Origin of the sequence: Methylobacterium sp. Leaf361 (assembly GCF_001424445.1) — a bacterium.
GTDB lineage: Bacteria > Pseudomonadota > Alphaproteobacteria > Rhizobiales > Beijerinckiaceae > Methylobacterium.
In genome coordinates this window covers 1-110,954 of sequence record NZ_LMPY01000001.1, presented here as the reverse complement: position 1 = coordinate 110,954, position 110,954 = coordinate 1, and the positions used below count along the sequence as shown (strand labels likewise).

Here is a 110,954-nt window from a genome sequence, read left to right as displayed (position 1 = left end):
GCCGTGCGGGCGGCGTTCGATGCCGCCATCGGGACGGGCCGCCTCGACATCGACTGCCACATCCGGCGGGCCGAGGACGGGGCCGCCCGCTCGGTCACGATGCGGGGCAAGGTCTACCGCGACGGGAGCGGCCAGCCCCGGTCCATGGCGGGCGTCGTGATGGACACGACGCGCCAGCGCGAGGCCGAGGAACGCCTGAACCAGGCTCAGAAGATGGAGGCCATCGGCCAGTTGACCGGCGGCGTGGCGCACGACTTCAACAACCTGCTGACCATCATCGTCGGCAACCTCGACATGATCGTGCGCAAGCCCGACAACCCGCAGCGCGTCGAGAGGCTGGCCACGTCGGCGATGACGGCGGCGCGGCGCGGGGCCGAGGTCACCGAGAAGCTGCTGTCGTTCTCGCGGCGCCAGGTGCTCCGGCCCGAGACCGTCAACCCCAACCGGCTGCTCAAGGACTTCCAGGCCCTGCTGAAGCGGGCCGTCGGCGAGACCGTCGAGATCCGGTTCGACCTCGACGCGGTCCTCGATCCGGTCCGGCTCGATCCGGGACAGTTCGAGAGTGCGGTGCTGAACCTCGCGGTCAACGCCCGGGACGCGATGCCGGACGGCGGCGTCCTGACGGTCAAGACCTGCAACGGGCACCTCGATGCCGCGGAGATTCCCGACCGGCCCGACCTGCGGCCGGGCGCCTACGTGCTCGTCTCGGTCACCGACACGGGCCAGGGCATGGACGCCGCCACGCGCAGCCGCGCCTTCGAGCCGTTCTTCACGACCAAGGATGTCGGCAAGGGAACGGGCCTCGGCCTCAGCCAAGTCTACGGGTTCGTGCGGCAGGCCGGAGGGCACGCGCAGATCAAGAGCGAGCCCGGCGCCGGCACCTCCGTCGAGCTCTACCTGCCGCGCTCGGCCGAGAGGGCCGTCGAGGCCCGGCCGGACAACACCCTCCCGCTGCGGCGGGCGGCCTCCGGTGAGGTGGTGCTCGTGGTCGAGGACGAGCCGGCGGTGCTGGAGATGGCGGTCGAGAGCCTGGGCGAGCTCGGTTACCGGACCCTGACCGCGACCCGGGCGTCGGAGGCCCTGGAGCGGCTGGGCGGCCCCGAGCGCATCGATATCCTGTTCTCGGACGTCGTCATGCCCGGTGGCATGAACGGCGTGCAGCTCTCGGTCGAGGCCCGGCGCCTGCGTCCCGGCCTGCGGGTGCTCCTGACGTCCGGGTACACGGGCACGGCGCTCGACGAGCACGCGGTGCCGGCCGACCTGCCTCTCCTGAGCAAGCCCTATCAACGGGACGAACTCGCCAACAAGCTCCGGGTCGTCCTGGGCTGAACCCCCGGACCCACGGCATTCCGCCCCGCGATCGCGCGGCGTCGCGGACGGGTTGTCCGTCAACAGGCCTGAAGGCTTAACCCGGCCTTAACCGACCGGTTCAGCCCGCAGCAGCGGCATGTCGGCATGCTCCGTCCGTCATCAACGGCGCCGACACGCGCAAGGAGCTGTCCCATGCCCATCATGCCCTGGATCCACGATGCCCTCTATGTCGGCAGCTTCGCCGCCCTCGTCCTCGTCGCGCGGCAGGCGCTCGTGCGGCGCGATCTCGGGCTGTCCGGCCTGCCGGGCCTCGAACGCCTGCGCCGGTCGCTCGGGCCCGGCACCGGGTTCCGTGAGCGGCGCCGGTTCACGCCGCCCCGGACCAGCGGCAACACCGCCTTCGACGCCTGGCGCGACGGCGAGATCGGCCGCATCGAGGGGGAGCGCCGCGCGCTCGAAACGCGTCTCCGGGACTTCGAGGGTTTCGTCGACGCGCTGAAGCGCGCCAAGGATCGCGCGACCTTCGAGCGCTTCGTGGCGGAACATCCCGCGGGATCGGGGGCAGCGGTCGACATTGCCGGCACCGCCGATCAGGCCGAACATCGAAAAGGCTAGGTCGCCTGAGGGTTGCACCGGAGCGTCGGGGCCACGCCGTCGAGGATCAGGATCCTCGTCTCCTCTACGCCGCCCCGCGCGACGCTTCGAAGACCGCGGCGAAACCTCCGAAGATCATCCGCGCCCCGTCGAACGGCATGGTCAGATCGCGGAAGCGCGGATCGGTCCGCATCGCGGCCTCGCACCGGTCTGCCGTTTCCCGGTCGGGCCAGAGGATCCACCCGAGGACGACGCTCTCGCCGTCGCGAAGGGCGACGGACCGCCGGAAATCGGTCCGCTCGCCCTCCGGAACGTTGTCGCCCCAGGCCTCCATCTGGTGGAGCGCGCCGTGCTCCCGGAACAGCGCCCAGGCCGCCCTGGCCGACGCGACATAGGCCTCCCGGTTCGCGTCGGGAACCGGCGTGACGAACCCGCTCACGTAAGTCATGGGTTGCCTCCTCGAGTCGGGGTGCGCGCGGAAAGGCTTCAGGCCGGAGCCTGCCCTCGCGTCATGGCCTCGGGGTCCATCCACATCAGCTCGATGACGTGGCCATCCGGATCCTCGATGTTCTGGCCGTACATGAACGTGCCCATCTCCTGCGGCGGCCGCAGGTCGGCGCGACCGCCGGCGGCGACGGCGCGCTCCACGCTCGCATCGACCGCGGCCCGGCTCTCCGCCGACAGGCAGACCAGCACCTCGTTGGCGGCGCGGGCATCGGCGATGGCGCGCGGCGCGAAGTTCGCGAATTGGGCGTGGCTGAGGAGCATGACCACGATGGTGTCCGAGAAGACCATCGCGGCGACCGTCCCGGCCTGCGAGAACCGCGGGTCGCGCTGGGCGCCCAGGGCGACATAGAAGCCGGCCGCGTGCTCCACGTCGGCGACGGGCAGGTTCACGAAGATCATCTTGGGCATGGCGACCTCCTCAACGGCTTGCCGAGCTTGACCGTATCAGTTACCTAAGTCAACCATGAAGTTACAAAAAGATACTAAAATTGCGGCTGCGAGACCGCGCTGGTACGACGACGCTTGCGGCGCCGCCCACGGCCTGGAGCTTCTCGGCGAGCGCTGGGCGCTCCTGATCGTCCGCGAGTTGTTGTTCGGACCGCGCCGGTTCGGGGCGATCCGAGGGGCGCTCAGCGGCATCAGCGCGAAGGTGCTGACCGAGCGGCTGCAGGGTCTGAAGCAGGCGGGCATCGTCGCACAGCGGACTCTGCCACCGCCGGCCTCGACGCCGGTCTACGAGTTGACCCCATGGGGCTACGAGGCCGAGCCGATCTTCTCGGTCCTCGGGCGCTGGGCGGCCCGTTCGCCCTCCCACGACCCCGCTCTGCCGCTCTCGGCGGCCTCGCTCATGCTGTCGTTTCGCACGATGTTCGACCCCGCACAGGCCTCCGGCTTCGAGGCGACGATCGGCTTCCGGTTCGACGAGGACGCCTTCCGCGTCACGGTGAGCGAGGGCGAACTTCACGCCGCCCGCGCCGACGCGCTCGGGGCGGACGCCGTCGTCGGCGCCGCACCGCCGGTCGTTGCGGCCATCGTCTACGGCGGCCTGCCGCTCGCCGACGCGGAGGCGTCGGGGCAGGTGTCGCTGGAGGGGGACCGGGACGTCGTGCAGCGGTTCGCCAGACTGTTTCGCCTGCCGGGGAAGGCGTTCTGATCGCTTTGGAGGGTGCAGACCGGATCACGACCGACCGTCACTCGACCAAGCCGAACTCGCTCTCGAAGCCGAGTCTTCCCCTCTCGGTCACGCGGATGGCGCGCCCGTCGCGCTGACGCTCGATCCACCCGAGATCCTCGCAGCGGCGGCACAGGGCGGCTCCGAGACGGCCGGCGAGGTGCGGTCTCCGCTCGCTCCAGTCCAGGCAGGGGCGGCAGAGCAGGCGGCGGGTTCGTCCGGCCGGTTCGACTTCGACACCGAACGCGGCCAGCCACGCACTGCCGGATGCGGTCACTTCACCCGCCTCCTCGCCCAGGACGATCAGTCCCCGTGCGACCAGCGCATCGGCGATCCCGACGCCGAGCCGTCCGGCGAGGTGATCGTAGCAGGTGCGGGCCTCGCGCAAGGCTGGATCGATCCGCGGCGTCGCTCGGCGCGACGCTTCCTCCGGCTCGCCCCGGTTCGCGATCACCATCATGGCCTCGAGCATGCGGGCGACCTCGACGGAGGCGAGGCGGAAGTATCGGTGCCGACCTTGGCGCGACACCGTGAGCAGGCCGCCGGCCACGAGCTTCGTCAGGTGCTCGCTCGCGGTGGCTGGCGCGACGCCGGCCGTCCAGGCCAGTTCGGTCGCGGTCAGCGCTCGCCCGTCGATCAAGGTCGACAGGATATTGGCGCGGCTGGGATCTCCGACGAGCGCGCCGATCTCGGAGAGTGCAGGACCCTGCGTCATGAGCTGAACCTACACGCGCTCAACGCCCGCCGCATCCGACGACGCTTCGGTTTGGACCGAAGCGTTTACGGCTGACTCGGCCGGGATCTCCGGATCAGAGTGGGAGCGAGAAGCTGGAGAACCGCGCCACGTCTGTGCCCAGGGTTCGCCAGCCACGGTAGGAGGTAACGCCCATGACGCCCGATAAGATGGACGACACGCAGGAGCATCATCGGATCGAAGATCCGCGATCCGGGCCCACACTGTTCCTTCGCCGGCTGTCTCCCCAGTTCCGGGGTGAGCGAGACGGTCTGACGACCGACGCCGCGTGGCTGCTCGATGCCTTCTCCGGCACCCCGGACCGGCGTGACATCAAGCTCGGGCGCGGCACGCATCTGATGCATCTCGAGGCCGGGCGTAGGGCCCTCTGACGAGCCTCCGCCGCATGTCTGAGTGAGCCGGTCCCGGCTTGAATTGTATCGACACCCAGGGAGGAGCCCATGTTCTCCGTCATCTTCGAAGTCCGACCCGGCGACGGTCGCAAGGACGCCTATCTGGAACACGCGCGCGTGCTGAAGCCTGAGCTCGAGGGCATCGACGGCTTCATCGACAACGAGCGCTTCACGAGCCGGACGCGGCCGGGCTGGGTCCTTTCGCACTCGACGTGGCGGGACGAGAAGTCGGTGATCCGCTGGCGCACCCATGCCGGTCATCACCTGATCCAGGGGAAAGGCCGGTCCGAGGTGTTCGCGGACTACCATCTCCGCGTCGGCGAGGTGACGGCTGACACCCACCCGCCGGCGGGACATCGGGTCCGCGAGCAACGCCTCGATGAGACGGAAGTCGGCCAAGCCAAGGCCTGTACACTGTCGGAGGCGATGTCGGCGGACCGGCCCACGCCCTTCGATGTCGACCTCATGGCCATGCTCGGTCTCGACCAGCGGACCGAGGGGCTGGTGAGTTGGGACGCGTTCGATTCCTTCACCAATCCGGGAAAGGTGCTGGTGCTGCTGTCGTGGAGTGATGCCGGCGCGGCGAACGCCGTCTCATCAGTCGCCGGCACGCGCCTCCGAGCTGTTCGGATCATTCGCGATTACGGGATGTTCGACAGGCGTGAGAGCCCGCAATATCACCCGGCCGTGCAAGCCCCGGGATAGGGCCCGACGACGAGAACCGGGCATCAACACCTTCGGCGTCGCTCCGTCATCGGTCTCGCGAATGCGGACCCGGTGGCACGACGCGGTCGTCCCGCGGCCTGCCCTGCGATCATGTGCGCGACCGGCCCGGGGAACCGGATCACGGACGAGGCGACCGATCCACGAGGCGGTCACCTCGCTGGCGGCACCCCAGGGCTCGCCCGCTCCCGTTGCACGAGCAGTCGGCTGCCCTCTGGGGGCGCGGCCCTTTCGGACGAGGGGGTTCAAGTCTCGGCGATGAGGTCCTTGATGCGGGAGGCGAGGGTCTCCAGCACGAACGGCTTGGTCAAGACCTGCATCCCGGGCCGAAGGTAGCCGTTCCCGAGCACGGCGTTCTCCGCGTACCCGGTGATGAACAGCACCTTCAGGTCCGGTCGCCGCTCGCGGCCGGCGTCCGCCATCTGTCGCCCGTTCATGCCCCCCGGCAGGCCGACATCCGTCACCAGCAGATCGATGCGCACGTCCGACTGCAGCACCTTCAGGCCGGCGACGCTGTCGGCGGCCTCGATGGCGGTGTAGCCGAGGTCCTCCAGCACCTCGGTGACCAGCATGCGCACCGAGGGCTCGTCGTCGACGATCAGCACCGTCTCGCCCTGGCCCGCTTGCTCGACCTCGGAAAGCCTGCGCGCGACCGCGTCCTCGTCGGCCTCGCCGTAGTGCCGCGGCAGGTAGAGGCAGACGGTCGTCCCCGCGCCGACCTCGGAGTAGATCCGCACCTGCCCGCCGGACTGCTTGGCGAAGCCGTAAACCATAGACAGGCCGAGGCCCGTGCCCTCGCCGGTGGGCTTTGTGGTGAAGAACGGCTCGAACACCTTTCCGATCAGGTCCGGCGCCATGCCGGTGCCGGTGTCGGTCACGCAGACGCCGAGATACTGGCCGGGCGCGAGGTCGTGCTGGCGGCCGCCGACCTCGTCGATCCACCTGTTGGCGGTCTCGATGGTGATGCGACCGCCGTCCGGCATCGCGTCGCGGGCGTTGATGCACAGGTTGAGCAGCGCGTTCTCCAGCTGGCCCGGATCGATCAGCGCCGGCCACAGCCCCGCGAGACCGACGACCTCCAAGTGGACGGCCGGACCGACGGTGCGCCGGACCAGCTCCTCCATGTCGTGGACGAGGCGGTTCACGTTGGTGGGTTTGGGGTCGAGGGTCTGGCGGCGGGAGAAGGCCAGCAGGCGATGCGTCAGGGCGGCGGCCCGCTTGGCCGCGCCCTGGGCGACGCTCATGTAGCGGTCGAGGTCACCCATCCGCCCCTGGCTCATCCGCGTCTGCATCAGTTCCAGGGAACCGGAGATGCCCGCGAGCAGGTTGTTGAAATCGTGCGCGAGGCCGCCGGTCAGTTGGCCGACCGCCTCCATCTTCTGCGACTGCCGCAGAGCCTCTTCCGTCTTGGCCAGGGCCTCGGCCTGCTGCTTGATCTCGGTCACGTCGCGCACGGACGAGTAGATCAGCCCGTCGCGGGGAACCGCGTTCCAGGACAGCCAGACATAGCTGCCGTCCTTGCGGCGGTAGCGGTTCTCGAACGTGAGCTGGGCTTCCCCGCGCGACAGTCCCCCCGCCGCCGCCACGGTCGACGCGACGTCGTCGGGGTGGACGAAATCGAGGAACGGCCGCGCCTTCATCTCGGCGTCGGTCCACCCGAGGGTTCGCGACCAGGCCGGGTTGAGGCCGACGAAGTAGCCGTCGAGGTTGGCCACGCAGAGCAGGTCGGACGAGGCCTGCCAGATCTGGTCGCGCTCGGCGGTCCGGGCAGCGACCTGGCGGGCGAGGTCGGCCTCCGTCTGCACCCGGACGGTCACGTCCTGCACGAAGACGTGGAAACCGTCGACGCGGCCGCCGGAGGTCCGTCGCGGCAGGTAGCGGATCTCGGCTACGCGGTGGCGCCCGTCGCGGTGCGGCCAGTCCGTCTCGAAGGTGACGGGCTCACCCCCGAGCGCCCGATCGATGAAGGGTCGCCGCACGGCGTAGGCGGCCGGGCCGAGCAGCTCGCGGACATCGCGTCCGACGACCTCGCCGGGCGGGGCGGAGAACCAGTCCTTGTAGGCCTCGTTGGCGAAGCGGTAGACGTGGCCGGCGTCGATGAACGCGATCAGCACCGGCAGCGCGTCGGTGATGAGCCGGAGCTCGCGCGCGCTGGCCTCCGCCAGCAACTCGGCGCTCCTGCGCGCGGTGATGTCGCTGAAGAAGACCGCGACGCGGTGGTCGCGCGGGTCCCCGACCCGGTGCGCACGCACGTCGAACCAGCGCCCGAACACGGCGGCGTAGTTCTCGAAATGGGCGGGTTCCCCGGTCAGGGCGACGCGGCCGTAGCTGTCGAACCAGTGCCGTTCGAGGTCGGGCGCGAACGTGCTGACCCAGCGGCCGGCGACGTCGGCGCCCGTCTGCCGGGCGAAGGCCGGATTGGCCTCCTCGATCAGGTAATCGACCGCCCGTCCGTCCGCGTCGAACCGCATCATGAGGATGCAGAACCCGACCTCGACCGTCTCGAAGAGCGTCCGGTAACGGGCCTCGCTCTCCTGCAGCGCCGCCTCGGCCAGGCGGCGGTCGTGGATGTCCTCGACCACCCCGTACCAGGCCACGATGGCGCCGGCTCCGTCGCGGCGGGGACGCGCGCGCGCCCGCATCCAGCGGTACGTGCCGGTCGCCGCGATGTTGATGCGATAGTCCACGTCGACCGGCTCGCCCGAGGCGAGACAGGCCGAGAACACCGCGACCGTGTGGGGGACGTCCTCCGGATGCAGGGCCTTCATCCAGCCCGCGCCATCGGGTTCGCCGGGTGCCTGGCCCGTCAGTTCCAGCCAGCGGTTCGAGTACGAGGTGATGTTGCCCGCCGGGTCGCAGGTCCACGGCACCTGGGGATTCAGTTCGACGGTATGCCGGAGGTGGGCCTCGCGCTCCCTCAGCGACCTTGCGGCCTCGTGCTCGGCCGTGCGGTCGCGGACAATCATGGTGAACCCGCGATGCGCACCGGCCTCGTCGAGCAGCGGCATCATCTCGCCCGACGTCCAGACGCGACTGCCGTCCTTGCGGAGGTGCCAGCGGTCGACGGAGGCGCGCGCCTCGCTCGTCGCGAGCCGCATCTCGGCCTCAGGGCGCCCCTCCGCACGGTCCTCGGGCGTGAAGATCCGGTCGGCGGGCTGCCCACGCATCTCCTCCGCCGTCCAACCGAAGATCCGCTCGGCGCCGGGGTTCCAGTCGATGACCGAGCCGTCGCGGTCGGTGACGACGATGGCGAAGTCCCTGACGTTGTCGAAGACGACCCGGTGGCGCCATTCGCTCGCTGGCGCGTCCTGCCCGGCGGTCCGATGCACCGGGCGCACCTCCCGGCCGACGGTCTCGCCCCCTGCCTCCGGCAGCCTCGAGCGCAGGCGCAGCACCTCCGCCTCAATTTGCGCGCGCGACATCGCGCCGACGTCCGGGCCGATCGATTTCACCGTCTCCCGAATGGCCGGCGTCTCTTCGAAGTCGTGCATCAGGAGGCCAAGCCATCCAGTCCCGGCCGGTTCCGTTTGGAGAGATCACGGTCGCCCGCCGGTCCGGACCGGCAGCCGCGGTCCGCCCGGCAATCGTGGTCGCCGCGTCATGCGATGGACGGACACCGTCCTGAACTTTCAAGACGGGACGGTGTTCGCCGGCATCAACCTTCGCCTGCCTTAAAGGGTCGCGACCCGATCAGCTGTCGGGCCGGCCGAGATCGAAAGGTCGGTAGCGCTCGACGCGCCGATCTCCGTCCTCGAAAGCAAGCCGTACAAGATCCTGAAGCAAGTCCAGACGTCCATTGCTTCGCGGCAAGCGAGACGGGATTGAAAAGTGAGTGGCTTCGCGTGCGACCGAAGCGCTCGAGCGAAGAACTGATCGTCCTGGAGACCGGCCGCTCGCGGAAGGATTTGCGATCCTCAGGATCAGCGTTCCGGCTGCGGCCCAGATCCGACACAGAGGCCGGCACGCTCAGAGGAGACTTGAATTTATAGACGAAGATTACTGAAACTGTTGGTAGCGAGGGAGGGATTTGAACCCCCGACACAAGGATTATGATTCCTCTGCTCTAACCAGCTGAGCTACCCCGCCACGAGCCGCGACCGTCCATCGAGACGATGCGTGCAGTGGCGGCGGTATAGGAAGAGCGGGCGCTCCGTGTCAACGTCTTCCCGTGAGCAAATCGCGCCTCCGGAGGTCGGGCAGGCCGCGTGCCGTCGCGCGCGGGAGGGAAACGCTTGGCTGTCACCGAGAATCGCTCGGCGACAGCCCGTCCGCCATGTCCGACCCTTCCCGGCCCGCTAGGTTTGGCACGGGCCGCTCGACGGCCCTTCAGATCGCGGAGCGTTCGATGACAGCGCGCAAGAGCCATCGCTGGACCACCAGCCTCGCCGCCCTTCTCGTCCTCGGGGTGCCGCTCGCCACGGGTCCGGCATTCGCCGCGGGCAAGGACGTCACCTACCGCGCGGCGCTCACCGGCGGCAGCGAGGTGCCGGCAACCGCGTCCTCCGGCAAGGGCGAGATCACCGCGACCTTCGATCCGGCCACCAAGCGCCTGAGCTGGTCGGGCCAGTACAGCGGCCTCACCGGGCCGGTCACGGCCGCCCATTTCCACGGGCCGGCCAAGGCGGGCGAGAATGCCGGCGTGCTCGTGCCGGTGACGGCGGCGAGCAGCCCCTTCACCGGCGAGGCGACCCTCGACGACGCCAAGGCCGCCGATCTCGAGGCGGGGAAGGTCTACTTCAACCTCCACACCGCCGCGAACCCGAAGGGCGAGATCCGTGGCCAGATGGAGCGCGCACCCTGATCCGGAACGCCGGGAGCCTCGACGTTCCCGGCCGCGCCCGGTAGGCGGATCCCCGTCCACCTGCCGGAGCCTTCGATGAAGCACACCGACGCCATCATCGCCTGGACGCCCGTCCGCTGGGCGGAACTGAAGCCGGAAACCGCCGGGCAGGTCGTCGTCCTGCCCGCGCCAGACGCGGCCGGAGAGGCCAAGCGCTACATGATGCGCGCCGGCGCGAGCTCGTCCGCCCTGGCCACCCTGACGGAGGAGGCCCGCGTCGCGCGCCTGTTCATCGACTTCCAGACCCTGGTCGTCCGCGACGGGATCGACCCGCAGGTCGCCCACCGGGCGTTCCTGGCGATCGACGAGTACCGGTTCCGGATCGCCCCCGATACGGAGGGCGCGGAATTCGAGGACCCGCCCGAGGAAGATTAGACCGAGCCTCGAAGGTGCAGCGCGCATCCCTCGCGGAAGCCTGAGAATTAAGAATACACAGAGCGCGGACGCGCCCTATCTCCCGGCGGGTCCTGAATCCGTCGGAGGCCGGCCATGCCCGTATCCCGTCGCGCCGTCATCGCCGCAGCCGCTATCGCCCCGCTCGCCGGCCGCCTCGCCGCGGCGGCCGAGCCGCTGATCCGCCGCCCGATACCCTCCACCGGCGAGACGCTCCCGGCCATCGGGATCGGCACGTCCCGGCGCTACGAAGTCGAGCCGACGCCCGAGGCGGTGGCGCCCCTGAAGGAGGCGGTGAAGACCTTCGTTGCACTCGGCGGATCGGTGATCGACACGGCCCCGAGCTACGGCACCGCCGAGGACGTCCTCGGCCTGATCCTGGCGGAGCCCGGCCTGCGCCAGAAGTTCTTCCTCGCCAGCAAGGTCGACACGACCGGCCGCGACGCGACGCTCGCGGAGTTCGACCGATCGCTGAAGCGCATGAAGGTCGATACCCTCGACCTGGTCGCGGTCCACAACCTGATCGACGTGACCGGGAATCTGGCGGTCCTGCGCGATCTGAAGGCGCAGAAGCGCGTCCGGTACGTCGGCGTCACGGTCTGGCGCGACAACCAGCTCGACGCCCTGGAGGCAGTCATGAAGCGCGAGAGCCTCGACTTCATCCAGGTGAACTACGCCATCGACAACCGTGCCGCCGCGGAGCGCGTGCTCCCGCTGGCCGCGGATCGCGGCGTGGCGGTGATGACCAACGTGCCGTTCGGCCGCGATCGCCTGTTCAAGGCGGTCCAGGGCAAGGAGTTGCCGGCGGTCGCCAAGGATCTCGGCTGCGCGAGCTGGCCGCAGTTCTTCCTGAAATACGTGCTCGGCAACCCGGCCGTGACCTGCCCGATCCCCGGCATGGCGAAGGCCGCCTATGTCGAGGACAACCTCGGGGCCGCGCGGGGCAAGCTGCCCGACGCGGCGCAGCGCAAGCAGATGGAGATGTTCATCGATGCGGTCTGATCTCACCTCGCGCCGCGCGGCGCTCGCCCTCGCGGCCGGCCTCGCCGCGGCCGCCGCTCTTCCCGCTTCCGTGCCCGCCGCGGCCCAGGACGGCGCGAAGAAGATCCGGATCGGCGTGATCGGCGCCGGGAACATCGGCGGCACGATCGGGTCGCTCTGGGTCAAGGACGGCCACGAGGTCATGTTCGCCTCCCGCCACCCGGAGCAGCTCGCCGCGATGGTCTCGGAGCTCGGTCCCAAGGCCAGGGCCGGCACGCCCGAGGAGGCGATCAAGTTCGGCGACGCCGTGTTCATCGCCGTCCCCTACAAGGCCTATCCGGACCTCGCGAAGGAGATCGGCCCGTCCCTCAAGGGGAAGGTCGTCCTCGATGCCGGCAACGCCACGCAGAAGCGCGACGGCGCGCTCTACGACGAGGTCCAGGCCAGCGGGATCGGCGCGACCTCGGCCAAGTACTTCCCCGGCGCCAAGATCGTGCGCGCCTTCAACGCGGCCAATTACAAGATCTTCGCCAAGGAGGGCGCGGACGGCGGCAAGGGTCGTGCGGGCGGGCGGATGGCGATCCCGATCGCCGGGGACGACCCGGAGGCGCTGAAGGTCGCCGAGGGCCTCGTCCGCGATGCCGGGTTCGACCCGGTGGTGGTCGGCCCGCTCAAGGATGCCGACAAGTTCGCCATGGGCAGCCCGGGCTTCGGTCACGACGTCACCGCGCCGGAGATGCGCGAGAAACTCGGACTGGCGAAGTAGGCGCGTCGCCCGGCCCCTTGCCGGGCCCCGCAACGGCGAGGGGTCCGACCGAGCCTTCCCCGAGGGAGGCCCGTCCGGGGAAGAAGCCCATTCCGGTGAGATCGGCCCATGCCTGAACCCGCCCGCGGCACGCTCGCGCGCCTGATCGACGTTCAGCCCGGCGAGGGCCGGGCGCTGGCCTGGTCGTGGGCCTACATCTTCTCGATCTTGGCCGCCTACTACGTCCTGCGCCCGATCCGGGACCAGATGGGCGTCGCCGGCGGCATCGAGAACCTGCCCTGGCTGTTCACCGCCACCCTCGTGGGGATGCTCGCGCTCAACCTGCCCTTCGCCTACCTGGTGAAACGGATGCCGCGGGCGCGGTTCGTGCCGATCACCTATCGGTTCTTCGCGGCCAACATCCTGGCGTTCGCGCTGACGCTCTACCTCGCGCCCGCCGAGTGGGGCGTGTGGATCGGCCGGGTGTTCTTCGTCTGGCTGTCGATCTTCAACCTGTTCGTGGTCTCGATCTTCTGGGCGACGATCGTCGACGTGTTCTCGAACGCCCAGGGCAAGCGATTGTTCGGCTTCATCGCGGCCGGCGCGACGCTCGGCGCCATCGCGGGCTCGGCGACCACGGCGATCCTGGCCAAGAACGTCCCGACCTGGGGCCTGATGCTGTGCGCGGTGGCGCTCCTCGAGGTCGCGGTGTTCTGCATGCGCGGGCTCGCCGCGCTGTCGACGCAGCTGCACGAGGTGCCGGGCCGCGACGGGGGCGCCGAGGACGGGCAGGACCGGACGATCGGCGGAAGCGTGCTCGCCGGCGTCACCCGGACCCTCGCATCGCCCTACCTGCTCAACATCTCGCTGTTCCTGCTGCTGTTCTCGGTGACCTCGACGTTCCTGTACTTCGAGCAGGCGGGCATCGCGAAGCGGAGCTTCCCGGACCGCGGCGCGCAGACGGCGTTCTTCGCCAGCGTCGACCTCGCGGTGAACGTCCTCACGCTGGGCATCCAGCTGTTCCTCACGGGCCGGATCGTGAACCGAATCGGCGTCGCCCTGACGCTGGCGATCCTCCCGGCCTTCAGCATCCTCGGCTTCGCGGCGCTCGCGCTCTGGCCGACGATCGGCGTCATCGTGGCGTTCCAGGTGCTCCGCCGGGCCGGGAACTTCGCGATCGCCCGGCCGGTGCGCGAGGTGCTGTTCACCGTCGTCCCCCGGGAGGACCGCTACAAGGCGAAGAGCTTCATCGACACGGTGGTCTACCGGTTGGGCGATCAGGTCGGCGCGTGGTCGTTCACCGGCATCCAGGGCATGGGGCTCGGCAGCGCCAGCGTGGCCGGCGCCGCGATCCCGCTGTCGATGGCGTGGCTCGTGAACAGCGTCTGGCTCGGGCGCGCGCAGGAGCGGCGGCGGGCCGAGCAGGCGGCGGAGCCGGGCATCGAGCCTCAACGGACCGCGCCGGTCGGCCGCGCGGCCGCTTCGCCCGGCGGGTGAGCGCCGTTTCGCCCCGCCTATCGATGCCGCATGAAGTCCCAGACCAGATAGGCCGGGAACGGCAGCATGATCGCGAAGAAGATCCAGTCGAACATCTGAGGCATCAAGCCGTCTCCCGCTCGGTCCCCCCTGGTTCTACCGGCTTCCCGAGGTGAAGTTCCGCGCGGCCGCGGCGGCCGTTAAGAGGCGGTTTACCCTGACGGGTGAGGTATCGCGCTAGTTCCGGGCGGGAGAGTGACATGGCGGGACCTGCATGGTCGGCGCCGCGGCGCCGGTGGCGTGCCGCCGATCCCGCGATGGCGCTGCTCGGGCTCCTCGCCCTGACACCGGCACCCGTCGCCGCGCAGGAGCCGCTCTTCATCCGCATCCGCCCGCTGCCGAACGCCGAGGCGGCGCGCCTCGCCCGGGAGATGCTCTGGGCCCGTCGGCATGCCCATGCCCGCGCGGTGATCGAATCGGTCTGCACCGGCTGCCTGGGCGCCTGGAAGCCCGAACCAGTCCCGCCACCGACGCCCGGACCCGCGCAGGACAGGATTGCGAACCTCACCGTTCCGATAGGGGTTGAACTCGACCCCGGCTCCGGGGCATCCGAGCCCGGTCCCGATCCATCGACCTCCGAGAGGCATCCATGACGCAAGCGCATCCGACCAGCGGCGCCGAGCCCGAAGTCGATTGCCCGGTGACCCTCGAGGTTCTGGGCTCCGTGTACCGGGCCGACGACTTCGACCTGCCGCTGATCCTGGAGCAGATCCTGCCGCTGAAGCGCGCGCAGCTCGCCGCCTACCTCTACGGCAAGAGCCACATGCACAAGCTCGGGCTGAAGGTCGCTCGTTCCTGCGAGCGCGACGACCTGATCCGCGTGGCGGGGGAGATCGGCTCGGTGATCCACGGCCAGGCGCACTTGAAGCCGTCGCGACCGACTCCCGAGCCCGCCCCGCAGCTGCGCGCCAAGACCCCGCCCGGCCAGAAGAAGGTGAGCCTCGCCGGCGCCGCCGCGAAGCCCGCGATCAGCCTCGGTGGCTCGGCCAAGGTCCGCAACTTCGACTGAGAGCTGGCGCGCGTCGGGCCAGCCGAGACCGCCGCGCGCGGCTGGCCGCGCCGGCACCGACGGGGCGACGGCGACGCGCGGGACCTGACGGCCGGGTCCGGCATTCCGTCGGTGACGGCACGTCGGAAGGCCGGACAATCCGGACTTGTGCGTTGCACGCGCCGCGGGCTTCGGATAATCGCCCGCGATGAACACCGACCACGACAAGATCCTGATCGTCGATTTCGGCTCTCAGGTGACGCAGCTCATCGCCCGCCGCGTGCGGGAGGAGGGCGTCTACTGCGAGATCGTGCCCTTCACGAAGGCCGAGGCCGCGTTCCGCGAGCAGAAGCCCAAGGGCGTGATCCTCTCCGGCGGCCCCGAATCGGTTACCGTCGAGGCCTCGCCCCGCGCGCCCCAACTGGTGTTCGATTCGGGCGTCCCGGTCTTCGGCATCTGCTACGGCCAGCAGACCATGGCGGCCCAGCTCGGCGGCGCCGTCGAGGGCGGCCACCACGCGGAGTTCGGCCGCGCCGAGGTCGAGATCCTGGCCGACTGCCCGCTGTTCAAGGGCGTCTGGCACAAGGGCGAGAAGTACCCGGTCTGGATGAGCCACGGTGATCGCGTCACCAAGCTGCCGGACGGCTTCACCACCGTGGCGATCTCCAGGAACGCGCCCTTCGCGGCGGTTGCCGACCAGGCCCGCAACTACTACGCGGTCCAGTTCCACCCGGAGGTGGCGCACACGCCCCACGGCGCCCTGCTGATCCGCAACTTCGTACGCGACGTCGCGGGCTGCTCGGGCGACTGGACCATGGGCGCCTACCGCGAAGAGGCCATCGCCAAGATCCGCGAGCAGGTCGGCTCCGAGAAGGTGATCTGCGGCCTTTCGGGCGGCGTCGATTCGGCCGTGGCGGCGGTGCTGATCCACGAGGCGATCGGCGATCAGCTGACCTGCGTGTTCGTCGACCACGGTCTCCTGCGCCTCGGCGAGGCCGAGCAGGTCGTGGCACTGTTCCGCGACCACTACAACATCCCGCTGGTCCACGTGGAGGCGTCGGGGATGTTCCTCGCGGCTCTGGAGGGCGTCAGCGACCCGGAAATCAAGCGCAAGACGATCGGCCGCCTGTTCATCGACGTTTTCGAGGCCGAATCGAAGAAGATCGGCGGGGCGAAGTTCCTCGCTCAGGGCACGCTCTACCCCGACGTGATCGAGAGCGTGTCGTTCACCGGCGGCCCGTCCGTGACCATCAAGAGCCACCACAACGTCGGCGGCCTGCCCGAGCGCATGAACATGAAGCTCGTGGAGCCGCTGCGCGAGCTTTTCAAGGACGAGGTCCGGGTGCTCGGCAAGGAGCTCGGCCTGCCCGAGGGCTTCGTCGGCCGCCACCCGTTCCCGGGCCCGGGCTTGGCGATCCGCTGCCCCGGCACGATCACCGGCGAGAAGCTGGAGGCCCTGCGCAAGGCCGACGCGATCTACCTCGACGAGATCCGGCAGGCCGGCCTCTACGACACGATCTGGCAGGCCTTCGCGGTGATCCTGCCGGTGAAGACCGTCGGCGTGATGGGCGACGGGCGCACCTACGACCACGTCTGCGCGCTGCGCGCCGTCACCTCGGTCGACGGCATGACCGCCGACTTCTACCCGTTCGACATGGCCTTCCTGGGCCGCGTCGCGACCCGGATCATCAACGAGGTGAAGGGCATCAACCGGGTGACCTACGACATCACCTCGAAGCCGCCCGGCACGATCGAGTGGGAGTGAGCCGGCGTACGGCCCGATTCCCGCGCCGTCATCGCGAGCGGAGCTAAGCGACTCAGGGCAGCGTGACGCTTCGATCCGTGTCGCGCTCCTGGATTGCTTCGCTCCGCTCGCGATGACGCGGCGCCGGTCCTCACGGGGTGCAGAGCGCCGGCTCGACCGCCTTCAGCGCCGGCCGGAACGCCGCGAGGTGCAGCCCGTCGCGCAGGGCGCCGGGCTTGGCGTAACCCGTATCGCCGTCGCGCAGGGCGGCGAACGGATCCGTGAAGACGCAGCCGAGCCGCCCGCAGAGGTTCTGCAACCGGCGCGAGTAATCCGCGACCGCGCCGGCATCGACCAGCTTGCCGATCTCGCGACCCACCGGGGGGAGGGCGGTCACCACGACGCGCGAGCTGAGGGTCTGCAGCCGCTTGACGATCGTCTCGGCGGCGGCCTCGAACTGCTCCGTCGGCTTGTGCAGCTGCGGGTTGTTCTTCACCAGGATGTCGTTGGTCCCGATGGTCAGGACCGCGAGCCGCGGCTGCACCTTGAAGGTCAGGCGCGCGAGATAGTCCGCGTAGCTGCCCGCGGTCGCGCCGCTGATCCCGCCGTTGAGGAAATCGAGCCCGCAGGGGCGCTGGCTACCGGGCTGCAGCTCCACCTGGGAATCGCCGGCCCAGAACACGTAGTCCGGCGGCGCCTCGTCGAGGCTGACCTGCACGGCGATCAGGCGCATCTCGGCGTAGGCCCGCGCGTCGGCCCCCGGCCGGTGCAGGCGCCACCCGGCGAAGCCGCCGATCGCCAGGAGGGCGAGCCCGCCGAGAACGAGGGAAACGACGCGCTTCACGGCTCGGCCCCGGCCCGGTCGACCCGGGCGTCGGGCCGCGCGTCCGTCGAGGCGTAGTAGGGCTTGATGTCGAGGAGCGGCGTGCCGTCGAGGCAATCAAGCCCGCGCACGCGGAGCGTGTCACCGTCGCGGCCGAGCAGTTCCACGACCGACAGGGCGATCGGGTTGGGACGGGCGGGCGAGCGCAGGGAGAACGTGCCCCTGGGGCCGTCGGCGTGGCGCGGCCGCTGGATCACGAGGCCGCGGGTCGCCCGGTCCATCCAGTAGAGGAGGATCAGGTGCGTGCAGCCCGTGACGTTGCGCAGGCCGGGGGCGTAGGCCGGATCGACCTCGACGGTGCAGATTGCGTCGGCCTGCAGGCCGTTCTTCGGACAGTCGGACCGCGCCTGCCAGGGCGTGCGCAGCCGGCCGATGAAGTGGAGGCCCGCGTCGAAGGTCGCGGGCAGGGCGGCCCTCTCTTCACCGGGACGGGTCCCGAACTCATCCGCGTCCAGCCCCGTGTCCATGCTCGCGTCCTCGCCTTCGCGCTCCGCGCCGGTCGGCTTGTCGGCCATGTGTCCGCGGCTCGCAACCCCGCATCTCGCCCCCGGATGGCGCGGGGTGTAGATCCGGCAGCAGGAACGGAGGCGACATGATCGAGCGGGAATTGCGGCCGATGCAGGCGGTGGCGGATGCCGCGACCGCCATCGACCGGCTGGTCGAGCTCTACGACGACGCGGCCGGCGCCCTGCGGACCGCGCTGGAGCGCTACCTTGCCGGCGGGCCGCCGCCGGACGCCACGGAGCGTCTCGCCTTCCGCTACCCGGAGCTGCGGATCAGCTACCGCCCGGACGGGCCGCTGCCCCGGGTCCGGCGCGCCACCGCCAAGCTCCAGGCCGCCGGCACCTATGCCACCACAATCACGCATCCAAGATTCTTCCGGACGTATTTGACCCGCCAGCTGGAGCCGCTGATCGCCGACTACGGCATCGCCCTCGAGGTCGGTCTCAGCGCGCAGGAGATTCCCTATCCCTACGTGCTGGAGGCCGGGCTGGACGCGCGCGGGCGGAGCGTCGACGGCGCGGACCTCGCCACCTACTTCCCGGTGCCGCTCCTGTCGCTCGTGGGCGACGAGATCGCGGACGGGCTGTTCGACCAGATCCCTGGCGAGCCGCTGCCCCTGGCGCTGTTCGACGCGGTTCGGGTCGATTACTCGCTCCGGCGCCTCGTCCATTACACCGGCTGCGACTGGCGCGACGTCCAGCCCTGGATCCTGCTCACCAACTATCACCGCTACGTCGACCAGTTCGTCCGCCACGGCTTGGAGCGGCTCGCCTCGGGCGCGGAGGGGTTCGAGCGGCTGGTCCTGCCGGGTGGCGTGTCCGTGACCCGTGCCGAGGCGGCCGATGCAGACCCGGCCGCTGTGATCGCCGCCTCGCCCTGGCATCGCCATCAGATGCCGGCCTACCACTTGGTGGCGCGCGATTCCGACGGGACCCAGCAGGGCACGACGCTGGTCAATATCGGCGTCGGGCCCTCGAACGCGAAGACGATCACCGACCACTTGGCGGTCCTGCGCCCGGATTGCTGGCTGATGGTCGGCCATTGCGGCGGCCTTCGTCAGTCGCAGACGATCGGCGACTACGTGCTGGCGCACGCCTATCTCCGCCGCGACCGTATCCTCGACGAGCTCGTGCCGCCGGACGTGCCGGTGCCGGCCCTCGCCGAGGTGCAGGTCGCCCTTCAGGACGCCGCCGCCGCGGTGACGGGCGAGCAGGCTGACGCGCTCAAGCGGCGCCTGCGCACCGGCACGGTGGTGACCTACGACGATCGCAACTGGGAACTGCGCTTCAGCCAGGAGCGGCGTCGGATCAACCAGTCCCGCGCCGTGGCGGTGGACATGGAGAGCGGCACGGTCGCCGCCCAGGGCTTCCGCCTGCGCGTTCCCTACGGCGCGCTGCTCTGCGTCTCAGACAAGCCGCTCCACGGCGAGATCAAGCTGCCGGGTGCTGCCAACGCCTTCTACGATCGGGCCGTCTCGGAGCACCTCCGGGTCGGGCTGGCGGCCCTCGACGTTCTTCGGGCCGATCGGCAAGGTCTCCACTCGCGCAAGCTGCGCAGTTTCGATGAACCGCCCTTCCGGTGAGACTTCGTGAAGTCCAGGGTGACGTTCGAGCCCGACGTACATATCGCCAACTCAGCGACCGACTGCCACGCCATCGGTCATACTCAAGCTTGGATACAGCCGCCTTAGAGCCGGGTTGAGTGGTTAGAGCACCACACATCAGGCTGAGCTTTCCCATGACTCGTATCGCACTCGTCTCCACCGCCCTCCTGGCGGCCGTCGCGTTCGCGCCGACCGTCGCCGATGCCCGCGGCTTCGGCGGCGGTGGCTTCCACGGCGGCGGATTTGGCGGGGGCGGTTTCCACGGTGGCGGTTTCGGCGGCGGCTCCCGCGGCGGCAGTGTCGGCGGCGGAGCGTTCCGGAACGGCGGCTTCGGCGGCGGCGCCTTCCAGAACGGCGTCGGCGGGGCGCGGGTCGGCGGACTGGGCGGCGGCTTCCGCGGGGCCGGGCTCGGCGTGGCCGGCGTCGGCGGCGTCCGGACCGGCGGCCTGCGGGCCGGCGGTTATAACCAGGCCGGCCGGTTCGGCGGGGTCGGGAACCGCGGGATCGCCGGTCGCGGCTTCGTCAACCGCGGCTATTACGGCCACCGCTACGGACGCGGCGTCGGCTACGGACTCGCCGGCCTCGGGCTCGGCCTCGGCGTCGGTTACGGCCTGGGCGGTCTCGACTACGGCTACGACAATTGCGCCTACACTTACGGCTACGGCGCCTACGACCCGGCTGCCTGCAACGGCTACTACAGCTACGGCTACTGAGTCAGGCGACGCGGGTCTCGTCCCCACGGCGCATCCTCGAAACCGCGCGACGCCCGGCCGGCCTTCGGTCGGGCAATGTCGTGAGGACCCCTGGGCCAGATCGGCCCACCGGATCCACAGCCTTCGCCGCAGGCGAAGGCTCGCTCAACAAGTCCCGAATTGCGAACCGTTCCAATCCGATGAGGATGCCGCTTCCGGCGTAGCGTGGTGCGGGGACGATCGCGGTGAGCGGCGAGGGACTGGTTGCGGCGACGGCGGGGCTGCTTGTGCTGTGCATGGGCCTGTGGGCGACCGCGCTGCTGCCCGAGATCATCACGGCACTCGCCTTCTTCGGACTGGCGATGCTGCTGCGTCTCGGCTCGGCCGCGACGGTGTTCTCGGGCTTCTCGTCCTCCGCGTTCTGGCTGGTCCTGTCCGGCATGGTAGTGGGGCAGGGCATGACCCGGACCGGCCTGGGCGCCCGGATGGCGCGCACCCTCGCCCTGCGGCTCTCCGGCTCCTACGGCCGCTTCATCGCTGGGCTGGTGACGCTGAGCTTCCTCATCGCCTTCGTCATGCCGTCGAATCTGGGCCGCATTGCCCTGATGATCCCCGTCACCCTCGCACTCTGCGACGCCTTCGGCCTCGCGGCCGGGCGCCCGGGGCGGACGGGTGCGGTCCTGGCCGTCGGCCTCGCCACCCCGATCCTCTCTGCGGCGATCCTGCCCGCCAACGTCCCGAACCTCGTGATGGCCGGCTCGGCCGAGCACCTGCTCGGCCTGCACCTGCCGTACCTCTCTTACTTCCTTCTGCATGCCCCGGTCCTGGCGCTGGTGAAGGGCGTGCTGCTCGTCGGCCTCATCGTCCGGCTGTTCCCGGACAACCTCGGCTCCGCCGCTCCGGCCCTGCCGGACCTTCCCCCGCTATCCGCGCCCGAGCGGCGCCTCGCGGTGATCCTCGCCTGCACGCTGATCCTCTGGATGACCGACAGCCTCCACGGACTTGCCCCCGCCTGGGTCGGCCTCGCCGCCGCGGTCGTCTGCCTGCTGCCGCGGATCGGGGTCCTGCCGCCGGAGGCGTTCCAACAGGTGAACCTGCGGACCTGCTTCTACATCGCGGCGCTGCTCGGCCTCGTCGCCCTCGTCAACGAGACCGGGCTCGGCGAGCGCCTCGGCCATCTGCTGCTGACCGTCGCCCCCCTGGCGCACGACGCGCCGACGCAGAACTTCGCGGTGCTCACCGGCATCGCCACGGTGCTGACCCTCCTCGTCACCGCCAACGGCGCCCCGGCCCTGTACACGGCGCTCGCGGGCGAGATGTCGGAGGCGAGCGGCCTGTCACCCTTCGCGGTCGTCTCGCTGCAGGTGATCGGCTACTCGACCCTGTTCTTCCCCTATCAGGCGCCCCCGATCGTGTTCGCCAGCGAGCTCGGGCGGGTCCGTCTCCGGGACGCGACCCGGCTCACCCTGAGCTTCGGTTTCCTGTCGCTCCTCGTGGCGGCGCCGCTCGACTACGCGTGGTGGCGCCTCCTGGGACAGCTGAAGTGACAGAATCGGCAAAGTGTCGCCCCAGAGGGCACATTGCGCCGCACCATGACGGATTGCGGGTTGCCCGCTCAGGCTCTAGCGCTACCAGATTAGAGACGGTCCAGTTCGCAGCTGCGAGGCTTCAACACGATGGCACCCACCGCCCGCCCGACAGTGGCTCAGCCCATGTCGCCGCATCTCCAGATCTATCGCTGGACCTGGACGATGGCGATGTCGGTGTTCCACCGCATCACCGGCACCGCGCTCTACGGCGGGACTGCTCTCGTCGCGATCTGGCTCGTGGCTCTGGCCTCGGGACCGGCCGGCTACTCTTACGTGGCCGGGTTCTTCGGCTCGATCTTCGGGCGCCTGATCCTGTTCGTCTACACGTGGATCCTGATGCACCACATGCTCGGCGGCATCCGGCACCTGATCTGGGACACCGGCGTCGGCTTCGACCGGGAGAAGCGCCTCTCGATGGCCCGGCTGACGCTGATCGGCTCGGTGGCCCTCACCCTCGTCATCTGGGCGGTCGCCCTTCTGGTCCGCTGAGGAGGACGACATGGCTAAGGAAGAGGTCCGGCAGGACACGCGCGTCTCGATCCGCACGCCGCGCGCCCGCGTACGCGGCCTCGGCGTCTCCCATCACGGCGCCGGGCACTGGTGGCTGCAGCGGCTGACCGCCGTCGCCAACGTCGTGCTGATGCTGAGCTTCGTGGTGATCATCGCCAAGATGGCGGGCCGCGGCTACCCGGAGGCGCGGCTCCTCGTCGCGACCCCTCTGGTGTCGATCCTCCTGATCCTGGCGCTACTGTCGGTCACGGTCCACATGCGCCTCGGCATGCAGGTGATCATCGAGGACTACGTGCACGCGCCGGCGACGAAGATCGCGGCGGTGTTCGCCAACAATGCCTACGCGGTCGTCGTGGCCGTCGCCTGCCTCTACGCGGTCCTGCGCATCGGCTTCGGACAGCCGGCCTGACACCGCCAACATCGATCTCGAGGAGCCGAACATGGCCGCCAACGGCACCAACGGCAGCGGGCCTGCCTACACCATCCACGATCACGCCTTCGACGTCGTGATCGTCGGCGCGGGCGGCGCGGGACTGCGCGCCACGGTGGGCTGCTCGGAAGCGGGCCTGCGCACCGCCTGCATCACCAAGGTGTTCCCGACGCGCTCACACACGGTGGCGGCGCAGGGCGGCATCTCGGCCTCGCTGGGCAACATGGGCCCGGACGACTGGCGCTGGCACATGTACGACACCGTGAAGGGATCGGACTGGCTCGGCGACCAGGACGCCATCGAGTACCTCGTGCGCAACGCGCCCGCCGCCGTCTACGAGCTGGAGCACTGGGGCGTACCGTTCTCCCGCACGGAGGAGGGCAAGATCTACCAGCGCCCGTTCGGCGGCATGACGACCGATTACGGCAAGGGCACCGCCCAGCGCACCTGCGCGGCGGCCGACCGGACCGGCCACGCGATGCTGCACACCCTCTACGGGCAGGCGGTGAAGAACCAGACCGATTTCTTCATCGAGTACTTCGCCCTCGACCTGATCATGGACGACGAGGGCCGCTGCCGCGGCGTCATCGCCCTCGATCAGGCCACTGGCGAGATCCACCGCTTCCGCGCCCAGATGACCATCCTGGCGACCGGCGGCTACGGCCGCGCCTACTTCTCGGCGACCTCCGCCCATACCTGCACGGGCGACGGCAACGCCATGGTGCTGCGCGCCGGCCTGCCGCTGCAGGACATGGAGTTCGTGCAGTTTCACCCGACCGGCATCTACGGCGCGGGCTGCCTGATCACCGAAGGCTCCCGCGGCGAGGGCGGCTACCTCACCAATTCCGAGGGCGAGCGCTTCATGGAGCGCTACGCGCCGTCGGCGAAGGACCTCGCCTCGCGCGACGTGGTCTCGCGCTCCATGACCATGGAGATCCGCGACGGCCGCGGCGTCGGCAAGAACAAGGATCACATCTACCTGCACCTCGACCACCTGGACCCGAAGATCCTGCACGAGCGCCTGCCGGGCATCTCGGAATCCGCGCGGATCTTCGCGGGCGTCGACGTGACCAAGGAGCCGATCCCGGTCATCCCGACCGTCCACTACAACATGGGCGGCATCCCCACGAACTATCACGGCGAGGTGCTGACGCTGCGCGACGGCAACCCCGACACGGTGGTCCCGGGGCTGATGGCGATCGGCGAGGCGGCCTGCGTCTCCGTCCACGGCGCCAATCGCCTCGGCTCGAACTCGCTGATCGATCTCGTGGTCTTCGGCCGCGCCGCCGGCAAGCGCTGCGCCGAGATCGTCGAGCCGAACGGCCGGGCCATGGAGTTGCCCAAGGGCGCGACCGACAAGGCCCTCGAGCGCCTCGACCGGTTCCGCTACGCCAACGGCTCGACGCCGACCGCCGAACTCCGTGCCGAGATGCAGAAGACGATGCAGAACAACTGCGCCGTGTTCCGCACCGGCGAGGTGCTGGAGGAGGGCAAGGGCCTGATCCACAAGGTCTGGAACGCCGCCGCCGACGTGAAGATCACCGACCGGTCGCTGGTCTGGAACACCGACCTCCTGGAGACCCTGGAGTTCGACAACCTGATCGGCCAGGCGGTGGTGACGATGGAATCGGCCGCCAACCGCACGGAATCCCGCGGTGCCCACGCGCGCGAGGACTTCCCGGACCGCGACGACAAGGACTGGATGAAGCACACGCTGTCGTGGCTCGACGAGGGCCAGCACCAAGTGGTCATCGATTACCGCCCGGTCCACACCTACACGATGTCCAACGAGATCCAGTACATCGAGCCCAAGGCGCGCGTGTACTGATCTGCAACTCTGCACAACGACTGCGGCGGCGGGGCCTCACCCCTCCGGCCGCCGCGTCCTGCTCCAGCGGAAGCCGTCGAGAACCATGGCTCAGTTCAACCTTCCGAAGAATTCCCAGATCACCCAGGGCAAGTCCTGGCCGGCCCCGCCCGGCGCCAGGAACCTGCAGACCTTCAAGATCTACCGCTGGAACCCGGATGACGGGGCCAACCCGCGGATCGATACCTATCAGGTCGACCGCGAGGATTGCGGCCCGATGGTCCTCGACGCGCTGCTGTGGATCAAGAACAAGGTCGACTCGACGCTGGTCTTCCGCCGCTCCTGCCGCGAGGGCATCTGCGGCTCCTGCGCGATGAACATCGAGGGGCAGAACGCGCTCGCCTGCACGATGGGCATCGACGAGTGCAAGAGCCCCGACAACGCCCTGCCGGTGATGACCCGCAAGGACAAGGACGGTGCGATTCGGATCTACCCGCTGCCGCACATGCCGGTCCTCAAGGATCTCGTGCCGGACCTGACGAATTTCTACGCCCAGCACGCCGCCATCGAGCCCTGGCTCCAGACCGAGACGCCCGCGCCCGAGAAGGAGTGGCGCCAGACGCCGGAGGACCGCTCCCGCCTCGACGGCCTCTACGAGTGCATCCTGTGCGCGTGCTGCACCACGTCCTGCCCGAGCTACTGGTGGAACGGCGACAAGTTCCTCGGCCCGGCGGCCCTGCTGCAGGCCTATCGCTGGCTGATCGACTCGCGCGACGAGAACACGGGCCACCGCCTCGACGGGCTGCACGACCCGTTCCGGCTGTACCGCTGCCACACGATCATGAACTGCGCCAACACGTGCCCGAAGAGCCTGAACCCGGCGAAGGCCATCGCCGAGATCAAGAAGATGATGGTCGAGCGCACGCTCTGATCGCGCAGTCGAATCGGGTGTTGAGGCCTGAAGGCCACACCCGGCCGAAAAGGCCGGCTCTCCGCAGCAGAGTTGGTCCGGGCTGAGAGGGCTGCCTTGCGGACAGCGCAATTGCCACGGAGTCAGGATCGAAGCGCCTCCGCGCCGTGAATCCTGACCCGAAGTGGACCGATGCTGCGCCCGAGCCTGTCGACGTTCGCCGTTCTCTGTCTGGCCGCCAGCCTCGGCGCCTGCGCCTCCAGCCGCCTCGACGGGCCGCGCACCCGGGGGCCGTCGCCCCAGGCATCCCTGGACACGGTGCCGGCCATGCCGTCGGGCACGGTGACGGCGGCCCCGCTGGCGCCGCCGCCCGGCGTCGCGGCGAGCCCCGACGCGCCGCCCCCGCCCGGTGCCCAGGCGGCCGCGCCGCCCGCCGGCGGCCCCACCGTGATCGCCGAGCCGGTCGCCCCGCCGGCGCCGCCGCCGCCGGTCGCCACGGGCGGCCGCTCGTCGGTGGTCGGAAGCTGGGATGCGCGGGACGCGACCGGTGCGAACTGCAAGGTCACGCTCTCGAGCACCCCGGCCCTCGACCTCTACCGGGCGACGGCCTCGGGCTGCGCCAACAAGGATCTCGCGCGGGTCTCGGCCTGGGACTTCCGCGACGGCGAGGTCTACCTCTACCAGCCGGGCGGCTCGGTGGCGGCGCGGCTGCGCCAGGGCGGCGGCGGCCTGGAAGGCGCCCTCACCAAGTCCGGCGCGGCCCTCGCCCTGAACCGCTGAGGCCGGGCAGCGCGACCACGCCGCGCGGTTGGCACGGGGCGGGAGGCGATTACATGAGGGGCTCCCGCCGCGTCACGCCCCCATCAACATGTTCCTCGATTGGCTTGAACGCCGCGTCGACCCCTTCGCGCCCTTCGACGAGGCGCGGATGCCGCCGCGGTCGGTGCTCGGCTTCGCCTGGTTCTACCTGCGCCCGATCCGCGCCGCCCTGGCGGCGCTGTTCGTCATCGCGGTGATCGCCGGCACGGTCGAGGCCTCCCTCTACCTCGTGATGCGCTGGTTCATCGACCTGCTCGGCTCGGCCGACCGGGCGACGGTGCTGTCGGACCACGCGGTCGAGCTCGGGCTGGTGGTCCTGCTGATCGCCGTGGTGCGACCGCTGTCGATCTGGGCCCACGAGGTGCTGTCCAACCAGCTCGTCGTGCCGCAATCGACCAGTCAGATCCGCTGGCGGGCGCATCTCTACACCCTCGGGCACGCGCTCTCGTATTTCCAGGGCGACTTCTCGGGACGGCTCGCCAACCGCGTCGTCCAGGTGGGCCCGGCGGTGCGGGAACTCGCCGTCGTCTTCATCGACACCCTCCTGTATGTGGCGATCTACGCGATCACCGCGGTCGGGCTGTTCAGCGCGATCTCGCCGTGGCTCACCGTCCCGGTGCTGCTCTGGATCGCCGCCTACGCGGCCCTGACCGCGTGGTTCGTGCCCCGAGCCCGCGCGCGCTCGCACAAGACCGCCGACACCCGCTCGACGCTGATCGGCCGCATCGTCGACAGCTACACCAACATTCTGACGGTGAAGCTCTTCGCCCGCGACCGCGAGGAGCGGGCCGCGGTGCAGGACGCCGTGGAAGTCCACACCGCCGCCTATCTCCATCAGTTCCGGCTGGTCACCCTGACGACGAGCCTCCTCGGCCTGCTCAACAGCGGGCTCCTGATCGCCACCGGCGCGGCCTGCCTCGTGCTGTGGCGCGACGGCGGCATGACGACCGGCGAGGCGTCGGCGGGGCTCGCCCTGGTCCTGAGGCTGATCGCCATGTCGGGCTGGGTCATGCAGACCGTGCGCGGCGTCTTCGAGAATGTCGGCGTGGTCCAGGAGAGCATGCAGACGATGGCCCGGCCGCACGCCCTCGTCGACGCGCCGGACGCGCGGACGCTCGCCGTCACCGGCGGCGAGATCCGGTTCGAGGAGGTCGGCTTCCACTACGGGCGCGGCGACGCCACCGTCATCGAGGATTTCTCCCTGACGATCCGTCCGGGCGAGAAGGTCGGGCTGGTCGGCGTCAGCGGCGCCGGCAAGTCGACCCTGGCGGGCCTGCTCCTGCGGCTCTACGACGTGGAGAGCGGGCGGATCCTGGTGGACGGCCAGGACATTGCGACGGTGACCCAGCAATCCCTGCGCGAGGCCATCGCGATGGTCAGCCAGGACACCTCCCTGCTGCACCGCTCCATCCGCGACAACATCGCCTACGGCCGCCCCGGCGCCACCCAGGCGGAGATCGAGCGGGCCGCGCGGCTCGCCCACGCGGACACGTTCATCGCCGATCTCGTCGACCACAAGGGCCGGCGCGGCTACGACGCCCAGGTCGGCGAGCGCGGCGTCAAGCTGTCCGGCGGCCAGCGCCAGCGCATCGCCATCGCCCGCGTCATGTTGAAGGACGCGCCGATCCTGATTCTCGACGAGGCGACCTCGGCGCTCGACAGCCAGGTCGAGGCGGCGATCCAGGAATCCCTCGACACGCTGATGGCCGGCAAGACCGTGTTGGCCATCGCGCACCGCCTGTCGACGATCGCGGCCCTCGACCGGCTGGTCGTGATCGACCGAGGCCGGATCATCGAGGAGGGGACTCACGCCGAGCTGGTCGCCGCCGGCGGCGTGTATGCTGGCCTCTGGACTCGACAGTCGGGCGGTTTTCTCGACGACGGGACGGCCCGATACGACAGCGCCGTCGCCTGAGCGTCGGAGGAGCGAGATTGCCGGCAACATACCGCTACGATCGAGGGGCGACCTTATCGCCGCGCCGCACACTGCGGCTTGACTCGGGGGCGGCAGACGGTCTCATTGCTCAGATTAGAACCATAATGCTTTGTTCCCGGGACGAGCCGGGACGAGGGCACCTGCGGCCCTGACGCCGACGCATGGAGTTCCGAACCTTGGCGAACACATCAGCCGCCGCTGCCGCGGTCTCTGGTCATGAGGGCAGCCGCCGTGACTTCCTGTTCCTGGCGACCGGCGCCGGCTTGGCGGTCGGGGCGGGGGCCGTCGTCTGGCCGCTCATCTCCTCCATGGCACCCGACGCCGACACGATCGCCGCCGGCGCGCCGATCGAGGTCGACCTGACACCGATCCAGGACGGTCAGATCATCAACGTCTTCTGGCGCGGCAAGCTGATCTTCGTGCGCAAGCTGACCGCCAAGGAAGTGACCGACATGAAGGCGGTCCCGCTCTCGGCGATGATCGACCCGGCCGCCTTCCCGACGCGGGTCAAGAGCGGCCACGACCAGTGGCTCGTGGTCTACGGCAACTGCACGCATCTCGGCTGCGTGCCGATCGGCCACCAGGGCAATTTCGAGGGCTGGGCCTGCCCGTGCCACGGCTCGCAATTCGACGCGGTGGGTCGCGTGCGCCACGGACCGGCGCCCATCAACCTGCCGATCCCGCCCTACGCCTTCCAGACCGATGCCAAGATTCGGATCGGCGAAGGCGGCAAGGAAGCGGCCTGAGGAGGACGGAAGCATGAGCGGAACGGCTAGCACCTACGTCCCCAAGAGCCGCGTGGCCAAATGGTTCGAGGCGCGCCTGCCCATCGCCGGGCTGGTGCACTCGTCCTTCATCGCCTACCCGGTTCCGCGGAACCTCAACTATTTCTGGACCTTCGGGGCGATCCTCGCCGCCTTCCTGGGAATCCAGATCGTCACCGGCATATGGCTGGCGATGCACTACGAGCCCTCGGCGACAGGTGCCTTCACCTCCGTCGAGAAGATCATGCGCGACGTGAACTACGGATGGCTGCTGCGCTACGCGCACGCCAACGGCGCCTCGATGTTCTTCGTCGCCGTCTACGTCCACATGTTCCGCGCCCTCTATTACGGGTCGTACAAGGCGCCGCGCGAGGTGCTCTACATCCTCGGCGTCGTCATCTACCTCCTGATGATGGCGACCGCCTTCCTCGGCTACACGCTGCCGTGGGGCCAGATGAGCTTCTGGGGCGCGACCGTCATCACCAACATCCTGGCGGCCATCCCGGTGGTCGGCGACACGATTCAGACCCTGCTGTGGGGCGGCTACTCGGTGGGCAACCCGACCGTGAACCGCTTCTTCTCGCTGCACTACCTGCTGCCGTGGATGATTGCCGGCGTTGTCGTGCTGCACGTCTGGGCCCTGCATGTCACCGGGCAGAACAACCCGGCCGGCATCCCAATCAAGTCGGGCAAGGACGCGGTGCCGTTCACGCCCTACGCGACGGTCAAGGACGTGTTCGCGACCTGCGTGTTCATGATCCTGTTCGCGTGGTTCCTGTTCTACCAGCCGAACTATCTCGGCCACGCCGACAACTACATCCAGGCGAACCCGGCGGTGACGCCCGCGCACATCGTGCCGGAATGGTACTTCCTGCCGTTCTACGCGATCCTGCGCGCGGTCCCAAGCAAGCTCGGCGGCGTCATCCTGATGTTCTCGGCGGTGATCATCCTGGCCTTCGCGCCGTGGCTCGACACGTCGCGGATCCGCTCGTGCAACTACCGGCCGATCTACCGCCAGTTCTTCTGGGTGTTCATCGGCGCGACCCTCCTCCTCGGCTGGCTCGGCTCGCAGCCCCCGGAGGGCGGCTACGTGCTCGCCGCCCAGGTCTGCACCGCCTACTACTTCGCGCACTTCCTGATCGTCATGCCGCTCTGCGGCCTGTTCGAGACGCCGAAGAAGTTGCCGGGCTCGATCCTCGAGAGCGTGACCGGACCGGGCAAGCAGGTGACCGGATCCGGCATGCCGGCGGGCGCCGCCGCCGCTCCGACCACCAAAGGCTGACGGGCTGACGACAGGACCATGATGATGACCCGCGTCCTCTCGACGACCGCCGCGGCCGCCCTGGCGGCCCTGCTGATCGGCGCCGTGCCGGTCTCCGCCCAGGAAGGGCATGGCGGGCCGATCCCGGCCCGCGTGAACTGGAGCTTCGCCGGCGTGTTCGGCCGCTTCGACACCGCGCAGCTGCAGCGCGGCTTCCAGGTCTACAAGGAGGTCTGCTCCGCCTGCCACTCGATGAAGCTGGTCTCCTTCCGCAACCTCGCGCAGGAGGGCGGGCCGCACTTCTCCGCCGGGCAGGTCAAGGCGCTGGCCGCGACCTACCAGGTGAAGGACGGGCCGAACGACGCCGGCGACATGTTCGAGCGGCCGGGCCGCCCGGCCGACACCTTCCCGCCGCCCTTCCCGAACGATCAGGCTGCGGCCGCGGCCAACGGCGGCAAGGCCCCGCCGGACTTCTCGGTCATCGCCAAGGCGCGGACCTTCTCCCGCGGCTCGCTCTACTTCCTGACCGACTGGCTGCCGCTCGTCGGCTACTCGGAGCAGGGGCCGGACTACATCCACGCCCTGATCAACGGCTACCAGGATCCGCCGAAGGACTTCGCGCTGCCGGAGGGCGGCCACTACAACAAGTACTATCCGGGCCACATCATCGCGATGCCGCCGCCGATCACCGACGGGCAGGTCTCCTACCCCAAGAACGATCAGGGCCAGCCGGTCGTGCCCGAGACGCTGGACCAGTACGGCAAGGATGTCTCGGCCTTCCTGATGTGGGCGGCCGAGCCGCACATGATGGACCGCAAGGCCCTGGGCTTCCGGGTGATCCTGTTCCTGATCGTGCTGTCGGGTCTGCTCTACTACGTGAAGAAGAAGATCTGGGCGGATGTCGGTGGCGAGGTGCACGGCCTCCAACCGGAGCTGCACAAGACCTACTGAGGCGGGCCGGATCGGTTCGCAGTTCGGATGGGCCTCCCTCGCGGAGGCCCATCTTTTTTTCGGCCGGCGCTCCATGCTACCGCTCGCCCGCCGCGACGGTCCGCCTCCCGAGACTGGCCGCCCCCTGCACCACCTCATCCTGAGGTGACCGCGTCAGCGGGCCTCGCAGGAGGGCTTCAGGGATCAGCGCGGCGTCCGGAGGTCTCCGTCGAGGCCTGCGCATGGCTCCGGCACCCGAGGACGAGGTGCCGGGTGGGATAGGCCGCGCTGCCGAGGCGTCGCGCGTTGAGGGAGTCCGGCATGAGCGCAGCGGTACTGGGTGTCATGGGTGGGTCCGGCGTCTACGACCTGCCGGGTCTCGAGGACGTCCGCGAGGAGCGCGTGGCGTCGCCCTGGGGCGAGCCCTCGGACGCCCTGCGGATCGGGCACATCGGCGACACCAAGGTCGTGTTCCTGGCGCGCCACGGGCGGGGGCACCGGCTCTCGCCGTCGGGCATCAACTACCGCGCCAATATCGACGCCCTGAAACGGGCTGGGGTCACTGACCTCGTCGCCCTCTCGGCCTGCGGCTCCTTCCGCGAGGACCTGCCCCCGGGCCTCTTCGTGCTCGTCGACCAGTTTGTCGACCGCACCCACGGCCGGGCCTCGTCGTTCTTCGGCGACGGCTGCGTCGCCCACGTCTCCCTCGCGCACCCGGTAGGCCCCGGCCTGCAGGCGCGGATCGCCCAGGCCGCGAAGGCCGAGGACATCGCGGTCCATCGCGGCGGCACCTACGTCTGCATGGAGGGGCCGCAATTCTCGTCGCTGGCCGAATCCCGCGCCTACAAAGCCCAGGGCTTCGACGTGATCGGCATGACCAACATGCCCGAGGCCAAGCTCGCCCGCGAGGCGGAGATCACCTACGCGACCATCGCGATGGTGACCGACTACGATTGCTGGCACCCGGGCCACGATGCCGTCGACGTCGCCGCGGTGATCGCCGTCGCCCGGGCCAACGCCGACAAGGCGGCGCGGCTCGTCGCCCGTCTCGCCCGCGATTTCCCGGGCGAGCGGGAGCCGTGCCCGGCGGGCTCGCACCGGGCCCTGGACGGCGCGATCATGACGGCGCCCGCCGTCCGGGATCCGGCGCTCCTCGCCAAGCTCGACGCCGTGGCGGGGCGTGTTCTCAACGGCTAGCCGGCCGGCCTTTCCATTCGGCGACGAGTCCCTCTAGAAGGCGCGGGCGGCCCGGGCCGCCCCCGACGCGAAGTCCAGACCGAAATGCGCAGCGCCTCCATCAGCCGGAAGACCGCGGAGACCGATATCGCGGTCACCGTCAATCTCGACGGGACCGGGCGGTCGAAGATCGCCACCGGCATTGGCTTCCTCGACCACATGCTGGATCTGCTGGCGCGGCACGCCCTGTTCGACCTGGACGTGAAGGTCGACGGCGACCTGCACATCGACCAGCACCACTCGGCCGAGGATTGCGGCATCGCCCTGGGGCAGGCCTTCGCCAAGGCGCTCGGCGACAAGCGCGGGGTCACGCGCTACGCCGACATCCACCTACCGATGGACGAGGCGCTGACCCGGGTCTGCGTCGACATCTCCGGCCGGCCCTTCCTGGTGTTCCGCACGACGTTCCGCGTGGAGAAGATCGGACAGTTCGACACCGAGTTGGTGCGCGAGTGGTTCCAGGCCTTCGCGATGAATGCCGGCCTGACGCTCCACGTGGAGACCCTCTACGGCGACAACGCCCACCACATCGCGGAGAGCTGCTACAAGGGGCTGGCCCGCGCCTTGCGGAAGGCCGTGGCGATCGATCCGCGGGAGGAGGGGCGCGTTCCCTCAACCAAGGGCTCTCTGTAGACCCGTTGTCGTCGGGCGCCCGGATCGGCCACACGGCCGTCGCGGCGCGCGCTGTCGGAGTTTCGCGATGCGGATGCGCAGCTACACGCTCCACCTGCCGGCCGATGCGCGGCCCGGCGAGACGGTCGGGCTCGACCGGGCTCTCCTGGTACGCGACGGCTTCTCCTGGCCGGCCTTCGCCTTCACGGTGCTGTGGTTCCTGTTCCACCGCCTCTGGCTCGCCGCCCTTCTCGTCCTCGTCGGCCTCGTGGCGCTGGCCGCTGCCGGCATCGCCCTCGGGCTCCCGGCCGGTGCCGGCCTGATCGTCACCCTGCTGGCCGCCTGGCTGATCGGCCTCGAGGCCTCCAGCCTGCGCCGCTGGACCCTGGCGCGGCGCGGCTGGCCGGCGCGCGACGCGGTGGTCGCCGCGACGCCCGAGGAGGCCGAGGCCCGGGCGCTGAACCGCTGGATCGAGGCGATCCCGGGCGCCCCCCGGGCCCCGTTCCCGAGCGGCCCCAGCCGGCGGGCCGAGCCGGTGATCGGGTTGTTCCCCGCCCAGGAAGGCGCCCGGTGAGTTCCCGGGCGAGACGCGCATGACCACCGAGACCGTCGCGATCATCGATTACGGGTCGGGCAACCTCCACTCCGCCGCCAAGGCCTTCGAGCGCGCCGCCCGCGAGAGCGGGCGCGACGCGCGGATCTGCCTGACCTCGGACCCGGAGGTGGTGGCCGCGGCCGACCGCGTCGTGCTGCCCGGCGTCGGCGCCTTCGCGGATTGCCGCCGCGGGCTCGATGCCGTCCCCGGCATGGTCGAGGCGATGACGCGGGTCGCCCACGGGGCGGGCCGCCCGTTCCTCGGCATCTGCGTAGGGATGCAGCTCCTGGCGAGCCGCGGGCTCGAGTACACGACCACGCCTGGGCTCGGCTGGATTCCCGGCGACGTCGGTCCGATCCGGCCGTCGGATCCGGCCCTCAAGGTCCCCCACATGGGCTGGAACACCCTGCGGACCGAGCGCGACCACCCGCTGCTCGGCGGCATTCCCACCGGCGAGGACGGGCTGCACGCCTACTTCGTGCACAGCTACGCGCTGCAGGCGGAGCGCCCGGACGACGTCGTCGCGCGCGCCGAGTACGGCGGCCCGGTCACCGCCCTCGTCGCCCGCGGCAACGTCGCCGGCACGCAGTTCCACCCCGAGAAGAGCCAGCGGCTGGGCCTCGCGCTCATCGCCAACTTCCTGAACTGGCGCCCGTGAGCGCCGTTCGGCCCAGGCAAGAAGGACGGAAGCGCCCGTGATCCTGTACCCGGCGATCGACCTGAAAGAGGGGCGTTGCGTTCGCCTCATCCAGGGGGACATGGCGCAGGCCAAGGTCTTCGGCGACGATCCGGCCGCGCAGGCCGCGATCTTCGAGGCGCAGGGCTTCTCCTGGCTCCACGTCGTCGATCTCGACGGCGCCTTCGCGGGCGCCCCGCGGAACGCGCAGGCCGTCGACGCGATCCTCGCGCGGGTCACGATCCCGGTCCAGCTCGGCGGCGGGATCCGCGAGATGAAGACCCTGGAGGGGTGGCTGAGCAAGGGCGTTGCCCGCGCGATCATCGGCACCGCGGCGGTGCGCGATCCCGGCTTCGTCCGGGAGGCGGCCCGCAAGTATCCCGGGAAGATCGCGGTCGGGATCGACGCCAAGGACGGCCGCGTCGCCGTCGAGGGCTGGGCCCAGACCTCCAGCATGACCGCGGAGGAGCTGGGGCGCCGGTTCGAGGACGCGGGCGTCGCGGCGATCATCTATACCGACATCGCCCGCGACGGGATCCTGAAGGGCCTCAACGTCGAGATGACCCTGGCGCTCGCCCAGGCCGTGCGCATCCCGGTCATCGCCTCGGGCGGCCTCGCGTCGATCGACGACGTCCACCGGCTGCTGCAGCCCGACTGCGCCCTGATCGCGGGCGCGATCACCGGCCGGGCGCTCTATGACGGCCGCATCGATCCGGAGGCGGCCCTGGCGGCGATCGCTGCGGCGCGCGGCCCGGCGGCGTGATATCCAGAGGCTCGCGACATGAGACGCCGCCCGTGCTGAAGACCCGCATCATTCCCTGCCTCGACGTGAAGGACGGGCGCGTCGTGAAGGGCGTGCGCTTCGAGGGCCTGCGCGACGCCGGCGACCCCGTCGAGGCCGCCAAGGTCTACGACGCGGCCGGCGCAGACGAGCTGTGCTTCCTCGACATCACCGCGAGCCGCGAGGCCCGCGGCACCCTGCTCGACATCGTCAGCCGGACCGCCGAGGCCTGCTTCATGCCGCTGACCGTCGGCGGCGGCGTGCGCACTGTTGAGGACGTGCGCGCGCTGCTGCTCGCCGGCGCCGACAAGGTCGCGATCAACACCGCCGCTGTGAAGGATCCCGACCTCGTGGCCCGGGCCGCCGAGAAGTTCGGCGCGCAGTGCATCGTGGTGGCGATCGACGCCAAGCGCGTCTCGCCCCCCGGCACGCCGGCCGCCTGGGAGATCTTCACCCATGGCGGCCGCGACCCGACCGGGATCGACGCCGTGGCCTTCGCGCGGCTGGTGGCCGAGAAGGGCGCCGGCGAGCTGCTCGTCACCTCCATGGACAAGGACGGGACGCGCTCCGGCTACGATCTCGCCCTGACGCGCGCGATCAGCGACGCCGTCACCGTGCCGGTGATCGCCTCGGGCGGCGTCGGCGGCCTCGACGACCTCGTGGCCGGCGTGGCCGAGGGCGGCGCCAGCGCCGTCCTGGCGGCCTCCATCTTCCATTTCGGGCAGGCGAGCGTCGCCGAGGCGAAGGCGCACATGGCGGCGGCCGGCCTCGCCATGCGCCTCGACGGCCCGGCCTCTTCCGCGAGGGCGCCCCTGTGAGCAGCTACCTTCTGGCGAACGCCGACCTCCTCGATCCCGAGACCGGTCGCCAGACCGCCGGCGCGGTGCTGGTGAGGGACGGCCGCATCGCCGACATCGCCGCCGGCGCGGCGCCGGGCGCTCCGGCCGACGCGAAGCGCGTCGACTGCGCCGGTCGCGTGCTGACCCCCGGGCTGATCGACATGCGCGCCTTCGTGGGCGAGCCGGGGGCCGAGCACCGCGAGACCCTGGCCTCGGCGAGTGCCGCGGCGGCCGCGGGCGGCGTCACGACGCTCGTCTGCATGCCCGACACCAATCCGGTGATCGACGAGCCGGCCATCGTCGACTTCGTGCTCCGCCGCGCCCGCGACACGGCGAGCGTCAACGTCCTGCCGGCGGCCGCCATCACCAAGGGCTTGGCCGGCCGGGAGATGACCGAGTTCGGCCTGCTCAAGGAGGCCGGCGCGGTCGCGTTCACCGACGGGCTCAGGGCCGTGGCGAATGCCCAGGTTCTGCGCCGCGCCCTGACCTACGCCCGGGATTTCGACGCGCTGATCGTGCAGCACGTGGAGGAATCCGCCCTCGTCGCCGAGGGCGTCATGAACGAGGGCGAGCTCGCCTCGCGCCTCGGGCTCATGGGCATCCCCCGCGAGGCCGAGACCGTGATGCTGGAGCGCGACATCCGCCTCGTGCGGCTGACCGGCGCCCGCTACCACGCGGCGATGATCTCCTGCGCCGATTCGGTGGAGATCGTCCGCCGCGCCAAGCAGGACGGCCTGCCGGTGACCTGCGGCGTCTCGGTGAACAACCTCGTCCTCAATGAGAACGACATCGGCCATTACCGCACCTTCTGCCGGCTCTCGCCGCCCCTGCGCCACGAGACCGACCGTCAGGCGGTGGTGCGCGCCCTCGACGAGGGCGTGATCGACGTGATCGTGTCCGACCACAACCCGCAGGACGTGGAGACCAAGCGCCTGCCCTTCGCCGAGGCGGCGGACGGGGCGCTGGGCATCGAGACGCTGCTCGGCGCCGCCATGCGCCTCGTCCACACCGGCGACCTCGCGCTGCCCAAGCTCGTCGCCGCGCTCACCGTGAATCCGGCGCGCATCCTCGGCCGCGAGGCCGGCCGGCTGGCGGTCGGCGCCCCCGCCGACCTCGTGCTGATCGATCCCGATCTCCCCTACGTCCTCGACAAGCGCCGGCTGAAGTCGCGCTCCAAGAACTCCCCCTTCGACGAGGCGCGCCTCCAGGGCGCGGCGGTGCTGACGCTGGTCGGTGGCCGGATCGTCCACGCGGTCGACGACCTCGCGGCCGCCGCATGATACCCCCCGATCTCGCGACCCCGGCCGCCCTCGGCGGCCTCGCCCTCGGCTACGCCCTGGGCTCGATCCCGTTCGGGCTGATCCTCACGAAGTTCGCCGGCCTCGGCGACGTGCGGGCGATCGGCTCCGGCAATATCGGCGCCACCAACGTGCTCCGCACCGGCCGCAAGGGCCTCGCCGCGGCGACGCTCCTGGGCGACGCCCTCAAGGGCACGGCGGCCGTCCTCATCGCCCGGCAGTTGGGCGAGGGCCCGGCGCTCGCGGCCGGGCTCGGCGCCTTCCTCGGCCACCTCTTCCCGGTCTGGCTGGGCTTCAAGGGCGGCAAGGGCGTCGCGACCTTCATCGGGGTGCTCCTCGCCTTCAGCCCGCCCGCCCTCGCGGCGTTCGCAGCGATCTGGCTCGGTCTCGCCTTCGCGCTCAAGTACTCGTCGCTGGCGGCGCTCGCCGCCTCGGCGGCCACACCCCTCGTCCTCTGGGCGCTGGGTGCCCCGACGCAGGCGTTGCTATTCCTGCTCCTCGGCCTGCTGCTATGGTGGAAGCACGCGCCCAACATCCGCCGACTCGCGTCCGGCACCGAGGGGCGCATCGGCCAGAAGGGCTGAGTGCCGGCGCGCCGCGCCGACCTTCGGGCAGGTGTGGGGGTGGTGGATGCAGCTCACCGAGGCCCAGCGGCTCGACTGGCTGCGGCTGATCCGGACCGAGGGCGTCGGCCCCCGCACCTTCCGGAGGCTCGTGAACCGTTTCGGCGGCGCGGCCGCCGCCCTCGACGCCCTGCCGGAGCTCACCGGCCGCCAGGGGCGGCGGATCGTGCCACCAACCCGCGCTGAGGCCGAGGCCGAGCTGGCGGCCCTGACCCGCCTCGGCGGCCGGCTGATCGCCACCGGCGAGGCGGAATACCCGCGGCTCCTCACACAGGTCGACGCGGCGCCACCGCTTCTGGCCCTGCGCGGCGCACCGATCCTCAATCGGCCCGCCGCCGCCCTCGTCGGCTCGCGGAACGCATCGTCGGCGGGGCTCGCCTTCACGGAGCGGCTCGCCCGCGGGCTCGGCGAGGCAGGCCTCACGGTGGTCTCGGGCCTCGCCCGCGGCATCGACGCGCGCGCCCACAGGGCGAGCCTCCGGACCGGCACGATCGCCGTCATGGCCGGCGGCCAGGACCGGATCTACCCGGCGAGCCACGCGACCCTGGTCGAGGCCATCCTGGCGGAGGGCGGCGCGGTCCTCGCGGAGATGCCGATGGGCTGGGAGCCCCGGGGGCGGGACTTCCCGAGGCGCAACCGGATCATCTCCGGGCTGTCCTACGGGACGGTGGTGGTGGAGGCCGCGCGCCGCTCCGGCTCGCTGATCACGGCGCGCTACGCCCTGGAGCAGAACCGGGAGGTCTTTGCGGTTCCCGGCTCGCCGCTCGACCCGCGCGCCGAGGGCACCAACGACCTGATCCGCCAGGGCGCCACCCTGGTCTCCGAGGTGGACCACGTGCTGGAGGTGCTGGGACCGATCATCGAGCGCGGCCCGGACGCCGAGGCGGCCCCGGCGCGCGGGCGGCCGGACCTGGCCGAGCAGCCGGATTTCTGGGACGAGATCGCGCTCGACGCGGCTCTCGACCCGGGACCGGAGCGAGCTGACGGCGCGTCCGCCGACAATCCCGCGCGCGACGAGCCGCCCGAGGCCGAGGACGACCGGGCGCGGATCGTGGCCCTGCTCGGCCCGAGCCCGGTCGGCACCGATGAGCTGGCGCGGAGCGCCGGGGTCGGTGCCCGGACCGTGCAGAGCGTGCTGCTGGAACTGGAGCTCGACGGACGGATCGAGCGCAACGGCAGCGGCACCGTCTCGCTGGTCAGCCGCTGAGGGAGTCCTCTTCGGGATCGTCGTCCGCATCGGCGTCCGCGAGGTTGCGCATGACGTCGAGGCAGCCCTGGAGGATGTAGGCGGCGGCGAGCTTGTCCACGAGTTCGCCGCGCCGCGCCCGCGAGGCGTCGGCCTCGATCAGCGCGCGGGTGACCACGGCGGTCGAGAGGCGTTCGTCGAAGAAGACGTGGGGCAGGGGGAGGATCGGCGCGAGGTTGCGCATGAAGGCGCGGGTCGACTGCACCCGCGGCCCCTCGCTCCCGTCCATGTTGAGCGGCAGCCCGACGACGAGGCCGCCGACCGCGTGCTGCCGGCACAGGGCGGCGAGCCGCTGCGCGTCGGGGGTGAACTTCACCCGGCGGATCGTCTCCAGCGGCGTCGCGATCTGGCGGCCGAGATCCGACAGGGCGAGGCCGATCGTCTTGGTGCCGAGATCGATGCCGATCAGGCGGGCGCCGCCGCGAGACTCGGCCGCGAAGGCGCGGATCGCGTCGAAATTCATGGTTCCGCCCGCGCGGCGCGCGCCAGAATGGCCTCGGTGACGCCCTCGAACCGTGCGGGGAGGGGCTCCGAGCCCGGTCCCAGAACCAGGGCCGCGGACGGCGCCGTGACCCGGGTGAAGAAGTCGTCGAGGCTCTCGCCGCCGAACCGCACCGTCTCCAGGTCAGGCGCCAGCAGCCAGACGTCGTACTCGCCGTCGGTCCCGGTGACGTCCCAGAACAGGAAGCTGCCGTCCTCGCCCGCGCCGAAGAAGCAGGCGCGCTCGACGACGCCGGCGTCGCCGCCCTCGACGTCGAAGCGGTGCGGCTCCGCCCCGTCCTCCAGCATGGCGACCGCGGCGCCGACGCTGTGGGCGATGAGGGCCGCCTGGCTCACCAGATCGCAGGCCTCGAACGGTGCCGGCACGGCGACGCGGAACTGCCCGCCCGCGAGGCCGACACCGCAGGTCCAGCAAAAGTCGCGGTAGGAGGCCGGCAGGGCGAAGCCCAGCGCCTCCGCCGCACGGTCGAGGGCCGCCTCGTCCGGCACGAAGCCCGGCGCGAGCTCCTCGAAGACCGTCTCCCACATCGCTCCCGCTCCACCGTCCACAGACTTCGGTTCCTCCGCAGATCGCCCCCGGTGCGCGCGGAGCCGTTCGCGTCTAGGTAGGTTAATGTTCCGTTAAACCACGCTGTAGGGGTCCGCCTTGTCGACGAACGGCCAGCTCTCCTCTTCCGCTCCGTCCGGCCGCCGGCGGGCGATGCCGCGCAAGCACCGCTGGATGCTGCTCCTCGCCTTCGAGGTGCTGGTCGCGGGCTTCACCCAAGCCATGATCCAGCCGGTCCGGCAACCGGGAATCACCATCGAGATGTCGGTGACACCCCACCACGTCGTGACCTGATCCGCCCGTCGCCCGCCCGCGCCGAGCGCGCGGTCAGCGGGGTCCCGCGCGGCCGGCCGCCCTGCGGGCGGCGCGGCATAGCCCACCCGCGTTGCGGTGCGTCGAGCGCCGATGCTATAGCGCGACCGACTTCGGGAGAGCGCTCCCGGGCAGGGACGAACGGGACGGCATGTCGGTCGACGAGAAGACGGTTCGGCGCATCGCGCATCTGGCGCGGATCGCGGTCACCGACGACGAAGTCGGGCCCCTGCAGGGCGAGCTGAACGCCATCCTGTCCTTCGTCGAGCAGCTCGGCACGGTCGACGTCGCGGGCGTCGAGCCGATGACCTCGGTGACGCCGATGGCGATGAAGAAGCGCGAGGACGTCGTCACGGAGGGCGGCCGCGCCGCCGACGTCGTCGCCAACGCACCCGAGACCGAGGACAATTACTTCCTGGTCCCGAAGGTGGTCGAGTAGGCCGAGGACGGCCCAAACCTTGCGGACCGGATTTCTGGCGGGCAGGCGCGCGGCGGCGCGCGCGGGGACGTGAACAGCGTGGATCCGAACGAACTTACCCTGGCCGAAGCGCGCGACGCCCTGAAGGCGAAGCGGATCTCGGCCCGCGAGCTGACCCAGGCCCATCTGGATGCCATGGCCAAGGCCCGCGTCCTGAACGCGTATATCCGGGAGACCCCGGACCGCGCCCTGGCGATGGCCGAGGCCTCGGACCAGAAGATCGCGTCCGGCGAGGCGCGGCCGCTCGAGGGCATCCCCCTCGGCATCAAGGACCTGTTCTGCACGCACGGCGTGACGACTACGGCGGGCTCCAAGATCCTCGAGACCTTCGAGCCGCACTACGAATCGGCCGTGTCGGCCAATCTGTGGCGCGACGGCGCCGTGATGCTCGGCAAGCTGAACCTCGACGAGTTCGCCATGGGCTCGTCGAACGAGACCAGCGCCTACGGCAACGTGGTCTCGCCCTGGCGGCGCGCCGGATCGGACGCGCCGATCGTGCCCGGTGGCTCGTCGGGCGGCTCCGCCGCGGCGGTCGCAGCGCGCCTCTGCCTCGGCGCCACCGCGACCGATACCGGCGGCTCCATCCGGCAGCCCGCCGCCTTCACCGGCACGGTCGGGATCAAGCCGACCTACGGGCGCTGCTCGCGCTGGGGGACGGTGGCCTTCGCCTCCTCCCTCGACCAGGCTGGCCCGATCGCCCGGACGGTGCGCGATTGCGCCATCCTGCTCGGCTCCATGGCGGGCGCCGACGCCCGGGACACGACCTGCGCCGACCTCGCGGTGCCCGATTTCGAGGCCGCCGTGTCGCGCGGCGTGAAGGGCCTGACCATCGGCATCCCGAAGGAGTACCGGGTCGACGGGATGCCCGCGGAGATCCAGAAGCTCTGGGACGAGGGCGCGGCGTGGCTCAAGGCCGCCGGCGCGACGATCCGGGAGATCTCGCTGCCGCACACCGCCTACGCGCTGCCGGCCTACTACATCGTGGCCCCGGCCGAGGCCTCCTCGAACCTCGCCCGCTACGACGGCGTCCGCTACGGCCTGCGCGTGCCCGGCAAGGACATCGCCGGGATGTACGAGAACACCCGCGCCGCCGGCTTCGGCCGCGAGGTGAAGCGCCGGATCATGATCGGCACCTACGTGCTCTCGGCCGGATACTACGACGCCTACTACGTCCGCGCGCAGAAGATCCGCACGCTGATCAAGCGCGACTTCGAGGCCGCCTACGCGGCCGGGGTCGACGCGATCCTGACGCCGGCGACGCCGTCGGCCGCCTTCGGCATCGGCGAGAAGGCCTCGGCCGACCCGGTGGAGATGTACCTCAACGACGTGTTCACCGTGACGGTGAACATGGCCGGGCTGCCGGGCATCGCGGTGCCGGCGGGGCTCGACGGCCAGGGCCTCCCGCTGGGCCTCCAGCTCATCGGCCGGCCCTTCGACGAGGAGACGCTGTTCGCGGTCGCGCAGGTGATCGAGGACGCGGCCGGTCGCACCGTCCTACCCGAGCCGTGGTGGTCATGACCGTCCCGTACTATCCCTGGACGGTCTGGATCTGGGCCGCGTTCGATCCGGCGCTGATCGTGGTGGCGGTCTATCTCGGCTGGACCGCCAGCCAGTTCGGCAAGGTCTTCATCGCGGCGATCGCGGCGCTCGGCTTCTCGGTGCTGTTCTCCTACGCGGTCAGCGCGGCCGGCATCCCGTGGCCGGCGCCGATCACCCGCGACGGCCCGACCTTCTTCCCGGTCCGCGCCGTCGCGGCCCTGCTCTGGGCCGTCGTGGGCTACGGTGCCCGGCAGGCGGTCGGACGCCGCGCTTGACCCTGCGGGCAGGGGCCTCCTAGAAAATCTCTCGCTCGACGCATGCGGCGCCTCCGCCGTCTCTGCGAGCGCAGCGAAGCGATCCGGCGGTGCAACGCCTGGAAGCCTCGCGCTTCCCTGGATCGCTTCGCTGCGCTCGCAGAGACGGCGACGCCTCGAACGCCAGCCGCCTTTCGGACCGACCATGAACGCACCCGTCGACCCCAAGAAGCTGATCAAGGGCGGCCTCCACGATTGGGAGGTGATCGTCGGCATGGAGATCCACGCCCAGGTGTCCAGCCGGGCGAAGCTGTTTTCCGGCGCCTCGACGGAGTTCGGGGCCGAGCCGAACGACCACGTCTCGCTGGTCGACGCCGCGATGCCCGGGATGCTGCCGGTGATCAACGCCGAGTGCGTCGCCCAGGCGGTGCGCACCGGCCTCGGCCTGAAGGCCAAGATCAACCTGCGCTCCGTGTTTGACCGGAAGAACTACTTCTATCCGGACCTGCCGCAGGGCTACCAGATCTCGCAGTACAAGGACCCGATCGTCGGCGAGGGCGAGGTCCTGGTGGATCTGGCCGACGGCGCCTCGATCACCGTGGGCATCGAGCGCCTGCACCTCGAGCAGGATGCGGGCAAGTCGCTGCACGACCAGGATCCGACCCGGAGCTTCGTCGACCTCAACCGGTCGGGCGTGGCGCTGATGGAGATCGTCTCCCGACCAGACCTGCGCTCCTCCGAGGAGGCGAAAGCTTACGTGACCAAGCTGCGCACGATCCTGCGCTACCTCGGCACCTGCGACGGCGACATGGAGAAGGGCTCGCTCCGCGCCGACGTGAACGTCTCGGTGCGCCGCCCCGGCGAGCCGCTGGGCACGCGCTGCGAGATCAAGAACGTCAACTCGATCCGCTTCATCGGGCAGGCGATCGAGACGGAGGCGCGGCGCCAGATCGCCATCCTCGAGGACGGCGGCAAGATCGACCAAGAGACGCGCCTGTTCGACCCGACCAAGGGCGAGACGCGCTCGATGCGCTCGAAGGAAGAGGCGCACGACTACCGCTACTTCCCCGATCCGGACCTGCTACCGCTGGAATTCGACCAGGCTTACGTCGACGCCCTGACAGAGGGGCTGCCCGAGCTGCCGGACGCCAAGAAGGCGCGGTTCGTCTCGGCGTTCGGCCTCTCGCCCTACGATGCCGGCGTGCTGGTCGCCGAGCGCGCCTCCGCCGATTACTACGAGGCGGTGGCCAAGGGCCGGGACGGCAAGGCCGCGGCCAACTGGGTGATCAACGAGCTGTTCGGGCGCCTCAACAAGGAGGGTCTGTCCATCGACGCGACCCCGGTCTCGGCGGACCAGCTCGGCGCGATCATCGACCTGATCGGCGAGGGCGTCATCTCCGGCAAGATCGCCAAGGACCTGTTCGAGATCGTCTGGACCGAGGGCGGCGACCCGCGCGCCCTCGTCGAGAGCCGCGGCATGAAGCAGGTGACCGACACGGGCGCCATCGAGGCGGCGGTGGACCAGATCATCGCGGCGAATCCCGACAAGGTCGCCCAGGCCAAAGAGAAGCCGACCCTGCTCGGCTGGTTCGTCGGCCAGACCATGAAGGCCACCGGCGGCAAGGCGAACCCCGCGGCGGTGAACGCGCTGCTCAAGGCGAAGCTCGGGATCGAGTGAGCCTTCCGCGGCGAGCGGCCAGTCCGCGCCCGGCCTCAGGATGAGTGCCGGGATCGGATGGCTGTCGCTTCGACGTCGCCGGCTAGTCCCATGCTCGCCAAAGCCACGACGAGATCCCGCCGCGGCGATGCCGGGCAGGTGGGCCACGAACAGATCCTCGAAGAGAAACCGCGGCGGAACGGCTCGAAGTGGGGCCTTTCGCGCATTCGAAGGCGTGCCATGCGTGGCCGCTTCTGCGCCCCTGGAGCCGCGTCCGTCCGGCTGTTCGTGTTGTGCCGCTAGGTCTCGGGCCGAACCTGTCCCTGAACCGTCTAAGCGGCATTCCGCTGCGGTGGAGTCATCCCTGTCTCCTCCAGCTTCCGACGACCGACACCGCTGCGAAACCTGATCGCGTCAAGATTTCGTGCCGGTCCGTGCCCGCTCTCGCTAAGCACAGATGGAGACTGCGCCCGTCCTCCAAGTCGGTCAATAGCTATTTTCTCGGCAATAGGCTTTTTCGATCCACTTGCCCCCGCCGCCGCACCGCAGCGCGTGCGAGCTCAATCACTTGGACCGATCCCGCGGCGCTGCGAAATATTGATTGGCCCGCAAGCTACTTGCCGGCGCCCATATTGTTCTCGACCAGAAAGCGGATGCCGCGGTCGAAGGACTCATCCGTGTCGCCGCGCAGGTCCACGCTGTAGGCCTTCTCGGGCGCGTCGCCGGTGAGGGACCTCACGTAGACGTTGAGGTTGAGGATCAGGTTCGAGACCTTCTGCACCTCGCCGGTGATCGCGACATCCGCGCCGAGCTTGCGGGCGAGGTCATCCGCGCAGCCATTGCAGCGGCGCAGGTCGGCACTTCTGGTGACCTCGTCCCGCACCGGCTCGGTCGAGACCACGACGAACAGGCCCTTCTTCTGGAGGAGGTCGCGCAGTTCGGCGCTGACCCGCTTCAGCCGCGCGGTGTCGGCGGCGTCACCCGGCACCGGCGATAGGTTCGAGAACTGGAAATCGAATACCGCGGCCCGCGGGGGCGCGGCCGCGGCCGGTCCCGCGGCCAGCAGGACGGTGGCGAGTGCGAGCAGTCGGTTCATCGTGATCTCCGGCGCGGATGCGTGTCCGGGAAACCGCGCCCCCGCCAACCGGGTCGCGTCCGCGCGGCGATTCAGCGCCGGTCGGCCTCCCGGGTGGGGCTGGCCGCCGGCTTTGCCAGGCCGGAGACGCGGTCGCGCAGGTCCATGAACCAGCTCGGTGCCGGGCCGCGGCCGCCGTTGACGAACACCGTCGCGGTCATGCCGGCGATGAGCGGGACGCCCGCCGGGACGTGGTCGATGCGGATGCGGACCGGCACCCGCTGGGCGAGGCGCACCCAGGTGTAGACGGGGTTGACGTCCGGCAGCCCCTGCGTGCTGGCGGCGGCGTTCGCCGTGGAGATGCCGAGCGTGATGCTGTGGACCGTGCCGGTCAGGTGCGGATCGAAGCCCATCAGCTTCACGTCGGCGGGGTCGCCGACGCGGATGTTGGACATCTTGGTCTCCTCGAAATAGCCGTCGATCCAGAAGGAGTCTGTGTCGACCACGTTGATGTTCGAGGTGCCGGTCCGGGCGTAGTCGCCGACCCGCATCAGCAGGTTGGTCACCCGTCCGTTGACGGTCGACCTCACCTGGGTGCGCTCCAGATTCACCTTGGCCTGCCGCAGCTGCGCCTGCGCGCTCTCCAGCGACGCCTCGGCGATCTTCGCGGCGCCTGCGAATCGCTGCTTCTCCTCGATCGAGGTCGACACGGTCGAGAGCGCTTGGCGCCGGGCCGACTCGGCGTTCTTCACCTGCAGATCGGCCTCGCGATTCTTGACCTCGGCATCCGCCGAGGTGACGGCGACCTCGAAATCGACCGGGTCGATGACGTAGAGGACGTCGCCCTTGCGGACGTTCTGGTTGTCCTGGACCCGGACCTCGACGATCTGACCGGCGACCTGCGGGGCGATGTTGGCGACCTGGACCCGGACCGTGCCGTCGCGCGTCCAGGGCGCCGCCACGTAGAATTCCCACACGAAGGCTCCCGCCAGGATCGCCGCGAGCAGGATCACGCCGGTGGCCGCGAGGCGGAACACTTTGGCGGCCCGGCCCCGGCGCGGCACTGCGGGCAGGGGGTCGCTCCGCCCGGGCGCGCCGTCGCGGGCGGCGGACTTCGGATCGTCCTCGTCGGCGGTCGTGTCGGGCATCAGATGAACGCGATCAGGAGGGCGAGGACACAGACGTAGAGGCCGGCTTCGGCGAGCGGGGCGTTGGCGACGTAGCGGCTGAAGCGGATGCGGGCGAAGACGAGGCGAAGGACGACCAGGATCACGAACGCGGCGAGCGCGTAAGCGACGAAGGCCGTGACCAGCACCCCGCCGACATGGATGTCCTCGTGCATGGTTACCCCGGAAGAAGCGGCAATCAGAATAGCGCGATGTCGAGGCGTTGGAGGAATCGCCTGTGGCGGGCGATGGTCCGCGACGCGGTGACGAGGTCGCTGGCGGCACGGGCCGTCGTGAGCCGCACCGCCCGGTCCTGGCTGGAGGCGGCGCGGATCAGGTCGCGCGCCGCCATCTCGAGCCCGCGATCGTCGCCTGCCGCGAGGGCGTCCCGCGCCCGCGGGATCGCGCCGCGCAGGGCTTTGACCGACCAGAGGCGGCGCAGTTCCGCGTGGGCCCGGGCGGCGGCGGCCTCCAGGCGGGCGAGGGCGAAGGCGTGGTGCAGGTTCGCTTGCCGCACCGCCGCGCTCCCCGAGCTGTAGGCGGCGAACTGGAACAGCCGGTCGGCATTCAGGCTCGTGCGGGTGGTGGCGTCGCCGCCCTGGCCGACGAGGGCGTCGGCGAGCGCCCGCCGCGCCGAACCGAGGGCGAAGACCCGCTGCTGGGCCGGCGAGATCGGCAGGATGAGGCGGACGATGATCGACAGGATCACGGCCGCCACGACGACGAGGAACGCGTTCAGCAGAAAGCTCAGGGCGTCGTAGGTCTGCGGGTTCGAGGGCCCCAGCAGGACGGGGAAGAACACGATCAGGATGAAGCCGACTCCGAAGGTCTTCGGGTTCAGCGAGAGGAAGCAGCCCAGGAAGATCACCGGCGCCATCACGAGCGCCAGCATCGGGAAGCCCTGGACACCGTTGAGGAGCGCGAACCGGGCGATGCCCGCCAGGGCGGCGGCCAGCGTCATGCCGACGACGACGCCGTTCGCGAACTTCTTCGGGTCCGGCGTCATCGACGACAGGGCCGCGGTGGCGGCCACCTGGACCAGTGCGAACGAGGCCTGGGGCAGGCCGAGCGCCGCGAAGGTGGCGGCGGTGACCGCGAAACTCAGGGCCACCCGCAGGGCGCCGCGGAGGGCGACGGGGAAGTCGCGGTGAGTCGGCAGTTCGGCGTCGCGCAGGGGCCTGTGGCCGTCGGCCACGGCGCGGATGCCGTCCTGCGCGAAGGTCGCGGCGCAGACGAAGTCGAGGGCGCGCTGGAGCACAACGACCTCGTCGAGGGGACGGGTCGCGTCGCGGATGGCCGCGTCGACCAAGTCGCGCAGGCGCTCGTCGTCGCGGTCCAGGGCGTCGGGATCGGGCGCGTCGGCCACCCGCCGGCAGATCGCCATCGCCTCCGCGACGGCCGGGCTCGGATCGCGCAGGGACGCGGCCGCGGCCCCGAGGCCGCGGATCGACGCCGCCATCACGTAGAGCGCGGCGATGCAGCTGCGCGCGCCGGCCGCGCGGTACCGGCCGTCGTCCAGCTCGCCCGCGATGGCGCTGGCATCGGCCCGCATCGGCGCGATGGTGCGGATCAGCGCGGCGGTGCGCGGGGCGCCGAGATCCCCCGACGCCAGAGTCTCGCGGGCGTAGCCGCGCGTCTGGTCCCAGGCCGCGCGCAGCTGCGGCAGCAGCGCCCGCCACGTGCTCGGCGAGGCGAGGGCGTCGTTGATGAAGGTGATCACGACGATGCCGAGCACGATCGCGGCGACGCGGGACACGGCGGCGTCGAAGGTCCCCTGCGGATCGTCGATCTGGCCGAGCGCGATGATCGCCACAGTATAGCCGGACAGCATCGCGCCGTAGGCCCGCGTGTCCTGCAGAAACTGGGCGACGAAGACGCAGAGGCCGAGCCAGACGGTGAAGCTGAGGAGCAGCAGCACCCGGTCCTGGCCGAAGAGCGCCATGAAGACGAGCGCCACCGCCGCGCCGACGAGCGTGCCGAGCAGGCGGTAGACCGCCTTCGAGATCGCCTGCCCCCGCTTGGGCTGGGCGAGGATCGCCACGCAGGTGGCGGCGGACGAGGCGCTGTCGAGCTGGAGCCAGAATGCGGCGGCCAGCGCCAGCATCATGGCGATCCAGATCCGCAGCGCGAAGGCCCAGGCGGCCGGCTTCGGCACCCAGGCATCGAGGAACGCCAGGACGCGGTCGCCGAGCGGTTCGGGGCGGCGATCTGCGACGGAGCCGGCGGGGGCCTCAGCCATGCCGGACCCCGCGCGGCGCGCTGTCCACCGCCCGACCGGACGGAGAAGGGTCCGTCATCGCCTCGTGCCTCCTGCCAACCCGCCGCGGATGTTCGAACGAACGGAACGCCCCGCGGTTCTAGCCGATCAGGCCTTGTCGCCACCTTTCAGGCGCTTGTTGCACTTGCTCCAGTACTGCGGCCATTTCGGTCCCTGCGCCGCCTTCTGCGCGTCGGTCAGGGCGCGCCACTCGGTGCCGCAGGTCTTCTGGCGATCGCGGGCGGCGGACTGGCCCGCGCTCGGCGCCCTGGCGGCCGGCGCCTCGGCGGCGGGCGGCGCCTTCGTGGGTGCTTCCTTAGCGGGTGATTCCTTGGCAGGTGGCTCCTTGGCGAGAGCCGGGCAGGCGGCGAGCAGCGGCGCGGACAGGACCGCGATCCTGACGAGACGATCGATCATCGGATGTTCCCCCTCGGGCGCCGTTCCGGCGCCCGAGCCGCAATCTCGCCGCTCTCCCGCGGCGCCGGCAAGCCCGGCCGCGCCGCCGCCGCCAGCCCCGGCGCAGCTTCGCCGTGCGACCGCGTCTACGGGCGCGGTGCCCTTGAGCGCGGCCGGGAAATCGTCTTCACTGCCGGGGCAATTCGGAAACGGCGGAGGACCACCGCGCCGCCGACGATCGGGTCCAGGAGCAGGCAAAGCATGGCAGCGGTGTCCGGGCGGCCGATCGACGTCCACACATGGAGTACGCCGAACGGCTGGAAGATCCCGATTATGCTGGAGGAGTGCGGGCTCCCCTATCGCATCGTTCCCGTGGACATCGCGAAGAACGAGCAGTTCGCGCCCGACTTCCTGGCGATTTCGCCCAACAACAAGATCCCGGCCATCGTCGATCCGGACGGTCCGGGCGGACAGCCGATCTCGGTCTTCGAATCAGGCGCGATCCTGCAGTATCTCGGCCGGAAGACCGGGCAGTTCTACCCGACCGACGAGCGCGCCCGCGTGGCGGTCGACGAGTGGCTGTTCTGGCAGGTGGCGGGCTTCGGGCCGATGCTCGGGCAGACACACCACTTCAAGATCTACGCGCCCGAGAAGCTGCCTTACGCGATCGACCGGTTCACCGCCGAGGCCAAGCGCCTCTACGGCGTGCTGGAGCGGCGCCTCGAGGGGCGCGCCTTCCTGGCCGAGGACTACTCCGTCGCCGACATCGCGACGTTCACTTGGGCGAAGCTCAACTTCAAGCAGGGTGTCGACATCGACACCCTCCCGAACGTCGCCCGGTGGCTCGAGAGCATCCTGGCGAGGCCGGCAGTGCAGCGCGGCCTCGCGGCGATCTGACGAAGCTCAGTTCTTGTTGGCGGCCTGCTGGTTCACGTCCGGCACGCGGGTCCAGGTCTGCGACCCGCACAGGATCTTGAGCATGCAGCCCGACACGTTGAGCTCGGCCTCGCTCTCCCGCTCGAGGCTGACCGTGTAGATCTTGCCTTCCTCGATATTGTAGAGTTCGCCGGTGAACTTCGCGTCGTCCGGCTTCAGACCTTCGATCAGCTGGAGACCGATTACCGGACGGGCGCGCTTCTTTGGGTCGGGATTCTTGAGGTCGGTGCGCGGGGCGCCGTTGTCGAAGGTCGGCGTCTTGAGCCAGACGACCTTGCCGCAGACCAGCTTCTGGCCGGGGCCGCAGCGGTCGATCCGGATCTTGGCGCGGCCGTCGCCGGTGAGCCAGGTGCCGGACGGGTCCTTGCCCGTGTCGGCGGAGGCGGCGGTGAGGCCGGCGAGAAGCAGGCTGGCGCTGAGAGCGAGTCGCATGGTTCGTCTCCGGGATTGGGGCGCCGCGGGCGCCCGAGGGGTGGACGAAGTCGGTTGGTGCGCGACTGAGCCGCCGCAATCGGGCGATTTTTCGGCGGTGTTGCGGCAGAGCCACGGCCGCGCTTGCCCCGCCAGGGCGCGCCGGGCCGCTTGAGGCACCGGGGGGCGCCCGCTATAAGCCCGGCGCCGAAGCGAAATTCTCGCTGCCGCGGCGTGTCCGGATCGCCGGCGCGCCGCAGATCTTTTCCACAGACAGACCGGACGCACCATGGCCACCGAGCGCACCTTCTCGATCCTGAAGCCCGACGCGACGCGGCGGAACCTGACCGGCGCGGTCAACGCCGTCATCGAGGAGGCCGGCCTGCGCATCGTCGGCCAGCGCCGCATCCGCATGACCAAGGAGCAGGCCGAGAAGTTCTACGAGGTGCACAAGGAGCGCCCGTTCTTCGGCGAGCTCGTGACCTTCATGACCTCCGGCCCGGTGGTGGTTCAGGTCCTCGAGGGCGAGAACGCCGTCGCCAAGTACCGTGAGGTGATGGGTGCCACGAACCCGGCCCAGGCCGCCGAGGGCACGATCCGCAAGAAGTTCGCCGAGTCCGTCGGCGAGAACACCGTCCACGGCTCCGACAGCGCCGAGAACGCCAAGCTCGAGATCGCGCAGTTCTTCAAGGATTCCGACATCGCTGCCTGAGGCGAGGCGGCGCACGGTGGCGGGTTGGGCACACCGACCCGCCATTCGCGCGCCCCGTACCCGGCGGCGCCGGGAATGCCGCCCTGTGTGACCGGGTCGTCCTTGACGGGACGGAGCCCGGGAGCGTCCAACGGCCGAGCTTAGCCAATCTCAGCCCCCGGACGACCCCGACCATGACAATGCGCAGCCTGCCCCTGCTGATCGCGACCGGCCTGTTCGCCCTCGGCGCGACCGCCGCCCTCGCGGGCGGATCCTCGGCCCCGTTCCAGCAGTACGAGCCGGACCCCGCTCTCAAGACCGCCAGCAAGACCAACCTCGAGGGCCGCGTGCGCCACGCCTGCACGGTCGTCCAGGCCCGCATGACCAGCGCCAGCGAGGCCTCCCTGGAGCGCCCCTGCGGCTGCTACGCGCGGCAGACGCTGCGCAGCCTCGACGCCTCCGAGATCGAGGCCTACCGGACCACCGGCTACTTCAACGACACCGCCCGCGCTAAGGCGCTCTCGGCCCTGGACAGCTGCAAGCTCCAGCGCCCGGTCTGAGCGCCAAGAGCTTCGAAGGCCTCCGGGTCCGCGCATCGTCTTCGTCGGCGGAGCAGCCCCGGGGGCGGAACATGGCGAGCGTGGCGCGGCCGGATCGCGGCGCCCCGCTCGCGCGGACGGAAACGCCCGTGCTACCGCCGCCTAGAGGCTGAACAGAGCGCCGTCTGGCGCCCTCTCGTCGATCACGACGCGATCGCCGTCCAGACGGGCGCGGCCGCCCGCCACCAGGGCGAGCACCGCGGGGTAGAGCCGCCGCTCCTGCACGATCACGCGGTCGGCGAGGCTGTCGGGATCGTCGTCCTGGCGGACCGGGACCGCAACCTGGGCGACGATCGGTCCGGCGTCGAGTTCCGGCACGACGAAGTGGACCGTGCAGCCGTGCAGGCGCACGCCCGCGTCCAGCGCCTGCCGGTGCGTGTGGGTGCCCTTGAACAGGGGCAGAAGCGAAGGGTGGATGTTAAGCATCCGGCCGGCCCAGGACGCCACGAAGTCGGTCGTCAGGATCCGCATGAAGCCCGCGAGGCAGACGAGGTCGACCTCGGCCGCCCGCAGCGCCGCGTCGAGGGCGGCGTCGAAACCGGCCCGGTCGGCGAAGGCCCGGTGATCGATGGCCTGCGTCGGGATGCCCGCCTCGGCCGCCCGGGCGAGGCCGGCGGCCTCCGGGCGGTTCGACAGGACCAGCACGATCTCGGCCGGGAAGGCGGGATCCTTCGCGGCCTCCAGCAGCGCCAGCATGTTCGAGCCGCGCCCCGAGATGAGGATCGCGACGCGGGTCTTGCGGGCGGACGCCATCACAGGGCGAGGCGGCCGCTGAAGGTTACCGGCTCGGGGCCGCGCGCCGTGATCCGTCCGAGGCGGACCGGGGTCTCGCCGGCCCGGGTCAGGGCCTCGTCGACGTCGTCGACCGCGTCGGCGGCGGCGATCACCACCATGCCGATCCCGCAGTTGAAGGTCCGCAGCATCTCGGCCTCGGCGACGCCGCCCTCGCGGGCGAGCCAGCCGAAGACCGGCGGCGGGGTCACGGCATCGAGGTCGACGGCGATGCCGACTTCGTCCGGCAGGACCCGGGGGAGGTTGTCGGGGAAGCCGCCGCCCGTGATGTGGGCGAGCGCCCGGATCCCGTCGGTGGCGCCCAGCGCCGCGAGCAGCGGCTTCACGTAGATCCGGGTCGGCTCCAGCAGCGCCTCGCCGAGGCTGCGGCCCGGGGCGAACGGGGCCGGCGCGTCCCAGCCGAGACCCGTCTTCGCGACGATCCGGCGGACCAGCGAGAAGCCGTTGGAATGGACGCCGGAGGAGGGCAGGCCGAGCACGACGTCTCCGGGCCGGATGCCGGGCCGCGGCAGCAGCGCGCCGCGCTCGGCGGCGCCGACCGAGAAGCCCGCGAGGTCGTAGTCGGACCCGTCGTAGAGGCCCGGCATCTCGGCGGTCTCGCCGCCGATCAGCGCGCAGCCGGCCTGCCGGCAGCCCTCGGCGATGCCGCGCACGATGTCGGCGCCGACGCCGGGGATCAGCTTACCGGTCGCGTAGTAGTCGAGGAAGAACAGCGGCTCGGCGCCCTGGACGATGATGTCGTTCACGCACATCGCCACGAGGTCGATGCCGATCGTGTCGTGGCGGCCGGTCTCGATGGCGATCTTGACCTTCGTGCCGACGCCGTCGTTGGCGGCGACCAAGATCGGGTCGCGGAAGCCCGCGGCCTTCAGGTCGAACAGGCCGCCGAACCCGCCGATCTCGGCGTCGGCGCCCGGGCGCCGGGTAGAGCGCACCAGCGGCTTGATCGTCTCGACCATGGCGTTGCCGGCATCGATATCGACGCCCGCCGCCGCGTAGGTCAGCCCCGTCTTCGGCTCGTTGCCGTCCTTGGCCGTCATGCCCGCGCCACCTCGCTGAGTACTGGCCCCGCTCTAGCGGCTTCCCGCGCGCCGCGCGAGTCGTGCCGGCGGCGCCTTGATCGGCGCGCTCCGCATACCCACTCTGCCCGCTGGCGTGGTGTGCTGCTGGGGGGAGCGTCATCGTGCGCGCACGGGCTGTGATCGGGCTGGCCGCTGTCGTGGCCCTGGGATTGATCGTCTACCTCCTGCGGGAGGTGATGCTGCCGTTCGTGGCCGGCATCACGCTGGCCTACCTCCTCGACCCCCTGGCAGATCGGCTGGAGCGGCTCGGCCTCGGGCGTCTGGCGGCCAGCCTGCTGATCCTGGCGCTGTTCGTCGTCGTCCTCGTCGTGACGCTGCTGATCCTGATCCCGCTCACGGCCAACCAGGTCGTAGCGCTCGTCAATGCGCTGCCCGGGATGGTGTCGCGGCTCCAGGCGATCATCGCCGAGCGGTCCGGGACCCTGCTCGAGCGCGTCGGCGGCGCGAACGTCCTCAACGAGCTGCAATCCTCCGTGGGGACGCTCGCCACCCAGGCCGGCACGTGGCTCCTGGCCTTCCTGAAATCGCTCTGGTCGGGCAGCCAGGCGCTGATCTCGATCGCCTCCCTGCTGGTCGTGACGCCGGTCGTCGCCTTCTACATCCTCGTCGACTGGGACCGGATGGTCGCCGCCATCGACGGCTGGGTGCCGCCCCGGCACCGGGCGACGGTGCGCGAGCTGGCGCGCCAGATCGACGGAGCGGTCACCGGCTACGTCCGCGGCCAGACCCTGGTCTGCCTCATCCTAGGCAGCTTCTACGCCGTCGGCCTGTGGCTGGTCGGCCTGAACTTCGGCGTGCTGATCGGCCTGATCGCCGGGTTCCTGACCTTCATCCCCTACGTCGGCACGCTCACCGGCTTCATGCTCTCCGTGGGCGTCGCGCTCGTCCAGTTCTGGCCCTCCGGAGACTGGCTGCATCTCGGCCTGACCGTCGCCGTCTTCCTCGTCGGCCAGTTCCTAGAGGGCAACGTCATCTCGCCGAAGCTCGTCGGCGATTCCACTGGGCTGCACCCGGTCTGGCTGATGTTCGCCCTGCTCGCCTTCGGGACGCTGTTCGGCTTCGTCGGGCTGCTGCTCGCCGTCCCGATCGCGGCCTCGATCGGCGTGCTGGTCCGCTTCGCCCTGGCCCGCTACCTGGAGAGCCGCCTCTACCACGCCGGGCAGCCGATCCTGATTGAGCACGAGGGCAAGGACGCTTCGGCCTTGACCTCCGCGGGCGCGGGATGATCCTGAGCGGCCTATGCGCGAGAACGCCCCACCCCGGCAGCTGGCCTTCGACCTGCCGCTCGACCCCCGCTACGGGCGCGAGGATTTCCTCGTCGGACCGGCCAACGAGGCCGCCTACGCGCTGATCGAGGCGTGGCCGGACTGGCCCGACAGCGTCTTGGTCCTCACCGGCCCCTCCGGCAGCGGCAAGAGCCACCTCGCGGCGATCTGGGCCGAGCGGGCCCACGCCTGGACCCTCCCGGCCGCCGAGCTGGGTGCCGACGCGGTCCAGCACCTCGTCTCCAACGGGGCGCTGGTCGTGGAGGACATCGACCGGGCGGAGCGGCGCGACGAGGCGGCGCTGTTCCACCTGCTCAACCGCGCCCGCGAGCGAGGCTGCCCGGTTCTGCTGACCAGCGCCACGGGTATCGACGCCCTCGGCCTCACGACGCCGGATCTGCGCTCGCGGCTTCGCCTCGCGCCGCGCATCGCCATCGAGGCGCCGGACGACGCGCTCCTGCGTGCCGTCCTGGTCAAGCTGTTCGTGGACCGGCAGCTGGTGGTCGATCTCGGCGTCATCGAGGCGCTGGCCCTGCGGATCGACCGGTCGCTGGGCCGCGCCCGCGACGTCGTCGCCGAGCTCGACCGCGACGCCCTCGGGCGCGGCCGCCGCATCAGCCGGCCGCTCGCGCTGGCCGTCCTGCGCCGCATGGGGCTGGAGGACGAGCCGGACCCGAACGCCTGAAGGAGGAATGCAGTGGCCGTCACGAAACTGTCGTGAAGGCCGCCGGTCTAGGGTGATACACGCTCCGCCGCCGCGAGGAGCAGAGACAGGGATCCGGGATGGAATCGACGCAGAAGCCCGTGGACCGCGACGCCGCCGATGAGGCGCCCGAGCCCCGTCGGCGCGCGACGGCCAATCCGGCGACGCGGCGGGCGGTCGCGCCCAAGCGCCTGCAGGCCGATCCGGTCGCGGGGGCGGCGGCTCCGGCGGAAGCCATTCCGGACGCCAACGACGAGTGGCCGGCCGCGGCGGCCGCGACTCCCGCGGAGCCGCCGGTCGGCGCGGCCCGCGAGCCGGTGGTGGAAGCCGGGCGAACCCTGCGCCACTCACCGGAGCGGTTCGTGAACCGCGAGCTGTCCTGGCTGCAGTTCAACCGGCGGGTGCTGGAAGAGGCGTCGAACCCCAACCACCCGCTCTTGGAGCGCCTCCGCTTCCTGTCGATCTCGGCCAACAACCTCGACGAATTCTTCATGGTCCGGGTCGCCGGCCTCATCGATCAGGTGCGGGCGGGGATCACGGTCCCGTCGCAGGACGGCCTGTCGCCGTCCGAGCAACTCGTCCGGATCGGCGCCGAGGTGTCGCGCCTCGCCGCCGACCAGCAGGCCCGCTGGCGGGAACTGCGCACGGAGCTGCACACGAGCGACATCGACATCGTCGAGCCCGCGGCCCTCACGGCCGAGCAGGCGGCGTGGCTGGAGGAGTACTTCCTCAACCACGTCTTCCCGGTCCTGACGCCGCTGGCGATCGATCCGGCCCACCCGTTCCCGTTCATCCCGAATCTCGGTACCACCATCGCGCTGATGCTGGTGCGGCCGAAGGACGGCCGGCTGCTGCGCGCCCTGATCCGGCTGCCGGGCGTCATCGACCGCTTCGTGCGCCTGCCGGTGAGCGACAGCGAGACTTCCGCCCGTCTGATCACCATCGAGCAGGTGATCGGGATGTTCACCGGGCGGCTCTTCCCGGGCTACCTCGTCAAGGGCAGCGGCGCGTTCCGCGTGGTCCGCGATTCCGACCTGGAGATCGAGGAGGAGGCGGAGGACCTCGTCCTGCATTTCGAGACAGCGCTGAAGCAGCGGCGGCGCGGCGTCGTGATCCGTCTCGAGGTCGAGGCGGGCATGTCGGAGGATCTGCGCAGCTTCGTCGCGGACGAACTGGAGATCGCCGCGGACGCGATCTTCCTCGTGGAGGGCATGCTGGCCCTGAACGAGCTGTCCCAGGTCGTCGGCATCGACAGGCCCGACTTGAAGTTCAAGCCCTACAATCCCCGCTTCCCGGAGCGCATCCGCGAGAGCGGCGGCGACGTGTTCGCGGCGATCCGGCAGAAGGACTTCATCGTCCACCACCCCTACGAATCCTTCGATTCGGTGGTGCAGTTCCTCGCGCAGGCCGCCCGTGACCCGAACGTGGTCGCGATCAAGCAGACTCTCTACCGAACCTCGTCCAACTCGCCGATCGTGGCGGCCCTCGCCGAGGCCGCGGAACTCGGCAAGTCCGTCACCGCCCTGGTGGAGCTGAAGGCGCGCTTCGACGAGGAGGCCAATATCCGCTGGGCGCGCAACCTCGAGAAGGCGGGCGCGCAGGTCGTGTTCGGCTTCGTCGAGTTGAAGACCCACGCCAAGCTGTCGCTGGTGGTCCGGCGGGAAGGCGACAAGCTCGTCACCTACTGCCACGTCGGCACCGGCAACTACCACCCGATCACCGCGCGCATCTATACGGACCTGTCGTTCTTCACGGCCGATCCCGCGATCGCGCGGGACGTGTCGCGGATCTTCAACTTTATCACCGGCTACGCCGAGCCCGCCGAGCTGGAGCGCATGGCGGTCTCGCCGCTGACCGCCAAGAACAAGCTCCTCGAGCACATCGAGGCGGAGGTCGCCCACGCGAAGGCCGGGCGTCCGGCCGCGATCTGGATCAAGTGCAACTCCCTGGTCGACAGCCAGATCATCGACGCGCTCTACGACGCCTCGGCGGCCGGGGTTCAGATCGACTGCGTGGTCCGCGGCATCTGCTGCCTGCGCCCGGGCATCCCCGGGCTGTCGGAGACGATCCGGGTGAAGTCGATCGTCGGGCGCTTCCTGGAGCACGGGCGAATCTACGCCTTCGGCAACGGCGTCGGGCTGCCGCACCCCAAGGCGACGGTCTACATCTCCTCCGCCGACCTGATGAGCCGGAACCTCGACCGCCGCGTCGAGGCGCTGCTGCCGATCACCAACCCGACGGTGCATCAGCAGGTGCTCGACCAGATCATGCTGGCCAACCTGCTCGACAACCGCCAAAGCTGGCGGCTCCTCGCCTCGGGCGGCTGCGAGCGGATCCAGCCCGCCGAGGGCGAGGAGCCGTTCAACGCCCACAAGTATTTCATGACCAATCCCAGCCTCTCTGGGCGCGGCAAGGCCTCGAAGAAGTCGAGCCCGCGGGCGCTGAGCCGCCGCGCCCAACGCAGCTGAGTTTCGCTGCGCGGCGTCGCTGGGCTAAACCTCCCGCACGGCGCGCCGGCGGCGCGCCGGGCTGATGAAGGACTCGGACGTTTGGGCAGCCCTCTTGCCAACCTCACTCTCGCGCACGACGCGGAGGCGATCGACAGCACCGCGCGCCATCCTGTGGCGATCATCGACATCGGCTCCAACTCGGTCCGCCTCGTCGCGTACGACGGACTGACCCGGGCGCCGACGCCGCTCTACAATGAGAAGGTGCTCTGCGGCCTCGGCCGCAACGTCCTGACGACCGGCCGCCTGAACGAGGAGGCGGTGACGCGCGCACTCGCCGCCCTGGCGCGGTTCCGGGTGCTGTGCCAGACGATGCGCGTCAGGCAGGTCTACGTCCTCGCCACGGCGGCGGCGCGGGACGCCGAGAACGGGCCCGACTTTCTCCGCGCCGCCGAGGCGGCCTGTGGCCAGGAGATCCAGCTCCTCTCCGGGCGGCGCGAGGCCGAGCTGTCGGCCCTCGGCGTGGTCTCGGGATTCCACGCGCCGAACGGCGTCGTGGGCGACATGGGCGGCGGCTCGCTCGAACTCGTGGACGTCCGCGGGGCGGTCGTCGGACAAGGGGTGACCATGCCCCTCGGCGGCCTCGCCCTGCAGGACCTGTCCGGCGGCTCGGTCAAGAAGGCCGCCAAGATCGTCCGCGAGTACATGCGCAAGGCCGCCCCGCAGCTCGAGACCCTGCGCGGGCGGACCTTCTACGCGGTCGGCGGCACGTGGCGGGCCATCGCGCGGCTCCATCAGGCGGCCCGCGGCTACCCCGTCCACGTGATGCACGGCTACACGGTGGAGCCCACCGACGAACTCAGCTTCCTGCAGGTCGTCGAGCAGACCGACGTGGCGCTGCTGCAGGACGTCGACGCGATCTCCGAGGCGCGGCGCCCGCTCCTCGCCTACGGCGCCGTCGTCCTCGAGGAGATCATCCGGGTCGGGCGCCCCCGCGAGGTGGCGATCTCGGCATCGGGCGTGCGCGAGGGCCTGCTGTTCGAGCAGCTCGACCGCGACACCCGTCTGATCGATCCGCTGCTGGCCTCGGCGTCGGAATTCAACGTTCTGCGCGCGCGCTCGCCCCGCCACGGCGAGGAGTTGATCACCTGGACGGACCAGTTCGTCGCGACCCTGGACGGCCACGAGACCACCGACGAGCGCCGTCTGCGGCACGCCGGCTGCCTGCTGTCCGACGTCGGCTGGCGGGCGCATCCGGATTACCGCGGTGAGCAGAGCATCGCGGTGATCCAGAATGCCGCGTTCGTCGGCGTGGATCATCCGGGCCGGGCCTATCTCGCCCTGGCGGTGTCCCTGAGGCACACCGGCCTGGCCCCCGAGAAGGCGAACCCGATGCTCCGGAGCGTGGCCGGCCCGCGCCTGTTCGAGCGCGCCCGCCTCCTGGGCGCCCTGCTCCGGATCGCCTTCCCGATCTCGGCCGGCATGGACGGCGCCCTCGGACGGGCGCCGCTCACCGTCGAGGAGGGCCGGGTGGTGCTGCGCTTGCCGCGGGACTGGGAGGCCCTGAACGGGGACCGCCTGCTGAACCGCGTCCGCGGCCTCGGGCGCATCATCGGCCTGGACGGGCGGGTCGAGCTCGCGGACGACGCGCCCTGATCCGCGCGGCGCGGGCGCCGAACCCGGCCAGGTCCTCGCTCGTCGCCGCGGTCCGGTCTCGCACGATGGCCCGGGCCCGTCGCGCGGGAGAGCTCACGCGGGCCGAGGCCGAGGGCGGCCTCGTGACCGTCGCACCGGCGCTCACCGCACGCCGCCGGAACGGTGAGCGTGCGCCTGCCGACCGAGATCGCCGCGGTAACGTCGGCTTAATTCACGAAGCCAACTTTTTTATTGGTTGATGTCGATTCTTCTCTGAATCCGGAATAAAGCGCGCCGCCCGCAAAATATGTCGGCGCGATAGACTGTCGAACACTGCCGAGCGGCAGCGTGAACGCGCGCGCCGTTCGCCCTATGATGCGAGCAACACGCAGATCCCACTCGCACATCGGAATGTTCACGCGATGAGATGGCTTGGCTACGTCTCGATTCGAGTCGTCATGTGCACGACGATACTCGCCATGGCGATGATGTTACTGGCTTACGCGGGGAATGCTCTGTTCGACGCGCGTCTTCAGGCGCGACAGGCCCGGGACGCGGTCACGCTGACCCGCGCGAGTCGCCAGCTGCTCGGGACGATCCTGCCGACACGCCTCGAGCGGGGGGCAGCGCTCGCCCTGGGCGGGGATGCGTCCGCCGACCCGGAGAGCCTGAAGGCCTACGCGACGAACCGGGACGCGATGGTCGCGGGCTTCGCGAGCGTTCAGGACCTGCTGCGGGACCGGGATCTGCCCTCCGTGACGGCGACGATGGCGAGGCTCAACGCGGCGCAGGACGCCGTGAACCTGCTCCGCCCCCGGATCGATGAAGCCCTGCGCGTACCGAAGCCGAAGCGGGACCCGGCGCTGCTGCCCGCCGTGCTGACGGTCTTTCAGGAACTTCTCGACGCGCTGACGGCGACCACGGACGCCGTGGATTCGGCTATTCCGCGCTCCGACGCCGTCCTGCAGCACTACCTCGTCCTCAAGCGGTCCGCCTGGGCGACCCGTGTCGCGATCGGGAACGTCGCCCTGCGCGTGCAGACCTCGCTGGCGGCGGGAACGTCGTGGTCGCTGCCCGAGACCGTGGCGGCGGCAGAGGAGCGGGCGCGGGTCCAGTCGGCGTGGTCGAGCACCAGCGAGGCCGCCGCCCAGAGCTCGGACGCCGTGCGGTCCGCGTTCGAGAAGGCCAAGCGCAGCAATTTCGAAGGCGAGGCGGCGGAGGCGGCGCGCGCGATCTTCGACGCCCTGAGCCAGCATCGCGCGTCCCCCATCACGTTCCAGGACCTCCGTAAGCGAAACAGCGTCGAGCAGATGACGATCGTCGATCTCGCCAATGCCGCCCTCGCCGAGATGGTGGCGCGGGCCGAGAGCCTCGCCGCGGAGGCGGACCGCGTTCTCCTGCACAGTGCCGCGGCGCTGCTGGCCGTCCTGCTGCTCGTCGGGCTGGGCCTCATGGCTCTGTTCGGGGGCGTGCTGCGCCCCCTCCGGATCATCGCCACCGCGATGCGCGCGCTGACGGGGGGCGACACCGCCGTCGCCGTCCCGGTGCGAGCGTACCGGAACGAGTTCGCGCCGATCATGGTGGCCGTGCAGGCCTTCCGGGACAATCTGATCCGCACGCGCGACCTCGAGGCCGGGGCCGAGCGGGCGCGGCTGGACGCCGACGACCAGCGCCGGGACAGCCTGCGCCAGATGGCACAACGGTTCGAGGAGGCCGTCGGAGGCATGATCGGCTCGGTCGCGTCCTCGGCCAACGCCCTGCAGGTCACGGCGCAGACGATGACCGCGACGGCCACCCAGACGGCCGGGCAGTCGACGGCGGTCGCGGCCGCCGCCGAGCGGGCCTCGAGCAACGTCAACACCGTGGCGGCGGCCGCGGAGGAGCTCGGCACCTCCGTCCAGGAGATCGGGCGGCAGGCCGACGGGTCGGCGGATCTCGCGCAGAGGGCCGCGGCCGAGGCCGACCGGACCGCCGCGCGCGTCCAGGACCTGAGCAGCGCCGTGGACCAGATCGGTGCCGTCGTGGGGCTGATCTCGTCGATCGCCGAGCAGACCAACTTGCTGGCGCTCAACGCCACCATCGAGGCGGCCCGCGCGGGCGCAGCCGGCCGCGGCTTCGCGGTGGTGGCTTCCGAGGTGAAGGCCCTCGCCGCGCAGACCGCCAAGGCCACCGACGAGATCTCCGGTCAGATCGCGCAGGTGCAGGCGTCCACCGGGCAGGCGGTGGAGGCCATCGCGGCGATCACCGCACGGATCCGCGAGATCAACGGGGCGGCGACCACGATCGCGGCGGCCGTCGAGGAACAGGGTGCGGCGACCCAGGAGATCGTCCGCAACGTCGGGCAGGCGGCCACCGGCACAGGCGAGGTCACCACGACCATGACCGGCGTCGCGCAGGCGGCGGAGGGCACCGGCCTGGCCGCGAGCCAGGTTCTCGCGGCGGCCTCCGCCCTGTCGGACCAGTCGGACCGTCTGACCGCCGAGGTCGAACGGTTCCTGGCGAGCGTTCGCGTGTCCTACGCGGTCTCCGCCGCCCAGGTCGCGATCGTGCAGCGCAGCTTCGCGACGGTGCAGGCGCTCGGCGACACCGCGGCAGAGCAGTTCTACGGGCGCCTGTTCGACATCGCGCCGCAGGTCCGGTCGCTCTTCCCGGACGACATGACCGCGCAGAAGCGCAAACTCGTCGCGATGCTGGCACTGGCGGTGGCCAACCTCGACAAGCCGGAGGCCCTGGTCGCCGCCGTGCGCGATCTCGGGGACCGGCACGTCGGCTACGGCGCGCTGCGCGCGCATTTCGAGGCGGTCGGGGCGGCACTGCTCTGGACCCTGGAGCAGGGGCTCGGCCCGGACTTCACGCCGGAGGCGCGGGAAGCTTGGACCGAGACCTACCGGGTCATCGCCGGCCTCATGACGATGACCGGAGCCGCGAAGGCCGCGTGACCGGGTCAGGCGTCAGGCGTCAGGCGTCAGGCGTCAGGCGTCAGGCGACGCGATCGGAGAAGATCGCCTTCTTGACAACGGCGTGGACGCCCCAGTTGCCGTCCACGACCTGCGTGATCCCGAAATCGACCGCCACCGACATCAGCGAGATCGCCTCGTCCTCCGTGAGGCCCTTCGCGTGCATCAGGAACTGGCGCATCTTCCGGAAGGCGTCGCGCATGGCGAGGTCGATCGAGGATTTCTGGAAGATCGCGCTCTGCGCGTCCGGACCGAGATCCCGCAGGTAGTTCGGGTAGCTGAAGCCGGACAGAACCCAGTCGTCCCGGGTCTCGATCATCGGGAAGTCGAGCGCCTCCAGCGGCGTGCCGGGCAGGTCCGCCTTCTTGTGCAGGATGAACTGGAAGGTGCCGGTGAGCGAGCACTCGATCGCGGTGCCGCACAGTTCGGAATCGCCCTGGCTGGCGTGGGGATCGCCCACGGAGAACAGGGCGCCCGGCACCGCCACCGGGTAGTAGAGGGTCGCGCCCTTGCCGATCCGCCAGTTGTCGATGTTGCCGCCGGTGTAGCTCGGCGGGATCGTGTTCACCCGGTCGGCCTCGGCGGGCGCCACGCCCATCGTGCCGAAATGCGGCCGGATCGGCACGCGGATACCCTTCAGGACCTCGAAGGTCTTCTGGGTCTTCGTGTGGTCCACCGGCAGGCCGGGATAGTCGATGGTCGGGTGGGAGACGCCGAACGGGTCGGTCACGCCCGGCCAGCGGAAGCTGTAGACCGCCCGGGCCCAGTCGCGCTCGCCGGTGGCGTCGACCTCGTAGATGGTCACGACCTCCCGGGGTTTATCGCCGGTGATCAGGTCGTTGTAGTGGTAGCCCCACCACGCCGCCGCGTTGCTGCCGAAGGCCAGTCCCTTGTACCTGGGATTGGCGCAGGGGCGGGGGGCGACGTCGAGGATGCGCACCTCCAGGACGTCGCCGGGCTCGGCGCCGCGGATCGCCACCGGGCCGGTGCAGATGTGCACGCCGAGGCCACCGCCGGGGCCGACCTTGGCGTCCATGGCGCCGGCTCCGCGGGGCGAGACGCCCATCTTGTCCTTGGTCCAGAGATAGACGCTCTCGGCGCCCGGATCGCCCTGGATCATGCGCTCGGCATCGTCGCTCGCCTGGTGGGTGAGCGTCTCGATCGTGACGAAGTCGCCCGAGCCGATCTCGACCTTGGGCTTGAGGCTGCGGCTGAAGAAGCCCCAGTGGACCGTCTCGGCATTCGCCGGCAGGTGGTAATGCGCCGTGGCGGCGATCTTGGCGCCGCTCGCCTGGGCCAGGGCCGGGCTCACGAGCGACGGACCGCCGGCCGCGAGGGCCGCGGCCGCGGCGCCGGTCGCCGCGAAGCCGCTCTTCAGGAAGGCGCGCCGCTCAGGCTCGAGATCCCGCCGGAACCGGCGGCGGTGCTCCTCGAAGGCGTGGCAGGTTGGATCGTCGCCCGCGCACATCGCGTCGTCTCCCGGTGGTTTCGTGGTCCCGGGGCGGGCAAGCAAATCGACGGCCACGCTGGCGGCCGCCGACGGGCGCCCCTCACTCCGAGAGCATGCCGACGCCGCCCTCCTCGGCGCGCGCGACGGCCTCGTCCGCCTGGGCCTCGACCACGGCGGCGGCCGTGACGTTGACGATGCCGCGCGCCGTCACCGACGGCGTCAGGATGTGGGCGGGCTTGGCCGGGCCGATCAGGAGCGGGCCGACCGGCAGCGCGTCCGCCAGCACCTTCGCGAACTGGAAGGCGATGTTGGCGGCGTCGAGGTTCGGGAAGATCAGGACGTTGGCCGCGCCCTTGAGGCGCGAGCCCGGCAGGACGCGCTCGCGCACCATCTCGTTGAGGGCGGAATCGGCTTGCATCTCGCCGTCGACCTGCAGCTCGGGATTCCGCGTGTGCAGGAGCGCGAGGGCGTCGCGCATCTTCATCGCGGAGGGCGAATCCGACTGGCCGAAATCCGAGTGGCTGAGGAGCGCGATCTTCGGCGTCATCCCGAACCGGCTGACGTGGCTGGCGCAGGCCTGCGCCACGTCGGCGATCTCCTCAGCGGTGGGGTTCTGGCGGACATGGGTGTCGGCCAGGAAGTAGGCGCCGTTATGCGTCACCACGAGGCTCATCGCGGCGCACTGCTCCACGCCCGGCGCGAGCCCGATCACGTCGCGGATGATGCGCAGGCGCGTCTCGAACCGGCCCTCCAGGCCGCAGATCAGCGCGTCGGCCTCGCCGCGGCGGACCGCGATGGCGCCGATCACCGTGTTGTTGGTGCGGACCAGCGTCCGGGCCGCGTCCGGCGTGATGCCGCGGCGACCGGCGACTTCCAGGTAGGTCTGGACGTAGGCGCGGTAGCGGGGATCGTCCTCGGGATCGATCAGCTCGAAGTCGCGGCCGTGCACCATCGACAGGCCGAAGCGCTTCAGGCGGGTCTCGACCACCCGCGGCCGGCCGACCAGGATCGGCAGGGCGACCTTGTCCTCGACGATCGCCTGGACGGCGCGGAGCACGCGCTCGTCCTCGCCCTCGGCGTAGATCACGCGCTTGGGCTCGGCCTTCGCCTTCGAGAACAGCGGCTTCATGATCAGGCCGGACCGGTGCACGAACCGGTCGAGGCTCTCGACATAGGCGTCGAGGTCCGGGAGCGGCCGGCCGGCGACGCCGGAATCCATCGCGGCCTTGGCCACCGCCGGGGCGATGCGCAGGATCAGGCGCGGGTCGAACGGGCTCGGGATCAGGGATTTCGGTCCGAACGGCCGGGCCTCGCCGCCGTAGGCGCGGGCGACCACGTCCGAGGTGGTCTCGTGGGCCAGGCCCGCGATCGCCTTGACGGCGGCCTTCTTCATCTCCTCGTTGATCTTGTGGGCGCCGACATCAAGCGCCCCGCGGAAGATGTAGGGGAAGCACAGGACGTTGTTGACCTGGTTCGGGAAGTCCGACCGGCCGGTGCAGATCATGGCGTCCGGCCGCTCCTTCTCGGCCAGATCCGGCATGATCTCCGGGTAGGGGTTGGCGAGCGCCATGATCAGCGGCTTCTCGGCCATCTCCTTCAGGTACTCGGGCTTGAGCACGCCGCCGGCCGACAGGCCGATGAACACGTCCGCCCCCGGGATCACCTCGGCGAGCGTCCGCTTGTCGGTCTCCTGGGCGTAGACGTCCTTCCACCGGTCCATCAGCTCGGCGCGGCCCTTGTAGACGACGCCCTTGATGTCGGTGACCGTGATGTTCTCGCGGGTCGCTCCGAGCGACACGAGGAGGTTGAGGCAGGCCAGAGCCGCCGCGCCGGCGCCGGACGTGACGATCCGGACGTCGGACAGGTTCTTGCCGGCGAGTTCCAGGCCGTTGAGGACGGCGGCGGCCACGATGATCGCGGTGCCGTGCTGGTCGTCGTGGAAGACCGGGATGTTCATCCGGGCCCGGCACTGCTCCTCGACCTCGAAGCACTCGGGCGCCTTGATGTCCTCGAGGTTGATGCCGCCGAAGGTCGGCTCGAGGGCGCAGACGACGTCGACGAGCTTCGACACGTCCTTCTGGTCGACCTCGATGTCGAAGACGTCGATGCCGGCGAACTTCTTGAACAGGACGGCCTTGCCCTCCATCACGGGCTTCGAGGCGAGCGGGCCGATATCGCCGAGGCCGAGCACGGCCGTACCGTTGGACAGCACCGCCACGAGATTCTGGCGCACCGTGAGTTCGGCGGCCTGCTGCGGGTCGTCGTGGATCGCCATGCAGGCCGCGGCGACGCCGGGCGAGTAGGCCAGGGCGAGGTCGCGCTGGTTGCCGAGCGGCTTGGTCGCCTGGATCTCCAGCTTCCCGGGCTTGGGCAGGCGGTGGTAGACGAGCGCCCCGGCCTTGAGGTCCTCGGACATGTTATCGGCCATCGCCCACGCTCCCGCTCACCTTTTTCACCGAGGACGACGCGGTCGCGCATCGCGCGGGCTCGCGTCATGACCGGTCTGTTGCACCGGCTGCGCAGGGGGCGCAACCCGCACAACGAGACCCGGATCCACCTCGCCGAGCTGGCGAGGACCCACGGGTTCTCCATAGGCGCTTATTCGTACGGGCGTCCAAAAGTCCGCTTCCCGGAGAGCGGGCGGCGGCTGACGATCGGCCGCTATTGTTCCATCGCTGACAAGGTCGAGATCCTGCTCGGCGGCGATCACCGCCTCGACTGGGCGTCGACTTATCCGTTCGCGGCGATGCGCGGGCTGTTCCCGGACGCCGCGGCGCCGGAGGATTTCCACGCCTCCCGGGGCGACGTGGTGATCGGGCACGATGTCTGGCTCGGATCGGGCTGCATGATCCTCTCGGGGGTGACCGTCGGGCACGGGGCCGTGGTGGCGGCCCGCGCCGTGGTGACCCGCGACGTGCCGGCCTACGCCGTGGTGGCGGGCAACCCGGCCAAGGTCGTGCGCCACCGCTTCGACGCGGCGACCGTGGAGGCGCTCGTGGAGGCGGCGTGGTGGGACCTCCCGCACGACGCGGTGACGCGGCTGGTGCCGCTGCTCCAGAGCGGGCGGATCGCCGACCTGCTCGCGGCGTTGCGCGCGGGCGCGGATTCCCGTACCGGCGGAGCCCTCCACGAAGACCATCCGAGATCCGGACGATGACCGACACGCCCCCCGACCGCCTCGCTTCCAACCCGAACAGCCCGTTCTATGACGAGAAGGTGCTGGAGCGCGGGGTCGGTGTCCGGTTCAAGGGCGTCGAGAAGACGAACGTCGAGGAGTACTGCGTGAGCGAGGGCTGGGTCCGCCTCTCGGCCGGCAAGGCCCTCGACCGGGCCGGCAACCCGATGACCGTGAAGCTGAAGGGTACCGTGGAGCCCTACTTCCGCGACCCCGCCGCGGACGCCTGATCCGCCACCCGCGCCAGGGCGGCCTCGAAGTTCCGGACGGCCTCGCGGACGAGGTTCCCGATCTGATCCGAGGAGCGCGGCCCGTCGATGACGAGGCTCGCGAGGATATCGGAGCGCCGGGCGCGCTGCTTGGCGGTGCGCCGGTGGTTCGAGACGCGCAGGTGCCAAGCGCAGTCCGGTCGCCGCAGGTAGAGGCTGTCGCCGCGCTCGTTCCGGGCGACGATCGCGAAGCCGTCCGCCTCCAGCATCCGAGCCGCGCAAGCGAGCGTCTTCAGCGGCGGGAGAGGCCCGTCGGCGGTCACGGCCCGGCCGGCTCGATCGTGCCGAGGCGGCGCCGCCCGAGCGCGCGCGCCTTCAGCGACAGGGCCGGCCGCTCGACCCCGTACCAGGACAGCGCCGCGACCGGCAGCGTGAGGGCGAGGGCCGGCACCAGCAGCGCGGGCCCGGAGGCGGCCGGCCACAGGGCGTGCAGGGTCTGCTGGACCGGCCAGCCGTAGAGATAGATCCCGTAGGAGAGGTCGGCCGCAGGGTCGAACAGGCCGCGCGCGAGGGGGCCGAGGGCGAGCCAGACCACGCCGTAGGCCTCGGCGAGGAACAGCAGGGCCGGGTAGGCCGGCGTCCGCGCGAGGACGAAGGCGCCGAAGACCAGGCAGGCGAGGGCCGCCGCCGAGACACGCAGGCGGTCGCGCCACAGGTAAAGACACGCCCCGGCCGCGAAGATCAGCGGCAGGCGCAGCGCCGTCTCGGTGCCCTTGGGCAGGTCCGGACCGCGGAGACCGCAGGCGATCGTCAGGGCGAGCGCCAGGCCGGCCACGATCAGGGGCGCCGACCACCGGCGCCGGAGCAGGCCGCACAGGGCGGCGACGAGGACGCCGAGGTAGCACAGCACCTCGTACTTGAGCGTCCAGACCGTGCCGAGGGGCGCCCGGTAGGGATTCGCTTCGAAGACGCCGGGGAGGGCGGCGTTGCTCTTGAAGGTCGTCAGCGTCCCGCGGATGAACGACCACAGGGCGGGATCGCGCCAGTACTCGGTGACGGGCAGGCGGGTCAGGGCCGCGCCGAGCCCGAGCGCGACGACGAGCGTCGCCGCCACGAGTCCCGGGAAGATCCGCAGGGTCCGGGCGAGGGCGTAGTCCCGGAGGCCGCGGCGGTCGCAGCTCATGGTGACCAGGAAGCCCGACACCGCGAAGAAGCCGTTCACCGCGTGTTCGCCCAGCGTGTAGCCGGTCAGCCGGGCGAGGGGCTCGTCGCCCGCCGCGCCGGTCGCGACGCTGAACGCGTGGGACACCACGACGGCCAGAGCCAGCATCAGCCGCAGGCCGGTGAAGCCGTTGCGCCCGCGCGCCAGCGCGGTCGCGATCGTCGGCGCGCTCATCCGGTCAGACCCTCGCGGGCCAGCGCGGTCCGGCCGCGCAGGAAGGCGAGGGCGCCCGCGGCCGAGCCGCCGTAACGCTCGAGCCCGGCCCGCCGGAGGACCAGACCCGACAGCAGCACCTTCGGCAGGTTGGCGCCCAGGACGGCGAGGCTCGGGTCCGGGAGGCCGTACTTCCGGCTGACATAGGCGCGCGACCACGCCTGATGCCAGCGCGCGCGGAACACGCGTCCCGGCTCCGGCGCCGACGATCGGCCGCGACCGTGCAGCGCCTCGGCGCGGTGGACGTGGATCAGGGCGCGGCCGCTGTCGGCCACGCGCCGGCACAGGTCATCGTCCTCGTAGAACAGGAAGATGTTCTCGTCGAAGCCGCCGAGATCGAGGAACAGGGCGCGCGGCATCATCAGGCAGGCCCCGGAGAGGAACGGCGCGCAGGCATCGCCCTGCGGCAGCGCGAGCCGGCCCGCGGGATTGGTCAGGTAGGGCGCGAGCAGGGACCGCGCCTGGAAGAAGAAGCGCCCGTCGGGTTCGACGAGGCGCGGGGCGATAAGCCCGGCATCCGGCCAGGTGCGGGCCGCGTCCAGCAGGGCGTCCACGGTGCCCGGCCGCAGCACGACGTCCGGGTTGACGACGAGGACGTGCTCCGCCGTCTCGGCCGCGCGGACGCCCCGGTTGTTGGCGCGGCCGTAGCCCTCGTTGCGGGCGTTGCGGATCACCTGCGCGCCGGCCGCCTCCGCGACCGACGCGGAGGCGTCCCGGCTGGCATTGTCCACGACGATCGCCGGCACATGCTCGCCGGCGAGCGCCGCGAGACAGGCCGGCAGCACGTCGGCGCTGTCGTGGGCGACGACGATCGCGACGAGGCTCGCCACCGCGGGGGACTATGGGCGCCTCAGGCCTTCTTCTCGGGCAGGTTGAGGCGAATGTGCAGCTCGCGCAGCTGCTTGGGGGTCGCCTCGGAGGGCGCGCCCATCATCAGGTCCTCGGCGCGCTGGTTCATCGGGAACAGCACGACCTCGCGGATGTTCGGCTCGTTGCACAGGAGCATGACGATGCGGTCCACGCCCGGCGCGATGCCGCCGTGCGGCGGGGCGCCCATGCGCAGGGCGTTGAGCATGCCGCCGAACTTCTGCTCCAGCACCTCGTGCCCGTAGCCCGCGATGGCGAAGGCCTTCTCCATCACGTCCGGACGGTGGTTGCGGATCGCGCCCGAGGACAGCTCCACGCCGTTGCAGACGATGTCGTACTGGAACGCCTTGATCCCGAGGATCCGCTTGGTGTTCGCGCCGTTCTCGTCCTCGCTCACGAGGGCGTCCAGATCGAGCGCGAGGAATTCCTCGCGGTCGATGTTCGGCATCGAGAACGGGTTGTGGGAGAAGTCGATCCGCTTCTCCTCCTCGCTCCACTCGTACATCGGGAAGTCGGTGATCCAGCAGAACGCGTACTGGTCCTTGTCGCAGAGGCCCAGCTCGTCGCCGATCCGGACGCGCGCCTTGCCGGCGAGCCCGGCCGCCTTGGCCTCCGGACCGGCGGAGAAGAACACGGCGTCGCCCGCCTTCGCGCCGGAGCGCTCGGCGATCAGGGCCTGAACCTCGGAAGGGATGAACTTGGCGATCGGCCCCTTGCCGGTGAGCGCGCCGTTCTCCTCCTCGAACACGACGTAGCCGAGGCCGGGCGCGCCCTCGGAGCGGGCCCAGTCGTTGAGCTTGTCGAAGAACGAGCGCGGCTGGCTCGCCGCGCCGGTCGCCGGGATCGCCCGGACGACGCCGCCCGAGGCGACCACACCCTTGAACGCCTTGAACGCCACGTCCTCGCGGGCGAACAGGTCGGAGACGTCGGCGATGATCAGCGGGTTGCGCAGGTCCGGCTTGTCGACGCCGTATTTCAGCATCGAGTCCGCGTAGGTGATCCGCGGGAATTCCTTGGTGACGCGCTTGCCCTCGGCGAACTCCTCGAACACGCCGCGCAGCACCGGCTCCACCGCCTGGAACACGTCCTCCTGGGTGACGAAGCTCATCTCGATGTCGAGCTGGTAGAACTCGCCCGGCGAGCGGTCGGCGCGGGCGTCCTCGTCGCGGAAGCACGGCGCGATCTGGAAGTAGCGGTCGAAGCCCGCGATCATCGTCAGCTGCTTGAACTGCTGCGGCGCCTGCGGGAGCGCGTAGAACTTGCCGGGATGGACCCGCGACGGCACGAGGTAGTCGCGGGCGCCCTCGGGCGACGAGGCTGTCAGGATCGGGGTCTGGAACTCGAAGAAGCCGCCGTCCCGCATCCGGCGGCGGAGCGAGTCGATGATCGCGCCGCGCTTCATGATGTTGGCGTGGAGCTTCTCCCGGCGCAGGTCGAGGAAGCGGTACCGGAGCCGCGTCTCCTCCGGGTACTCAAGGTCGCCGAAAACCGGCAGCGGCAGCTCGCCCGCCGGCCCCAGCACCTCGAGGTCGTCGATGTAGACCTCGACCGCGCCGGTCGGCAGCTCGGCATTCTCGGTGCCGGCCGGGCGCGTGCGCACGCGCCCGTCGATCCGCACGACCCATTCCGAGCGCACGGCCTCGGCGGCCTTGAAGGCCGGGGAGTCGGAATCGATCACGCACTGGGTCAGGCCGTAATGGTCCCGCAGATCGACGAACAGCACGCCCCCGTGGTCGCGGATGCGGTGGCACCAGCCGGAGAGGCGAACACTCTGCCCGACATCGGACGGGCGGAGCGCCCCGCAGGTGTGGGAACGGTAACGGTGCATGACGGGCTTCTTCTGTGGGAAGGCCGGCACCATTCACGCGAGGCCCCCCAAGTCAAGCGCGAGGCGCGCAGAACGGCGCCGAAAGCCGGGCGCGACTTGCCCGCCGGCCTACCGCAGAAGACCCCGAATCCCCATATCATCTCCATGAACGACAACCTCTTTTTCGATCTGGAGCGCCCCGCGAAGGCGGCGCCCGAACGCGCCGCGGCCGGGTGGCGGACGCTGCCCCTCGAGGGCCGTTTCGACCTCGTCTACGAGGACGCGGCCGGGGCCTGGAGCAACCGCTCCCTCGACGCCCGCGAGCTCAGGCTCGGGCCGGGGCGGACGCTGCTCGGCGGCATCGATACCCGGCGCGGCGGCTATCGCGGGTTCCGGGTCGACCGGATCCGCCGCCTCGTCGACGGGGCCACCGGCGAGCGGATCGAGACCGGCATCCTCGACCGCCTGCTCGCGCGCGCCGAGGCGCAGCGTCGGGCCGACGCGCTGCGGATTCGCCGGCAGGCGCGGGCGCGCCGGAAGGCGGCGGTCGCGGCCGTGGCGTGATCGCGGTCGCCGGGCCGCGCGTGAACGCGTGAAAGATGGGGACCTGCGAAGCCGCGTCTCCCCATGTCCGCCGCGGTTGCGTATAGCCGGTTCATGGACCTGATCACCACCACTGACGCGCTGCGCCAGATCTGCACACGTCTCGCCGAGCAGCCCTTCGTGACCGTCGACACGGAGTTCATGCGCGAGACGACGTATTATCCGAAACTGTGCCTGATCCAGATGGCGGCACCGGACGGGACCGGCGTCCTGGTGGATCCGCTGGCGCCGGGGATCGACCTCGGGCCGTTCATCGCCCTCATGGCCGACGAGGGCACCGTCAAGGTGTTCCACTCCGCCCGCCAGGACCTGGAGATCATCTGGCTGATCGGCGGGATCCTGCCGCACCCGTTCTTCGACACGCAGGTCGCCGCCATGGTCTGCGGCTACGGCGATTCCGTCTCGTACGAGCAGCTCGTCAACGACGTCGCGAAGGCCAAGATCGACAAGTCCTCCCGCTTCACCGACTGGTCGCGGCGCCCGCTCTCGGAGGCGCAGCTGACCTACGCGCTATCCGACGTCACCCACTTGGTGAAGATCTACGAAGTCCTCGTCGCCGAGCTGCTGCGGACCGACCGCGGCGCGTGGCTCGACGAGGAGATGGCGGTGCTGACGTCTCCCGAGACCTACCGCGCCGATCCCGCGCAGGCGTGGCGCCGCCTCTCCGGCCGCATGCGCAAGCCGCGGGAGATCGCCGTGCTGATGGAGGTCGCGGCCTGGCGCGAGAGCGAGGCGCAGACGCGCAACGTGCCGCGCGGGCGCGTCCTGAAGGACGAGGCGGTCATCGATATCGCCTCGGCGGCGCCGCGGAGCGCGGAGGCGCTCGGGCGGCTGCGGACGATCCCCGCGGGCTTCGAGCGCTCCCGGACCGGGGCCGACATCGTCGCCGCCGTGGAGCGCGGTCTCGCCCGCGACACGAGCGCCGTCCGGATGCCCGAGCGCGTGCGGCGGAGCGGCGGCAACGGCGCGATCGTCGAGCTCCTGAAGGTCCTGCTGAAGGCGGTCTGCGAGGCCGAGGGCGTGGCGCCGAAGATCATCGCCACGGTCGACGATCTGGAAGCGGTCGCCGACGACGACGACGCCGAGGTCCCGGCGCTGCAGGGCTGGCGCCGGACGCTGTTCGGCGAGAAGGCGCTGGCGCTGAAGCAGGGACGGCTGGCCCTCTCGGTCGAGTCCGGTCGCATCGTGGTCCGTCCCCTGGAAGCCGAACCTGTCGGCGGCGGCGCCGACCCGGACCGATGACGCCGCGGCGGCACTGACCGCACAATCCGCACTGGCGGGCGTGACTCGCCGCGGGTCCGGGATTAAATGGCAATTAGGTTGCCGCTTAATCCCGCCCCTGCGTCCCGCGTATGTTCGAGCCGAACGAGATCCTCAAGACGCTGACCGGGCGCGGTCTCGTGTCGGCCGAAGGGTGTGAGGCCGTCCGCGTCCGCTACCGGGTCGTGGTCGAGAGGCGCGAAGGCGGTGTCGTCGCCTACGGCAATCTGTACGGCAGCTATGCGGGCCTGCGACCGGTCTGGCTCGAGCCCGACGCCCAGCTCCGCCTGTCCAACGGCCGTCGCCTCAACATCTCCGTGACCGACCTGATCGGCGACACGGCCGAGTTCGAGAGCACCGGGCCGGTCGGCGCGGTCTGACGCCGGCCAGAGCCGTCCCGCAGATTCCGCGACCGACCCAGTGGTCCGCGTGCGCGACCCAAACCGATTCTCAAAAACGGGATGATTCGGCAATTTGTCGCGCGCGAACCCCACCGATCAGGCGGGGATCCGCGGAAAAACGGGATGCGGCGACTGGGCGCACAGCGGGCATTCGGGAAAATTCGGCAACCCATAGCCACCGAAGCGTCTTGCAGTGCAGTCCGCGGACCTGCAACGGCCGCGCGCCCGGGCGCGCCTAAATCCCGCCCACCGCGCGGGGGACGCATGCTTAAGCGCAGCAAAGCTCGCCTGTTTGCAAGGTCTGCATGGGACACGGACACAACCCCGTGAGACCGAGGCCAGAGCAGGCAGCATCTCTTGTGCGTCGCAACATTTCTTTTCGCAAACGCATAACATCCATCGTGCCTGTGTCACCCGAAAAGAAGCTTTCACCGTGTGCCCACAGGCGTCGAACAGCGAGTTGACGGCGCTCAAAAATCTCTTAAGGTCCGGGCAAGCCTCGGTTTCGAGGGAGACGCCTCAGGGATGGCGGCTCCTGGCTAGGGGATCAGTAGATCTCCTCGAAGTCCACTATGCCCGCTACCGAGGCGTCCATCCCTGTCGCAAACAGTCAGGTCGGAGTCCGAGCGACGCCACTCTCTTCGCGCGCCGTGAGAACTCTCAAGACTTGTCGGAGGAACCCATGAGAGCGGTACATCTCCTTGCGCTCGGCGCAGGTGTCGCGGCCGTCGCCGCGCCGGCGCTGGCCAATGAAAGCGTCATGAAGGGCATCGCCAACCCGGCGGAACAGGTTCTTCAGACGGTAGACTACGCGAATACGCGCTACTCGAAGCTCGACCAGATCAACGCCAAGAACGTCAAGGACCTGCAGGTCGCCTGGACGTTCTCGACCGGCGTGCTGCGCGGCCACGAGGGCTCGCCGCTCGTCGTCGGCAACATGATGTACGTGCACACGCCGTTCCCGAACATCGTGTACGCCCTCGACCTCGACCACGACGCGAAGATCGTCTGGAAGTACGAGCCGAAGCAGGATCCGTCCGTGATCCCGGTCATGTGCTGTGACACGGTCAACCGTGGTCTGGCCTACGCCGACGGCGCCATCCTCCTGCACCAGGCCGACACCACCCTCGTGTCGCTCGACGCCAAGACCGGCAAGGTCAACTGGTCGGTCGTGAACGGCGACCCGAAGAAGGGCGAGACCAACACCGCGACGGTTCTGCCGGTCAAGGACAAGGTCATCGTCGGCATCTCGGGCGGCGAGTTCGGCGTGCAGTGCCACGTCACCGCCTACGACCTGAAGACCGGCAAGAAGGTGTGGCGCGGCTACTCCGAGGGCCCGGACGATCAGCTGATCGTCGACCCGGAGAAGACCACCTCGCTCGGCAAGCCGATCGGCAAGGACTCCTCGCTGAAGACCTGGGAAGGCGATCAGTGGAAGACCGGCGGCGGCTGCACCTGGGGCTGGTTCTCGTACGACCCCAAGCTCGACCTGATGTACTACGGCTCGGGCAACCCCTCGACCTGGAACCCCAAGCAGCGTCCGGGCGACAACAAGTGGTCCATGACCATCTGGGCGCGTAACCCGGACACCGGCATGGCCAAGTGGGTCTACCAGATGACCCCCCACGACGAGTGGGACTACGACGGCATCAACGAAATGATCCTCACGGATCAGAAGATCGACGGCAAGGAGCAGCCGCTCCTGACCCACTTCGACCGTAACGGCTTCGGCTACACGCTGAACCGCGCGGACGGCACCCTCCTCGTCGCCGAGAAGTTCGACCCGGCCGTCAACTGGGCGACCAAGGTCGACATGGACAAGGGCTCGAAGAACTACGGCCGGCCGCTGGTCGTGTCGAAGTACTCGACCGAGCAGAACGGTGAGGACACCAACTCCAAGGGCATCTGCCCGGCGGCGCTGGGCACCAAGGATCAGCAGCCTGCGGCCTTCTCGCCGAAGACCAACCTGTTCTACGTGCCCACCAACCACGTCTGCATGGACTACGAGCCGTTCCGGGTGACCTACACCCCGGGCCAGCCCTACGTCGGTGCGACCCTCTCGATGTACCCGGCCCCGAACTCGCACGGCGGCATGGGCAACTTCATCGCGTGGGACGGCGTCAACGGCAAGATCAAGTGGACGAACCCCGAGCAGTTCTCGGTGTGGTCCGGTGCTCTGGCCACCGCTGGCGACGTCGTGTTCTACGGCACGCTTGAGGGCTACCTGAAGGCGGTCGACGACAAGACCGGCAAGGAGCTGTTCAAGTTCAAGACCCCGTCGGGCATCATCGGCAACGTGATGACCTACCAGCACAAGGGCAAGCAGTACGTGGGCGTCCTCTCGGGCGTCGGCGGCTGGGCCGGCATCGGCCTCGCGGCCGGCCTGACCGACCCGAACGCCGGCCTCGGCGCGGTGGGTGGCTACGCGGCTCTGTCGCAGTACACCAACCTCGGCGGTCAGCTGACGGTCTTCGCCCTGCCGAACTAATCGGCCGCAGGGTTTGAAGTGAAAAATGGTGCCGGCGCGGGTTCCCGCGCCGGCATCCTTGTGATTAGACTTTCTCGCAAGAGGCTGCGTCTCGGAGGGAGACCAAGAGCCTCGATCAAGGGAGACACATGCGTTGCTCAACCTCAGCAAGATCGTAACGCGGCCGGTTATCGCCGCCCTCGCCCTAGCGACCGTCTCGACGGTTGCCGTACATGCTGAGGATGCCAAGCCCGCCGACCCCAAGCTGGCGAATTCGCTGAACGCGAACGACAAGACCGCCGAGCAGGATGACAAGCTCCTGAAGAAGGACGCGGCCGTGAAGGTCGACGACGGCAAGTACTTCGACGCCGAGGGCCACCCGACGTTCCACGTGACCCAGGACGGCAAGATGCTCGACTGGTACACCTACTCGGGCTACCGCCGCTATCACGCCGAGTGCCACGTCTGCCACGGCCCGGACGGCATGGGCTCGACCTACGCGCCGGCCCTCAAGGACTCGCTGAAGCACCTCTCCTACGAGGAGTTCATCGGCATCCTGGCGGGCGGCAAGCAGGAAGTGAACGCCGCCGAGCAGAAGGTCATGCCGGCCTTCGGCGACAACAAGAACGTCATGTGCTACTCGGACGACCTCTACGTCTACCTCAAGGCGCGCGCCTCCGGCGCGATCGGGCGTATCCGTCCCTCCGAGCACGAGGGCAAGCCCGAGACCGCCAAGAAGGCGGAGAAGGAATGCATGGGCGGCTGATGTCGTCTCCTGCCCGGATCGCCGTTCTCTGCGCCCTGACCGTCTTCGGGGCGCAGGGCGCGCTCGCCCAGCATCTGCCGGATACCGTCACCACCGACGTGCTGCGCGTCTGCGGTGATCCGGGCAACATGCCGTTCTCCGAACGCAAGGAGGACGGCTTCGAGAACAAGATCGCGGCGATCATCGCCGACGAGTTGAAGATCAAGGTCCGCTACTACTGGCTGACGCAGGGTCCGGGCTTCGTGCGCAACACGCTCGGAACCGGCCTCTGCGACGTCATCATGGGCCAGGCCTTCGGAAGCGACCTCGTCCAGACCACCAATCCCTATTATCGATCGGCCTACACGCTGGTCACCCGCGCGGGCGAACTCGACGGTGTGACGGCCCTCGACGACCCGCGGCTGAAGGGCAAGAGCATCGGCGTGATCGCCGGGACGCCGCCGGTCAACCGGATGGGCGAACTGGGCCTCGTCTCGGCCATGAAGGCCTACGCGCCCTACCAGCTCGACCCGTCCCGCAAGCACCAGACGGTCGCTGCCGAGATCGTCGCGGCCCTGGCCGCGAAGGAGATCGACGCGGCCGTCCTCTGGGGCCCGGCGGCGGGCTGGCTCGCCAAGCAGTCCGGCACGCCCATGAGCGTCGTGCCACTGCTGAAGGAGCCGGAGCGTCCGCCGATGGCGTACCGGATCGCCATGGGTGTCCGGATCGGCGAGAACGACTGGAAGCGCTCGCTGAACACCATCCTGCGCAAGCGCAAGGCCGACATCGACAAGGTCCTGCGCGACTACGACGTGCCGCTCCTCGACGAGGAAGAGAACAAGCTCGTCGTCCCCGGCGAGCGCTGACGCGCAGCGCCGCGGCGCGCGCCGCCATCAGGCGCGCGCGATACCGGTCGAGTCGAGCTTCGCCAGGGCGTCCACCACGCGCTCGCCGCCGATGACGAGGTCGGGCGCGATCTCGGCCAGCGGGACGAGCACGAAGGCCCGCTCGCGCACGTAGCGGTGCGGCAAGACGAGGCGCGCGTCGTCGATGTTGGCGCCCTCGTAGGCCAGGACGTCGATGTCGATCACACGGGGCCCCCAGCGCTCCTCGCGGATCCGGCCGAGGTCGTGCTCCACCCGCAGGCAGGCGTCGAGCAGCCCGTGCGGATCGAGGTCGGTCTCGACGGCCACGGCCCCATTCAGGAACCACGGCTGATCGGTCTTGCCCCAGGGCGGGGTCCGGTAGTCGGCCGAGCGCGCCACGACGTCGATGCCCGGGATCGCGGCGAGACCGGTGACCGCGCGGTCGAGCATCGCGGCCATGTCGCCGACATTGCTGCCGATGCCGAGATACGCCCTCATCGACCGGCTCCGCGGCGGCGCGTGATCGCGACGCCGACGCTGTCCAGGATGGCGGGGACGGGCGCGCTCGGCTTGTCGACCTGCACGGTGATGGCGTCGACCTGCGCGAAGCGCGCGAGGATCTCCGCGGCGACCGTCTCGGCCAGGGCCTCGATCAGGTTGAACCGGCGCTCGGTGGCGATCGCGACCGCCACCGCCGTGAGATCCGCGTAGCTCACCGTGCCGGCCACGTCGTCGGAGCGGCCCGCCGGGCCGAGATCGAGTTCCGCTTCCAGGGAGATGTAGAAGCGCTGACCGAGCACCGCCTCCTCGGCCAGCACGCCGTGCCGGCCGAACACGGCGATCCGGGTGACGCGGATCAGGTCGCCCGCCATGCTCAGCGCGCCTCCGGCCGCATCACGGCGTCGACGACGCGCATCGCGTCGATATGCGCGGCCACGTCGTGCACGCGCACGATATCGGCCCCGAGGGTCGCCGCGACGGCGTGGGCGGCGAGGGACCCGTGCAGGCGGTCCGCCGGACGGGTCTCGCGGTCGTGCAGGCGTCCGAGGAGCGACTTGCGCGAGACGCCGACGAGGACCGGAAAGCCGAGGGTGCGGATCTCGGGCAGCCGCCGCAGCGCCTCGAGATGCTGGTTCCAGGTCTTGCCGAACCCGACACCCGGGTCGAGCACGATCTCGGAATCCGCGAGGCCCGCCCGGTGGGCGATCGCGAGGGACCGCTCGAAGAAGGCCAGCATGTCGGCGACGATGTCGAGCTCCGGCTCGATCGTCTCGCGGTTGTGCATGATGATGACCGGCGCGCCGTGGGCGGCCGCGACGTTTGCGATGTCGGGCTCGCGCTGGAGGCCCCAGACGTCGTTCACGATCCGCGCGCCGGCCTCGAGCGCGGCGCGCGCCGTCGAGGCCTTGTAGGTGTCGATCGAGATCGGCACCGGCAGCCGCGGCGCCACGGCCCGGATGACCGGCACGACGCGCGCCTGCTCCTCCTCGGCGGGGACCGGAACGTGGCCGGGCCGCGTCGATTCCCCGCCGACGTCGAGGATCGCCGCCCCCTCGGCGACCAGCCGCTCGGCCTGGGCCACGGCCTCGGCCTCCCCGGCGAACAGCCCGCCGTCGGAGAAGGAATCGGGCGTGACGTTGAGGATGCCCATGACCAGCGTGCGGCCGCCGAGCGCCGGCAGCAGGTCGGACAGGCGGGAAGAGGGGGTCACAGGCGGGTCCCGTTCACGAGCGCGGTTCGGGAGCCGGTGTGCGCGAATCGGGAGGCCGGCGCAACGCCGGCCTCACCGTGCGGCCCAGACCTGCGCGTCAGCCGTGGTAGCAGCGGATCTCGGCCTCGGCCTGGGCGCGGCGCAGCTCCGCGACCTTGTCGTCGAAGATCTTGGTCGACTTGAACTCGTTCGCCCGGTTGCCGATGCCCTGCCGCATCGAGAGCACCGTGCTCGCCTGAACGTACTTGTCGTAGGGGAGGATCGCGGCGAGCTGGTCCAGCGAGCACGAGCATTTCTGCAGGCTCTCGCGGGTCTGGCCGTTGGCGGCCATGCAGCCGAACACGTAGTCGACCCGCGCGTCGGTCGGGTAGTCGTTCTCCTCGGCGGCCCAGCCGGCCAGGCCCGACAGCGTCAGGGCGAGGGCGGCCAGCGCGCTCCGTTCAGCCAGCCTTCTGATCATAGCTCAGCTTCTCCTCAAGCAGTTCGCCGCCGTCGGGGCTCTTCGACGACGCCTCGATCGAGACGATCTCGCCCGGGACCGAGGGCGCGGTCACGAAAGTATAGGTCATGTCGTCCATGCCGCGCATGCGCTGCGCCATCGAGTCGCCCGCGAACGGCTTCGTGACCACGCGCCAGCCGTCGACCTCGCGGCCGCCGATGTCCACCTTGGTCGGCGTCACCGTCGCCTTCTCGCGCAGGCCCTTGCGGATCGCGAGCTTGAGGTAGCGCGGGTTCGCCTCCAGCACCTTCGCGACGGCCCGGAGATGGTTCTCGAGGAAGAGCGAGACGACCGGGTTGCCTGCCATGTCCTCGAACGGGCCGGCCGGCATCCGGTTCAGCCCGGAGAACATCACGACGCTGATGTCGCGGCCCTCGGCGGTCTTCCCGGGCGTCACCTTCAGCTGGATCGTGTCCTCGAGCGGCGCCCCGAACGGCCCCTTCGAGATCCCCGAGCGGCGCAGGTAATCGTAGGTCAGCGTCGAGCCCGCGGCCGTGTTCTTCATGTGCGGCTGGTCGAACAGCAGATCCGCCGCGGAGGGCGGGGCGGCGGCGTTCGCCGGGGTGACGGTGGCGGGCTTCGGCGCGTCCTCGGCGAGGGCCGGCAGCGCGGCCAGAGCCAGCGCGACCGACGTCGCGGCGAGACCCCTCACGACAAGACTTCTCACGAGTTCACTTCCTCCTTGAGCGGCGACCGGACGTTGCTGCCGATCGTCCGGTAGACGTAGTCGGGCGGGTTCTCGGCCGCCTCCTCGGTGGCGAGCGCCCGCACCTTGGCGTGGAGCGGCGAGAGCGAGCAGGCCGGGTCCGTGGCGGCCGCGTCGCCGGCGAGCGCGAGCGCCTGGCAGCGGCAGCCGCCCCAGTCCTTCTCGCGCCGGTCGCAGGAGCGGCAGGGCTCCTTCATCCAGTCGGTGCCGCGATAGGCCGTGAAGGCCGGCGAGTCGCGCCAGATCTCGCCGAGCGAGCGGTCGTTGACGTTCCAGAACTCCAGACCCGGGATCGTCTCGGCCGCGTGGCAGGGCAGGACCTTGCCCTGGGGCGTGACGTTCATCAGCTTGCGGCCCCAGCCGCCCGCGCAGGCCTTCGGGTACTTCGCGTAATAGTCGGGCACGACGAGGTCGATGACGAGCTGGCCCTTCAGGCGCTCCCGGGCCGCCTCGACGATCCGGATCGACTCGTCCACCTGCGCCTTGTCGGGCATCAGCGCCGCCCGGTTGACGTAGGCCCAGCCGTAATACTGCGTGTGCGCCACCTCGAGCCGCTTGGCGCCCATCTTCACCGCGAGATCGATGAAGCCCGCCACCTCGTGGATGTTGCCGCGGTGGATCACCGAGTTCAGCGTAAGGGGCAGGCCGAGCTCCACCACCTTGGCGGCGAACTCGAACTTCTGCGGCTGCGCGTTCTTCAGGCCGCCGATCTTCTCGGCGTTCTGCGCGTCGACGCCCTGCACCGACAGCTGCACGTGGTCGAGCCCGACGTCGTAGAGCGCCTGCAGCTTGCCCAGCGCCCCGCCGACGCCGGAGGTGATCAGGTTCGAGTACAGGCCCAGATCGGCACAGGTCTTGGTGATCTCGACGATGTCGTTGCGCGCCGTCGGCTCGCCGCCGGACAGGTGCACGTGCAGGACGCCGAGCGCCGCGGCCTCCCCGAGCACGCGCTGCCACGTCTGCGTGTCGAGCTCGCCCGACCGCCGGTCGAGCTCGAGCGGGTTCGAGCAGTACGGGCAGCGCAGCGGGCAGCGGTGGGTCAGCTCGGCGAGCAGACCGACCGGGGCCGGCGCATCGGGGCGGTTCGGCGTCAGCGCGTTCATCGCTCGAGAACCCGTTTCTCCGCGAGGCCGTCGAGCATCACCAGGATGTCGGCCTCGATGGCGCGGGGATCGGCCGCGTAGGTCTTGCCCAGCTCGTCCGCGATGTCGGCGACGCTCCGCGCGCCGTCCACGAGCTTCAGGACCGCCACGGCGTTGTCGTCGAGGTCGAAGGTGCGCTCGGGGGCGAGCAGGACCCACTTGCCGCGGGTCTCGTCGTTGCGCAGCCGGACGCCGCGCGGCAGCCGCGGACGGTCGCCGGCCGCCATCTTCCCGCCGGCCGCTCCAGGCTTGGCCTGAGACGCCTCGGCCACCAGACCCTCGCCGGGCTGCCACGCGTCCGGCGGGACCATGCCGGGGGCCACGTAGGCGAAGTACAGGGCGTCGAGCTGCGTCCACAGCACGGTGCACTTGAACGTCAGCGCCGCCATCGCCTGCCGCTGCAGCTCCGGCGTCGTGGCGTGCTGCTTCACGTAGTCCAGGGCGAAGTCCGCGTCCCGCGGCGCCTGGGTCAGGCGCTTGTCGAAATAGGCCAGCGTGTCCTTGGTGATGAAGTCGTAGTTCTTCAGCATCCCGGCCACGCGCTCGGAGATGATCGTCGGCGAGAACATCTCGGTCAGCGACGAGGCGATCGCCTCCAGGAGCGTCCGCTCGGAGACGAAGTGGACGTAGGCCTCAACCGAGAACTTCGTGGCCGACAGGATGCCGCGGGTCGACAGCACGTAGTCGCGGTCGAAGCCGACGCCCTCGGCCAGCTTGAGCCAGCGCTCGATGCCGCCGTCACCCTCGTGGTCGCCGTCGTGGTCGACGATCCGCTGGCGCCAGATCCGCCTCAGCGACGCGTCGGTCATCCGCGCCAGCACGGCGGCGTCCTTCACCGGGATCATCGCCTGGTAGTAGTAGCGATTCAGCGCCCAGGCCCGGACCTGGTCCTTCGACAGCTTGCCGTCGTGCAGCAGCCGATGGAACGGGTGCAGGTTGTGGTAGCGGCGCGCGCCGATGTCGCGCAGGGCCGCCTCCAGTTCCTCGGGACTCAGGAGACGCTGGCTGTCGGCGGCATCGGGGGTCGGGAAAATGGCGTTCATGGCGTGTCCGGCGTCCGTCCTCAGGTCGCGTTTCCTGTGTTCCGATCCCGCCCTCGTGCGCGGGGCGACTGTCCGGGCTCAGCCACGATATAGTGCCGTCCCCCCGAGCGCCCAACGGTCGACGGCGACCGTCGGCCGCGCATTCGGCCGCGGCGCCGCAATACGGCAGGCCGTCGGCGCCCCGCCCTAGAGCGTCAGACCCAGCCCGTCATGCGCCACGGTCCAGCCGGCCGCCTCGACATCGGCCCGCTCCGGCGAGCCCTCGACCAGGACCGGGTTCGTGTTGTTGATGTGCACGAAGACGCGGCGCCCGATCTCGACCGAAGCCAGGGCGTCGATCGAGCCGTTCTCGCCGCGCATCGGCACGTGACCCATGCGCCAGCCGGTCTTGGTGCCGACGCCGGCCCGGATCATGTCGTCGTCGTGCAGGACGGTTCCGTCGAACAGCAGCGCGTCCACGCCGGCGATGCGCGCGCGCAGACCGTCCGTCACCCGGGCACATCCGGGAATGTAGGCGAGGCGCCGGCCACCGGCCTCGATCAGGGCGCCGACCGTGGTCTCGGTCTCGGCGCCGATCTGCATGGTCTCGTCCTCCAGCCAGAGCGGCACCTTGCCGGGAACCGAGAAGAGGGTGACCGCCAGGCCGGGGAGGGGCTCGAAGCGTTGGTCCATGCCGATCGGCTGACGGGCGACGACGCCCTCGGCCATCACGTCGAAGACGCGGTTGGCATTGACCGAATCGAGGATCCCGCGCGTGCCGTAGAGCGTGTAGGGCTGACCTTCGCGCAGGGTCAGGAGACCCGCGACATGGTCGACGTCGCCGTTGGTCAGGAGCACGGCGCGGATCGGCGAGTGGCGCAGACCCTCGCGCGGATGCATCTGTGCATTATCGAAGAGCTGTTGCCGGATATCCGGCGAGGCGTTGATCAGCAGCCAGTCCGACCCGTCCGCGGAGACCGCGATGCTCGACTGGGTCCGGGGCCGCACCCGGTCCGGCTCGGACCGCGCCAGCGTGCAGATGGGGCAGCGGCAATTCCACTGGGGAAGGCCGCCGCCGGCCGCGGAACCGAGGATCACGACGCGCATGGTGCGGCTCCCGAGATCCCCGGCCCGTGAAACTCAGTTGAAGGTGTCGATCTCGGCCGACTCGTAGCTCGTCACTTCCATGCCGACGCAGATCTCGGACACGATCGGGGCAGCCCACTTCATGGTGTTTCTCCTCAGGCAACATCTACACCGAGTGCCGCGCGGTTCCTAAGAGGACCCTAAGACACTGATGGCGCTCTCATTTCCGGCGCCGGAGAGGTATCGACGATTCACGCGCGGGCTTCAAGCACTAAGTTGCCGGATCCTCCCAAATTTTTCGTGAGAGACTTCCTAAGCGTCCGGAAACCATCACGAAATGGGCGGGCCTGCGACTAAAGTACAGGGGCCTACTGCCGGAAGTCGGGACCGCGCAGTTCCAGCATGAATCCTTTACCCCGCACGGTGACGAGGCCGGGCCCGCCGTAGCGCACGAAATCGGCCATCTTGGAGCGCAGGTAGCCGATATAGACGTCGACCACGTTGAGGGAGAGCCCGCCCTGGCTCGCCCACAGCCGGTCGAAGATGTCGGCGCGCGAGACCGGCTTGCCGATATTCTCCATCAGCATGGCCAGCAGGTCGGCCTCGCGGGGCGTGAGGCGGGCGCTCGCCTCGCCGCAGCTCGCCTGCCGGGTCTCGAGGTCGAGCATCAGCTTGCCGGCGGTGATGCGCGAGCGCGGCGCCTCCGCCTGCTCCCGGCGCATCAGGTGGGTCCGCAGGCGCGCGACCAGCTCGTCGAACTCGAAGGGCTTGATGATGTAGTCGTCGGCGCCGAGCGCCAGGCCCTCGGCCCGGTCGCGGATTTCGTCGCGGGCCGAGAGGAACAGGATCGCGCCCGGGAAGCCGCCCTCGCGCAGGGACCGGCAGACGTCGTGGCCCGAACCGTCCGGGAGGTTGATGTCGAGCAGCACCGCGCCGGGAGCCGGGTCGTGGGCCGCCTTCAGGGCCTCGTCGACGCAGGCCGCCGTCCCGACCTCGAATCCCTCGGCCTCGAGCCCTCGGGCGAGGAGGCCGCGGATGTCGATATCGTCCTCGACGATCAGGATCCGCGTCATGCGGCCGACTCCTTCACCTGCGCGCCCAGTTGGGCGCCCACTTGGGCGCCAACGGCAGCGCCGTCGACCGGGCCCGTCTCCCATGCCGGATCGCAGGCCGGGATGTCCAGGGTGACCCGGGCCCCGCGCCCGTCCGGCCCGGGGCCGAGCCGGATCGTGCCACCGTGCTGCTCCACGATCCACCGCGCGAGCGCGAGCCCGATGCCGAACCCGGTCTCGTCCGGTCCGGCGCCCGAGCCGCGCTTGAAGCGCTCGAACAGCGCGTCCTCCGACGCGCCGAAGCCCGGTCCGTCATCCGTGATGGTGATCCGTCCGACCGGTCCGGGCCCTGCCGATAGGGCGACCTCGACCCGGGTGAGGCCGGCGGCGTGGCGGAGCGCGTTGTCGACGAGGCTCTCGACGGTCTGGCGCATCCACTCGCGGTCGGCGAGGCTCTCGACGTCGCGGGAGCCGGGATCGAGGGTGAGGCCCACCCGGCGCCGCGCCGCCTCGGAACTCATGTTGTCCACCGCCTCCGCCAGGACCTGGGCCAGCCCCAGGCGGCGCTTGTCGAACGCGATCTCGCCGGATTCTGAGCGCGCGACGCGCAGCAGGTCCTCGACGCGCAGCTTGAGGCGCTGCGCCCGCTTCTTGATCGTCGCGAAGACCGGTCCCGGATCGGTGCCCCGGGACGCGCCGCGCAGGGCGAGGTCGCACTCGCCCAGAATCACCGTCAGTGGCGTGCGCAGCTCGTGGCTGACATCGGCGAAGAAGCGGCGGCGGGACTGATCGACGGCCTCGAGCCGAGCGTTGGCGGCGCGCAGATCGGCGGTGCGGGCCGCCACGGTGTCCTCCAGCGCCGCCCTGTCGGCCGCCACCCGCGATTCCCGGCGAGCGAGGCGGGCGGCCATGCGGTTGACGTTGGTCATGAGCAGGCCGAGCTCGTCCCGCGTGGCGACGGAGAGGCGCGTGTCCAGGGCGCCGTGGCCGATGGCGCTCGCGGCGCGGCGGACCTCCTCGATGCGGGCCAGGGTCGGCCGGGTGACGCCGCGGTAGAGGATCGCCAGCAGCACGAGGGCCGCGGCCACCGCGGCGGCGGCGGCCACCCGCAGGCGCTCCGAGAGCGCCCGGGCCTCCTCGGAGCCGAGCGCCATGCTGCGCCGCTCGGCCTCGATCAGGAACGAGAGCGGCTGACCGGTCATGGCACCGAAACCGTTGAGCGCGCCCTTGATCGCGTCCTGACGCCGCTCCGGCTCGGTCTGGCGGCTGATCAGCGACACCTGCCGGTCCAGCACGGCGCGCGCCGCGCGCAGCTGCGCCATGGGGCGGGTGCGGGCGGCGTACTGCATCCGGTCGGCCGGGTCGTCGCTCGGCGGGAAGCTCTTGGCGAGCGCCTCGTCCACGGTGGTCAGGGCGCGGTCGGCGTTGTCGCGGGCGATCGCCATCGCCTCGGGCTGGCCGTCGGGATTGCCAACGGTCTCCACCGCCGCGAGACCGAACTGCGTGAGGCGGCCGGACAGCTCGGCCAGCAGCTCCAGGCGCCGCTGGGCCTCGAGGGTCCGGTCGACGGTGCGCTCCGCCGCCCCGATGGCCGCCAAGGCGGCCGCGGCGGCCAGCATCACCACGATGGCGGTGCCGCCGAGCAGGAGCGCGAAGCGGACCTTCAGCGAGCGCATCGTCCCCGTCCCGCCCTCAATCCCGCCGTGCAGGCGGGCCCGAGCATGGCACCGCCGGGGCGCCGAACCAAGGTCCCGTCACAGGTCCTTCGGCAGGCTGCCCTTCGCGGCGCAGCGCCACCGCTCCACGTGCCATTCCGGATGCGCCGCCTGCCACGTCGCGAGCGCGCTCTGCGAGTTGCGCAGGCACACGAAGGGGCTCGATTTCTCGAAGGACATCTCGATCCGGTCCTCGCGGCAGGTCGAGGGCTGGGCGACGAGACAGATCGACAGCAGAAGCAGCATGGGCGCCTCCCCGGGCTGCCGGCCTCGTGCGGGCCGGCTTGGCGGGGAGCATAGGACGCGTCCACGCCCCTTGCCCAGGCGGCGTCAGGCCGCGACCCAGATCTCGCCCTTGGCGATCGTCGCGAGGTCGCCGGAATAGCGGCGCAGCGGCTTGCCGAGGAGGTCGGCGTGCTCGGCGCTCAGGCCGCGCAGGGCCTTGGCCAGCAGCCGCAGGAACACGAGGTCGTGCGTCCCGGTCTCCACGAAGGTCGGCGACATCCGGCCGTGGCTGCCGACGAGGAGCGTCCCGCGGCGCATGCCGAAGCCGGGATGATCGCCCACCGCGAGCGCCGCCAGGGTGCCGGCGATCATGCGCGAGCCCGCGAAGGCGCCCGCGCGCCCGGCCACGATCGTCCCGCGCCGCATCCGATCGCCGAGATGGGCGCCGGCGCTACCGCGGATGATCAGCGTCGCGCCGTCGAGGCCGGCCTTCGCGGCGTAGACCGCGCCACCGGCATAGTCCCCGGCATCGCCCTCGACGGTGATCGTGCCGCCGGTTGCACCGGAGGCCGCGTAGGGTCCGGCATGGCCGGTGACGGTCAGGCTGCCGCCCGCCATGCCGGCGCCGAGGCGCTGGCCGACATCGCCGGTCACCCGGATCGTACCTTCGGACAGCGACGCCCCGACCCGGTCGAGGCGCTCGTGGCCGCCCTCGATGGTCAGGGTGTCGGAGCCGTCCAGCGCGACCGCGAAGCAGTCGCCGAGGCGCACGCCGGTCCGGGTCGTCCCGATCTCGAGGCGCTCGGCCTCGCCCTGGGACAGGCGGCTGAGCGCCCGAGGGTTGACGTTCAGGAGGTCCAGGCGCTCGGGCGGGGCCGCGCGCAGGGTGAGGGTGCTCACGGCTCAGCCCTCCGGCTTGGCGCTGTCGCGCGCGATCAGGTCGCGCAGGTGGTAGTGGTGGCGGCCGAGATTGCCGCCGTAATTGCCGGCCGTGACGGCGATCAGCCCGTGCTTGCCGCCGATCTCGGTGGCGGCGTGCAGGCCGGCGCGCATCGAGTCGGACACGCCCTGCGAGGTGAGGGCGTCGATCACGATCTCCAGCACCACGCCGCACTCGGCCGGGAGCGCCGAGCCGGCACGGCCCTTCAGGGTCGGGCAGTAGGCGTCGTTCGTCGAGGCCATCATGCCCTTGGTCCGGCCGCCGACCTTGGAGCCGGAGCGGACGATGCCGCCCGGGAACGGCAGGATCGCGCCCGGGACCGCCTTGGCGGCCTCGACGGCGATCTCGGCGACCTTCAGCGTCTCGGCGTGATTGCGCCCGAGGAACAGCAGGTTGCCGCCGCCGACCGCGCCGTCGACGGCCCGGACCGAGTCCTCGCAGAGGAACTCGCCGTCCATCACCGGGATGCGCCAGTAGCGCCGGGCCTTGCCGGTGGCGTCGGGCAGGCGCTTGGCCACCGCGAAGCCGTCGCCGAAGTACCGGATCGCGCCGCCGAGCTTGATCTTGGTCGGCCCGTCGACGCCCGCGTAGCAGGCGGTGCCCGGGCAGGTGAGGATGCACTGCCCGACGCGCTTGATCAGCTGGTCCTTGAGGCCGTTCGGCTCGAAGCCGAACAGCAGGATGCGCACGCCCGGCCGCCCGTCCGGCGTCTCCTCGGGCGACAGCTCGGCGTCGATGCCGGCCTCGGCGCCGCAGCCGATCACCGAGGTGGCGAAGCCGGTCATCGTGGTCGCGGCGATCATCGCCCACTTGGCGGTGTCATTCGTGACGATGATGGCCGTGCCGGCCACGTCGAACGCCTCCGCGAAGGTGTCGACGACCGGGATGCCGTTGAGGGTGAGGTCAGACATCGTACTTCCCGCGGCTCGCCCCGCTGATCACGCCCGGCATGGCACCGCCTCGAAGTTCTCCCGGCCCTCGCCGAAGGCCGCGTCGGGCACGGCGAAGCTGTCGAGGCCCTCGCCGAACCGCTCCGTGAGGTAGGTGTCGGCGCGCTTCGCCATGGCCTTGTCGGACTCGACGGTCAGCGACAGCGTGCGGCCGGCGCGCCACTCAACGACCTCGCCGTCCTCGACGATCGGCACGCCGTCCTTGAGGACGAGCTTGGCGGCGGTGAACATCGCGGTGCGGTTCGCGTCGTCGCGGTAGACCGCGACGTCGGCCCGGGCGCCGGCCCGCAGGTGGCCCCGGTCGGCGAGGCCGAGGAGCTTCGCCGGTCCGGACCGGGTCAGCTGCGCGATCTCCGAGAGCGTGTACTCGCGCTCCAGCCCGGGGAGGCTCGACCGCTCACCGACCACGCTCGGCAGCGTCGCGATCTCGCGGTCGCGCTCCGACTTGTCCATCAGCAGGTGGATGATGCGCGGGTACTGGGTGAACGGGCCGCCGTTCGGGTGGTCGGTGGTCAGGATCGTCCGCTCCGGGTCGGTGGAGAGCAGCATGATCTCCAGGCCGATCGCCCATTGCAGCGAGCTGGTCGGGCCCCGGGGCCGGTACAGGAACGGCACCACGCCGCCGCCCTCGGCGTCGCCCGCGTTCAGGACCCACTTCTTCGGCTTGGCGCCCTTCCGGCCGGCGAACTGGCGGAGGATGTCGAGGGACACCGTCACGGTCTGGCCGAACACGACCTGCCCGATATCGAGGGTGGCGTTCGGGTTGTCGGCGATCGCCTGCGCGATCCGCTCGGCGGCCGAGCGGAAGCCGCCGGTGCCGGGATTGGCCGGGTCGACCGCCCCGTAGGCGTAGAACTGCGCGTGAGCGAAGTGGATGCGCCGTCCCTCCGCCGCGTCGAGCGTCGCCATGAAGCTGTCGTCGGCCCCCGGCAGGCCGAGGTTGTTGCAGTGGACGTGCAGCGGGTGCGGGACGCCGATCTCCTCGACCGCGTCGAGGAGCGAGCCCATGATCTGCCGGGTCGAGAGCCCGTAGCAGGGGATCTCGTCGTCGAGCGACAGGCGCAGGGCCCCGTCCTTGAAGGCCGAGGCACCGCCCGCGTTGATGCACTTGACCCCGAGGCCGCGCGACTGGGCGACCGACAGGGCGACGAGGTCGCGTACGGCGTTGCCGCCCTGGCGCTCGCGCAGGAGCTGCAGGAGCTGGTCGTCGTTGCCCATCACGGTCAGGGCGCCGCGGTCGAGCAGCGGGATGTCGGCGAGCTCGAGCTGCGTGCCCAGCGCGTGGGTCGGCGGCATCGCCGGCTCGACGGCCGTGGTGTAGCCCATCCGCGCGTAGGTCGAGCCGATCCAGGCCGCCGCCCCGCCCGCGTGGGCGAAGGGATGGCCGTCGGGCGCCGCCTCGCTGACGTAGAGGTCGGGCAGGAGCAGCCGCGAGGTGATCACGTTGCCGCCGGCGATGTGCGAGTGCACCTCGACGCCGCCCGCCATCACCACGCAGCCCGCGGCGTCGATCACGGCGTCGGGCTCGCGGCCCGGCGGATCGATCACGCGGCCGTCCTCGATCCAGACGTCGCCCACGGAATCGCGGGACGCGGTCGGATCGACGACGCGCCCGCCCCGGATCACGCTCAGCATGCGGGTTCACTCCTCGACGCGGCCGGGCCCGTGACCAGGCGCTCCTTCAGGGCGCCCAGCACCGACGCGGCCGACGGCAGATCCGACGGCGCCGAGGCCGGCCAGAAGGTCAGCGCGGCGCGCTGTTCGTTCCACAACACGCCGCCGTGGTCGCGGCCGGGCTGGCCAACCGCGATCACCACCTCGGCGGCTCCGGCCTCACCGTCCGCGACCAGCGCGACGGAGGGGACGTTCGACAGCCAGTCCGGGCGCGACACCGGGACGGCGCCGAGCCAGAGAACGGCGTCGACCTCGCCGGCGGCGACCTGCCGGGCGGCGTCGAAGCGCCAGGGATCGTGCTCGGGCACGCGGCACCCGAAGCCGCTGCGCGGCGCCTGCCCGGTGAGCCAGGCCGAGACCGGCACCACCGCCCGGTCCTGACCGGTGCCGCCGACCGCGAGGGTGAAGCAGCGCGTCGTCTCGCTGAGCTCCATGGCGAGGCCCTGGAGCATCTCGATGCCGACCTCGCCGAGTTCGGCGGCGTCGTAGAGGAGGATTCCGTACTGCGCGGCGGCGAGCTGCGCGGCGATCTGGCCGGGGAGATCATCGCCGGCGAGGTGGCCGCGGGCGTGGGCGCGCAGCACGCCGACCGCCTCGGTCAGCCCGCCCTCGGCCGGCCAGGACAGGGACGCGGTGGCGTTTGCACCGACGGCCAGCAGGGTGCGGTCCGACCCGGCGGCGCGACCGCGGCCGGGCTTGCCGTCGACGAGGCGCTTCAGGAGCGGCGCCTGCCAGGGCGCGGCGCCGACCACCAGCACCACGTCGGCGCGCCCGACGGCCTCGGCGGGTGTCGAGGTCAGCGCCCCGACCCGGCTCAGCGCCCCGAGGTCCGCGTAGGTGCCGGCCGCGCCGGCGGTGTCGACGGAGGCGCCGATGCGCCCCGCGAGATCGTAGGCCGCGCGGATCGCGGCCACGTCGGCGCTGAGGCCGGCGATCACCGGCGCGCGCGCTTTGGCGAGGAGGGATGCGGCCGCCTCGATGGCGGTGCCCGCGTCCGTCGCGCCACCCTTCACCCAGGCTGCCATGCTCCCTCTCGCAACGTTCTTGCTTGGTTTCGGAGCGGGCGACGGCCGTAAGACCGGACGAAGCGGGTGCCCCTCGAGCCCGAGGGTTCCCCACCGAATCGGAATGGCTCATCCGCCCGGCATGTCCGGGCAGGCGGCAAACTCGGCGCGCCGTCGCGGGCCTAGGTTTGCCTTCATCCGCGCACCGCGGCAAGGGGGTCCGGCGGCGATGCGCGTCGGGAAGTGAATCGCGGGTATCGGTTCACCGCCGCGCGCGCTCTCCGCGATCGATCAGTCCTGCGCCGTCGGCGGGCACGATCCGCGCGCGTCCACGTTGCCCGGTTCCGGGCCGCGTGTGACAAGCGCGCCGCGCAGGGGCCGGGCCTGCGGGATTCGAGACGGGATTCGAGGGAAGAGCGTTGGGCGAGGTCCCCGAACGGAACGAGGCGACGGCGGACGGTACCGTGCGGGTCGAGGCGCCGGCGCGGCTGCATTTCGGCTTCCTGGACCTGCATGGCGGGCTCGGCCGGCGCTTCGGCAGCATCGGGCTGGCCATCGACGCGCCGTCCCTGGCCCTGACCGCCCGGCGGGCCGCCCGGCCCACCGTCACGGGCCCGGAATCCGACCGGGTGCGCGGCTACGTCGAGGCCGCCGCCGCCCATCTCGGGCGCGGCGGGGACGTCGCCATCGATGTCGAGCGGGTGATCCCGGCCCATGCCGGGTTCGGCTCCGGCACGCAGCTCGCCCTCGCGGTGGCGGCCGCGATGGCGCGCCTCAACGGCGAGCCCTTCGCGGCGGAGGCCTTCGCGGCGACCCTGGACCGGGGCAACCGGTCCGGCGTCGGCCTGTGCGCCTTCACGGAGGGCGGCCTCATCGTCGACGGCGGCCGCGGCGCGGATGGCGGGCCGCCGCCGGTCATCGCGCGCCTGCCCTATCCCGAGGCCTGGCGGATCGTCCTGATCCTCGATCCGAGCATGGCCGGCGTGCACGGGACGCGCGAGGTCGAGGCTTTCCGCGACCTGCCGCGCTTCCCCGAGGCCCAGGCCGCCGAGATCTGCCGGATCGCGCTGATGCAGGTGCTGCCCGCCGTCGCCCTGGCGGAGCCGCAGGGGTTCGGCGCCGGCATCACCCGGATCCAGACGCTGATCGGCGACCATTTCGCGCCCCATCAGGGCGGCCGCTACGCCAGCGCCGCGGTGGCGGAGGCGCTCGCCAGCGTCGCCGCGCGGGGCGTCGCGGGCTACGGCCAGTCCTCCTGGGGGCCGACCGGCTTCGCGCTGGTCCCGTCCGAGGCGGAGGCCCGCGCCCTGGTGGCCGGCCTCGATCGCGGCGGCCCCCTCCGGTTCGTCATCGCCCGGGGCCGCAACGGTGGCGCTTCGGTAACCGGTCCGGCGTGAGCTGGCCGCCCCGGGCTTGACCCGGGGCGCCGCTCCGGGTTTGGACGGAGGGAAGGCGCCTCTCTTCTCGCGCGCCGCACGAGGATTCCATGGCCCGCTCGATCCTCCACATGCTGACGCCGCTCCGGCACATGAGCCCGTTCGACGTGAACATGGCCGTGGATGCCGGCTTCGAGACGGTGGTGACCTACGCGGAGGTCAGCCTCGCCGACGTCGTCACCCTGACGCAGGATTCGATCTTCTCGCGGTCGCCGGCCGACGGGACGCGGACGGGCATCTTCATCGGCGGCAAGAACGCCGAGGACGCCCTCGACATGGTCGACCGCGCCAAGAAGGCCTTCGTGCCGCCCTTCGTGAACCACGTCTTCGCCGACCCGGCGGGCTCGTTCACCACCGGCGCCGCCATGGTGGCGCAGGTCTCCCGCGCCCTGCGGCAGAAGTTCAACACCGACCTCAAGGGCAAGCGCATCGTGATCTTCGGCGGCGCGGGCGTCGTCGCCTACGTGGCCGCGGTGATCGGCGCCCTGCAGGGCGCGACCACAGTCCTGGTCGGCCACGACGGCGAGGAGCGCGTCTCGAAGATCGCCTTCACGATGAAATGGCGCTTCGGCATCGAGGTCGGCGCCGTCGACGGCACGACGCCCGACGACCGGCGCGCGGCTATCCGCGACGCCGACGTCATCCTCTCGGCCGGCCCGGCGGGCATCCCGATCCTCACCGCGGAGGATCTGAAATCCGCGCCGAAGCTGCTCGTGGCGTCCGACGTCAACGCCGTGCCGCCCGCCGGCATCGCGGGGATCGACGTCAACGCGGTGGACGTCGCGCTGCCCACCGGCAAGGGGGTCGGTATCGGCGCGCTGGCCGTCGGCGACGTGAAGTACAAGACGCAGCGGCGCCTGTTCGACCGGATGCTCGCCTCCGACACGCCGCTGTGCCTCGACTTCCGCGACGCCTACGAGCTCGCCGTGGAGATCGCCGGCTAGGCCGCTCCCGGACCGGATGCCGATGGCGGACGCGGTCCTGATCGCCGCGCAGGCCGGGCGCGCCCTGGCCGAGGCGGCGCGGCGCGCGGGGCTTCGGCCCTACGTCGCCGACCTGTTCGGCGATTCCGATACCCGCGCGCTGGCCGAGGCCTACCGGCAACTGCCGGGCCGCTTCGGCACCGGCCCCGCCGCCGACGCCACCCTGGCGGCGCTCGACGACCTCGCGGCGCTGGCCGGGAACCCGGTCGGCCTGATCCTGGGCAGCGGCTTCGAGGACGCCCCCGACCTGATCGCGCGCCTCTCCGCGCGGCACCGGCTCATCGGCGCCTCGGCCGGGACCGTCGCCGCCCTGAAGGATCCCGTGGCCTTCGCGGCCCTGTGCGCGCGCCTCGGCGTGCCGCATCCGGCCGTGGCGGCCGCGCCGCCGGCGGACCCCGCGGGCTGGCTGGTCAAGCGGATCGGGGGTTCCGGCGGTAGCCACATCCGGCCGGCCACCCGGTCGCCCGCGCCGGCGGGCCACTATCTCCAGGCGCGCGTGCCGGGGCGGCCCCACGCTCTGAACGTCCTCGCCGACGGCCGAACGATCCGTGTCCTCGCGGTCACCGAGCAATGGTGCGCGCCGTCGCCGATCCGGCCGTTCCGTTACGCCGGGGCGCTCGCCCGCGGCGCCGGCGAATCCCCGGCGCTCCCCGCCCACGTCGTGCAGGCCGTCGCCGCCGGGACCGAGCGGATCGTCGCCGCGACGGGCCTGCGCGGCCTCGCCAGCGCCGACCTGCTGGTCGACGGGACCGAGTGGTGGCTCACGGAGATCAACCCGAGGCCCGGCGCGACCCTCGACGTCCTCGACCGGCGCGGGACGCCGCTGCTCGCGGCCCACATCGCCGCGTGCCTCGGCACGATGCCGGAGCCCGGCCCGCATCCGGCGGGTGCGGCGGCCGCGCAGATCTGTTACGCGGACCGTGAGCTTGCGCCTGTGCCGGACCTCGATTGGCCGGACTGCGTGCGCGACCGCCCGTGCCCCGGCTCGGCGGTCCGCCGCGACGCGCCGCTCTGCACGGTGCTGGCCGAAGGCGCGGACCGGGCGGAGGTGCTCGCCCTGTTGGAAACGCGGACGGCACACCTGCGGGCCGTCTGCGCGGCGAAGAAAACACACCCCGAGGAAGCCCCGTCATGAGTGCCAGCCCGTCCTATCCCAGCATCAACGCGCTCTCCGGCCCCCTGGTCGAGCGGCTCGTGGCCGACGCCGCGACGCTGCGGCTCTCCGTGTCGCAGGCCGCCGGCGGCGCCCGCATGGTCGATGCCGGCGCGCAGGCGCGGGGCTCGATCGAGGCCGGGCGGCGCATCGCCGAGATCTGCCTCGGCGGCCTCGGCACCGTCACGATCGCGCCGAGCGGGCCGATCGCGTCCTGGCCGTACTCGGTGACGGTCCATTCCGCCGACCCGGTGCTCGCCTGCCTCGGCAGCCAGTACGCGGGCTGGAGCCTCGCCGACGAGACCGGGGATTCGGGCTTCTTCGCCCTCGGCTCGGGCCCGGGCCGCGCGGTGGCGGCCGTCGAGGAGCTGTACCAGGAACTCGGCTTCCGCGATTCCGCCACCAAGACCGCCCTCGTACTGGAGGCGGCCGGCGGCCCGCCCGAGAGCGTCGTCGCCAAGGTCGCGGAGGCCTCCGGCCTCAAGCCCGAGGACCTGACCTTCATCTTCGCGCCGACCCAGAGCCTCGCCGGCTCCACGCAGGTCGTGGCCCGCGTCCTGGAGGTCGCCCTCCACAAGGCCCACACGGTCGGCTTCGACCTGCACGCCATCGTGGACGGGATCGGCTCGGCGCCGCTGTCGCCGCCGCACCCGGACTTCATCAAGGCCATGGGCCGGACCAACGACGCGATCATCTACGGCGGCCGGGTCCAGCTCTTCGTGGACGCCGACGATGCCGACGCGAAGCAGCTCGCCGAGCAATTGCCCTCGACGACCTCGAGCGACCACGGCGCGCCCTTCGCCGACATCTTCGCGCGGGTGAACGGCGACTTCTACAAGATCGACGGCGCCCTGTTCTCGCCGGCCGAGGCGATCGTCACGTCGGTGCGCTCCGGCGCGACCTACCGCGGCGGCCGCCTGGAGCCGACGCTGGTCGACGCGTCCTTCGCCTGAGGGCACGCGGGGCGCCCCTCCCGCGCGGCGGGGCCCCCAGTCCGATCCACCGAGCGACAGAACCTCGGGCCGCCCCGGAGGCGGGCGGCCCCGTGACGATCAGGACCCCCATGCGCATCGGGCTCGCGGCCGATAACGGCACCTGGCACAAGAACCGCCTCCTCGCGGCCCTGCGCGCGAGCGGCGTCGAGCCGGTGCTGTTCTCCCTCGCCGACGTGGCTGTGGTCACGGGCGGCGGCGAGCCGCTGCGCGTGCCGGGCTTCGCCGACGCCCTGCCGGACGGCGTGCTGATGCGGACCATCGCGGGCGGCACCTTCGAGGCGACGACGATGCGGCTGGGCGTTCTGCACGCCCTGGTCGCCGCGGGGGTCACCGTCTGGAACGCGCCGACCGCGATCGAGCGCTCGGTCGACAAGGCGGCGACCTCGCTGCTGATCGACCGGGCCGGCCTGCCGACCCCGGCGACCTGGGTGTTCTCGAAGCGCGAGGCGGCCGCGGCCCTGGTCGCCGCCGAGGCGCGGCCGGGCGCGCCGCTGGTCCTGAAGCCGCTGTTCGGCTCGCAGGGGGAGGGGCTCGCCCTGATCGAGCGCCCGGAGGACCTGCCCGACGAGGAGGCGGTGGCCCGGGTCTACTACCTCCAGCGCTACGTGCCGCGCCGGGACGGCCTGTGGCGCGATTACCGGGTGTTCGTCTGCGACGGACGGGCGATCGCCGGCATGATCCGCGAGGGCGACGGCTGGATCACCAACGTCCACAGGGGCGGCCGGCCGCTGCCCTGGGCGATGCCGCGCGCCGCCGCCGAGCTGGCCGAGGCGGCGGCCGCCGCGGTCGGCGTCGACTATTCCGGCGTCGACCTCGTCGAGGACGGGGAGGGCGGGTTCTCGGTCCTCGAGGTCAATTCCATGCCGGCCTGGTCGGGGCTCCAGACCGTCTGCGAGGCCGACATCGCGGCCGCGGTGGTGCGGGGCTTCCTCGCCGCGGCCCGCGGCGCCAGCCGCCCCCGGCTCGTGGTGGCATGAGCGGGACCGGCCTCGACGCGGCGCTGATCGGCACGCTCTACCGGGCGGCCTGCCTCGCGGAGCTCGACGCCCTCAAGCCCGGCAACGTCCACGCCTACGCGCCCGGCCACCGCATGGTGCTGGCGGATTTCGTCACGAGCGCCGACGTCTCGGCCCCGCCCCTGGCCCGGGCGGGCGCGGGCGTCGGGGCGCGGGTCCGCGACGGCGTCGCCACCACCGTGGCGGCGGTGGGCCAGAACACCAATCTCGGCATCCTGCTGCTCTGCGCGCCGCTCGCGGTCGCGGCCGAGGGGGATCGGACCGTCGCTGCGGTGCTCGACACGCTGGACGGCGCGGATTCGGAGGCCGTCTTCGCGGGCATCCGCCGCGCGAATCCGGGCGGCCTCGGCGAGGCCGCCCGGCACGACGTCGCCGAGGCGGCGCCCGGCGCACTGCGCGACGCCATGGCGGAGGCCGCCGACCGGGACCGGATCGCCCGCGCCTACGTCACGGCTTTCGCGGACGTGCCGGCGATCGGGCTCGCGGCCCTGCGCGAGGCCCGCGCCGCCGGGCTCGACCCGACCTGGTGCACGACCGCGATCCACCTCGCCTTCCTGCGCGCCGTCCCGGACAGCCACGTCGCGCGCAAGCACGGCGCGGCCGCGGCCGAGGGCGTCCGCCGGGAAGTCGAGGCGGCACTCGCCGGGATCGACCTCGCCGCGCGGCCGGTCGACGCGCTGCTGGCCCTCGACGCGTCGCTGAAGGCGCGGTCGATCAATCCCGGCACGAGCGCGGATTTCACCGTCGCGACGCTGTTCTGGGACGCGCTCGCGGGCGCCGGCGCCCGGCTGGCCTGAGCCGCGTGCACGATCCGGTGTCCATAGCGCCGGGCGGATGGAAATTCCTTCGTGTCAGGGCCTTGCGCGGGTTGTGAGCCGCAGGGGCCCGCTGTAGGGTCCGCCGCGCTGTCCGGCCCAACCGGCTCGGCCCAACCGGCTCGGCCGGCATGGTCGGGCGCCGATAACAAGGATGGCTTCCCGGCCGCGGCACCGCCCGGCGCGCGGCTCTATTTCGGAATCCAGGGAGAGACACCGAATGGCGAAGATCACCAAGGTTCAGGTCGGCGAAGCGCTCGTCGGCGACGGCAACGAGGTCGCCCACATCGACCTCATCATCGGACCGCGCGGTTCGCCGGCCGAGACGGCTTTCTGCAACGGCCTCGTGAACAACAAGCACGGCTTCACCAGCCTGCTCGCGGTCATCGCGCCGAACCTGCCGTGCAAGCCGAACACCCTGATGTTCAACAAGGTCACCATCAACGACGCCCGTCAGGCCGTCCAGATGTTCGGCCCGGCCCAGCACGGCGTTGCCAAGGCCGTGCAGGACGCGGTGGCCGAGGGCATCATCCCGGCGGACGAGGCCGACGACCTGTACATCCTGGTCGGCGTGTTCATCCACTGGGAGGCGGCCGACGACGCCAAGATCCAGAAGTACAACTACGAGGCCACCAAGCTGTCGATCCAGCGCGCCGTGAACGGCGAGCCGAAGGCCTCGACGGTCACCGAGCAGCGCAACTCGGCGCAGCACCCCTTCGCCGCCAACGCTTAGATCGGGGACGGTCCTGGGCAGAGCGAGCCTCCGCCCGCACCGCGGGGCCTGCTCCAGCGACTGGCTTCGATCTTCCTTGGCCGATAATTAGGCCCCTGAACGGGACGGCGCGAGCCGTCCCGTTTTTTGTTGATCGCCCACCGCCCGGACCGCCGCGCCACATCGCGGCCGGGCGAGGCGCCGACGTACAGGTGACGCGGCGTCGAAGCTCCGCGGTCGCTGGTGGAGAACGGGATCGGCGCGCGCGAAAACTCTATCGTCCCGGCCGCACCGGGCAGAGCCGCGAGGTGAGGTCATGCCTGCATCGGACGAAGTGTCCGCAACCCTGCGCGATGACTGGATTCACGGCGGCCACTTGGTCCTCGCCGCGGATCCCGACACGTCCGACCACGCGGCGATCCATGCCTGGATCCTCGACTTCATGCAGACAAGCGCGGACGATCCCGATCAGGACAGCATCCGATCCCTGATCTACCACAGCCTGAACTTCGATATCCCGTTCCAGGCGACGGAGCGCGTCCGGCAATCCTTGATCGCCACCGTGCGGGCGCGTCTCGCGGCCGAAGCGTCGCGTCGCGGCCTCTGACCGGCCTGCGCCCCGCGGGCCACCGCGGCAGGCCGGCGCCAAGAGAAAAGGGGCCGCCTCGCGGCGACCCCCTTCCTTCGTCTCAGCGGATGGCTCGGACTTAGAAGTCCATGCCGCCCATGCCGCCGCCCGGCATGGCCGGAGCAGGGCTGTCCTTCTTCGGCGCGTCGGCGACCATCGCCTCGGTGGTCACCAGCAGGCCGGCGACCGAGGCCGCGTCCTGCAGGGCGGTGCGCACCACCTTGGCCGGGTCGACGATGCCGGCCTGAATCATGTCGACGTACTCTTCGGTCTGGGCGTTGAAGCCGAAGGTCTCCGAGGAGGTGTTGTCGGTGATCTTGCCGACCACGATCGAGCCTTCCACGCCCGCGTTCTGGGCGTGCAGCCGTCCTGGGAGGAGATGCGCGCGCCGCCGACCCCGTAGAAGGCGGCCGACGNATCATGTCGACGTACTCTTCGGTCTGGGCGTTGAAGCCGAAGGTCTCCGAGGAGGTGTTGTCGGTGATCTTGCCGACCACGATCGAGCCTTCCACGCCCGCGTTCTGGGCGATCTGGCGGAGCGGGGCCTCGAGCGCCTTCAGGACGATCTTGATGCCGGCCTGCACGTCCGGGATCTCGGACTTCAGCTCGGMGACCGCCTTCTTGGCGCGCAGCAGCGCGGTGCCGCCGCCCGGGACGATGCCTTCCTCGACCGCCGCGCGGGTGGCGTTGAGGGCGTCGTCGACGCGGTCCTTCTTCTCCTTCACCTCGACCTCGGTCGCGCCGCCCGACGCGGACGGGCGGGTGACGATCCCGGGCTTCTACGACGCCGTCGATGATCGTGGTGTTCTCCTTCTCGATGCGCACGCGCTTGGCGCGGCCGAGCATGGGGAGCGTCACGTTCTCGAGCTTGATGCCGAGGTCCTCGGCGATCATCTGRCCCTTGGTCAGGATCGCGATGTCCTCGAGCATCGCCTTCCGGCGGTCACCGAAGCCCGGCGCCTTGACGGCCGCGACCTTGAGGCCGCCGCGGAGCTTGTTGACGACGAGGGTGGCCAGAGCYTCGCCCTCGATGTCCTCGGCGATGATCAGGAGCGGCTTGCCGGTCTGAACGACGGCCTCGAGCACCGGCAGCATGGCCTGGAGCGASGAGAGCTTCTTCTCGTGGATSAGGATGTAGGGRTCCTCGAGCTCGGCGACCATCTTCTCCGCGTTCGTGATGAAGTACGGGGAGAGGTAGCCGCGGTCGAACTGCATGCCCTCGACGACGTCGAGTTCGGTCTCGGCGGTCTTGGCCTCCTCGACCGTGATCACGCCCTCGTTGCCCACCTTCTGCATGGCGTGGGCGATCATCTCGCCGATCTCCTTGTCGCCGTTGGCGGAGATCGTGGTCCTCGAGCTCGGCGACCATCTTCTCCGCGTTCGTGATGAAGTACGGGGAGAGGTAGCCGCGGTCGAACTGCATGCCCTCGACGACGTCGAGCTCGGTCTCGGCCGTCTTGGCCTCCTCGACCGTGATCACGCCCTCGTTGCCCACCTTCTGCATGGCGTGGGCGATCATCTCGCCGATCTCCTTGTCGCCGTTGGCGGAGATCNGTCTTGGCCTCCTCGACCGTGATCACGCCCTCGTTGCCCACCTTCTGCATGGCGTGGGCGATCATCTCGCCGATCTCCTTGTCGCCGTTGGCGGAGATCGTACCGACCTGGGCGATTTCCTCGGACGAGGCGACCTTCCGCGAGCGACCCGCGATATCCTTCACGACCGCGGCCACGGCCAGATCGATGCCGCGCTTCAGGTCCATCGGGTTCATGCCGGCGGCGACGTACTTGACGCCCTCTCGGACGATGGAGGCCGCGAGAACGGTCGCCGTGGTGGTGCCGTCGCCGGCGGTGTCGCTCGACTTCGAGGCCACTTCGCGCACCATCTGGGCGCCCATGTTCTCGAACTTGTCGGCGAGCTCGATCTCCTTCGCGACCGTCACACCGTCCTTGGTGATGCGCGGGGCGCCGAAGCTCTTCTCGATCACGACGTTGCGGCCCTTCGGGCCCAGCGTCACCTTCACTGCGCTGGCGAGCAGCTCGACACCGCGCAGCATCCCCTCGCGAGCATCAACCGAAAAGCGAACATCTTTGGCGGACATGGTGGTGCGCTCATCATCTGTCGTCTGGCCCCAAGGCACGCCACAGCGGGCGCCTCGACGGGAAGGTCGTCGTTCGAGGCCGCGAACGGCCTGATCGAGGCTAGGCGACGATGCCCAGGATGTCGGATTCCTTCATGATCAGGAGGTCCTGGCCGTCAATCTTGACCTCGGTGCCGGACCATTTGCCGAACAGCACACGGTCCCCCGCCTTGACATCGAGCGCGTTGATCTTGCCGGCCTCGTCGCGTGCACCGGGCCCCACAGCGACGACCTCGCCCTCCTGCGGCTTCTCCTTGACCGTATCGGGGATGATGATCCCGCCCTTGGTCTTCTCCTCGCCTTCGATGCGACGGAGCACCACGCGGTCGTGCAGCGGACGGAATTTCATTGTGAGATCCTGATCGTTCCCAAGCGAGATCCAACCGCGGTGATTGGCGCTGTCGCGGGACAGAGACCGGCGAGATTGTTTCGCCGCTTGATCGACCGACTGTTAGCACTCGCCGCATGGAAGTGCTAATCTTATGATGGGACAGCGGGCCCCGCTCATCCGGAAGCCGGGGCAAAACGCCTAAACGGCCCCTTCAGCGAGGGACAGCGGATTCGAACCGCCTGCGTCGATCGACCGATCTCCGCGCCGCGCGGATCAACCTGCGCGATCGTCCGCCCTGATCGGGCCGCTCAAGCAGGACTGTGTTGGAGGATGGCAAGACGATCAGTCAGGCCACCGCTCCGCCGACCAGCGACGATTTCACCGTGAAAAGCAGCTGTCTCGCCTGAAATCGCCAAGAGTTTTGACAATCGAAAATCTGGACGGTGGCAGACGGATATTTCGTCTCTTTCACACGTTACACTTGTCCGCGCGATGGTCAGTCCCGCCGCTGGCGGACAAGGATCATTGTCATGACAATTCTGATGACCGTCGCTCTGGCGATTGCGTTGCTCGGCATCGCGCTGACGTCGGCAGCCTACCGGTTTGCACCGGTGTCGAAGCACATAGCGAGCGGGGATATCGTCCTCGTCTGTGGGATCAGCACTGCGGCTTTGGGAAGCCTCGGAGTTCTCCTGCAGATCTTCACCGTCTGACCTGAGGGCTCGTCGAAGCCGCGTTGCCCGTGACCGGGTCGCGCGGCGGGATCCATGTCATGGACGGGAGGCTGCCACCATGCCGACACTGCCCGACGCCTACCTCCGGGACATCCTTACACAGGCGGAACAGGACCTCGCCGCGGCCGAGTTGCGCCGGGCCCAGCAGGCACGGATCGTCGCCGGCCCGCTCAATAGCCCGGAGACCCGAGCCGCCGCGGAACTGCTTCTGCGGGAGATCGACCGGACCATCACGTCCATCTGGGCGAACCGCCATTTAATCGAGGTCATCCTGGCCTGATCAAGCCGAGCCGGCAGATATGCCGATGCCGCGTTCATCCCCCCGCCCCTCGGCCAAGCGCGTCTCGTCCGTGCACAACGGCAGGTCGGCGGCTGGGGCCCCGACAATGGCACAGGACCAATCCTCACGATGCGTGTCACGTGCCGTTGCCTTGGGCGGTCATGCTGCCCGCGATCGGACCCTTATTCGAGCCCTCGGCAAAAACGTGGCCTGCACGGCACCGCCCGCCGACACTTCCCGTGGGGGCTGGCGACAAGCGTCAGCTCACGAGACTGCGCCACAGTCTGCCGAGGCGTTCGCCGACAGAGCCATCCGCGGCACGCATCTCCAAGCCACTTCGCTGTCGCTTTCCCAGATCATCGAGCGTCACGATCATCCACGAGACTTGGGCTTTGGGGGTCTGTGCGCTCGAAGCGGAGGGTCAATACCTGAGCTCGCTCCAGCGAAAGCAGACCATCAGCGACCAGGCCCGAAACCACTTCCCCGAATTCGTCCCTGGTAAGGCCACGACTCTTGAAGGACTTCACGATCGTGTCCGCATGCGCCATGTCCATCAGATCGCGCTTGATCTCCATCGTCGAGGGGATCGATATTTTGCGCCCAAAACGTTTCTGATTGAGCATGGCGGATCTCCTTGACGGCAGCAACGGAAGCTCGAGTACTGAAAACGCCGAGAACGTTATTTCGTTCAGATCGGCGCCTGTTTCATGTTTTCCCGGATAAAATTTCTAATATGCGATAAATCGCCAGATTTATATTTATTTGATCTGGTAAAATATTTTCGACACATCATCTTATGAGAGTCGCCGCATCCTGCGGGCGATCGCTGCGACGCGCGACTGTGTCGTCGGACGGACGCGGGTCCTGTCGCGTGCTGACGTCAGTCAGCAGGTGATGCGCTGAGTTCCCGGCATGGCGAATCTCGGGGACGACCCTCGACATGATGGAGCGGCTCTACGTCGCCAGTCGACCTGGCCACCTGAGCAAACGGTGACGTCATCGGCCGGCGCTTTGGCAGGACAGCGGACGTCGGCTGTCTGCATGCGCGTGAATTCAGCCCGTCCAGCAAGGAGTGCGTTATGGCTCAACCTAGACTTACAGGCTTGGAGTTCAGCTGGTTCACCAAGTGCCAGATGATGGCGTCAAATTATGCCCAGCACTGGGAGATGATTCTCGAGCCTGATCTTGGAAGTCTGATTCAGGCCGTCGCCACCGATGCGCGGACCAGCTTCACCGGGCCGCAATCGATGCGTCGCGTCGCCGAACGACTAACGCTCGTTGCGGACTCGCTTGTCGCGGCGAGCGACGATCGGGCTCGCGCTGCTGATGTGCGCCGCGAAGACGGTCGTTGCACGGAAGCGCTGCGATACTTGGCGTCGCAACTGGCGAGCACGGCAGCCAGCGTCGAGGCATGGAAGCATGCGTCCGCCTCCGCGACTGAAACAAGTCAGGCGCCGTCGGCGTGACTGCCAAAGGACTTATAATAGCGGTCCTGGAAGATTAATAAACGGTTCTTATGGGAGCATTGAACAGATCAGATGATCGTTTTCAGATCCAATCCCCACAAGTTACAGGTCATGCCATCGGCGAAGGAGCCCGGCCGGTTCGACTGGTCGATCACGCGGGACGATGTGATCGTGCGCCAGTCGGCCCGATCCTTCGATTCGGAGGGCGCTTCGGAGACGAATGGCGATTTAGCCCTTCGTCGGATGACGGTGCGTTGGCAGGGCGCGCGATAGGCGCCGCAACCGCTACGGTCGTGCCTCCAACTGGGTCATCGCTCCGCCGGGCATGTCAGAGCCTTCAACCTGTCCGAGTGAGACCGGCGGGAGCTGCGCCGAGACCGACGCGTCCCGCGTGCCGTATGGCGGCGCCGACTAAGTGCCCAGCCGGCGTCATCCTGCCGACACCGATCGCCTGCCGCGTCGGAAACGGCGGACCGGCGCCTCTTCCCGTGGTGGGAAGGGGACTCGCCGTCCCTCGGCAATCGGAAGGCACGCCCCATTCCAGTGAACAGGATCAATCCCATGACAGGCCGTTCAAGAACAGCGTGGCTGCTTCCGACCCTGCTCGGCTCCGCGACCGCGCTGGGAGCGTCCGCCCTCTATGCGGCCGCTCAGGCGAAGCAGGCCGAGCGACGGACGCCACCGATCGGCGCGTTCCTCACCGTGGATGGCGTGCGCCTGCACTACGTCGAGCGGGGGGACGGCGAGCCGCTGGTGCTGATTCACGGCAACGGCATGATGATCCAGGACTTTCTCGTCAGCGGCATCGTCGACGATCTGGCTGAGCGCCACCGCGTCATCATCTTCGACCGACCCGGTTACGGCTACAGCGACCGCCCGCGCGGGCTCTGGACGCCGCGCACTCACGCGACGCTGTTCCAGAAGGCGCTTCAGCAGCTCGGCGTTGCCCAAGCCGTCGTCCTCGGACACTCCTGGGGGGCTTTGGTCGCGGTCGCCCTCGCGCTACAGGCCCCGCAGCTCGTGCGCAGCCTCGTCTTGGCGTCCGGGTATTATTACCCGACGCTGCGCGCCGATGTGGTGCTCGCGTCCCCGGTGGCGCTCCCCGGCATCGGGGACCTGATGCGCCACTCGATCTCGCCCGTGATCGGTCGGATCCTGCAGCCCGCCCTGCTCAAGGCCATGTTCGCGCCGGCCGCCGTCACGGAGCGTTTCGACCGAGGGTTCCCGAAGGCCATGATGCTGCGGCCGATCCAGCTGCGGGCGTCAGCAGAGGACGCCGCGTTGATGACGCCGTCGGCGGCCGAGCTTCAGAAGCACTACCGCGACCTGAGGCTCCCGGTGGTGATCATCGTGGGCGGAGCCGATCAGATCGCCGATGTCGATCGGCAGTCGAAGCGCCTGCACGGCGAACTGCCCGACAGTCACCTCATCGTCGTGCCCGGCCTGGGCCACATGATCCAGCATCTGGCACCGGACGCGGTCATCGCAGCCATCGACCAGGCTTCGAAGCGGGTTCGCGTCGCCGCCTGAGGAGTGGCCGGTTCGGATCCCGGCGTCGCCGAAGTCGGACTGGCGGTGATGTCACAGAGCCCGCGCGAAGCCTGCTTCCAGAGCGAGTGCGTTGGCCGTCTGTTGCGAGAGGCGGACGCCCGTCGGCTCGACATCGGCATCCCCCTTCACCGCGCGGCGCACGATGGCCAGCGCCTCGTCCTCGGAGGTGGTGATGGCGACGTAGAACATCGCCAATTGCCCCGACAACTCGGCCTCGTCAGGTCGCGTCACCTTGAGGATGAAGGCCGTCTGGTTGGGTTCAATCATCGCCGCGTCGGCCGAATGCGCATTCGTGTTCGTCATCATGGCGTTCAACAAACTTGATTCCAGACTGCCCGCGGCATCTCCGCCGGTCCTGAGAGTCCCGACGGAGAGCCGTCACAGGACGCGCCCTCTGCACGCACTGATCCGACCGGCCGAAACCGATCAGGATGCGTGGGTGAGTTCGCCTTCCCGCACGGCACGCTCGCCGCTGGCGGACCTGATCCGGTAAGTCGGCTCGCCGGAACGGTCGTCCGGCGTGAGGCGAACAACCTCGAAGAGGCCGTCGACGATGCTCTTATTGCCTGCGTAGCTGAGCCCCAGCTGCCGGACATGCTGACCGATCTTGAACTTGTGCGACATGGGTCGTCCTCCTGGGTGACGGGTACTGCAGGCTGAGTCCGGCCTACCGACGGGCTCGCGCCTTGCGAGCCGCGAAGCGTGCGTCGCGCGCGGCCTTCTGCTCGGCGGCGAGGTCAGCCTGCCGCGCTGCCTTCTCGGCTATCTGACGGGCGATCTCCGCTTCGGCGCGCTCCTTTGCGGCCAACGCTGCAGCCTCACGGTCAGCCTCGGCGGCCAGCCGAGCGATCTCCCGCTCGCTCGCCCGCACGTCCCGGGCCTGGACGACCGTGTGCCGCGCCGCTTGGCGGGCGAGGACGACCGGATCATCGGCCGCAGGACGAGCCCGGAAGCGGGCCAGCGTAGCCTGCCGCGCTTTGGCCGTCGCTTCGAGACGATCGACGAGCTGGTCTGTTTTGAACTGACCCACGGAAATTCCTTTTTGTCCGCCCCGACTCAGCCAAGGCGGCGAGAAACAGATGAAGCCGCTCCCGAGGGAACGGCTTCGAAAATCGTCGGTCGTACCAGCGAGGCTCAGGCGGCCTGAAGGTTGCCGGCCGACTGCTTACCGGTGCGACGGTCGGACTCCATCTCGTAGGAGATCTTCTGACCTTCGGCCAAGTTGCGCATGCCGGCGCGCTCGACGGCGGAGATGTGGACGAACACGTCCTTGCCGCCATCATCCGGCTGGATGAAGCCGAAACCCTTGGTGTCGTTGAACCACTTAACGGTGCCGATGCTCATAGGTATTCCATATCTATACAGGCAAGAAATCGGGCCGAGCGCGCATCACGCGCGCCCGGTCTCTGGTCGTCGAAAATGGGAGAGATGCAGAGCGTTCGCCCTGTTCAGGCGAGACGGCTGGAATATCTGGCCAAAAGTCGATTTATCATCTCTACGCCATCGGAGAGATCATCACAACCATTAATGTGGCTCGGACAAAAATTAGCGCCCCGCGCCGCGATATCGTGCGCGCGCCAGAGAAGACTAAAACCGGCGACAGGATCATTGATCTGCAGCTGTCCGACCGCGGTAGAACTCGGGCTTCTGGCGCATCGCAGCGTCGCGCCGGAAGATCATCGGTCCCGCGGCGGTGGAGCCTTCCCATCCTGCCGCAGACACCGTCCACCCGCGAGACAAGGCAACCTTACACACCGTCCCGCGTTGGCAAATATCCATCCCACTGAGCATCTGAGGCGCGTTCTTCGACGAGAAGACGCGAAGCAAGAGCGCATGTCGTTCGTCAAAAAAACCTTACCCAGCCGAGCCGCCACGCACATCGATATCAATGATCGGGTCGTTCGAGCCGCGTGGGCCGAACGCTTCGCGATTACGGAGGGGCAACTGCGCAAGGCGGCGAGACTGGTGGGTTCCCGCATCACGACCCTCACGAGTCATCTTGGCGGGCCGTCCGGCTCATGACGGCCCTCACCACGCGCCAGAGGGCTCCGTTAGCCCCGCACCAGCTCGGCATCCTGATCGTCGACGACGATCCGGTGCAGCTGATGGACATGGCCGGGGCGCTGGCGCCGCTGGACTCATCGTGTTCGAGGCTTGCAACTCCGAGCAGGCGGTCGACCTTCTCTCGACCCGTACCGACGTGCGCGTCCTGATCAGCGACGTCGATATGCCCGGCAGCGAATTGAACGGGTATCAGTTGGCGAAGCTCGTCGCGGCGCGGTGGCCCGAGATCAGGCTGCTGGTGCTGTCCGATCGGAACAATCCCAAGGGCACCGATCTGCCGGACGGAGCACGTTTCGTATCCAAGCCGTGCGCGCTCCATGCGCTCACCGGCAACATCTTCGATCTCCTGTCCGAACAGGGCAGCGGCATCTAGGCCGGTGCGGCCGACACTGCTGCGCGGAGCGGCCGGTCTCAGGCCACCAACGCCAGGGCCGTCGCCGAGACCTCGTTCAGACTGAACGGCTTGGGAAAAAACCGCGCCTTGTCGGGCAGGGTTCTCGGCCGGAACGCGAGTGGGCCGGAGCAGACCATCACGGCGGTCTCCGGCCAACGCTCCGCGATCAGCTGCGCCAAGCGAATGCCATCGACCCGACCGGGCATGCGCACGTCGGTGAACACCAGCTGGATCGTCGGGAGTCTACCAAGCAGGTGCAGGGCCATGTCGCCAGTCCAGGCCTCGATCACGTCGAAGCCTGCATCGGCGAAGACATCCATGGTCTCCATCCGCGTGATGTTTTCATCCTCGACGATCAGCGCGGTTGGCTTCGAAATGATTTTGTTCATGGCTTAGAGCAAGCACGCGGATCGGTTTTCGTTCAATTTAAAATCTCCGTCTTTTCTTGAAACCCTGCGACGGGCGCCACGAGATCACACGTGACGCCGCTCGGCTGGTACACCAGCCTCACGGTCCCACCGATGGTCCCGGCGAGACCGCGCTCGATCAGACGGGTTCCGAAGCCCGTGCGCGACGGTGTCGAGACCGGCGGCCCGCCCGATTCAGTCCAGCACAGCCGCAGCTGCGGATCGTCGCCCGCCGCCTCGATCTGCCAGCGGATGCCGATGTGCCCGGCCTCGGTCGAGAGCGCCCCGTACTTGGCAGCGTTCGTCGCCAATTCGTGGATCATGAGCGCGAGAGCCAGCGCGGCCTTGGGGCCGATCTCGAGCGGCGGTCCCTCGATCCGGAACCGCCCCGCCTGCTGGTTGTCGTGCAGAGCCAGCGCCCCCCGGATGACGGCCTCCATCCCGGCCTGCTCGGTGTTGCTCGCCAGGAGAATGTCGTGGGCCTTACCGAGGGCGATCAGGCGCTGCAGCAGGGCGTCGCGCGCGCTGTCCAAGCTGGCGGCGTTGCGCAGGGTCTGCGCCGCGATGGCCTGGACGATGGCAAGGGTGTTCTTCAGCCGATGGCTGAGTTCATGGTTGAGCAGGCTCTGGTGCTGGTCCGCCGCCGCCCGCGCGCTGTTGTCCAGCATGACGCCTGTCATGCGCATGACGCGTCCGGCCTTGCTTCGGACCAGGAACGCCTGATTGAGCACGTCGGCATACGTGCCGTCCGCGCGCTGAAACCGGTACGCGTCGGCCCAACGCGGGCCCACCTCGGTAGCGCTGAGGACCTTCTGACGGACGCGCTCCCGATCCTCCGGATGAATGTGCTCAAACCACCATGCGGCCGTCGGTGTGACGGTCGAGGCCACGTAGCCGTAGACGCGGGTGAGGGCATCGTCCCAGTGAAAGGTATCGCCCTCGCGATCCCAATCCCACATCACATCCGTCGTGGCGCGCGAGGAAAGCCGGAAGCGCTCCTCGCTGATCTGCAGCGCGTCGCGCGCCTCGTCGGAGGTGGTGAGCGCGCGATCCCGTTCCCGGATGGCCCGCCGCAACTCGAGCTGGGTCATCACCTGACGGGCGAGCGCCTGCAGGCCGGACGCCTGTTGCGGGGTGAGGCCCTCCGGCCGGGGCTCGTTGTCGATCACGCACAGCGTGCCGATCGCGATTCCGTTGGTCGCCGTCAGCACGGCGCCCGCGTAGAAGCGGATGAACGGCTCTCCGGTCACCAGCGTGTTGTCACGGGTGCGGAGGTCCTGCGTCAGGTCCGGGATGATGAGGATATCCCGCTCGGCGAGGGCGTGGGCACAGATGGATTGGCTGAGCGGCGTCTCGCAGGGGGCAAACCCGATCCGGGCCTTGAACCACTGGCGGTCGCTGGCCACGAAGCTGATGAGGCCGACGGGCGTATCGCAGATCTGGGTGGCGAGGGCGACGAGATCGTCGAAGCCGGGCTCCGCGGGCGACTGGAGGATGTCGTAGCCGCTCAAAGCGGCTTTTCGCGCATGCCCGGCTGGGTCATTCATCGCATTGGTGTGTGTAGGGGTGATGAGTACCCGTAGCCAGAAATTGCGATCTACGCCACCCGGCAATCGTCACCCGCTCATCGTGGCGCCGGCTACGGCCCCCTCGGAACGGAATTGGCGCCTCGGGCATCCGAATGCCGCAGGCGGTTGGGGCCGTGATCCTGCGATCTGCGCCGATCCGGCGCGGCGGCTTTCCGAGGCCGGGCAAGGCGGGCATGATAGGCCCGCGCCGAGCTGCTATCCATCGACACTGACCTGCACGGGCATGTCTAGGGCGTCTCTGCAAACTCATGTGAGCCAGAGCATGGTCATGCCGAGGGTGACCATGGCGAGGTAGTTGGCAGCCCGCTTCTCGTAGCGGGTGGCGATG

At 70.2% G+C, this 110,954-nt stretch carries 115 protein-coding genes, 1 tRNA gene and 4 pseudogenes (1 of these 120 running past the window's edge); 69 read left to right on the top strand and 51 right to left on the bottom strand.

From position 1 onward, the window contains the following. Both ASG32_RS00590 and ASG32_RS00585 read left to right on the top strand, forming a co-directional pair. Positions 1-1,329, top strand: the 3' portion of a protein-coding gene (locus ASG32_RS00590) for an MASE4 domain-containing protein (RefSeq protein WP_056521322.1). 1,089 nt of this gene lie to the left of the window's left edge; only the last 1,329 of its 2,418 coding nucleotides appear in the window; its start codon lies off the left edge, out of view; it ends in the stop codon at positions 1,327-1,329. Positions 1,330-1,503: 174 nt separating this feature from the next. Next, positions 1,504-1,926: a DUF2852 domain-containing protein gene (locus ASG32_RS00585; RefSeq protein ID WP_020091747.1), complete on the top strand. Its 423-nt coding sequence runs from the start codon at positions 1,504-1,506 to the stop codon at positions 1,924-1,926. A 64-nt stretch (positions 1,927-1,990) separates the two neighbouring features. Here ASG32_RS00585 and ASG32_RS00580 read toward each other — a convergent pair whose 3' ends face one another. Beyond that, complete coding sequence (locus ASG32_RS00580; protein WP_056521320.1) at positions 1,991-2,353, bottom strand: DUF1428 domain-containing protein; 363 nt, start codon at positions 2,351-2,353, stop codon at positions 1,991-1,993. A gap of 38 nt (positions 2,354-2,391) precedes the next feature. After that, positions 2,392-2,820 carry a VOC family protein gene (locus ASG32_RS00575; RefSeq protein ID WP_056521318.1) on the bottom strand — a complete coding sequence of 143 codons (429 nt, stop codon included), beginning with the start codon at positions 2,818-2,820 and terminating at the stop codon, positions 2,392-2,394. Positions 2,821-2,875: 55 nt separating this feature from the next. On the opposite strand from ASG32_RS00575, the gene ASG32_RS00570 reads away from it, so the two are divergent. Then, positions 2,876-3,565: a winged helix-turn-helix transcriptional regulator gene (locus ASG32_RS00570; protein WP_056521315.1), complete on the top strand. Its 690-nt coding sequence runs from the start codon at positions 2,876-2,878 to the stop codon at positions 3,563-3,565. Positions 3,566-3,602: 37 nt separating this feature from the next. Here the strand turns inward: ASG32_RS00570 and ASG32_RS00565 are convergent, their stop codons facing one another. Then, positions 3,603-4,298: a helix-turn-helix transcriptional regulator gene (locus ASG32_RS00565; RefSeq protein ID WP_056521312.1), complete on the bottom strand. Its 696-nt coding sequence runs from the start codon at positions 4,296-4,298 to the stop codon at positions 3,603-3,605. Positions 4,299-4,471: 173 nt separating this feature from the next. Here ASG32_RS00565 and ASG32_RS00560 point away from each other — a divergent pair, with 173 nt between their 5' ends. Both ASG32_RS00560 and ASG32_RS00555 read left to right on the top strand, forming a co-directional pair. Then, the gene (locus tag ASG32_RS00560) at positions 4,472-4,708 is read left to right on the top strand and encodes a hypothetical protein (protein ID WP_056521309.1); all 237 of its coding nucleotides are present in this window, start codon (positions 4,472-4,474) and stop codon (positions 4,706-4,708) included. Positions 4,709-4,777: 69 nt separating this feature from the next. Beyond that, on the top strand, positions 4,778-5,434 hold the full coding sequence (locus tag ASG32_RS00555) for an antibiotic biosynthesis monooxygenase (RefSeq protein ID WP_056521306.1): 657 nt from the start codon (positions 4,778-4,780) through the stop codon (positions 5,432-5,434). Between the two features lie 263 nt (positions 5,435-5,697). On the opposite strand, the gene ASG32_RS32045 is transcribed toward ASG32_RS00555, so the two are convergent. Further along, positions 5,698-8,943, bottom strand: a complete 3,246-nt coding sequence (locus ASG32_RS32045; RefSeq protein WP_082557699.1) for a PAS domain S-box protein — start codon at positions 8,941-8,943, stop codon at positions 5,698-5,700. A 518-nt stretch (positions 8,944-9,461) separates the two neighbouring features. Further along, positions 9,462-9,538, bottom strand: a tRNA-Met gene (locus ASG32_RS00545). 259 nt (positions 9,539-9,797) lie between these two features. On the opposite strand from ASG32_RS00545, the gene ASG32_RS00540 reads away from it, so the two are divergent. From ASG32_RS00540 to guaA, 8 genes are all read left to right on the top strand, one after another. Beyond that, entirely contained in the window at positions 9,798-10,253 is a 456-nt protein-coding gene (locus tag ASG32_RS00540; protein WP_056521304.1) for a CHRD domain-containing protein, read from the top strand. Positions 10,254-10,328: 75 nt separating this feature from the next. After that, the gene (locus tag ASG32_RS00535) at positions 10,329-10,667 is read left to right on the top strand and encodes a hypothetical protein (protein WP_056521301.1); all 339 of its coding nucleotides are present in this window, start codon (positions 10,329-10,331) and stop codon (positions 10,665-10,667) included. Between the two features lie 114 nt (positions 10,668-10,781). Continuing rightward, positions 10,782-11,687, top strand: a complete 906-nt coding sequence (locus ASG32_RS00530; RefSeq protein ID WP_056521297.1) for an aldo/keto reductase — start codon at positions 10,782-10,784, stop codon at positions 11,685-11,687. After that, positions 11,677-12,432 carry an NADPH-dependent F420 reductase gene (locus ASG32_RS00525; RefSeq protein ID WP_056521294.1) on the top strand — a complete coding sequence of 252 codons (756 nt, stop codon included), beginning with the start codon at positions 11,677-11,679 and terminating at the stop codon, positions 12,430-12,432. Before ASG32_RS00530 ends, ASG32_RS00525 begins: the two co-directional genes overlap by 11 nt. 108 nt (positions 12,433-12,540) lie before the next feature. Beyond that, positions 12,541-13,908: an MFS transporter gene (locus tag ASG32_RS00520; protein WP_056521291.1), complete on the top strand. Its 1,368-nt coding sequence runs from the start codon at positions 12,541-12,543 to the stop codon at positions 13,906-13,908. Between the two features lie 296 nt (positions 13,909-14,204). Then, complete coding sequence (locus ASG32_RS00515; protein ID WP_082557698.1) at positions 14,205-14,540, top strand: hypothetical protein; 336 nt, start codon at positions 14,205-14,207, stop codon at positions 14,538-14,540. Further along, a complete protein-coding gene (locus tag ASG32_RS00510) occupies positions 14,537-14,956 on the top strand; it encodes a hypothetical protein (protein WP_056521284.1) in 420 nt (139 codons plus the stop codon). Before ASG32_RS00515 ends, ASG32_RS00510 begins: the two co-directional genes overlap by 4 nt. 187 nt (positions 14,957-15,143) lie before the next feature. Continuing rightward, positions 15,144-16,700, top strand: a complete 1,557-nt coding sequence (gene guaA / locus ASG32_RS00505) for a glutamine-hydrolyzing GMP synthase (protein WP_056521280.1) — start codon at positions 15,144-15,146, stop codon at positions 16,698-16,700. 130 nt (positions 16,701-16,830) lie between these two features. Here guaA and ASG32_RS00500 read toward each other — a convergent pair whose 3' ends face one another. Next, positions 16,831-17,523: a GDSL-type esterase/lipase family protein gene (locus tag ASG32_RS00500; protein ID WP_020091763.1), complete on the bottom strand. Its 693-nt coding sequence runs from the start codon at positions 17,521-17,523 to the stop codon at positions 16,831-16,833. Then, complete coding sequence (tsaA, locus tag ASG32_RS00495; RefSeq protein WP_056522198.1) at positions 17,520-18,029, bottom strand: tRNA (N6-threonylcarbamoyladenosine(37)-N6)-methyltransferase TrmO; 510 nt, start codon at positions 18,027-18,029, stop codon at positions 17,520-17,522. Before tsaA ends, ASG32_RS00500 begins: the two co-directional genes overlap by 4 nt. Positions 18,030-18,154: 125 nt before the next feature. Between tsaA and ASG32_RS00490 the strand changes: the two genes are divergently transcribed. The 21 genes from ASG32_RS00490 to dprA all read left to right on the top strand — a co-directional run bounded on the left by ASG32_RS00490 (position 18,155) and on the right by dprA (position 39,184). Then, a complete protein-coding gene (locus tag ASG32_RS00490) occupies positions 18,155-19,648 on the top strand; it encodes an AMP nucleosidase (RefSeq protein WP_056521276.1) in 1,494 nt (497 codons plus the stop codon). 155 nt (positions 19,649-19,803) lie between these two features. Beyond that, complete coding sequence (locus tag ASG32_RS00485) at positions 19,804-20,382, top strand: hypothetical protein (RefSeq protein WP_056521273.1); 579 nt, start codon at positions 19,804-19,806, stop codon at positions 20,380-20,382. Positions 20,383-20,606: 224 nt separating this feature from the next. Continuing rightward, positions 20,607-21,908 carry an SLC13 family permease gene (locus tag ASG32_RS00480; protein WP_056521270.1) on the top strand — a complete coding sequence of 434 codons (1,302 nt, stop codon included), beginning with the start codon at positions 20,607-20,609 and terminating at the stop codon, positions 21,906-21,908. Between the two features lie 129 nt (positions 21,909-22,037). Beyond that, positions 22,038-22,439 carry a succinate dehydrogenase, cytochrome b556 subunit gene (gene sdhC, locus ASG32_RS00475; RefSeq protein WP_026604731.1) on the top strand — a complete coding sequence of 134 codons (402 nt, stop codon included), beginning with the start codon at positions 22,038-22,040 and terminating at the stop codon, positions 22,437-22,439. A 10-nt stretch (positions 22,440-22,449) separates the two neighbouring features. Further along, positions 22,450-22,869, top strand: a complete 420-nt coding sequence (sdhD, locus tag ASG32_RS00470) for a succinate dehydrogenase, hydrophobic membrane anchor protein (RefSeq protein ID WP_042674306.1) — start codon at positions 22,450-22,452, stop codon at positions 22,867-22,869. Positions 22,870-22,900: 31 nt separating this feature from the next. Then, positions 22,901-24,718, top strand: coding sequence for a succinate dehydrogenase flavoprotein subunit (gene sdhA / locus ASG32_RS00465; RefSeq protein WP_056521268.1), 1,818 nt, complete (start codon positions 22,901-22,903; stop codon positions 24,716-24,718). An 85-nt stretch (positions 24,719-24,803) separates the two neighbouring features. After that, positions 24,804-25,628, top strand: a complete 825-nt coding sequence (locus tag ASG32_RS00460; RefSeq protein WP_024831121.1) for a succinate dehydrogenase iron-sulfur subunit — start codon at positions 24,804-24,806, stop codon at positions 25,626-25,628. 171 nt (positions 25,629-25,799) lie between these two features. Then, on the top strand, positions 25,800-26,387 hold the full coding sequence (locus tag ASG32_RS00455) for a protease inhibitor Inh/omp19 family protein (protein WP_056521266.1): 588 nt from the start codon (positions 25,800-25,802) through the stop codon (positions 26,385-26,387). A gap of 88 nt (positions 26,388-26,475) precedes the next feature. Beyond that, a complete protein-coding gene (locus ASG32_RS00450) occupies positions 26,476-28,341 on the top strand; it encodes an ABC transporter ATP-binding protein (protein ID WP_056521263.1) in 1,866 nt (621 codons plus the stop codon). Positions 28,342-28,538: 197 nt separating this feature from the next. Continuing rightward, the gene (gene petA, locus ASG32_RS00445) at positions 28,539-29,108 is read left to right on the top strand and encodes a ubiquinol-cytochrome c reductase iron-sulfur subunit (protein ID WP_056522196.1); all 570 of its coding nucleotides are present in this window, start codon (positions 28,539-28,541) and stop codon (positions 29,106-29,108) included. 13 nt (positions 29,109-29,121) lie between these two features. After that, positions 29,122-30,408 (top strand): cytochrome b N-terminal domain-containing protein, encoded by a 1,287-nt coding sequence (locus ASG32_RS00440; RefSeq protein ID WP_020091775.1) that lies wholly within the window; start codon positions 29,122-29,124, stop codon positions 30,406-30,408. A gap of 18 nt (positions 30,409-30,426) precedes the next feature. Further along, complete coding sequence (locus ASG32_RS00435; RefSeq protein WP_056521259.1) at positions 30,427-31,338, top strand: cytochrome c1; 912 nt, start codon at positions 30,427-30,429, stop codon at positions 31,336-31,338. Positions 31,339-31,638: 300 nt separating this feature from the next. Beyond that, positions 31,639-32,514, top strand: coding sequence for an S-methyl-5'-thioadenosine phosphorylase (locus ASG32_RS00430; RefSeq protein ID WP_056521255.1), 876 nt, complete (start codon positions 31,639-31,641; stop codon positions 32,512-32,514). An 84-nt stretch (positions 32,515-32,598) separates the two neighbouring features. Next, positions 32,599-33,186, top strand: coding sequence for an imidazoleglycerol-phosphate dehydratase HisB (hisB, locus tag ASG32_RS00425; RefSeq protein ID WP_020091778.1), 588 nt, complete (start codon positions 32,599-32,601; stop codon positions 33,184-33,186). A 67-nt stretch (positions 33,187-33,253) separates the two neighbouring features. Further along, a complete protein-coding gene (locus ASG32_RS00420) occupies positions 33,254-33,739 on the top strand; it encodes a DUF2628 domain-containing protein (RefSeq protein WP_020091779.1) in 486 nt (161 codons plus the stop codon). A 19-nt stretch (positions 33,740-33,758) separates the two neighbouring features. After that, complete coding sequence (hisH, locus tag ASG32_RS00415) at positions 33,759-34,418, top strand: imidazole glycerol phosphate synthase subunit HisH (RefSeq protein WP_056521252.1); 660 nt, start codon at positions 33,759-33,761, stop codon at positions 34,416-34,418. Positions 34,419-34,455: 37 nt separating this feature from the next. Next, positions 34,456-35,199, top strand: a complete 744-nt coding sequence (hisA, locus tag ASG32_RS00410; protein WP_056521249.1) for a 1-(5-phosphoribosyl)-5-[(5-phosphoribosylamino)methylideneamino]imidazole-4-carboxamide isomerase — start codon at positions 34,456-34,458, stop codon at positions 35,197-35,199. 32 nt (positions 35,200-35,231) lie between these two features. After that, positions 35,232-36,035, top strand: coding sequence for an imidazole glycerol phosphate synthase subunit HisF (gene hisF, locus ASG32_RS00405; protein WP_053620281.1), 804 nt, complete (start codon positions 35,232-35,234; stop codon positions 36,033-36,035). Continuing rightward, positions 36,032-37,336, top strand: a complete 1,305-nt coding sequence (locus ASG32_RS00400; protein WP_056521246.1) for a dihydroorotase — start codon at positions 36,032-36,034, stop codon at positions 37,334-37,336. The genes hisF and ASG32_RS00400 overlap by 4 nt, the downstream gene beginning before the upstream one ends. Next, the gene (plsY, locus tag ASG32_RS00395; protein WP_056521243.1) at positions 37,333-37,938 is read left to right on the top strand and encodes a glycerol-3-phosphate 1-O-acyltransferase PlsY; all 606 of its coding nucleotides are present in this window, start codon (positions 37,333-37,335) and stop codon (positions 37,936-37,938) included. Before ASG32_RS00400 ends, plsY begins: the two co-directional genes overlap by 4 nt. Before the next feature lie 46 nt (positions 37,939-37,984). Then, a complete protein-coding gene (gene dprA / locus ASG32_RS00390; RefSeq protein WP_056521238.1) occupies positions 37,985-39,184 on the top strand; it encodes a DNA-processing protein DprA in 1,200 nt (399 codons plus the stop codon). Here the strand turns inward: dprA and ruvX are convergent. Both ruvX and ASG32_RS00380 read right to left on the bottom strand, forming a co-directional pair. Beyond that, complete coding sequence (ruvX, locus tag ASG32_RS00385; protein ID WP_020091786.1) at positions 39,174-39,686, bottom strand: Holliday junction resolvase RuvX; 513 nt, start codon at positions 39,684-39,686, stop codon at positions 39,174-39,176. The genes dprA and ruvX overlap by 11 nt on opposite strands. Then, positions 39,683-40,252, bottom strand: coding sequence for an SMI1/KNR4 family protein (locus ASG32_RS00380; RefSeq protein WP_056521235.1), 570 nt, complete (start codon positions 40,250-40,252; stop codon positions 39,683-39,685). The genes ruvX and ASG32_RS00380 overlap by 4 nt, the downstream gene beginning before the upstream one ends. A 172-nt stretch (positions 40,253-40,424) precedes the next feature. Between ASG32_RS00380 and ASG32_RS33210 the strand changes: the two genes are divergently transcribed. The 5 genes from ASG32_RS33210 (at position 40,425) to gatB (ending at position 44,532) form a co-directional block, all read left to right on the top strand. Next, positions 40,425-40,565: a hypothetical protein gene (locus ASG32_RS33210; protein ID WP_012317484.1), complete on the top strand. Its 141-nt coding sequence runs from the start codon at positions 40,425-40,427 to the stop codon at positions 40,563-40,565. 169 nt (positions 40,566-40,734) lie between these two features. Further along, positions 40,735-41,022: an Asp-tRNA(Asn)/Glu-tRNA(Gln) amidotransferase subunit GatC gene (gatC, locus tag ASG32_RS00370; RefSeq protein WP_020091789.1), complete on the top strand. Its 288-nt coding sequence runs from the start codon at positions 40,735-40,737 to the stop codon at positions 41,020-41,022. A 78-nt stretch (positions 41,023-41,100) separates the two neighbouring features. Beyond that, on the top strand, positions 41,101-42,579 hold the full coding sequence (gatA, locus tag ASG32_RS00365) for an Asp-tRNA(Asn)/Glu-tRNA(Gln) amidotransferase subunit GatA (RefSeq protein WP_020091790.1): 1,479 nt from the start codon (positions 41,101-41,103) through the stop codon (positions 42,577-42,579). Then, entirely contained in the window at positions 42,576-42,875 is a 300-nt protein-coding gene (locus ASG32_RS00360; RefSeq protein WP_020091791.1) for a hypothetical protein, read from the top strand. Before gatA ends, ASG32_RS00360 begins: the two co-directional genes overlap by 4 nt. Positions 42,876-43,059: 184 nt before the next feature. Continuing rightward, positions 43,060-44,532 (top strand): Asp-tRNA(Asn)/Glu-tRNA(Gln) amidotransferase subunit GatB, encoded by a 1,473-nt coding sequence (gene gatB, locus ASG32_RS00355; RefSeq protein WP_056521233.1) that lies wholly within the window; start codon positions 43,060-43,062, stop codon positions 44,530-44,532. Positions 44,533-45,124: 592 nt separating this feature from the next. On the opposite strand, the gene ASG32_RS00350 is transcribed toward gatB, so the two are convergent. The 5 genes from ASG32_RS00350 to ASG32_RS00330 form a co-directional block, all read right to left on the bottom strand. Beyond that, the gene (locus ASG32_RS00350) at positions 45,125-45,607 is read right to left on the bottom strand and encodes a DUF3280 domain-containing protein (RefSeq protein WP_056521229.1); all 483 of its coding nucleotides are present in this window, start codon (positions 45,605-45,607) and stop codon (positions 45,125-45,127) included. Positions 45,608-45,678: 71 nt separating this feature from the next. Beyond that, complete coding sequence (locus tag ASG32_RS00345; protein ID WP_020091794.1) at positions 45,679-46,734, bottom strand: HlyD family secretion protein; 1,056 nt, start codon at positions 46,732-46,734, stop codon at positions 45,679-45,681. Beyond that, on the bottom strand, positions 46,734-46,928 hold the full coding sequence (locus ASG32_RS00340; RefSeq protein ID WP_020091795.1) for a DUF1656 domain-containing protein: 195 nt from the start codon (positions 46,926-46,928) through the stop codon (positions 46,734-46,736). The genes ASG32_RS00345 and ASG32_RS00340 overlap by 1 nt, the downstream gene beginning before the upstream one ends. 23 nt (positions 46,929-46,951) lie before the next feature. Further along, positions 46,952-48,991, bottom strand: coding sequence for an FUSC family protein (locus ASG32_RS00335; RefSeq protein ID WP_056521227.1), 2,040 nt, complete (start codon positions 48,989-48,991; stop codon positions 46,952-46,954). A 126-nt stretch (positions 48,992-49,117) separates the two neighbouring features. Further along, positions 49,118-49,426, bottom strand: a complete 309-nt coding sequence (locus ASG32_RS00330; RefSeq protein WP_020091797.1) for a hypothetical protein — start codon at positions 49,424-49,426, stop codon at positions 49,118-49,120. Positions 49,427-49,666: 240 nt separating this feature from the next. Here ASG32_RS00330 and ASG32_RS00325 point away from each other — a divergent pair, with 240 nt between their 5' ends. Beyond that, positions 49,667-50,302 (top strand): glutathione S-transferase N-terminal domain-containing protein, encoded by a 636-nt coding sequence (locus ASG32_RS00325; RefSeq protein WP_056521224.1) that lies wholly within the window; start codon positions 49,667-49,669, stop codon positions 50,300-50,302. Positions 50,303-50,308: 6 nt separating this feature from the next. Here ASG32_RS00325 and ASG32_RS00320 read toward each other — a convergent pair whose 3' ends face one another. After that, positions 50,309-50,773 carry a DUF2147 domain-containing protein gene (locus ASG32_RS00320; RefSeq protein WP_020091800.1) on the bottom strand — a complete coding sequence of 155 codons (465 nt, stop codon included), beginning with the start codon at positions 50,771-50,773 and terminating at the stop codon, positions 50,309-50,311. 268 nt (positions 50,774-51,041) lie between these two features. On the opposite strand from ASG32_RS00320, the gene ndk reads away from it, so the two are divergent. Together ndk and ASG32_RS00310 are read left to right on the top strand one after the other, a co-directional pair. Further along, the gene (gene ndk / locus ASG32_RS00315) at positions 51,042-51,464 is read left to right on the top strand and encodes a nucleoside-diphosphate kinase (RefSeq protein ID WP_012317495.1); all 423 of its coding nucleotides are present in this window, start codon (positions 51,042-51,044) and stop codon (positions 51,462-51,464) included. Between the two features lie 173 nt (positions 51,465-51,637). Continuing rightward, entirely contained in the window at positions 51,638-52,003 is a 366-nt protein-coding gene (locus ASG32_RS00310) for a hypothetical protein (protein WP_082557696.1), read from the top strand. Between the two features lie 141 nt (positions 52,004-52,144). On the opposite strand, the gene purN is transcribed toward ASG32_RS00310, so the two are convergent. Together purN and purM are read right to left on the bottom strand one after the other, a co-directional pair. Beyond that, positions 52,145-52,795 (bottom strand): phosphoribosylglycinamide formyltransferase, encoded by a 651-nt coding sequence (gene purN, locus ASG32_RS00305; RefSeq protein WP_056521218.1) that lies wholly within the window; start codon positions 52,793-52,795, stop codon positions 52,145-52,147. Then, positions 52,795-53,874, bottom strand: a complete 1,080-nt coding sequence (gene purM / locus ASG32_RS00300; RefSeq protein ID WP_056521216.1) for a phosphoribosylformylglycinamidine cyclo-ligase — start codon at positions 53,872-53,874, stop codon at positions 52,795-52,797. The genes purN and purM overlap by 1 nt, the downstream gene beginning before the upstream one ends. Positions 53,875-54,017: 143 nt before the next feature. On the opposite strand from purM, the gene ASG32_RS00295 reads away from it, so the two are divergent. The 5 genes from ASG32_RS00295 (at position 54,018) to ASG32_RS00275 (ending at position 62,905) form a co-directional block, all read left to right on the top strand. Beyond that, complete coding sequence (locus tag ASG32_RS00295; RefSeq protein ID WP_026604737.1) at positions 54,018-55,142, top strand: AI-2E family transporter; 1,125 nt, start codon at positions 54,018-54,020, stop codon at positions 55,140-55,142. 13 nt (positions 55,143-55,155) lie between these two features. Further along, a complete protein-coding gene (locus tag ASG32_RS00290; protein ID WP_020091805.1) occupies positions 55,156-55,866 on the top strand; it encodes a DnaA/Hda family protein in 711 nt (236 codons plus the stop codon). Positions 55,867-55,964: 98 nt separating this feature from the next. After that, a complete protein-coding gene (locus ASG32_RS00285; protein WP_056521213.1) occupies positions 55,965-58,352 on the top strand; it encodes an RNA degradosome polyphosphate kinase in 2,388 nt (795 codons plus the stop codon). Positions 58,353-58,433: 81 nt separating this feature from the next. Next, complete coding sequence (gene ppx / locus ASG32_RS00280; RefSeq protein WP_056521209.1) at positions 58,434-59,987, top strand: exopolyphosphatase; 1,554 nt, start codon at positions 58,434-58,436, stop codon at positions 59,985-59,987. Positions 59,988-60,388: 401 nt separating this feature from the next. Then, the gene (locus ASG32_RS00275) at positions 60,389-62,905 is read left to right on the top strand and encodes a methyl-accepting chemotaxis protein (protein WP_056521205.1); all 2,517 of its coding nucleotides are present in this window, start codon (positions 60,389-60,391) and stop codon (positions 62,903-62,905) included. Between the two features lie 40 nt (positions 62,906-62,945). Here ASG32_RS00275 and ASG32_RS00270 read toward each other — a convergent pair whose 3' ends face one another. Further along, entirely contained in the window at positions 62,946-64,391 is a 1,446-nt protein-coding gene (locus ASG32_RS00270) for an acetamidase/formamidase family protein (protein WP_020091809.1), read from the bottom strand. Positions 64,392-64,473: 82 nt separating this feature from the next. Continuing rightward, complete coding sequence (locus ASG32_RS00265; protein ID WP_020091810.1) at positions 64,474-66,801, bottom strand: NADP-dependent malic enzyme; 2,328 nt, start codon at positions 66,799-66,801, stop codon at positions 64,474-64,476. A gap of 66 nt (positions 66,802-66,867) precedes the next feature. Between ASG32_RS00265 and ASG32_RS00260 the strand changes: the two genes are divergently transcribed. Next, positions 66,868-67,530 (top strand): CatB-related O-acetyltransferase, encoded by a 663-nt coding sequence (locus ASG32_RS00260; protein WP_199866061.1) that lies wholly within the window; start codon positions 66,868-66,870, stop codon positions 67,528-67,530. Then, positions 67,527-67,778, top strand: a complete 252-nt coding sequence (locus ASG32_RS00255) for a DUF3297 family protein (RefSeq protein WP_020091812.1) — start codon at positions 67,527-67,529, stop codon at positions 67,776-67,778. The genes ASG32_RS00260 and ASG32_RS00255 overlap by 4 nt, the downstream gene beginning before the upstream one ends. Here the strand turns inward: ASG32_RS00255 and ASG32_RS00250 are convergent. Genes ASG32_RS00250 through aspS form a run of 4 tightly spaced genes read right to left on the bottom strand, consistent with a single transcriptional unit; the run spans position 67,748 to position 71,887 of the window. Continuing rightward, positions 67,748-68,080, bottom strand: a complete 333-nt coding sequence (locus ASG32_RS00250; RefSeq protein WP_082557695.1) for a hypothetical protein — start codon at positions 68,078-68,080, stop codon at positions 67,748-67,750. The two genes, ASG32_RS00255 and ASG32_RS00250, sit on opposite strands and share 31 nt — an antisense overlap. Further along, complete coding sequence (locus ASG32_RS00245; RefSeq protein ID WP_056521203.1) at positions 68,077-69,153, bottom strand: acyltransferase; 1,077 nt, start codon at positions 69,151-69,153, stop codon at positions 68,077-68,079. Before ASG32_RS00245 ends, ASG32_RS00250 begins: the two co-directional genes overlap by 4 nt. Continuing rightward, positions 69,150-70,022: a glycosyltransferase family 2 protein gene (locus ASG32_RS00240; RefSeq protein WP_056521200.1), complete on the bottom strand. Its 873-nt coding sequence runs from the start codon at positions 70,020-70,022 to the stop codon at positions 69,150-69,152. The genes ASG32_RS00245 and ASG32_RS00240 overlap by 4 nt, the downstream gene beginning before the upstream one ends. Before the next feature lie 20 nt (positions 70,023-70,042). Next, positions 70,043-71,887, bottom strand: coding sequence for an aspartate--tRNA ligase (aspS, locus tag ASG32_RS00235; RefSeq protein ID WP_056521197.1), 1,845 nt, complete (start codon positions 71,885-71,887; stop codon positions 70,043-70,045). Positions 71,888-72,031: 144 nt separating this feature from the next. Here aspS and ASG32_RS00230 point away from each other — a divergent pair, with 144 nt between their 5' ends. The 6 genes from ASG32_RS00230 (at position 72,032) to xoxJ (ending at position 78,208) form a co-directional block, all read left to right on the top strand. After that, the gene (locus ASG32_RS00230; RefSeq protein ID WP_082557721.1) at positions 72,032-72,430 is read left to right on the top strand and encodes a hypothetical protein; all 399 of its coding nucleotides are present in this window, start codon (positions 72,032-72,034) and stop codon (positions 72,428-72,430) included. A gap of 93 nt (positions 72,431-72,523) precedes the next feature. Next, positions 72,524-73,711 (top strand): ribonuclease D, encoded by a 1,188-nt coding sequence (gene rnd, locus ASG32_RS00225; RefSeq protein ID WP_056522182.1) that lies wholly within the window; start codon positions 72,524-72,526, stop codon positions 73,709-73,711. A gap of 110 nt (positions 73,712-73,821) precedes the next feature. Beyond that, a complete protein-coding gene (locus ASG32_RS00220; protein WP_020091819.1) occupies positions 73,822-74,109 on the top strand; it encodes a hypothetical protein in 288 nt (95 codons plus the stop codon). Positions 74,110-74,812: 703 nt separating this feature from the next. Then, positions 74,813-76,618, top strand: coding sequence for a lanthanide-dependent methanol dehydrogenase XoxF1 (gene xoxF1 / locus ASG32_RS00215; protein WP_026604740.1), 1,806 nt, complete (start codon positions 74,813-74,815; stop codon positions 76,616-76,618). Positions 76,619-76,751: 133 nt separating this feature from the next. Beyond that, entirely contained in the window at positions 76,752-77,363 is a 612-nt protein-coding gene (locus ASG32_RS00210; RefSeq protein WP_020091821.1) for a c-type cytochrome, methanol metabolism-related, read from the top strand. After that, positions 77,363-78,208 (top strand): rare earth element methanol dehydrogenase accessory protein XoxJ, encoded by an 846-nt coding sequence (gene xoxJ / locus ASG32_RS00205; protein ID WP_348271880.1) that lies wholly within the window; start codon positions 77,363-77,365, stop codon positions 78,206-78,208. Before ASG32_RS00210 ends, xoxJ begins: the two co-directional genes overlap by 1 nt. 27 nt (positions 78,209-78,235) lie before the next feature. On the opposite strand, the gene folK is transcribed toward xoxJ, so the two are convergent. The 16 genes from folK to ASG32_RS00125 form a co-directional block, all read right to left on the bottom strand. Continuing rightward, positions 78,236-78,706 (bottom strand): 2-amino-4-hydroxy-6-hydroxymethyldihydropteridine diphosphokinase, encoded by a 471-nt coding sequence (gene folK / locus ASG32_RS00200; RefSeq protein WP_056521189.1) that lies wholly within the window; start codon positions 78,704-78,706, stop codon positions 78,236-78,238. Then, on the bottom strand, positions 78,703-79,080 hold the full coding sequence (folB, locus tag ASG32_RS00195; protein WP_020091824.1) for a dihydroneopterin aldolase: 378 nt from the start codon (positions 79,078-79,080) through the stop codon (positions 78,703-78,705). Before folB ends, folK begins: the two co-directional genes overlap by 4 nt. Before the next feature lie 2 nt (positions 79,081-79,082). Beyond that, positions 79,083-79,919 (bottom strand): dihydropteroate synthase, encoded by an 837-nt coding sequence (gene folP / locus ASG32_RS00190; RefSeq protein WP_056521186.1) that lies wholly within the window; start codon positions 79,917-79,919, stop codon positions 79,083-79,085. Between the two features lie 97 nt (positions 79,920-80,016). Further along, on the bottom strand, positions 80,017-80,379 hold the full coding sequence (locus tag ASG32_RS00185; RefSeq protein WP_020091826.1) for a hypothetical protein: 363 nt from the start codon (positions 80,377-80,379) through the stop codon (positions 80,017-80,019). Then, entirely contained in the window at positions 80,360-81,070 is a 711-nt protein-coding gene (locus tag ASG32_RS00180; protein ID WP_244491749.1) for a hypothetical protein, read from the bottom strand. The genes ASG32_RS00185 and ASG32_RS00180 overlap by 20 nt, the downstream gene beginning before the upstream one ends. 11 nt (positions 81,071-81,081) lie before the next feature. Then, a complete protein-coding gene (gene pqqE / locus ASG32_RS00175; RefSeq protein WP_056521179.1) occupies positions 81,082-82,227 on the bottom strand; it encodes a pyrroloquinoline quinone biosynthesis protein PqqE in 1,146 nt (381 codons plus the stop codon). Then, entirely contained in the window at positions 82,224-83,309 is a 1,086-nt protein-coding gene (gene pqqC, locus ASG32_RS00170; RefSeq protein ID WP_020091829.1) for a pyrroloquinoline-quinone synthase PqqC, read from the bottom strand. The genes pqqE and pqqC overlap by 4 nt, the downstream gene beginning before the upstream one ends. Positions 83,310-83,495: 186 nt before the next feature. After that, positions 83,496-84,395: a pyrroloquinoline quinone biosynthesis protein PqqB gene (gene pqqB / locus ASG32_RS00165; RefSeq protein WP_056521176.1), complete on the bottom strand. Its 900-nt coding sequence runs from the start codon at positions 84,393-84,395 to the stop codon at positions 83,496-83,498. A gap of 33 nt (positions 84,396-84,428) precedes the next feature. After that, positions 84,429-84,518, bottom strand: coding sequence for a pyrroloquinoline quinone precursor peptide PqqA (pqqA, locus tag ASG32_RS00160; protein ID WP_012317526.1), 90 nt, complete (start codon positions 84,516-84,518; stop codon positions 84,429-84,431). Between the two features lie 224 nt (positions 84,519-84,742). Further along, complete coding sequence (locus tag ASG32_RS00155) at positions 84,743-85,447, bottom strand: response regulator transcription factor (RefSeq protein WP_020091831.1); 705 nt, start codon at positions 85,445-85,447, stop codon at positions 84,743-84,745. Next, entirely contained in the window at positions 85,444-87,102 is a 1,659-nt protein-coding gene (locus tag ASG32_RS00150; protein ID WP_056521173.1) for a HAMP domain-containing sensor histidine kinase, read from the bottom strand. Before ASG32_RS00150 ends, ASG32_RS00155 begins: the two co-directional genes overlap by 4 nt. Positions 87,103-87,180: 78 nt before the next feature. Then, positions 87,181-87,387: a hypothetical protein gene (locus ASG32_RS00145; protein ID WP_012317529.1), complete on the bottom strand. Its 207-nt coding sequence runs from the start codon at positions 87,385-87,387 to the stop codon at positions 87,181-87,183. Positions 87,388-87,471: 84 nt separating this feature from the next. Next, the gene (locus tag ASG32_RS00140; RefSeq protein ID WP_056521171.1) at positions 87,472-88,266 is read right to left on the bottom strand and encodes a formylmethanofuran dehydrogenase subunit C; all 795 of its coding nucleotides are present in this window, start codon (positions 88,264-88,266) and stop codon (positions 87,472-87,474) included. Between the two features lie 3 nt (positions 88,267-88,269). Next, entirely contained in the window at positions 88,270-89,217 is a 948-nt protein-coding gene (gene fhcD, locus ASG32_RS00135; RefSeq protein WP_020091835.1) for a formylmethanofuran--tetrahydromethanopterin N-formyltransferase, read from the bottom strand. 27 nt (positions 89,218-89,244) lie between these two features. Next, positions 89,245-90,891 carry a formylmethanofuran dehydrogenase subunit A gene (locus tag ASG32_RS00130; protein ID WP_056521167.1) on the bottom strand — a complete coding sequence of 549 codons (1,647 nt, stop codon included), beginning with the start codon at positions 90,889-90,891 and terminating at the stop codon, positions 89,245-89,247. Further along, positions 90,885-91,955: a hypothetical protein gene (locus ASG32_RS00125; RefSeq protein WP_056521165.1), complete on the bottom strand. Its 1,071-nt coding sequence runs from the start codon at positions 91,953-91,955 to the stop codon at positions 90,885-90,887. Before ASG32_RS00125 ends, ASG32_RS00130 begins: the two co-directional genes overlap by 7 nt. A gap of 398 nt (positions 91,956-92,353) precedes the next feature. Between ASG32_RS00125 and ASG32_RS00120 the strand changes: the two genes are divergently transcribed. The 8 genes from ASG32_RS00120 to ASG32_RS00085 all read left to right on the top strand — a co-directional run bounded on the left by ASG32_RS00120 (position 92,354) and on the right by ASG32_RS00085 (position 99,651). Further along, complete coding sequence (locus ASG32_RS00120; protein WP_056521163.1) at positions 92,354-93,331, top strand: beta-ribofuranosylaminobenzene 5'-phosphate synthase family protein; 978 nt, start codon at positions 92,354-92,356, stop codon at positions 93,329-93,331. An 89-nt stretch (positions 93,332-93,420) separates the two neighbouring features. After that, positions 93,421-94,314, top strand: coding sequence for an NAD(P)-dependent methylenetetrahydromethanopterin dehydrogenase (locus tag ASG32_RS00115; protein ID WP_056521160.1), 894 nt, complete (start codon positions 93,421-93,423; stop codon positions 94,312-94,314). Positions 94,315-94,336: 22 nt separating this feature from the next. Then, positions 94,337-95,488 carry an ATP-grasp domain-containing protein gene (locus tag ASG32_RS00110; protein ID WP_056522179.1) on the top strand — a complete coding sequence of 384 codons (1,152 nt, stop codon included), beginning with the start codon at positions 94,337-94,339 and terminating at the stop codon, positions 95,486-95,488. Beyond that, positions 95,485-96,459: a methenyltetrahydromethanopterin cyclohydrolase gene (mch, locus tag ASG32_RS00105; RefSeq protein ID WP_020091841.1), complete on the top strand. Its 975-nt coding sequence runs from the start codon at positions 95,485-95,487 to the stop codon at positions 96,457-96,459. Before ASG32_RS00110 ends, mch begins: the two co-directional genes overlap by 4 nt. 110 nt (positions 96,460-96,569) lie before the next feature. Beyond that, positions 96,570-97,478: a RimK family alpha-L-glutamate ligase gene (locus tag ASG32_RS00100; protein ID WP_020091842.1), complete on the top strand. Its 909-nt coding sequence runs from the start codon at positions 96,570-96,572 to the stop codon at positions 97,476-97,478. Further along, positions 97,475-98,314, top strand: coding sequence for a triphosphoribosyl-dephospho-CoA synthase (locus ASG32_RS00095; RefSeq protein WP_056521157.1), 840 nt, complete (start codon positions 97,475-97,477; stop codon positions 98,312-98,314). The genes ASG32_RS00100 and ASG32_RS00095 overlap by 4 nt, the downstream gene beginning before the upstream one ends. A gap of 238 nt (positions 98,315-98,552) precedes the next feature. After that, a complete protein-coding gene (gene fae, locus ASG32_RS00090) occupies positions 98,553-99,065 on the top strand; it encodes a 5,6,7,8-tetrahydromethanopterin hydro-lyase (RefSeq protein WP_012317540.1) in 513 nt (170 codons plus the stop codon). A 295-nt stretch (positions 99,066-99,360) separates the two neighbouring features. Continuing rightward, positions 99,361-99,651: a hypothetical protein gene (locus tag ASG32_RS00085; protein ID WP_244491748.1), complete on the top strand. Its 291-nt coding sequence runs from the start codon at positions 99,361-99,363 to the stop codon at positions 99,649-99,651. A 100-nt stretch (positions 99,652-99,751) separates the two neighbouring features. On the opposite strand, the pseudogene ASG32_RS32040 reads toward ASG32_RS00085, so the two are convergent. From ASG32_RS32040 to groES, 5 genes and pseudogenes are all read right to left on the bottom strand, one after another. Next, positions 99,752-100,088: pseudogene (locus ASG32_RS32040) on the bottom strand (TCP-1/cpn60 chaperonin family protein); the annotation flags it as partial. Position 100,089: 1 nt separating this feature from the next. Next, positions 100,090-101,019 (bottom strand): annotated as a pseudogene (locus ASG32_RS00080) (TCP-1/cpn60 chaperonin family protein); the annotation flags it as partial. A 1-nt stretch (position 101,020) separates the two neighbouring features. After that, a pseudogene (gene groEL, locus ASG32_RS34810) lies at positions 101,021-101,225 on the bottom strand (chaperonin GroEL); the annotation flags it as partial. A 99-nt stretch (positions 101,226-101,324) separates the two neighbouring features. Further along, a pseudogene (locus ASG32_RS32035) lies at positions 101,325-101,771 on the bottom strand (TCP-1/cpn60 chaperonin family protein); the annotation flags it as partial. A gap of 100 nt (positions 101,772-101,871) precedes the next feature. Continuing rightward, a complete protein-coding gene (gene groES / locus ASG32_RS00070; RefSeq protein ID WP_056521150.1) occupies positions 101,872-102,159 on the bottom strand; it encodes a co-chaperone GroES in 288 nt (95 codons plus the stop codon). 512 nt (positions 102,160-102,671) lie between these two features. Here groES and ASG32_RS00065 point away from each other — a divergent pair. Both ASG32_RS00065 and ASG32_RS00060 read left to right on the top strand, forming a co-directional pair. Further along, positions 102,672-102,854 (top strand): hypothetical protein, encoded by a 183-nt coding sequence (locus ASG32_RS00065; protein ID WP_056521147.1) that lies wholly within the window; start codon positions 102,672-102,674, stop codon positions 102,852-102,854. Positions 102,855-102,933: 79 nt separating this feature from the next. After that, a complete protein-coding gene (locus tag ASG32_RS00060) occupies positions 102,934-103,155 on the top strand; it encodes a hypothetical protein (protein WP_056521144.1) in 222 nt (73 codons plus the stop codon). 356 nt (positions 103,156-103,511) lie between these two features. Here ASG32_RS00060 and ASG32_RS00055 read toward each other — a convergent pair whose 3' ends face one another. Then, the gene (locus ASG32_RS00055) at positions 103,512-103,778 is read right to left on the bottom strand and encodes a hypothetical protein (protein ID WP_056521140.1); all 267 of its coding nucleotides are present in this window, start codon (positions 103,776-103,778) and stop codon (positions 103,512-103,514) included. Between the two features lie 480 nt (positions 103,779-104,258). On the opposite strand from ASG32_RS00055, the gene ASG32_RS00050 reads away from it, so the two are divergent. Together ASG32_RS00050 and ASG32_RS00045 are read left to right on the top strand one after the other, a co-directional pair. Continuing rightward, the gene (locus ASG32_RS00050; protein ID WP_056521137.1) at positions 104,259-104,621 is read left to right on the top strand and encodes a hypothetical protein; all 363 of its coding nucleotides are present in this window, start codon (positions 104,259-104,261) and stop codon (positions 104,619-104,621) included. Positions 104,622-105,182: 561 nt separating this feature from the next. Beyond that, the gene (locus tag ASG32_RS00045; protein WP_056521135.1) at positions 105,183-106,151 is read left to right on the top strand and encodes an alpha/beta hydrolase; all 969 of its coding nucleotides are present in this window, start codon (positions 105,183-105,185) and stop codon (positions 106,149-106,151) included. A 51-nt stretch (positions 106,152-106,202) separates the two neighbouring features. Here the strand turns inward: ASG32_RS00045 and ASG32_RS00040 are convergent, their stop codons facing one another. The 4 genes from ASG32_RS00040 to ASG32_RS00025 all read right to left on the bottom strand — a co-directional run bounded on the left by ASG32_RS00040 (position 106,203) and on the right by ASG32_RS00025 (position 107,516). Further along, positions 106,203-106,478: a hypothetical protein gene (locus tag ASG32_RS00040; RefSeq protein WP_244491774.1), complete on the bottom strand. Its 276-nt coding sequence runs from the start codon at positions 106,476-106,478 to the stop codon at positions 106,203-106,205. Positions 106,479-106,598: 120 nt separating this feature from the next. Beyond that, positions 106,599-106,796, bottom strand: a complete 198-nt coding sequence (locus ASG32_RS00035; RefSeq protein ID WP_056521132.1) for a hypothetical protein — start codon at positions 106,794-106,796, stop codon at positions 106,599-106,601. 43 nt (positions 106,797-106,839) lie between these two features. Next, a complete protein-coding gene (locus ASG32_RS00030; RefSeq protein ID WP_056521129.1) occupies positions 106,840-107,202 on the bottom strand; it encodes a DUF6481 family protein in 363 nt (120 codons plus the stop codon). A 104-nt stretch (positions 107,203-107,306) separates the two neighbouring features. Next, a complete protein-coding gene (locus tag ASG32_RS00025) occupies positions 107,307-107,516 on the bottom strand; it encodes a cold-shock protein (protein ID WP_056521128.1) in 210 nt (69 codons plus the stop codon). A 489-nt stretch (positions 107,517-108,005) separates the two neighbouring features. Between ASG32_RS00025 and ASG32_RS32030 the strand changes: the two genes are divergently transcribed. Continuing rightward, positions 108,006-108,194 carry a DUF3606 domain-containing protein gene (locus tag ASG32_RS32030; protein ID WP_082557719.1) on the top strand — a complete coding sequence of 63 codons (189 nt, stop codon included), beginning with the start codon at positions 108,006-108,008 and terminating at the stop codon, positions 108,192-108,194. A 121-nt stretch (positions 108,195-108,315) separates the two neighbouring features. After that, positions 108,316-108,609 (top strand): response regulator, encoded by a 294-nt coding sequence (locus ASG32_RS33640; protein WP_056521125.1) that lies wholly within the window; start codon positions 108,316-108,318, stop codon positions 108,607-108,609. A gap of 38 nt (positions 108,610-108,647) precedes the next feature. On the opposite strand, the gene ASG32_RS00015 is transcribed toward ASG32_RS33640, so the two are convergent. Together ASG32_RS00015 and ASG32_RS00010 are read right to left on the bottom strand one after the other, a co-directional pair. Then, a complete protein-coding gene (locus ASG32_RS00015) occupies positions 108,648-109,019 on the bottom strand; it encodes a response regulator (protein WP_056521122.1) in 372 nt (123 codons plus the stop codon). 32 nt (positions 109,020-109,051) lie between these two features. After that, positions 109,052-110,548, bottom strand: coding sequence for an HWE histidine kinase domain-containing protein (locus ASG32_RS00010; protein WP_056521118.1), 1,497 nt, complete (start codon positions 110,546-110,548; stop codon positions 109,052-109,054). Positions 110,549-110,954 lie beyond the last annotated feature (406 nt).

Coding starts and splice junctions, on each gene's coding strand:
- ASG32_RS00260 (WP_199866061.1), top strand. CDS start 66,868: ATGACCGGTCTGTTGCACCGGCTGCGCAGGGGGCGCAACCCGCACAAC.
- ASG32_RS00335 (WP_056521227.1), bottom strand. CDS start 48,991: ATGGCTGAGGCCCCCGCCGGCTCCGTCGCAGATCGCCGCCCCGAACCG.
- sdhD (WP_042674306.1), top strand. CDS start 22,450: ATGGCTAAGGAAGAGGTCCGGCAGGACACGCGCGTCTCGATCCGCACG.
- ASG32_RS00255 (WP_020091812.1), top strand. CDS start 67,527: ATGACCGACACGCCCCCCGACCGCCTCGCTTCCAACCCGAACAGCCCG.
- ASG32_RS00150 (WP_056521173.1), bottom strand. CDS start 87,102: ATGCGCTCGCTGAAGGTCCGCTTCGCGCTCCTGCTCGGCGGCACCGCC.
- fae (WP_012317540.1), top strand. CDS start 98,553: ATGGCGAAGATCACCAAGGTTCAGGTCGGCGAAGCGCTCGTCGGCGAC.
- ASG32_RS00145 (WP_012317529.1), bottom strand. CDS start 87,387: ATGCTGCTTCTGCTGTCGATCTGTCTCGTCGCCCAGCCCTCGACCTGC.
- ASG32_RS00575 (WP_056521318.1), bottom strand. CDS start 2,820: ATGCCCAAGATGATCTTCGTGAACCTGCCCGTCGCCGACGTGGAGCAC.
- aspS (WP_056521197.1), bottom strand. CDS start 71,887: ATGCACCGTTACCGTTCCCACACCTGCGGGGCGCTCCGCCCGTCCGAT.
- ASG32_RS00115 (WP_056521160.1), top strand. CDS start 93,421: ATGGCCCGCTCGATCCTCCACATGCTGACGCCGCTCCGGCACATGAGC.
- ASG32_RS00525 (WP_056521294.1), top strand. CDS start 11,677: ATGCGGTCTGATCTCACCTCGCGCCGCGCGGCGCTCGCCCTCGCGGCC.
- ASG32_RS00245 (WP_056521203.1), bottom strand. CDS start 69,153: ATGAGCGCGCCGACGATCGCGACCGCGCTGGCGCGCGGGCGCAACGGC.
- ASG32_RS00455 (WP_056521266.1), top strand. CDS start 25,800: ATGCTGCGCCCGAGCCTGTCGACGTTCGCCGTTCTCTGTCTGGCCGCC.
- ndk (WP_012317495.1), top strand. CDS start 51,042: ATGGCCACCGAGCGCACCTTCTCGATCCTGAAGCCCGACGCGACGCGG.
- ASG32_RS00125 (WP_056521165.1), bottom strand. CDS start 91,955: ATGGCAGCCTGGGTGAAGGGTGGCGCGACGGACGCGGGCACCGCCATC.
- hisH (WP_056521252.1), top strand. CDS start 33,759: ATGACCACCGAGACCGTCGCGATCATCGATTACGGGTCGGGCAACCTC.
- ASG32_RS00450 (WP_056521263.1), top strand. CDS start 26,476: ATGTTCCTCGATTGGCTTGAACGCCGCGTCGACCCCTTCGCGCCCTTC.
- ASG32_RS00345 (WP_020091794.1), bottom strand. CDS start 46,734: ATGCCCGACACGACCGCCGACGAGGACGATCCGAAGTCCGCCGCCCGC.
- ASG32_RS00380 (WP_056521235.1), bottom strand. CDS start 40,252: ATGTGGGAGACGGTCTTCGAGGAGCTCGCGCCGGGCTTCGTGCCGGAC.
- ASG32_RS00340 (WP_020091795.1), bottom strand. CDS start 46,928: ATGCACGAGGACATCCATGTCGGCGGGGTGCTGGTCACGGCCTTCGTC.
- ASG32_RS00035 (WP_056521132.1), bottom strand. CDS start 106,796: ATGTCGCACAAGTTCAAGATCGGTCAGCATGTCCGGCAGCTGGGGCTC.
- ASG32_RS00065 (WP_056521147.1), top strand. CDS start 102,672: ATGACAATTCTGATGACCGTCGCTCTGGCGATTGCGTTGCTCGGCATC.
- guaA (WP_056521280.1), top strand. CDS start 15,144: ATGAACACCGACCACGACAAGATCCTGATCGTCGATTTCGGCTCTCAG.
- ASG32_RS00440 (WP_020091775.1), top strand. CDS start 29,122: ATGAGCGGAACGGCTAGCACCTACGTCCCCAAGAGCCGCGTGGCCAAA.
- ASG32_RS00555 (WP_056521306.1), top strand. CDS start 4,778: ATGTTCTCCGTCATCTTCGAAGTCCGACCCGGCGACGGTCGCAAGGAC.
- ASG32_RS00330 (WP_020091797.1), bottom strand. CDS start 49,426: ATGATCGATCGTCTCGTCAGGATCGCGGTCCTGTCCGCGCCGCTGCTC.
- ASG32_RS00430 (WP_056521255.1), top strand. CDS start 31,639: ATGAGCGCAGCGGTACTGGGTGTCATGGGTGGGTCCGGCGTCTACGAC.
- ASG32_RS00055 (WP_056521140.1), bottom strand. CDS start 103,778: ATGCTCAATCAGAAACGTTTTGGGCGCAAAATATCGATCCCCTCGACG.
- ASG32_RS00320 (WP_020091800.1), bottom strand. CDS start 50,773: ATGCGACTCGCTCTCAGCGCCAGCCTGCTTCTCGCCGGCCTCACCGCC.
- mch (WP_020091841.1), top strand. CDS start 95,485: ATGAGTGCCAGCCCGTCCTATCCCAGCATCAACGCGCTCTCCGGCCCC.
- ASG32_RS00265 (WP_020091810.1), bottom strand. CDS start 66,801: ATGGCCGATAACATGTCCGAGGACCTCAAGGCCGGGGCGCTCGTCTAC.
- ASG32_RS00285 (WP_056521213.1), top strand. CDS start 55,965: ATGGAATCGACGCAGAAGCCCGTGGACCGCGACGCCGCCGATGAGGCG.
- ASG32_RS00220 (WP_020091819.1), top strand. CDS start 73,822: ATGTTCGAGCCGAACGAGATCCTCAAGACGCTGACCGGGCGCGGTCTC.
- xoxF1 (WP_026604740.1), top strand. CDS start 74,813: ATGAGAGCGGTACATCTCCTTGCGCTCGGCGCAGGTGTCGCGGCCGTC.
- ASG32_RS00040 (WP_244491774.1), bottom strand. CDS start 106,478: ATGATGACGAACACGAATGCGCATTCGGCCGACGCGGCGATGATTGAA.
- rnd (WP_056522182.1), top strand. CDS start 72,524: ATGGACCTGATCACCACCACTGACGCGCTGCGCCAGATCTGCACACGT.
- sdhA (WP_056521268.1), top strand. CDS start 22,901: ATGGCCGCCAACGGCACCAACGGCAGCGGGCCTGCCTACACCATCCAC.
- ASG32_RS00565 (WP_056521312.1), bottom strand. CDS start 4,298: ATGACGCAGGGTCCTGCACTCTCCGAGATCGGCGCGCTCGTCGGAGAT.
- ASG32_RS00540 (WP_056521304.1), top strand. CDS start 9,798: ATGACAGCGCGCAAGAGCCATCGCTGGACCACCAGCCTCGCCGCCCTT.
- ASG32_RS00270 (WP_020091809.1), bottom strand. CDS start 64,391: ATGTGCGCGGGCGACGATCCAACCTGCCACGCCTTCGAGGAGCACCGC.
- ASG32_RS33210 (WP_012317484.1), top strand. CDS start 40,425: ATGCCGCGCAAGCACCGCTGGATGCTGCTCCTCGCCTTCGAGGTGCTG.
- folK (WP_056521189.1), bottom strand. CDS start 78,706: ATGAGGGCGTATCTCGGCATCGGCAGCAATGTCGGCGACATGGCCGCG.
- ASG32_RS00510 (WP_056521284.1), top strand. CDS start 14,537: ATGACGCAAGCGCATCCGACCAGCGGCGCCGAGCCCGAAGTCGATTGC.
- pqqB (WP_056521176.1), bottom strand. CDS start 84,395: ATGCGCGTCGTGATCCTCGGTTCCGCGGCCGGCGGCGGCCTTCCCCAG.
- tsaA (WP_056522198.1), bottom strand. CDS start 18,029: ATGGACACGGGGCTGGACGCGGATGAGTTCGGGACCCGTCCCGGTGAA.
- ASG32_RS00025 (WP_056521128.1), bottom strand. CDS start 107,516: ATGAGCATCGGCACCGTTAAGTGGTTCAACGACACCAAGGGTTTCGGC.
- ASG32_RS00100 (WP_020091842.1), top strand. CDS start 96,570: ATGCGCATCGGGCTCGCGGCCGATAACGGCACCTGGCACAAGAACCGC.
- ASG32_RS00360 (WP_020091791.1), top strand. CDS start 42,576: ATGACCGTCCCGTACTATCCCTGGACGGTCTGGATCTGGGCCGCGTTC.
- ASG32_RS00585 (WP_020091747.1), top strand. CDS start 1,504: ATGCCCATCATGCCCTGGATCCACGATGCCCTCTATGTCGGCAGCTTC.
- pqqC (WP_020091829.1), bottom strand. CDS start 83,309: ATGAACGCCATTTTCCCGACCCCCGATGCCGCCGACAGCCAGCGTCTC.
- purN (WP_056521218.1), bottom strand. CDS start 52,795: ATGGCGTCCGCCCGCAAGACCCGCGTCGCGATCCTCATCTCGGGGCGC.
- ASG32_RS00325 (WP_056521224.1), top strand. CDS start 49,667: ATGGCAGCGGTGTCCGGGCGGCCGATCGACGTCCACACATGGAGTACG.
- dprA (WP_056521238.1), top strand. CDS start 37,985: ATGCAGCTCACCGAGGCCCAGCGGCTCGACTGGCTGCGGCTGATCCGG.
- ASG32_RS00275 (WP_056521205.1), top strand. CDS start 60,389: ATGAGATGGCTTGGCTACGTCTCGATTCGAGTCGTCATGTGCACGACG.
- ASG32_RS00290 (WP_020091805.1), top strand. CDS start 55,156: ATGCGCGAGAACGCCCCACCCCGGCAGCTGGCCTTCGACCTGCCGCTC.
- ASG32_RS00485 (WP_056521273.1), top strand. CDS start 19,804: ATGACTCGTATCGCACTCGTCTCCACCGCCCTCCTGGCGGCCGTCGCG.
- ASG32_RS00085 (WP_244491748.1), top strand. CDS start 99,361: ATGCCTGCATCGGACGAAGTGTCCGCAACCCTGCGCGATGACTGGATT.
- ASG32_RS00130 (WP_056521167.1), bottom strand. CDS start 90,891: ATGCTGAGCGTGATCCGGGGCGGGCGCGTCGTCGATCCGACCGCGTCC.
- ASG32_RS00185 (WP_020091826.1), bottom strand. CDS start 80,379: ATGATCAGAAGGCTGGCTGAACGGAGCGCGCTGGCCGCCCTCGCCCTG.
- xoxJ (WP_348271880.1), top strand. CDS start 77,363: ATGTCGTCTCCTGCCCGGATCGCCGTTCTCTGCGCCCTGACCGTCTTC.
- fhcD (WP_020091835.1), bottom strand. CDS start 89,217: ATGTCTGACCTCACCCTCAACGGCATCCCGGTCGTCGACACCTTCGCG.
- ASG32_RS00110 (WP_056522179.1), top strand. CDS start 94,337: ATGGCGGACGCGGTCCTGATCGCCGCGCAGGCCGGGCGCGCCCTGGCC.
- ASG32_RS00530 (WP_056521297.1), top strand. CDS start 10,782: ATGCCCGTATCCCGTCGCGCCGTCATCGCCGCAGCCGCTATCGCCCCG.
- ASG32_RS00520 (WP_056521291.1), top strand. CDS start 12,541: ATGCCTGAACCCGCCCGCGGCACGCTCGCGCGCCTGATCGACGTTCAG.
- ASG32_RS00435 (WP_056521259.1), top strand. CDS start 30,427: ATGATGATGACCCGCGTCCTCTCGACGACCGCCGCGGCCGCCCTGGCG.
- ASG32_RS00015 (WP_056521122.1), bottom strand. CDS start 109,019: ATGAACAAAATCATTTCGAAGCCAACCGCGCTGATCGTCGAGGATGAA.
- ASG32_RS00155 (WP_020091831.1), bottom strand. CDS start 85,447: ATGACGCGGATCCTGATCGTCGAGGACGATATCGACATCCGCGGCCTC.
- ASG32_RS00515 (WP_082557698.1), top strand. CDS start 14,205: ATGGCGCTGCTCGGGCTCCTCGCCCTGACACCGGCACCCGTCGCCGCG.
- gatC (WP_020091789.1), top strand. CDS start 40,735: ATGTCGGTCGACGAGAAGACGGTTCGGCGCATCGCGCATCTGGCGCGG.
- ASG32_RS00310 (WP_082557696.1), top strand. CDS start 51,638: ATGACAATGCGCAGCCTGCCCCTGCTGATCGCGACCGGCCTGTTCGCC.
- groES (WP_056521150.1), bottom strand. CDS start 102,159: ATGAAATTCCGTCCGCTGCACGACCGCGTGGTGCTCCGTCGCATCGAA.
- ASG32_RS00460 (WP_024831121.1), top strand. CDS start 24,804: ATGGCTCAGTTCAACCTTCCGAAGAATTCCCAGATCACCCAGGGCAAG.
- ASG32_RS00560 (WP_056521309.1), top strand. CDS start 4,472: ATGACGCCCGATAAGATGGACGACACGCAGGAGCATCATCGGATCGAA.
- ASG32_RS00095 (WP_056521157.1), top strand. CDS start 97,475: ATGAGCGGGACCGGCCTCGACGCGGCGCTGATCGGCACGCTCTACCGG.
- ASG32_RS00230 (WP_082557721.1), top strand. CDS start 72,032: ATGAACGACAACCTCTTTTTCGATCTGGAGCGCCCCGCGAAGGCGGCG.
- ASG32_RS00535 (WP_056521301.1), top strand. CDS start 10,329: ATGAAGCACACCGACGCCATCATCGCCTGGACGCCCGTCCGCTGGGCG.
- ASG32_RS00350 (WP_056521229.1), bottom strand. CDS start 45,607: ATGAACCGACTGCTCGCACTCGCCACCGTCCTGCTGGCCGCGGGACCG.
- hisB (WP_020091778.1), top strand. CDS start 32,599: ATGCGCAGCGCCTCCATCAGCCGGAAGACCGCGGAGACCGATATCGCG.
- plsY (WP_056521243.1), top strand. CDS start 37,333: ATGATACCCCCCGATCTCGCGACCCCGGCCGCCCTCGGCGGCCTCGCC.
- ASG32_RS00570 (WP_056521315.1), top strand. CDS start 2,876: ATGAAGTTACAAAAAGATACTAAAATTGCGGCTGCGAGACCGCGCTGG.
- ASG32_RS00580 (WP_056521320.1), bottom strand. CDS start 2,353: ATGACTTACGTGAGCGGGTTCGTCACGCCGGTTCCCGACGCGAACCGG.
- gatB (WP_056521233.1), top strand. CDS start 43,060: ATGAACGCACCCGTCGACCCCAAGAAGCTGATCAAGGGCGGCCTCCAC.
- ASG32_RS00060 (WP_056521144.1), top strand. CDS start 102,934: ATGCCGACACTGCCCGACGCCTACCTCCGGGACATCCTTACACAGGCG.
- ASG32_RS00490 (WP_056521276.1), top strand. CDS start 18,155: ATGATCGAGCGGGAATTGCGGCCGATGCAGGCGGTGGCGGATGCCGCG.
- ASG32_RS00045 (WP_056521135.1), top strand. CDS start 105,183: ATGACAGGCCGTTCAAGAACAGCGTGGCTGCTTCCGACCCTGCTCGGC.
- pqqE (WP_056521179.1), bottom strand. CDS start 82,227: ATGAACGCGCTGACGCCGAACCGCCCCGATGCGCCGGCCCCGGTCGGT.
- pqqA (WP_012317526.1), bottom strand. CDS start 84,518: ATGAAGTGGGCTGCCCCGATCGTGTCCGAGATCTGCGTCGGCATGGAA.
- ruvX (WP_020091786.1), bottom strand. CDS start 39,686: ATGAATTTCGACGCGATCCGCGCCTTCGCGGCCGAGTCTCGCGGCGGC.
- ASG32_RS00420 (WP_020091779.1), top strand. CDS start 33,254: ATGCGGATGCGCAGCTACACGCTCCACCTGCCGGCCGATGCGCGGCCC.
- ASG32_RS32030 (WP_082557719.1), top strand. CDS start 108,006: ATGTCGTTCGTCAAAAAAACCTTACCCAGCCGAGCCGCCACGCACATC.
- sdhC (WP_026604731.1), top strand. CDS start 22,038: ATGGCACCCACCGCCCGCCCGACAGTGGCTCAGCCCATGTCGCCGCAT.
- purM (WP_056521216.1), bottom strand. CDS start 53,874: ATGACGGCCAAGGACGGCAACGAGCCGAAGACGGGGCTGACCTACGCG.
- folB (WP_020091824.1), bottom strand. CDS start 79,080: ATGGCGGGCGACCTGATCCGCGTCACCCGGATCGCCGTGTTCGGCCGG.
- ASG32_RS32045 (WP_082557699.1), bottom strand. CDS start 8,943: ATGCACGACTTCGAAGAGACGCCGGCCATTCGGGAGACGGTGAAATCG.